Raw genomic sequence first — 115,343 nt, 5'->3', positions numbered from 1 at the left:
TTACTTTTGCAGGGAAACCATTTACTTCACGATATGGACCTTTTGGTACGGAGTGTTTGCCGAAGGAAGGTGTTTTGACAATCTTCTTGGCTACTTTCTCTCCTTTCATTATTTTAAATACGTATTTTCCAACTTTAGCGATTTTAGCTCCGGGTATCATGTACAAGCTTGATACTAGTCGGTCCATGTCAGCGACTTTGTCACCTGTTACAGGGTCTCTTCCTGTGATGACTCGAATGGCATCATTTATTCCTGTAAACTCAACCGCTGTATTTAAGATGTTTGAGGTTTGTTCCCCCGTTTTCAAGTCGGAAATCTTTGTGATGCTTTCAATATTCACTTTGTTTTGCTCCGATATTCGTAACCGATATAGCATTCCGTCTCGAATAACTTCAACTGTTTTGGCATTTGCAAAGTCAATCTTTTCATTTGTATTATATACTTTTCCATTTACGAACACGGCGTTTTGATTGATTTTATTAGACGGTTTCTTCTTCACAAGAGTATCCACATTCGATTGCTCTTTATCATTCAGCTTGTTCAGCATGATCATCATTGGGTTTTCTTTAGGGTTGTCTATTTTTTCATTCAATCCGCTGATGTTGCTGCTGATTTTTTCTTCTTTTCCACCTTTGAAAATAGAGCCCTTTTGATAACTGGTAATCTCAATTTTCGGGCTAGTGAACATCGTGCTTAAGGTGTCCAAATATTGTTTCATTGTATGAAGCGAACTTTTTGTTTCATTTAGAGCACTTGTTTGTTCTCTGTCAAATGCATGAAGTAGTCCAATGGTTTTGGACGTCTCAAGCCAGGCTTTTTGATAGCTTTGTTGAAAAGCAGATTCATCTACATGAGGCAAATGAGCAATATGGCTGACCCTGCTGAGGGCTTGATTCACATCGGATACAATATCAGAAATAGTCCGTTCGGCTTTTTTTAACCCTTGGTCAAGCTCGTGTTCAATGAATGATTGAGAGATAAAACCATTCGGGTTTGATTCAAAAGCATGAAGTGCCTGTTTTGTCTTTTTTAGTGCACCACTGTATTCTTCAATGACGATCTGAAAGAATTGCAAGAAAGGAATGTGACACTCGATATAAAAATCTTTTATCGCTTGTCCAGCGTCTCCCTTTAATGCGCCGTCTAAGGAGATGATTTGATTGATTTGTTTTTCTAGGGACTTCACATTCTGTGTTTGCTGCTTCAACTTGTTCAGCGTTTGGTCAATTCCATTTTTCAACTCAAAGACATCAAGGGTTTTCATTCTGTTCTCCTTTACTTTCTGTTAGTACTCGTAGCAATTAAGCGTCCACATAAAGAAAGGGAGCTGCATAAACGACAGCTCCCAAGTTGAGGAGTTAATTTTTCTTTTTTCTGTAGTCTTTTACTAAGCTTGAAACAACTAAACCCATCACACTAAAAGCCACAAGATAAAATAAAACATTTGTAACAGGTGTATCAATTTTCCCTAAGATCATCACAAGGGCAATCATAGCGCTGGGTAAAGTAATTAATAACATTTTGGATGGCGTGCTTTGCTGTGACACTTAATGACCTCCTGATTGATCCATTAAATAGATATTTTAGTTGATTTTAGCATATGGAGATTGTGCGAACAACATAAGGGGAAGCAATCTACTTTAAGAGCCGACAAATGAAACTTACTGATTTTATGGAAATCATTTCAATTAAACCTTTTGTGTAATAAAATGTATATGATTTATACAAAGGGGTGAGATGGAGGTGAAGCATCTTTTAACGGCAATCGTAGTGGCTAGCATTGTGGGGATCATTGTATATGTTGCAGACGATCGATTAAGCATGTTTCCGTTGATGCTGATTATAGCGGTTGCGATCTATATCGTAAGCAGGATTAGCGAAGCATTGATTAAGAAATACTCAAAAGAAAATAGTTAATAGCACCGCCCTCCATTGGAAGGGCGTTTTTTTATTAACCTTCCTAATGAAAGAGGCATTGTAAAACAGTAAATGTCCAAAAGAGAGAAAGCTCTATCGAGATCACGAGCGGACATATCGTTGCCTGTGATTCTTTTGTTTCAGAAGGGGACCAATCGTCGTTTACGAGGAAAGTTACTCTAGGAAAATATCCTATTCTACTTGTGGTTAAGCGGTTAGAAAACGGATATGAACGAAGTAGCCTATGCAATGATCAAGTTTACAAACGAGCAAGCAATATAATGGGAGCTTGCTACAAGAGCAGGGCAGGGACTCAATCAATTGAAAGAAAATGAGTTCTTCGGCTACGGTGTAAATACGGGAATGGGCTGTTTCATGGATGCAGAGGCAGCACTATATCTTCAAGCTTATGAGGATAAACGATATAAAGAGGATAATGATTTTTATCTTTACGAGGAGTTTGTTTTCATGACAAGGTGGCCATTTCCATGTTTACAAGAGGATTCGGTGACGGGATGTACCCAAGCTTTTTGGGACTAGATCAAAACGGAAAAACCGCTTGTCTTGTGACAGACTTTCTAATAATGGATTGATGAAAAACCCATAAAGCCATAGGTTTTTTAAAATTGTTCTCTGATTATAGTCTCAGGCAGTTTCTGATTGAACTTGCTATTTTAAGAGGCTCTCTTTAGTAAGGCCCTTTCTAATGCTTTTTTACTATTAATTTCTCCTTAAAAAGATCAATTTTATTCTATAAAAATTTAAAAACACTCCGATAATGAAGAAGTAAGATAATGAAAAGGGAGTGTTATTTTTGAAAAAATGGATCGTCATGATGTTACTAGTAATTCTTTCATTCACACAGGTGTTTCAAGTTGCAAATGCTGCTAAGGATGAATGGAATCAATTAGCTGATTTGCCAACAGCAAGAGTGGGAGCTGTAGCTAATGCTGTAGATGGGAAAATTTATGTAATTGGTGGGTTTAATGCGTTTAATGAAACGTTAGAATATGATCCATCGATGAATAAATGGACTAAAAAGAAAGATATACCAACTGGAAGAGGAGGAGCAGCATCAGTAGTAGTAGGTTCAAAAATTTATGTCCTTGCTGGAAAACATACGGGTTTTACTTATAATAAGTTCGAAGTGTATGATACAAAAAAAGATGAATGGGAAACACTACCTGATATTCCCTTTGTTAGCAAATCAAAAGGCTCTTATAACGTCCAAGCGGGTGTTATTGGAAATAAAATTTATGTACTAGGCGGTAAAGAATTTTTTAGTTATGATTTAACCAGTCAAACATGGAAAGAAGAAGCTCCTCTAAATGTAAAAACAGAGGGTGCGACAGGTTTAGTTTTAAAAGAGAAGTTTTATATAATTGGACAGAACGATAATCGCCAAGTTTTTGAGTATGACACAAACAAAGGAGTTTGGTCATTTAAGAAAAGAAATCTTTCAGGTTATTTAACTGGCGTTACTTATAAAGGAAATATGGTATTTCCTGCCTCTTCAACTAGAAAATTAAATATTTATGATGCTAATAAAGAAGAAATTATAGGTGTAGATGTACCTTATCACAATCCTCGTATAGGTGCTTCATCTGTCATTATTGACGATACTTTATACGTTATTGGCGGTCGAGATTATAATGTGAATTATACAGAGATTGCAGATCAAAACTACAAATCCGTCATCTCTTTATCTTTAAAAGACCTGCAATTTCCCAACAACACCGAACCACCTGGCGACAAAGACCCAGAACCAACAACACCGTCTAAAGACGATGCAACAAATGAAGACGGTGATGCCCTTCTCATCATCACAATGGTCAATGGCTTACAGAAAGAGTATGACCTTTCAATGAAAGAAGTCAACGCCTTCCTCTCTTGGTACAAAAAACGTGATGCCGGAGAAGGACCAGGTTTTTATGAAATTGACGAGCATGACAATAACAAAGGTCCATTTGAAAGTAAAAAGGATTATGTGGTGTTTAAAAACATTCTCATGTTCGAAGTCAATAAATATAAGAAGTAAATGAAATCAAAGCCATCTAGTCCAACTAGGTGGCTTTTGCGTTAGTTCGACAGCTTTCAGCAATTTTAAGGCAAATTTAAGATCGGATTTCATTTCAAATGTATTAAATCTTTGTTACAATAAGACAGCTTTGCTCAAAAGAGACGTTCCAAGGTTCGACATTTTTTTAGTATTTCTTAAAATTTTATGGTTTGATATGAAACTCTTTGATTGAGTCATGCGTCTCTATAAGTGTCAAAAGAAAAGAGGTTATCAATATGCTATTCAAAAAGCTATCAGAAAATAAGTCTGTAAAATGGATAGGATATACAAGCTTTTACTTACTTATTTTGCTATTATTGTTCTTTATTTACGGATTCCACACAGCAAATACGGGATCATTCATTTACAACGATTTTTAATTGGAGATTAAATTATGAAACTATTACAAACGATTCATGAATACCAGCAAACGAAACCAACACAGCCAGCATTTGTTTCTCAACATGCGTCGATCACATATGATGAGCTTTGGCATTTATCAGACCAAATGGCTGGTGCGATCGATGCAGTCGCAGCTGGCAGTGAACCTGTCATTGTATACGGTCATATGGAGCCAGAGATGCTGATTTCTTTCTTAGGCAGTGTGAAATCAGGCAGACCATATATTCCGGTCGATATCTCAATACCTGTCGAGCGCATCGTCTCTATCATTGAAAGCTCAAAAGCCAGTCTATTGATATGTGCAAATGAGCAGAATGTATTAGATGTAGAAGAACACATTGAAGTGAAGAGTGCGGCATCACTTTTAGCACTTGAAAAAGAAGCACCGCCATCCACGCAGTGGGTTCAACAAGATGATGTTTTTTACATTATTTATACGTCTGGCAGTACTGGAAAACCGAAGGGCGTTCAGGTAACAGCCAATAATTTAGAAAGCTTTACAGACTGGATGTGCCGTGACTTCCCAATTGGTGAGGGACGCACATTCTTAAATCAAGCACCATTTTCTTTTGACTTATCAGTGATGGATCTCTATCCAGCGCTTCAATCAGGCGGCACGCTTTACTGTTTAGTAAAAGATCTCGTCAACAAGCCAAAGGATATGTTTGCAGCACTTGGTCAATCTGACGTTGAAGTGTGGACATCAACACCTTCTTTTGTGCAAATGTGCTTAATGGACCCTTCCTTTACAGGGGAGCTTTTACCTGAGCTGAAAGTTTTCTTGTTCTGCGGTGAGGCGCTTCCTGTAGCTGTAGCAAGTGCACTTCTGGAGCGTTTTCCAAAGGCGCAGGTCTTTAATACGTATGGTCCAACTGAAGCAACTGTTGCGATCACATCGATTGAAGTCACGCAGGCGATTCTTGATCAGCACGATTCTTTACCAGTCGGCTATGCCAAACCTGATACAGAAATCGTCATTTTAGATGAAGAAGGCAAGACACTTCCTGATGGTGAAAAAGGAGAAATTGTCATCGTGGGGCCAAGTGTCACGAGAGGCTACTTAGGTGAACAAGCCTTGACAGATAAAGTGTTCTTTGAATACGAAGGACGTCCTGCTTACCGTACAGGTGACGCAGGTGTGGCGCAGGATGGTTTAATTACGTGCCATGGCCGTCTCGACTATCAAATTAAGCTTCATGGATACCGGATGGAGCTTGAAGAAATTGAATATCATGTAAGCGAGACAACCTATGTCAATGCTTGTGTGATTGTGCCATTCCAGCCAAACGGTCATGTTGAGTACTTGATTGCAGCGATTGTTCCAGCAGCTCATTCATTTGAAAAAGAGTATCAGCTGACAAGCGCGATTAAGAAAGAAATGGCGGATTCACTGCCAGCGTACATGATCCCAAGAAAGTTTGTCTATCTTGAGCAGCTGTACATGACGCCAAACGGGAAGGTTGACCGTAAGAGAATCGCGAAAGAGGTTCTTCTATGATTCCGTTTAGTTCATTCTTTTTTTTCATTCTAATTGGTATTCTTCTTTTGCCGACGATCATTCTTGGTCTTCGCGGCAAAAGAATGCAGGGCTACAACATGTTTGCAACGGTTGTGGCGCTGGCACTTATTTTCTCAAAGGATGCCCATGGCGCGTTGCTGCTCTTCTTGTTCACGGTGTGGCAAGTCTTCATCATCCGCCTGTACCTTGCATACAGGTTAAAGGCGAATCAGGCATCTGTTTTCTATGCAGCAGTAGTGGCATCTATTTTGCCGCTTGTGCTGTCAAAGATTTTACCGTTCTTTTTAACTCATCAGCCGCACCAGCCGCCGCCAATGAACTGGCTGAGCTTTTTGGGGATCTCGTACTTAACATTTAAAGGTGTTCAGTTAATTATCGAGACAAGAGACGGCTTGATTAAGAAGAAAATTCCGATTCACCGTTTGGTCTATTTCATTGTCTTTTTCCCGACGATTTCATCAGGTCCGATTGACCGTTACCGCCGATTTGAAAAGGATATGGATACGCCGCCTGAAAAGGAAGCATACAGTGATCTTCTATATGCCGGTATTCATAAAATTTTTATTGGCTTCTTATATAAGTTCATTATTGGGTATCTAATTCACACATATATTCTGATGAATATCCATCATATTAGCAGCAGTCACTTTGTTCAGCAGTTAACGTATATGTATGCTTACAGCATGTATTTGTTCTTTGACTTTGCTGGATATACAATGTTTGCTGTAGGTGTGAGTTATATTATGGGCATTAAGTCGCCAGAGAACTTTAATAAACCGTTTATCAGCCGAAATATTAAAGACTTCTGGAATCGCTGGCATATGTCCCTGTCCTTCTGGTTCAGAGACTACGTGTTTATGAGATTTGTGTTCTTTATGACCAAAAAGAAGTGGATTAAGAACCGTATGGCTGTATCAAATATCGGGTACTTTGTCCTCTTTCTATTGATGGGTGCTTGGCATGGTCTTGCCCTTCAATATATTATTTACGGACTATATCATGCAGTTGTTATGTCCGGTTACAATTTATTTGAGAAATGGAATAAAAAGCACAAGTGGTGGCCGGATAATAAGGTCACAATGGTTGTGTCTATCATTATTACATTCCATGTGATTTGTTTCGGATTTTATATTTTTTCAGGAAAACCATTTCATCATTAATGATTAAGGGAGTAGAAAATTATGGAATTTAAAAATCAAGTATACGGTATTATTGCAGAGGTTTGTCAGGATGACGTTGTGAAAGAAAATCCAGAGATTGCGATTTTTGAAGAAGGTCTTCTTGATTCATTTGGTACAGTAGAACTGCTTATGGCAATTGAAAGTCAACTCGGAATCACTGTTCCGATTACAGAATTCGATCGTGATGTGTGGGATACGCCGAATCATATTGCTGAGCAGCTGGCAGAGATGAAGTAATGAAAAAGCGTTTTTTTGGGCCGCTTATTTTAGCGGCTGTTCTATTCATTGGTGTTCTTCTTGTACCAAATGCATGGCTCTCACACCTGATCCCAAAAGACAAATTACAAAAGTCAGCCACAGAATTAGATCCAGGGATGTTCCAAGGGCTCTATTTACAAGATGAAATGCTAAAAGATCCAACTTATTTGCCGATCTATGGATCTTCTGAACTATCACGTTTTGATCCATATCACCCTTCGAATTTCTTTCATGAGAATCCTCAAGGGTTTACACCTTATCTTATTGGAAAAGGTGGATCGCAATCATTAATTCATGCGATGAACTTCGCAGCGCATATGGATGAATTAAAAGGGAAGAAGCTTGTATTTATCGTGTCCCCGCAGTGGTTTGTGAAATGGGGATCTGACGAGAATCACTTTGCACCGAACTATTCAGCGCTTCAAGCGCTGAATCTCGCCTATAATAAAGAAATTGATCCAACTGTGAAAAAAGAGCTGATTAAAAGAATCATGAAGTTTAAAGCAGTCAAAAACGACATGGTGATTACAGAGCTTTTTAAAGCAGAGCTATCTGGGAACAAGTTCGCTTATGGCGCGATTTCTCCTATTGCGAAAATGTACTATGGCATGCTTCAAAAGAAAGACATGTACTATACGATTGGATCGGGGCATGAGCACAAGCTTCAACCGTCTCCTTCAGTCAAAGGAAAAACATGGGCTGAGCTTGAAAAAGAAGCGAGCATTTTTGGTGCGAAAAGAGCAGGGGACAACCCGTTTTATATTAATCAAAAACTGTTTGACCACAAGCTGAAACCGATCATGAAAAAGATGAAGGATTCCCGTGAAGGTCATTCTTATGCGGAATCACCAGAATACAAAGATTTTCAAATCATGCTTGATATTTTAAAACAGGCAGGGGCAAAGCCTTTGTTTGTAACGATTCCTGTCAACGGAAAGTGGTATGACTACACCGGTTTTCCGAAAGAAGGCCGTACAGGTTATTATGAAAAAATCAATCGTCAAATTCGAGATAATGGGTATGAAGTCGCAGATTTGACTAAGCATGAGTACGATCCATATTTCTTTAAAGATACGATTCATGTGTCTTATAAAGGATGGGTGTACATCGATAAGGCAATTGAAAAGTTTTACAAAGAGCAGTAGAATGCAGCAGCTTTCTGCTGCTTTTTGCTGCTTTTTGCTGCTTTTTGTTTGTCGAATCGGCGGATATCTTGTATAACTAAGGGAAAAGGGCTATGCTGTAGATGGAGGCGATATGATGAATCGTTCTGAGAAAAAAGAACTATTAAAGCGTTCGAAGAAGCATTTTAATGATCATGCCTTTTGGGAAAAGTTAAAAAAGACTGCACAAAAAGCTGGTGTCTCTCTAGTCTATGCTGTGCTATTACTTTACTATACATTGCAAAAACCCGAAGTGCCGGTCAAAGCAAAGACCTTGATTATTGGAGCACTCGGCTATTTTATCCTTCCACTTGATCTCATTCCGGATACATTGATTGGTGTCGGCTATACAGATGATTTAGGAGCCATTACATTTGCTTTGCTTCAAGTAGCAATGTACATTGATGATGATGTGAAAGGGAAAGCAAAAGACAGGCTGTCAAAATGGTTCGGCGAAAAAACCGATACGTCTTTGATTGATCAAAAGCTTGAGGATGGCGGTATGCCGTCTGCATAAAAAAAGCCTCCGTTATTGGAGGCTTTTTTCTTTACCCTAAAAATTTCACGCAAACTGGATGAGGGACGGTAATGTCTGATTGTAAGACAGTGAGTCGTCCTGTTTCTTTGTCGCGTTTGTATAACACAAGATTGCTAGATTCTTGGTTTGAACCGACGAGGAATTCTTCTGTTGGATCAAGCACAAAATCTCTAGGCCAGTTTCCTTCAGAAGAAGCAATCTCGACAAGGCTTAATTGGCCGTCAGCGTCTGTTTTAAAAATCGCAATGCTGTCATGACCGCGATTTCCTGCATAAACAAATTGTCCGTCTGAAGAGACATGAATGGCACTTCCTTGATTGTTCTCCGTAAAATCGCTTGGAATGGTCGCGATTGTTTGGATCTCTTCAAAATGACCATCTTCAAAGTAACGAAGCACAATGACCTCTGAGCTTAGCTCTGTCATGACATATGCCACAGGTTTCGTTGGGTGGAATGTGATATGACGAGGTCCGCTGCCTGGCTTTGTTTCAAATGTATGAGCAAGCTCAAGTTTGCCGTCTTCTTTCTTATACGTATAAATTCCATCTGTTCCAAGGTCAACAGCCACTGCAAATTGTTCATCTGGCGTGAGACCCATAAAGTGAGTGTGCGGTTTTTCCTGACGATCTTCGTTAGGGCCAGTTCCTTCATGCTGCGCCTGTGAGAGCGTGCGGATCACTGAGCCGTTTTCAGCATCGATTTCATACATCTCTGCTGTCCCTTTATGATAGTTCGCTGTATACGCCGTTTTCGTTTGACTGTCCACGCTGACGTGGCAAGGAGAAGCTCCATCGGCAAGCTCTTGGTTGATGAAGTGAAGTCTGCCTGTTGTTGAATCAATTTGATACGCAGCAAGGCCGCCCTGTGATCCTTTTTTCACAACAGCATAAACAAACTTTTGATCCTCTGACACGGTTAAATATGTAGGATTTTCAAGCTCAGCAGCGACTTCTACTTGCTCAATCTGCTGCTTGTCCGTATTTAATGTAAACGTATAAACACCTTTACTGTCTCCCTTTGTATACGTACCGATATAACCTCTGATGTTAGCCATGTATTGCCCTCCTTCTATTAGATGCTCTCATTCTATCATAAATTCATAGGAAAACGCTTTAGAAAGGCATGCTAAAAGAAAAACAAAGTCAATGAAATCTCACAATATTCATCAAAAATGTTGTGAAAAAATATCACAAAAGTTTTCTCAAAAGAAAACCGTTCATGTAAAGTAAATAAATTGAAGAAAAAATACAAAAAATTTTAAGTTTTTTCATTCCTTGTCTAGCAAAGGTGTAAGCGTATACATTTAATTTTGATTAGTCTAAATTGTCTAATAATTTTAAAAATGCTGTTGACACTGTATGGAAAGCGGCGTAAGATGGGTTCAACAAAAGCTAAACAAACACGCAGTGCAAGCGAGAGACACTTCAATATAAAGTGTCTGAAAATTCAACTACTTTTTGTTTGAAAGAGAGGGTGCTCACTGAAAATGGAAGACCAAAAGGAACAGTGGATCTTTTTAAACGATGAACTCGTGAAAAAAGAGGATGCGAAAATTTCAGTTTACGATCATGGCTTCTTATATGGCGACGGTGTTTTCGAAGGGATTCGCGTGTATAACGGAAATATCTTTCGAATGAAAGAACATTTAGACCGCCTGTATGATTCCGCCAGATCCATTATGCTGAACATTCCATATTCACTTGAGGAACTCACGGAGAAAATGATTCATACAGTTGAAAGGAACGGCCTAAAGGATGCCTATATTCGCCTTGTCGTCTCAAGAGGAGCGGGTGATCTTGGTTTAGATCCTAACAACTGCGGGAGAGCCAACACAGTGATCATTGTAGAGCCGCTGGCCATTTTTCCAAAGCACCTATATGAAACGGGTATTGATATTGTAACGGTTCCAACAAGACGAAATCGTCCAGATGTCCTTAGCCCAAAAGTGAAATCATTAAATTATTTGAATAACATTCTTGTCCGAATCGAAGCCCATATGGCCGGTGTGAGTGAAGCGCTGATGCTCAACGATCAAGGGTACGTGGCGGAAGGTTCTGCAGACAACGTGTTTATTTATAAAAAAGGCAAGCTTTATACACCGCCAGGTTATATCGGCGCACTTGAAGGCATCACAAGAAATGCCATCATGGAGATTGCAGAAGACTTAGGCTACGAAGTGAAAGAAGAACCATTCACAAGACATGATGTGTATACAGCTGAAGAAGTATTTCTAACAGGAACCGCAGCCGAAGTCATCGCCGTTGTAAAAGTTGACGGCCGTACAATCGGTGAAGGAAAACCTGGGTTCCACACAAACAAACTTCTTGAACAATTCCGTAAGCGAGTAGTTGAAGAGGGAGAAAAAGTCGTTTTTGCAGATGAAAACATTCATGCAAGTTAAATAGATATCGATAAACGTTGAAGAGGACTAGTAGCTTTAGAGTCAGTATCTACAGAGAGCCGGTGCTAGCTGGAAACCGGTGTTACTTTCTAAAGTGAACTCACCTCTGAGTGTCTGCTTGAAATGATAGTAGGGCAGGCCGAGTGACATTGCTCACTCGTTACCAAAATGGACGAAAGATGTCCATGAGACGGCAGCAGGGTTGCCGTGAACAAGGGTGGTACCGCGAAAAACAAAGCTTTTTCGCCCCTTTGACCTAGTGAAAAGTAGTGTCATTGTGGGGTGAGAAGGCTTTTTTATATGGTCTCATATCTCTATCTTGAATGGAAAAGGGTGAAAGGACTTGACTGAAGCAAGACAAAGAGGAGGAAATCAAATGGGGACAAATGTACAAATGGAGACGGAAAAATCAAAAGCACCACAAACGATGAACGGTGCACTCATGTTAATTGAAGCACTCAAAAGAGAAAAAGTAGAAGTCATTTTTGGCTATCCGGGCGGAGCAGTTTTGCCAATCTACGATAAAATTTACGATTCTGGTTTATTTCATGTCCTGCCAAGACATGAGCAGGGAGCGATTCACGCAGCAGAAGGATACGCAAGAGTATCTGGTAAACCGGGTGTTGTCATTGCCACATCAGGGCCGGGAGCGACAAACCTTGTGACAGGAATTGCAGATGCGATGATTGATTCACTTCCCCTTGTTGTATTCACAGGGCAGGTGGCAACGTCAGTCATTGGATCGGATGCATTCCAAGAAGCAGATGTACTCGGCATCACAATGCCAATTACAAAGCACAGCTACCAGGTAAGGAATCCAGAGGAATTACCGGGTGTCATTAAAGAGGCATTCCATATCGCAACAACAGGCAGACCTGGTCCAGTCTTGATTGATATTCCAAAAGATGTCGCAGGCATTGAAGGAACCTTTGAATATGATCAGCCAATTGATTTACCTGGTTATCAGCCAAAAGTAGAGCCGAACTATTTGCAAATTCGCAAATTAGTAGAAGCTGTCAGCAGAGCGAAAAAACCAGTCATTCTAGCAGGAGCCGGCGTACTTCATGGCAAAGCATCTGAAGAATTAAGACAGTATGTAGAGCAGCAGCAAATCCCAGTCGCTCATACACTGCTTGGACTTGGCGGATTCCCGGCAAAGCACCCTCTTTTCCTAGGGATGGCTGGTATGCATGGCACATATGCAGCGAACATGGCTCTTCATCAATGTGATCTGCTCATTTCAATCGGAGCAAGATTTGATGACAGGGTAACAGGTAACCTCAATCATTTTGCGAAACATGCGAAGGTCGCTCATATTGACATCGACCCAGCGGAAATCGGCAAGAACATTCATACCCATATCCCGGTTGTTGGAGACAGTAAGCTCGTTCTTGAAGAACTGATCAAGCAAGACGGGAAGCAAGGGGAATCAGACGAATGGAAAAATCAATTAGATCAGTGGAAGGAAGAATATCCACTCTGGTACGTTGAAAACGAAGCAGAAGGCTTTAAGCCTCAAAAGCTGATTGAATACATTCATCAATTCACAAAAGGTGAAGCCATTGTCGCAACTGATGTCGGACAGCATCAAATGTGGGCAGCGCAGTTCTATCCATTTGAAAATGCAGATAAGTGGGTCACATCTGGAGGTCTTGGCACAATGGGCTTCGGATTACCAGCAGCCATCGGCGCTCAGCTGGCTGATCAAGAGGCAACTGTTGTGGCGATTTTAGGAGACGGAGGTTTCCAAATGACCCTGCAAGAACTTGCCGTTATCCGTGAGCTGAACCTTCCAGTCAAAGTGATTGTACTCAATAATCACAGCCTTGGAATGGTAAGACAATGGCAAGAAATTTTCTACGAAGAACGCTACTCGCATTCTAAATTTTCAGAGCAGCCAGACTTCGTCAAATTATCTGAAGCTTATGGCATTAAAGGAATCAGAATCTCATCAGACGAAGAGGCGAAAGAAAAGCTTGAAGAAGCCTTAACCTCTAGAGAGCCTGTTTTCATCGATGTCAATGTAGCGCGTGATGAAAAAGTATTCCCGATGGTAGCACCGGGGAAAGGACTTCATGAGATGGTGGGGGTGAAACCTTGAAAAGAATTATTGTGTTGACTGTATTAAATCGATCAGGCGTATTGAACAGAATCACAGGCCTCTTTACTAAAAGACACTACAACATTGAAAGCATTACGGTCGGCCATTCTGAGATTCAAGATGTATCACGCATCACGTTCGTCGTCCATGTAGACCAGGAGAAAGACATCGAGCAGCTGACAAAACAGCTGAACAAACAAATCGATGTGCTGAAAGTTACAGACATTACAAATCAATCAATCGTTCAGCGAGAGCTGGCTTTGATAAAAGTCGTATCTGCACCAGCATCTAGAATGGAGATCACAGGGGTCATTGAACCGTTTAGAGCTTCTATTGTAGATGTGAGCAGAGAGAGTGTCGTCATTCAGGTGACAGGTGAGTCTTCAAAAATTGAAGCACTCATTGAATTACTTAAGCCATACGGCATTAAAGAAGTCGCCAGAACTGGCACTACGGCCTTTGCGAGAGATAATCAGCAAAAGCCGCAAACAAATAAAACAATTTCAATTGTCTAAACAAAAGGAGAGAGTCAAATGGTAAAAGTATATTATAACGGTGATATTCAAGAAAACGTATTAAATGGTCAAAAGGTAGCAATCATTGGTTACGGTTCACAAGGTCATGCACATGCATTGAACTTAAAAGAAAGCGGCGTAGATGTGATCGTCGGCGTAAGAAAAGGCGGATCTTATACAAAAGCACAAGAAGACGGTCATCAAGTATTCACAGTAAAAGAAGCAGCGGCACAAGCAGACGTCGTGATGGTACTACTTCCAGATGAGCAGCAAAAGAAAGTATATGATGAAGAAATCAAAGATCAATTAGAAGCTGGCAACTCACTTGTATTCGCACACGGATTCAACGTTCACTTCCATCAAATTGTTCCTCCAAGTGACGTAGACGTGTATCTTGTAGCTCCAAAAGGACCAGGACATCTTGTGAGAAGAACATATGAGCAAGGCGCTGGTGTACCTGCCCTATTTGCTATCTATCAAGATGTATCTGGCCAAGCGAAAGACAAAGCACTTGCTTATGCAAAAGCGATCGGCGGAGCAAGAGCGGGCGTTCTTGAAACAACATTTAAAGAAGAAACAGAAACGGATCTATTCGGTGAGCAGGCAGTTCTTTGTGGAGGCCTTACTTCACTAGTAAAGGCAGGATTCGAAACGTTAACAGAAGCAGGTTATCAGCCAGAGCTTGCATACTTCGAGTGTCTGCATGAACTGAAATTGATCGTTGACCTTATGTATGAAGAAGGCTTAGAAGGCATGAGATATTCAATCTCTGATACAGCACAATGGGGTGATTTCGTATCAGGACCACGCGTTGTAGATGCAAAGGTAAAAGAATCAATGAAAGCTGTTTTGACTGATATCCAAAACGGAACATTTGCAAAAGAATGGATTGTTGAAAACCAAGTGAATCGTCCACGTTTCAATGCAATCAATGCAAATGAAAATGAGCACCAAATTGAAATCGTTGGTAGAAAGCTTCGTGAAATGATGCCTTTCGTTAAACAAGGAAAGAAAAAGGAAGCGGTGAGCGTCGGTGCGGAAAATTAATTTTTTTGACACAACACTTCGGGATGGAGAGCAATCACCAGGAGTGAACTTAAATGCACAAGAAAAGCTAATCATTGCAAAGCAGCTTGAGCGCCTTGGGGTTAATATCATTGAAGCGGGATTTCCCGCTTCATCCCGAGGGGATTTCTTAGGCGTACAAGAAATTGCAAGAACGATTAAAAACTGTTCTGTTGCTGGTCTTGCACGATGTGTGAAAGGTGACATTGATGCTGCGTGGGAAGCATTAAAAGATGGAGTGGAGCCAAGGCTTCATGTCTTTATTGCCACTTCTGATATTCACCTGAAGCATAAACTCAAGAAAACACGTGAAGAAGTCGTAGAACAGGCTGTCGCAATGGTGAAATATGCGAAAGAACGTTTTCCAGTTGTCCAATGGTCAGCAGAAGATGCGTGCCGTACAGATCTTGCTTTCTTGGCAGAAATTGTAGAAAAGGTCATTGACGCTGGGGCGAGTGTCATTAACTTGCCAGATACAGTTGGATACCTAGCGCCAAAAGAGTACGGAAACATCTTTAAATATATGAAGGAACACGTTCCAAATATCGACCGCGTCAACTTGTCCGCTCACTGTCACGATGATTTAGGAATGGCTGTAGCAAACTCACTTGCTGCCATTGAAAATGGAGCAGATCAAATTGAAACGGCTGTCAACGGAATTGGCGAGCGCGCTGGAAATGCCGCGTTAGAAGAAATTGCAGTAGCTCTTCATATTCGAAAAGACTTTTACCAGGTCGAATCAACGATTCAATTGAATGAAATTAAGCGTACAAGTGATGTAGTGAGCAAATACTCAGGAATGATTGTGCCGCGTAATAAAGCAGTCGTTGGAAACAACGCATTTGCACATGAATCAGGTATTCACCAAGATGGCTTCCTCAAAGAAAAAACAACCTATGAAATTATTTCTCCAGAGCTTGTCGGCGTGACAACAGATGTGCTTGTCCTTGGAAAACACTCCGGAAGACACGCGTTTAAAGACCGTATGAAAACACTAGGCTTTAAACTAACGGAAGACGAAATCAATAAATTCTTTGAGACTTTCAAGAACTTGACAGAGAAGAAGAAAGAAATTACAGATGATGACTTGATCTCTATTATATTAGAAGAAAAAGTAGCAGACCGAAAAATTGGCTACGAATTTGAAAGTCTGCAAGTACACTATGGAACAGAACAAATGCCAACAGCAACAGTTTCTCTGAAAAATCAAGAAACACAGGAAGTCATTCAAGAAGCAGCCACAGGTGCAGGCAGTGTAGAGGCTGTGTACAACACGCTTGAGCGCTGTATGGAAGAAAGAATTCATTTGCTGGACTACCGCATTCAATCAAATGGAAAAGGCAGAGATGCACTAGCAGAAGTATATGTCACTGTTTCAATAGAAGGAAAAGAAACAGCAGGACGCGGTGTAGCGCAAGATGTACTTGAAGCATCTGCAAAAGCTTACGTCAATGCAGTGAACAGACATTTAATCTTCAAATCAAATCTGATTGAAATTGAGAAACATCACGCGATCTCATAGGAAAGGAGGAAGGTTCTCATGAAAAAGAAAATTGCACTTTTGCCCGGCGATGGAATCGGACCGGAAGTCGTGACATCTGCAGTCGCAGTCCTTCAAGAGACAGCGGCTCAATTTAGACACGAATTCGAATTTGAAACTGCGCTTATTGGCGGTATCGCAATAGATGAAAAAAACAACCCGCTTCCAAAGGAAACAGTAGATGTATGCAAAAACGCTGATGCGATTTTATTAGGAGCAGTCGGTGGACCAAAGTGGGATCAAAACCCGCCAGAGCTTCGTCCAGAAAAAGGCCTGCTCGCCATTCGTAAACAGCTGGACTTATTTGCCAATATCCGCCCTGTAAAGGTGTTCGATAGCTTAAGCGAGGCATCTCCGTTAAAACAAGATCACATTAACGGAGTCGATTTCGTCATCGTTCGTGAATTAACAGGCGGTCTCTATTTTGGTGAACCAAGCGAACGCTATACGGATGATGAAGGAAAAGAAGCTGCCGTTGATACGCTCCTTTATACAAAGGAAGAAATTGTCCGCGTATTAAAAGAAGCGTTCGACATGGCCTTAACAAGACGGAAAAAAGTGACGTCTGTGGATAAAGCGAATGTCCTTGCTTCTAGTAAACTATGGCGGGATGCAGTAGAAGAAGTTGCTGCTCAATATCCAGAAGTTGAATTTGAGCATATGCTCGTCGACAATGCTGCCATGCAGCTGATTTACAAGCCCGCTCAATTTGATGTCATTGTGACGGAGAATATGTTCGGTGATATTTTAAGTGACGAAGCTTCTATGATTACTGGATCACTCGGCATGCTGCCATCTGCTAGTTTATCAAGCACTGGCCTTCATTTATATGAGCCAATTCATGGTTCAGCACCCGATATTGCGGGGCAAAACGTTGCAAACCCTCTGGCAACCATTTTATCAGCAGCAAGCTTGCTTAGAACATCCTTTGCATTAGAAGAAGAAGCGGCTGCAATAGAAGAAGCTGTCGAAGCTGTTCTTGTCTCTGGCAAACGAACAAAAGATTTAGCAGCAAAAGAGGGAACTTATCAAACGACTGAAGAAATCACTAATGCGGTTGTAGACGCACTCAAGCAGCGCGTGCAAACCATTGTGTAAATAGAATCTTGTGGAATTAGGTAGAGGGAGGAAAAGGGTTATGCCTCGAACAATCATCGAAAAAATATGGGATCAGCATGTAGTCAAAAGCGGCGAGGGAAAACCAGACCTTTTATATATTGATCTGCACTTGGTGCATGAAGTGACATCACCTCAAGCATTTGAAGGATTAAGACAAAAAGGGCGCAAGGTGAGAAGACCTCAAAACACGTTTGCGACGATGGATCACAACATCCCAACTGTGAATCGATTTGTGATCAAAGATGAGATTGCTAAAAAGCAAGTAAGTGCCTTAGAGCGCAACTGTGCGGAATTTGGCGTTCGTCTTGCTGACCTTCACAGTGTTGACCAAGGAATCGTCCATGTCGTTGGACCTGAGCTTGGATTGACACTTCCGGGGAAAACAATCGTTTGTGGAGATAGTCATACATCAACTCACGGCGCGTTTGGTGCACTTGCCTTTGGGATCGGTACTAGTGAGGTTGAACATGTACTTTCTACACAAACACTTTGGCAGCAGCGTCCGAAAACGCTAGAAATTAGAGTAGACGGAAAGCTTCAAAAAGGGGTAACCGCCAAAGATGTCATTTTAGCCGTCATTGGTGCGCACGGCGTGAAGTTCGGCTCAGGTTATGTCATTGAATACACTGGGGAAGTATTCAGAAACATGACGATGGATGAGCGGATGACCGTTTGTAATATGTCAATTGAAGCAGGCGCAAGAGCAGGATTGATTGCACCTGATGAAGTCACCTTCGAATATTGCCGCGGCCGCAAATATGCACCGCAGGGTGAAGACTTCGAAGCAGCTATTAAAGAATGGGAAGAACTTAGAACAGATCCAGGTGCAACCTACGATAAAACCATTGTGTTAGATGGAAATGAGATTTCACCAATGGTTACGTGGGGAATTAACCCAGGAATGGTACTGCCTGTGGATGCATCAATCCCAGGACCTGAGGACTTTGCACAAGAAGATGATCAAAAAGAAGCAATTCGTGCTTACGAATACATGGGTGTCCACCCGCATCAGCGTATAGAAGATATTACGATTGAGCATGTCTTTATCGGCTCATGTACGAACTCAAGAATGACTGATTTACGTCAAGCTGCTTCTATGATTGAAGGACAAAAAGTAGCAGATCATGTCAGAGCGATTGTGGTGCCTGGCTCTCAAAGTGTCAAATTGCAAGCAGAAAAAGAAGGTCTTCATGAAATCTTCCTTGAAGCAGGATTTGAATGGAGAGAATCAGGCTGCAGTATGTGCCTTAGTATGAATAACGATGTGGTACCGGAGGGCGAACGCTGCGCGTCCACATCAAACCGTAACTTTGAAGGGCGTCAAGGGAAGGGTGCGAGAACGCATCTTGTCAGCCCGGCAATGGCTGCAATGGCTGCGATACATGGCCGCTTTGTCGATGTCAGGAAGTTTAATCAAGAGAAAACAGTCGTGTAAGGAGTTGTCATAGATGGAGCCTTTAGTCACTCATAAAGGAAAAGCCGCTGTGCTTAACCGTATCAATGTAGATACAGATCAAATTATTCCGAAGCAATTTTTAAAAAGAATCGAACGAACAGGATATGGCCGCTTTGCCTTTTTCGACTGGCGTTATTTAGCCGATGGCAGCCCAAATCCAGATTTTGAACTAAATCAGCCGATCTATGAAGGAGCATCCATTTTGATCGCAGGGGAGAACTTTGGCTGCGGATCATCTAGGGAACATGCTCCTTGGGCGCTTGATGATTATGGCTTTAAAATTGTCATCGCACCATCATTCGCAGATATATTTCATCAAAACTGCTTTAAAAATGGGATGCTTCCGATTCGCCTTGATTATGATGTGTGGAAAACCTTCGCTGCGTCATATGAGAACAAAGGGTATGAGATGACGGTTGATCTTGAAAAACAGCAGATAGAAGATCATGAAGGGAATATCACCCCTTTTCAAGTCGACCCTCACTGGAGAGAAATGCTCCTAAATGGTTATGATGAGATTTCATTAACATTACTTCTAGAAGATGACATTCAAGCATTTGAAGAAAAGCGCAGCAGCTGGCTGCGCGCTTAAGCAACGAGAAGCTGTCCGCCCGAGGTGTGACGGCTTCTTTTTTGCATGAAAACCTCTCGTTACTTGTGTTTACTAATCTTCGTTGGTAAACTGATAAAAAATATGCGCCCGAAAGGAACGTAAGCATGAAGCATGACAAGAAGAAAGATAATGTCATTTTGTTTCCTGGTCTGAAAGAAAGACTGATTGAAAAAGGAATGGCAGCATTAAAAGATAAACAGTATCAAGAGGCGCTTCACTTGTTTTCAGAAGCTAAATCGTACGATGACGATGAAGAATCCGATATTCACCTTGGAATGGCCATTTGTTTTCTGGAGCTTGGTGAGCTACAGGATGCAAAGCGTGTTTGTGAAAAAATGCTGCATGAAGGATATGGCCACTATTTCACTGTGCTCCAAGTGTATATGACGATCCTCATTCAGCTGAAAGAATATGAAGAAGTCAAACAGACGATTGAGGCTGTGCTCGAGGAAAACCACCTTCCGGCAGAAAGCGCGGAGCATTTTTACAAGCTGCTCGAATTTAGCAGAAAAATGATCGAATCACCTGAAGAGATTTTAGATGAAGATGAGGACGCCGGAAGTGAGGTCAACATAGATGATATGCTGAAGCGTCCGGAAGAACAGGTCCAGTTCATTCATTCATTGAAAGACCGGAATATTACACCGCATATGGGTCTATTAAATACCATCTTACAAAATCCTGATGGGAACCCTTTGGTCAAATCAATGATCCTGCAGCTTCTGGCAGAGCATGATGTGGCAAAACCGGTTCATGTGACAAAATTCGGTGATTCTTTAACCCTTATTCCTTCTGAGGCTGTAAAGCCAGAGCAGATGCCGCTTCTTCAGCAAGTCCTTCGTATGCTTGATGACACGCTTGGCAATGAGAATCCGACCCTTTACCAAGCCGTGGAAGAGTTATGGCGCCGGCACTTATTTGTGCTGTATCCATTTCTTCCTAAATACACAGATCCTAGTCTTTGGGCAGCGGCACTTCATAAAGTCGGCTATGAAATGCATGGGATTGAGATTGAACTCGAAGAATTGCATCTATTGTATGAATTTAACGAACGAGAGCTGAGAGAAGCTTGCACAATGCTGAAAGATATTGAAGAAATTTCTTATTTGTAATTTGTCGATTTAGTTGAAAGACGGACTTGTTATGTTATAATATAATGGTTGTATTTGTGCATATATAGTGCAGTTGTCAGATTCCAACGGTTGAAAGACGATATGTATAATCAAGTCAAATGTTGTATACATAATGCAAGCTTCTTAGCGGAGTGCGTGGTTTTTGATTGGACGAAGTCTTTATGATGCTTTAGAATGGAGCAACGCACAATCTGAATAGATTTTTGGAGGGAAACACACATGTCAGTAAAATGGGAAAAACAAGAAGGTAACGAAGGCGTACTAACTGTAGAAGTTGACGCTGAAACATTTAACAAAGCACTTGATGATGCATTTAAGAAAGTGGTTAAGCAAGTATCGATCCCTGGATTCCGTAAAGGGAAAGTACCACGTGGTCTTTTCGAGCAGCGTTTTGGTGTAGAATCTCTTTATCAAGATGCATTAGATATTCTTCTTCCGGTTGAATATCCAAAAGCAATCGACGAAGCTGGTATCGAGCCAGTTGACCGCCCTGAAATCGATGTTGAGAAAATCGAAAAAGGCGAAAACTTAATCTTCACTGCAAAAGTAACAGTGAAGCCTGAAGTAAAACTTGGTGACTACAAAGGTCTTAACGTAGAAAAAGACGACACAGCTGTTACTGATGAAGATGTACAAGAAGAGCTTAAAGGCATGCAAAACCGTCAAGCTGAGCTTGTTGTCAAAGAAGAAGGCGCAATCGAAAACGGCGATACAGTTGTTCTTGATTTCGAAGGATTCGTTGATGGAGAAGCATTCGAAGGCGGAAAAGCTGAGAACTACTCTCTTGAAGTAGGTTCTGGTTCATTCATCCCTGGTTTCGAAGAGCAATTAGTTGGTCTTGAAGCTGGCGCTGAAAAAGACGTAGAAGTTACATTCCCAGAAGAATACCATGCTGAAGACCTTGCAGGTAAACCAGCTGTATTTAAAGTGAAAATTCATGAAATCAAAGCAAAAGAACTTCCAGCACTTGACGATGAGTTCGCTAAAGATGTTGATGAAGAAGTAGAAACGCTTGCTGAGTTAACTGAAAAAACGAAGAAACGTCTTGAAGAAGCAAAAGAAAACGAAGCAGAAGGAAAACTTCGTGAAGAGCTAGTTGCGAAAGCTTCTGAAAATGCGGAAGTTGACATCCCACAAGCGATGGTTGACACTGAGCTAGACCGCATGATGAAAGAATTCGAACAACGTCTTCAAATGCAAGGAATGAACCTTGAGCTTTACTTCCAATTCTCTGGACAAGATGAAGATGCGCTGAAAGAGCAAATGAAAGAAGATGCTGCTAAACGCGTAAAATCTAACCTAACACTTGAAGCAATTGCTGCTGCAGAAAACTTACAAGTGTCTGACGAAGAAGTGGAAGAAGAACTTTCAAAAATGGCTGAAGCATACAACATGCCAATTGAAAATATCAAACAAGCGATCGGATCTACTGAAGCAATGAAAGAAGATCTAAAAGTTCGTAAAGCAATTGATTTTCTTGTAGAAAACCGTTAATATGGTGCATAATAATAAAACAGGGCGCGAGTGACTCGTGCCTTGTTTTGTACAATTTTTGACTTATCATCGCTTCTTTTGGAAACGATAGTGTAAGTCGCATCTTTCTGTCATACATATCTCAATGTGCAGTGTTAGAAACACATCGTTACCGTCTTTTAGGAAAGTATGGTAAAATGCATACATACTGGACCCAGAAAGGTAGCTGACTGTTAGCTACAGGCAAGTGAAGAAGAATAAGGGGTGAAAGAATGTTTAAATTCAACGAGGAAAAAGGTCAATTAAAATGCTCGTTTTGCGGAAAAACGCAAGATCAAGTGCGTAAACTGGTCGCAGGACCTGGCGTATATATATGTGATGAATGTATCGAGCTTTGCACGGAAATAGTTGAAGAAGAGCTCGGCACAGAGGAAGAAGTTGAATTCAAGGATGTTCCGAAGCCTCATGAAATTCGGGAGATTCTTGATGAATATGTCATCGGACAAGACAATGCGAAAAAATCCTTAGCTGTAGCGGTGTATAACCACTACAAACGGATCAATTCCAACAGCAAGATTGATGATGTTGAGCTTTCGAAAAGTAATATTTCTATGATTGGACCAACAGGAAGCGGTAAAACATTACTTGCTCAAACACTTGCACGTATTTTAAATGTGCCATTTGCGATCGCAGATGCAACATCATTAACTGAAGCGGGTTATGTTGGTGAAGACGTAGAGAATATTTTACTAAAGCTGATCCAGGCAGCGGATTATGATGTAGAAAAAGCGGAAAAAGGCATTATCTACATCGATGAGATCGATAAAGTAGCAAGAAAATCAGAAAACCCTTCTATCACTCGCGATGTATCTGGGGAAGGCGTCCAGCAAGCCCTTTTGAAAATTCTTGAAGGAACAGTCGCTAGTGTACCGCCTCAAGGTGGACGTAAGCATCCGCATCAAGAATTCATTCAAATTGATACGACGAACATCCTCTTCATTTGTGGAGGAGCCTTTGACGGGATTGAGCAAATCATCAAACGCCGCTTAGGTCAAAAAGTAATTGGATTCGGTGCGGAAAATAAAGTCGAAGATCTTGAAAAAGAAGTCCTTCTATCAAAAGTACTGCCAGAAGACTTGCTTCGCTTCGGTTTAATTCCAGAATTCATCGGTCGTCTGCCGGTTATTGCAAGCCTAGAGCCGTTAGATGAAAAAGCACTTGTAGAAATCTTGACGAAGCCTAAAAATGCGCTTGTTAAGCAATATACAAAAATGCTTGAGCTTGACGATGTAGAGCTTGAATTTGAAGAAGATGCTCTTAGCGAAATTGCGAAAAAGGCAATTGAGCGTAAAACAGGAGCTCGTGGTCTTCGCTCGATCATTGAAGGCATCATGCTTGATGTCATGTTTGACCTTCCATCTCGTGATGATATTGAAAAATGTGTCATCACTGGTGCAACGGTTGCTGATGGTGAGCCGCCGCGTCTTGTGTTAAAGGATGGCACAGTCGTCAACAAAGATACTAAAACATCTGCATAAGAGAAGTCTCGCTCCTGAATCATTTTGATTCAGGAGTTTTTTATTTATCGTCGAAGACGTGTTTATTCCGTCCAGCTCTAGGAAATACTAGCAGACAGAAACCAATACATACGATAGATGAAGGAGGGAGCACCGATTGAGCTGGACAGGAATCGTATTATTTATACAGCTGTTCTTTGGTATCGTCATCGGGCTGTACTTTTGGAACTTACTGCGAAATCAGCGCACACAAAAGGTGACGATAGATAAAGAATCAAAAAAAGAAATGGAAGCACTCAGAAAGATGCGGTCAATCAAGCTGAGTGAGCCTTTATCAGAGAGAGTCCGGCCAAAGGGGTTTCAAGATATTGTAGGGCAGGAAGACGGCATTCGTGCTCTAAAAGCAGCGCTGTGCGGACCGAATCCTCAGCATGTCATTGTCTATGGACCACCGGGGGTTGGAAAAACAGCCGCTGCCCGTCTTGTCATGGAAGAAGCGAAACGTCATGCTGATTCACCGTTTAAGAAAGATGCGGTATTTGTGGAGCTCGATGCCACAACCGCAAGATTCGATGAACGGGGCATCGCAGACCCGCTCATTGGTTCTGTGCATGACCCAATTTACCAAGGGGCGGGAGCGATGGGACAGGCAGGCATTCCGCAGCCAAAACAAGGAGCCGTTACGCATGCGCATGGCGGGGTTCTGTTTATCGATGAAATTGGGGAACTGCATCCGATTCAAATGAACAAAATGCTGAAAGTCCTTGAAGATCGGAAAGTATTTTTAGATAGTGCCTACTACAGTGAGGAAAACACTCAAATTCCGAATCACATTCATGACATTTTTCAAAATGGACTTCCGGCTGATTTTCGATTGATTGGCGCCACGACAAGAACACCTGAAGAAATTCCACCAGCGATTCGATCGAGGTGTTTGGAAATTTTCTTTAAGGACCTTGACCAGCATGAACTGAAAATTGTCGCTGCTAAGGCTGTCCAGAAAATCCAAAAGGAATTATGTGATGAAGGGCTGAACCTGTTAACCTCTTATGTGAAAAATGGCCGTGAAGCAGTCAATATGGTGCAGATTGCCGCTGGAATGGCCGTCACGGAAAACAGAAAAGACATCACGATCGCCGATGTCGAGTGGGTCATTCACTCAAGCCAGCTGACACCAAGATATGAACAAAAAGTACCGGAAAAGCCAAAAGTCGGTGTAGTGAATGGTCTGGCAGTCTACGGACCAAACAGCGGTGCCTTGCTCGAGATTGAAGTGAATATATGTAAGGCACTCGAAAAAGGAAGTATCAACATTACAGGCATTGCAGAAGAAGAAAGCATTGGCAGTCAGTCTAAATCTATTCGACGAAAAAGTATGGCAAAAGGATCTGTTGAAAATGTATTAACAGTGCTGAGAAACTTAGGGATACGGACAAATGAATATGACATCCATATTAATTTTCCAGGCGGTGCCCCTATTGATGGACCGTCTGCTGGGATTGCCATGGCGGCGGCGATTTTCTCTGCCATTCATCAAATCCCGATTGATCATCTGACAGCAATGACAGGTGAAATCGGATTGCAGGGTCAGGTGAAGCCGATCGGCGGTGTGATACCGAAGATTAAGGCGGCGAAACAAGCTGGTGCCACAACCGTGATTATTCCTTATGACAACCAGCAGTCGATCTTAAAAGAGATTGAAGGCGTCACCATTGTGCCTGTGAAGCACTTCCAAGAGGTGCTGGATCACTGTTTGGTCAACCCGCCAGACGAGAAGAAAGATGGACTAGAAGAGGAAATGAAAAGAAAATCTGTTTAATCCCCATCACATATGGGGATTTTTTAGTGAAATAGATCTTTTTTTCTTTTTCAAGATAAAAAGAAAGGGTATACTACGGTAAGATCATCATTTCTCAAGTCTTTTACATTGTACAAGACTGAAACAGGTATATTATAATGATTCATACTAGTGACGGAGGTGTCAATCAACATGGCAGATGAAATCAAAAAGAATGTTCCGCTCCTCCCATTGCGAGGCTTGCTTGTTTATCCAACAATGGTCTTGCATTTGGACGTTGGACGCGAGAAGTCTGTTCAAGCATTAGAACAGGCGATGATGAACGATCATATGATTTTTCTAGCAACACAGCGGGAAATTTCAATAGATGAACCAGGTGAAGAGGAAATTTTCAAAGTCGGCACCTACACAAAAATCAAACAAATGCTGAAGCTGCCGAATGGAACGATTCGTGTACTCGTTGAAGGCTTAAATCGAGCGCAGATCGAGTCATACGTGGAGCTGGAGGACTATACGTCCGTCGATATTAAAGAATTGGCAGAAGAAGAGTTAAAGGACGCAGAAGCAGAAGCACTCATGCGCACTTTGTTAGATCACTTTGATCAGTACATAAAAATTTCAAAAAAAATCTCAGCTGAAACATATGCAACGGTGACGGATATTGAGGAGCCGGGGAGAATGGCAGATATCGTCGCTTCTCACCTGCCGCTTAAATTAAAGGACAAACAAGAAGTACTGGAAACAGTGGATGTCAAAAAACGTCTGAATCGTGTCATCAGCTTAATCCACAATGAAAAAGAAGTGCTTGAAATTGAAAAGAAAATTGGACAGCGCGTCAAACGTTCAATGGAACGAACGCAAAAAGAATATTATTTGCGTGAACAAATGAAAGCCATTCAAAAGGAGCTTGGAGACAAGGAAGGGAAAACAGGCGAAGTCAGTTCATTAATGTCTAAAATCGAAGAGTCCAGCATGCCTGAGTCTGTTCGTGAAACGGCGTTAAAAGAATTGAACCGTTATGAAAAAATTCCTTCAAGCTCTGCGGAGAGCTCTGTCATTCGAAATTATATTGATTGGCTGATCAATCTTCCATGGGGCATCTATACAGAAGATCGTCTAGATTTAAAGCTTGCAAGTGAAATTTTAGATGATGAGCATCATGGGCTGGAAAAAGTCAAAGAACGTGTGCTTGAATACCTTGCTGTACAGAAGCTGACCAATTCATTAAAAGGACCGATTCTTTGCTTAGCAGGACCTCCTGGGGTAGGGAAAACGTCACTTGCCAAATCGATTGCTAAATCACTTGATCGAAAGTTTATCCGTATCTCTCTTGGCGGGGTGCGTGATGAATCTGAAATTCGCGGACATAGAAGAACGTATGTAGGGGCGATGCCAGGCCGTATCATTCGCGGGATGAGTAAGGCAGGCACAATGAATCCAGTGTTTCTTTTAGATGAAATCGATAAGATGTCCTCTGATTTTAGAGGTGATCCGTCTTCTGCGATGCTTGAAGTGCTGGATCCAGAGCAAAATCACAACTTTAGCGATCACTATATTGAAGAGACATTTGATTTATCGCAGGTGTTATTTATTGCCACTGCCAACAATTTAGCAACCATTCCAGGTCCACTTCGTGATAGAATGGAGATTATCACGATTGCAGGGTATACAGAGGTTGAAAAAGCAGAGATTGTGAAAGATCATCTTCTGCCGAAGCAGCTAAAGGAGCACGGATTAAAGAAAGGGAACTTGCAGCTTCGTGAAGCAGCGATTTATGATATGATTCGCTATTACACAAGAGAAGCAGGAGTTCGTGGATTAGAGCGTCAGCTTGCGGCCATTTGCCGAAAAGCGGCAAGAGCGATTGTGGCTGAAGACCGCAAGCGCATCACAGTGACGGAAAAGAACTTATCTGAATTTCTCGGAAAAAGACTTTACCGTTATGGTCAGGCTGAAACGACAGACCAAGTCGGGGTTGTCACAGGACTTGCGTATACGACTGTTGGCGGAGACACCTTATCAATTGAGGTATCGCTTTCTCCTGGTAAAGGCAAGCTCTTGTTAACAGGTAAGCTTGGTGATGTCATGAGAGAATCTGCACAGGCGGCATTCAGTTATATTCGATCCAAAGCAGATGAACTGAACATTGATCCTAATTTTAATGAAAAGCACGATATTCATATCCATGTTCCAGAGGGTGCGGTTCCAAAGGACGGGCCATCAGCTGGTATCACCATTGCGACGGCTCTTGTATCAGCACTCACAGGACGTCCTGTGTCAAAAGAGGTTGGTATGACAGGAGAGATAACGTTAAGAGGAAGAGTGCTTCCGATTGGCGGACTAAAAGAAAAAGCATTAGGCGCACATCGTGCAGGATTGAAAACCATTATTCTTCCAAAGGACAATGAGAAGGATATTGATGATATTCCTGAAAGTGTGAGAGAAGGACTAACCTTTATTCCGGTCTCACATTTAGATGAGGTGCTTGAGAAAGCGTTGGTAGGAGAGGGAAGATGAAAGTAACAAAATCAGATATCGTCATTAGTGCGGTGAAACCAGAGCAGTACCCGAGCGGCGGACTGCCTGAAATTGCGCTTGCTGGACGATCAAATGTTGGAAAGTCCTCGTTCATCAACTCATTGATTAATCGTAAAAATTTAGCGCGTACGTCTTCTAAACCAGGTAAGACCCAGACGCTTAATTTCTACATTATTAATGATATGCTCCATTTTGTGGACGTTCCGGGCTACGGTTTTGCCAAAGTATCAAAAACAGAGCGCGAAGCCTGGGGTAGAATGATCGAAACGTATATTACAATGCGTGAAGAATTAAAAGCAGTCGTCCAAATTGTGGATCTGCGCCATAAGCCATCAGTAGATGATGTGAACATGTATGAGTTCCTTAAATATTACGGAGTTCCCGTGATCGTCATCGCAACAAAAGCGGATAAAATTCCAAAAGGCAAATGGGAAAAACATGCGAAAGTCGTCAAACAGACGCTCGACATTGACCCATCAGATGAACTCATCTTATTCTCTTCTGAAACAAAAAAAGGAAAAGATGAAGCCTGGAATGCGATCCTTGCGAAGGTAAACGGCTAAAAAAAAGCATCTGCGATGAGCAGATGCTTTTTTTATTCTTTGTCTTCTTTTCGGCGTGATAAGAAACCCTTGAAATCTAGAAAGGACGAGTACTGGCGCGGAGCGAATTTGTTATTCGTGAGCACCAGCACGCAGGACTGACACCGAATGCGAGGGTTTGTCTTTACGCTGAAGGCATCTGCCATGAGCAGATGCCTTTTTTATTGTATAAGTTATTTCCTTTTTAAAAATAATAAGAGGAGACTGACAGCAATCAGTACATAAGGCCAGTACAATTCAAAGCCGGAAGTAGGGATCGAAAGGGAACTTAGTTGTTTTGTAATTTGCTGAAAGAAATAAAGGAACAAACCGAGTGCGATCAGCACAACACTTTCAATTCGATATTCTTTTTTCTGAGATGATTTCACAAAGAGTGCAAGTCCTACGATGAACACAATCATTGTAAATGTGTCAGGCCAGTGGTCCAATTTAGGCTGTAGAATAAAGTGTAGCGAAAGGCCTGTCATGAGCATACCGATAAACACATGAGCGCTTTCTTGCTCCTTTTTTCCTTGATATAAGAACGCGAGGCCAAAAAGCAGTACAAGTGTATACCATTTCTCTTGATCCTTCCAAATGTCAAATTGACCTCCTGAGAGAATGGCATATAGCGCTACAGCCAATAAAGTGAGCGGCAGCAAAATGGATTTCTTCTTCAAAGATGTCACCTTCTTTTAAGCAGATCATTTGTCCGCACGCGCCAAATCTGGTAAATTGCTTGAAGTGATGATATGGCATAATTGGTGTCGAACATTTTTCTACTATATCACAACATTTTTGAAATCTGTTCACAATTTTTATCCAGTTAAAAATGAATATATGTTATAATCATTATAAATAATAAATTCTATATTGTAATTATTATAAATTAGACAGGGCGTTGGGGGTGCAAGCTGAAGTTATGCATATTCTTGTTGTGGGTTTAGATTATAAAACAGCCCCTGTTGAGATACGGGAACAGCTGAGCTTTGAACCGAGTGAGCTCGGAACAGCGATGTCCAAGCTTAAAGAAGAAAAAAGCATTCTAGAGAATATCGTCATCTCAACATGTAATCGAACAGAGATCTACGCAGTAGTAGATCAGCTTCATACTGGACGGTTTTATATAAAAAGATTTTTAGCCGATTGGTTCGGTTTAGAAAAGGAAGATGTCTCTCCATATTTGAAGTTTTATGAAAACGATGGAGCGGTTGAGCATTTATTCCGTGTGGCTTGTGGACTTGATTCCATGGTCATTGGTGAAACGCAAATACTCGGTCAAGTGCGTTCCAGCTTTAAAGTAGCTCAAGAGGAGAAGACCATTGGTACCGTTTTCAATTATTTATTTAAACAGGCGGTAACCGTTGCAAAGCGCTCTCATGCGGAAACGGATATTGCGTCTAATGCCGTATCTGTCAGCTATGCAGCTGTTGAGCTTGCCAAAAAAATCTTTGGACGTCTTTCTGATAAGCATGTCCTGATTCTTGGTGCGGGCAAAATGGGCGAACTGGCGGCTCAAAACCTTCAAGGTCAAGGAATTGGCCAAGTAACGGTCATCAACCGAACGTTTGAGAAGGCAAAGGAATTGGCGGGTCGTTTTTCGGGAGAGCCTAAGAGCTTAAACCAATTAGAAAAAACATTATCCGAAGCGGACATTTTAATCAGCTCAACGGGAGCGAAACAATTTGTCATTACAAAAGAAATGGTCGAAAGTGCGAATAAAAAGCGGAAGGGCAGACCTCTATTTATGGTGGATATTGCTGTACCCCGTGATTTAGATCCAGCTATTTCTGAAGTAGAAGGTGCTTTTTTGTATGACATTGATGACCTTGAAGGCATCGTGGCTGCCAACTTAAAAGAGCGCCGTGCAGTGGCTGAGCAGGTTGAGCTTCTGATTGAAGCAGAAATTGTGGAATTTAAGCAATGGCTGAATACGTTAGGTGTTGTTCCGGTCATTTCTGCACTTAGAGAAAAAGCACTCACGATTCAAGCCGATACGATGCAGAGTATTGAGCGGAAGCTTCCAAACCTCACAAACCGTGAAATGAAGTTGTTAAATAAACATACGAAAAGCATCATCAACCAAATGCTGAAAGACCCTATCTTAAAGGCAAAAGAAATTGCCGCGGAGCCGAATGCAGAGGAAAAGCTTTTACTCTTTAAAGAAATCTTTGATTTACAGGTTGAAGATGAAGAGCAAAAGGTCGAGCCGATGCAGGTGGAGCAAGGATCATTTCAGCTTTTCAAACCAAATATGGCGCAAGGCTTTGCTACAGTTGCCAGTGAGTGATTAAGCGATGATGGAATCCATTGTAGCGAGACTCAATGAAGCAACGATCTTAATCTATGCACTAAGTGTCTTGTTCTATTTCATAGATTTTCTTCAACACAACCGGAAGGCTGGAAAAATGGCTTTCTGGTTGCTTTCTATTGTCTGGCTGCTGCAAACAGTCTACATGTTCTATATTATGATGGAAACAGACCGATTCCCTGTGTTGAATGTAGCAGAGGGGTTATATTTTTATACGTGGGTGCTTGTGACACTTTCTCTTGTGCTCACAAAGGTATTGCGCGTTGAATTTATTGTCTTTTTTACAAATGTGATCGGTTTTTCCATGATGGCGATTCACACCTTTACACCATCTGATCTCCATTCAGCAGAACTAACGGGGAAGCTGACGAGTGAACTGCTCGTGATTCATATTACGATGGCGATTTTATCCTACGGTGCCTTTTCACTTTCATTTGCGTTTTCACTGCTTTATCTCTTTCAATATCGTTTGCTGAAAAAGAAAAAATGGGGAAAATGGCTTCTGAGAATTGAAGACTTATCAAAGCTGGATCATATGGCGTACGTATTAAACATTATTGGTGTGCCTATGCTCTTGCTTAGTTTAATTCTTGGCATCATATGGGCATATATTTCGTATGATACGTTGTACTGGACAGATGCAAAGGTGCTTGGTTCGTTTATTATGCTGTTTTTATATGGCTTTTACTTATATATCAGATTGGTGAGAAATATGCAGGGCAAAATCGTGGCATTTTGGAATGTCGCTTCATTTCTTGTGCTGATGATCAATTATTTTCTGCTTGGTAGCTTATCAACCTTTCATTGGTTTCAATAATGATGAGTCTTAAAGGCATTGTCGGGAGGAAGACGTATTGCGTACAATTAAAGTAGGTTCTAGACGAAGTAAGCTGGCAATTACACAAACAAAATGGGTCATTCAAAAGCTGTCTGAACTAAACCCTTCTTATTCTTTTGAAATAAAAGAAATTGTGACAAAGGGTGATCAAATTTTAGATGTGACCTTATCTAAGGTTGGCGGAAAAGGACTGTTTGTTAAAGAGATCGAGCAGGCGATGCTGAATCATGACATCGATATGGCGGTGCACAGCATGAAAGATATGCCGGCTGCTCTTCCGGAAGGTTTAGTGATTGGCTGTATTCCTGAGCGTGAAGATGTGCGGGATGCACTTATTTCGAAGGATCATCTGAGTCTCAGCGAACTGCCTAAGGGCGCAATTGTGGGAACGAGCAGCTTACGGCGCAGCGCCCAGCTTCTTCAGGAGAGACCAGATCTTGAGATTAAATGGATTCGAGGAAACATTGATACAAGATTGGAAAAGCTGAAAAATGAAGAGTATGATGCCATTATTCTAGCGGCCGCCGGTCTGTCTAGAATGGGATGGAGCAAAGAGGTCGTGTCGGAATTTTTATCTCCTGAGACTTGCCTTCCTGCCGTTGGACAAGGCGCGCTATCGATTGAGTGCCGCGGGGATGATGAAGAGCTGCTTAAGCTTCTCGCCCAATTTACGAATGAATATACGAAGAAAACGGTCCTTGCAGAAAGAGCTTTCCTCAAACAAATGGATGGAAGCTGTCAGGTGCCGATCGCTGGCTATGCAACGATGAATGAGCATAATGAAATTGAACTAACAGGTCTTGTTGCATCTGCTGATGGGCACACGATTATTCGAGAAACCGTCACAGGCACTGACCCTGAAGCCATTGGAACAGCGTGTGCGAAGCAGATGGCCGATAAGGGAGCAAAGGATTTGATCGACAAGGTGAAAAAGGATCTGTCTCAATGAGCATAGGCAAATCGCTTCACGGACAGACGGTGCTTGTCACTCGAAATGAACGTCAAGCGGGCGTGTTTCAGCAAAAGATCGAAGCGCTGAACGGCCATGCGGTTTTAACCTCTCTTATTCGGTTTGAGCCTACGCTCACAAAAGAAAAAGCGCAGGCCTTTTTAAAGGACTTAGAAAATAGCCAATGGCTTGTTTTTACGAGTGTGAATGGTGCGTCTTTTTTTCTGAATTACATAAAAGACCATCATTTACATAAGAGCTTAACCCATTTGAAAGTGGCTGCTGTAGGAGAGAAAACCTCTGCCTATCTTGAGCAGCACGGCTTGAAGGTGGATGTGGTGCCAGAACGATTTATAGCGGAGGAACTGGCAGATGCATTACTTGACCATGTACGCCCAGGAGAGCGTGTGTTTGTTGCAAAAGGGCATCTGTCACGAGATGTGGTGAAAGAGACCCTCATTCCGCTCGGCATAGAGGTAAAAGAATGGATTTTATATGAAACAGTCAAGGATGAGGAAGGAATTGCTGCTCTCAAATCAGCAATGACAAAGCAATCATTTGATTTTATTACATTTACGAGCTCATCCACTGTTCATTCTTTTATGCATGTGATGGAACAAGACGCAGCGAAGCTTGCTGCATCTGACACCTGTTTTGTGACGATCGGTCCTCTGACAAAAGAGGCACTGCTTCAATACGGGATTTCTTCTGAAACCCCAGATACTTATACGATAGACGGAATGCTTGATTTAATGTGCCGTTTATCTGAAAGGAAGTTGAACCATTGATGAAATTTAATAGACACCGCAGATTGCGGACAAGCGCAGGAATGAGAGAATTAGTCAGAGAAACCTTTTTAAGACCATCTGATTTCATTTACCCGATCTTTTTTGTAGAGGGAGAAAATGTCCGAAAAGAAGTCTCTTCAATGCCGGGTGTATATCACATTTCTGTAGACCTCGTGAAAGAAGAAGTCCAAGAGCTTGTTGATCTTGGCATTAAATCGATCATTGTATTTGGTGTGCCGGATCATAAAGATCATGTAGGCAGTGAGGCGTATCACGATCATGGCATTGTTCAAAGAGCAACGCTTGAAATCAAAAAGCATTTCCCAGAGCTCGTGGTCATTGCAGACACTTGCTTATGCCAATATACAGATCACGGACACTGCGGAATCGTTGAAGATGGAGAAATTTTAAATGATGAATCTCTTCAGCTATTAGCGAAAACTGCTGTCAGCCAAGCGCGTGCAGGTGCAGATATCATCGCGCCTTCAAATATGATGGACGGATTTGTTATTGCCATTCGTGAGGCGCTTGATGAAGCAGGCTTTATTCATGTACCTGTCATGTCATATGCGGTGAAATATGCAAGTGCTTTTTACGGTCCGTTCCGTGATGCGGCACATAGTACACCACAGTTTGGAGATCGTAAAACATATCAAATGGACCCTGCAAACCGTTTAGAAGCACTAAGAGAAGCGCAATCTGATGTAGAAGAGGGAGCTGACTTCTTGATTGTCAAACCATCTCTTTCTTACTTAGACATTATGCGTGATGTGAAAAATGAATTTACACTCCCTGTTGTTGCTTATAATGTGAGCGGAGAGTATGCGATGGTGAAAGCCGCCGCTCAAAATGGCTGGATTTCTGAAAAAGAGCTTGTTCTTGAAATGCTGACAAGCATGAAACGTGCAGGAGCAGAACTCATCATTACGTATCATGCAAAAGATGCAGCAAAATGGCTCTCAGAATAAAGAACGGATAGACAGGAGGACGTTGAAATGGGACGTAGCTATGAAAAATCAAAGCAAGCATTTGAAGAAGCACAGCAATTAATGCCTGGTGGTGTCAACAGCCCTGTGCGTGCATTTAAATCAGTCAACACAGACCCGATTTTTATGGAACGAGGCAAAGGCGCCAAGATCTATGATATTGATGGAAATGAATACATCGATTATGTCTTATCATGGGGACCGCTTATTTTAGGACATACGAATGATCGTGTCGTTGAAAGCATTCAGCGAGTAGCGGAAAATGGGACAAGCTTCGGTGCTTCTACGTTAGTTGAAAATGAATTAGCTAAACTTGTATCAGAACGGGTTCCTTCCATCGAAGTTATTCGCATGGTCAGCTCTGGTACAGAGGCGACGATGAGTGCACTTCGTCTAGCTCGTGGTTTTACAGGCAGAAATAAAATTGTGAAATTTGAAGGCTGCTATCATGGCCACGGTGATTCTTTGCTCATTAAAGCTGGTTCTGGAGTAGCAACGCTTGGACTGCCGGATAGTCCTGGTGTTCCTGAAGGGACTGCAAGTAACACAATCACAGTACCGTACAATGATTTAGAAAGTATTCAAGTTGCTTTTCAAGAATTCGGAGATGATATCGCTGGTGTTATTGTAGAGCCGGTCGCAGGAAATATGGGGGTTGTCCCTCCGCAAGAAGGTTTCTTGCAAGGACTAAGAGACATCACGGAGCAATACGGATCATTGCTTATTTTTGATGAGGTCATGACAGGCTTCCGTGTGGATTATCACTGCGCGCAAGGCTATTTTGGCATCACACCTGATCTGACGTGCCTTGGTAAAGTGATTGGAGGCGGTCTTCCAGTCGGTGCTTATGGCGGAAGAGCGGATATTATGAGACAAATTGCGCCAAGCGGTCCAATTTATCAAGCAGGAACGTTATCTGGTAACCCTCTTGCGATGACAGCAGGCTTAGAAACCCTAAAACAGCTGACACCTGAGTCTTATGAAGAATTTAAACGAAAAGGTGATCGTTTAGAAGAAGGCATTTCGAAAGCGGCAAAAGCATACGGAATTCCATTAACGTTTAACCGTGCGGGCTCCATGATCGGATTCTTCTTTACAAATGAAGAAGTGATCAATTATGACAAAGCGAAAACAGCTGATCTTGCTTTATTCGCTGAATTTTACAAGGAAATGGCCGATCACGGCATCTTCCTCCCGCCTTCTCAATTTGAAGGACTATTCCTGTCAACAGCTCATACAGACGAAGACATCGAATATACGATTGAGACAGTGGAAAAGGTTTTTCAAAAACTACGTCGATAAAACAAAAGGCCGATATGGAGACATATCGGCCTTTTTTGCATTAGAGAAAACCAATCATATTTTCACTTCCTCCCTCATACAACTGTATTGACATCTAATTTTATTTTTTAAGGATTAGATGAAAGGAGGACACCGACTTGTCTCAAAACAATCGATTACAGTTTTCAGTAGAAGAATCCATTTATTTTAAAAGCGGACAGGAAGTCAGTGAGCTGCTGTCAATTTCTCTCGACCCTGACATTCTCGTTCAAGAAGTGAATGATTATGTTTCTATTAGAGGTTCACTCGAGCTAACAGGAGAATACAACATAAATCAAGAGGAGCTATTGGGTGAATTGAGTTCCTTTCCAACATACAGGGAAGCAGATGAGGTAAAGGTCAGAGAAGACGGAACGGCGGAGCTTTTGCATCAATTTCCAGTCGATATCACCATTCCGAAGAACAAAATTAGTCATTTAAATGATGTGTTTGTGTTTATTGATGCGTTTGATTACCAGCTGACAGAGAATCGTTTGCTCACCATTCAGGCTGATTTAGCCATTGAGGGCTTATTAGACGAGGAAACGCCTCCGGCGCCTGTAGAGGAGCCGTATGAATTTGTCCATCGTCCTGAAGTGGATTATGGCGATATGGCCTACGATTATCAGTTGCAGCCAGAACAAGAAGAACAAGAAGAGCTGCAAGGCGAAGAACGTGAGCATGATGAGAATCAGCCTGTATTCCAACATGATACGCGCGCGGAGCAAGAGGAACAGGAAGTGCAGGAAGTACAAGAAGAAGAGGAAGAAGAAATTGAGATAGAATTGGTGAACAGGGAAGTAGAGGAAGCGTCCGACGAACCTGAAGAATTAGAAGAACCTGAAGAGCCAGAACAGCCAGAACAGCCGAATAATCAAGAAGAAGCTGTGGCGCTTGGTTATCGATCCATCCCTGAAGCTCAGGTGCAGGAACCGCCATTTTTTGAACCGCCAAAGCTATTAGAAGAAGAGGAGCGGGAAGAGCCGTTCTTTGAAGTGGAAGTAAGAAAGGATCCGGAAGCTGCTGAAGAGCAGGAAGAAACGGTACAGTCGTATCCGGCTTTTGAATCACCTGCTGATCAAGTGGAGCCTGAGCATGAGGCGCACGATGATGAATATCAGCTCGGGCGGTTATATGAACGGGAAGCACCTAAAATATATGAGTCAGCTCAAGAAGAAGAGGAGCTTGAAGAAGACGTGAGAGAAACGTCTGGCAGTGAGAATTCTCTTTATTTAACAAAGCTGTTCGCTAAGCAGGAGGAGGAAGATTTTTCCCGCATGAAAATATGTATAGTGCAGCAAGAAGATACGGTCGATCGTATTTGTGAGAGATATCAGTTGAATGTGCAGCAGCTTCTTCGCACAAACTCATTATCGATGGATGCGGAGCTTGAGGAAGGGCAGATTCTTTATATTCCTGAATATCAAAAAAGCAATGCATAGCAAGCGATGACTGACCGAGAAAATGTGGTGAGTGAACGTGGATGAAATCCAATCTGTCTTATACGAATACGGGCTTGAGGCTGAATATATTGAACCTGTCAGTCCTGCTGTCATCAAGGTCTATACTAAGCAGGGTGTATTTGCTCTGAAACGAGTAAAAGCCAGCCGGCATATGCAATTTACAGAACAAATGCTTGAACTGGAATCAAAGGGCTATCGCTCCTTTGTGCCGATTTATCGGACGAAGAGCGGTTCCTTTTTCTCAAGTCATCGGGAAAGCCGGTATGCATACTATTTGATGCCGTGGCTGACGAATGAAAAGAGAGAAGAGCAGGACGATAAGCATGAATATTTATTTCAAGAGATTGCAAGACTTCATAAGCGGACTGAAGTCATGATGGATATCACAGCGCAAGAGATAGAAGCACATTACACACAAATCAAGACCAAATGGGAAACAGAGAAAGACATGTATGAACGATTCATAGAGCGGGCAGAACAAACGTGGTATATGTCGCCATTTGAGCTGGCCGCTGCTATGTATTTTTCAGAGGCGATGTCTGCCAGTGAATTTGCGCTTGAACGTTTAGAAGATTGGCATGAAGAAATGACAGACAAAGAGACAACGCGTGTTGTGCTAAATCATGGACAGCTATCGATCCATCACTTTTTGTATAATGATGTAGGGACAGGACATTTCACCAATTTTGAGCGGTCTAAAAAAGCCGCCCCCATTTATGATCTTCTGACCTTTTACTTTCGGACATTCAAAACCTATCCCACGTCTTGTCCTGAATGCACTTCCTTGTTTTATACGTATCAAAAAGGAAACCCACTTCGGGAGGAAGAACTGCATTTATTCCTAAGCTACCTCGCTTATCCGCAAGGTCTGTTTGATACAGTAAAAGCCTATGAAGCAGGCGGGCAGGATGAAATGGAAAGCTGCCAGCAGCTGTTAAGAGCGTATTGGCAGATGAAAAATTCAGAGCCGACTGTCATGAAGATTCACGAGATTGAGCAGGCTAGACGGCTTGAAGAAGAACAAAGTGCCTCGTCATCGGCGGAATGACGAGGTTATGCTGCGCTGGCTTTATATGGGCAGGTACATAATGATAAGTTTTTAAAACCAATCAAGGTGAAAGGCACAGGCGAGAAAAATAAGAATACCTAGAATGAGGACGTCAAATGTCGTAGGGAAAATGATCGTACGAAATCCTTGAAATATAGCAATCGGGAGAACGACTTGGGAAGCAACTGCCCGAATTTGTCTCAACCAGGGGGGAAGTGTGTAAGGATTGATCTTCTTCAAATCAAACGCCCTCCTTCTTCATTTTGTTATTATCATATGGGCAAAAGGGCGAAGGGTGCCTGCCCAATTTGTATAAAGAAGAAGAAAAGCGGAAAAGATGATTGACGAAAACAAAAGGCATTTAGTAATATTAATAAAAGATGAGTATGTGCTGATGAACGTGATATATCGTAAGCGTGGATCAGGAAGAGTACGAGCAAGACCCTAAAGAGAGGGAAACCAAGAGCTGAAAGGTTTCCTAGGATGTACTTGTTTGGAAGGTCGCCTGTGAGCTTAATTTCTTGAATGAACAAGTAGAGAAATTCGGGAGAACCCCGTTATCCTTTAGAGTGTATGGGACACGTATATGTGTCTCGTGAAAAAAGGTGGTACCGCGAAAAAGCTTTTTCGTCCTTTTATAAGGATGGAAAGGCTTTTTTTTATGTTTCATCAGCCGAAAAAATGTGGAGGTTACACAAATGGGAACAAATAATCAAGAAATGCCAACAAAGTACGATCCAAATGCGATTGAAAAAGACCGCTATACGTACTGGCTTGAAGGGAAATTCTTCGAAGCACAAAATGACAAAACGAAAGATCCATATACAGTCGTCATTCCTCCACCAAACGTGACAGGAAAACTGCATCTTGGGCATGCATGGGATTCTACACTACAAGACATCGTGACACGTATGAAACGGATGCAGGGCTATGACGTTCTTTGGCTTCCAGGTATGGACCATGCCGGTATTGCAACTCAAGCAAAAGTCGAGGCAAAGCTTCGCGAAGAAGGCGTAAGCCGGTATGACCTTGGCCGGGAGAAATTTGTAGAAGAAACGTGGAAGTGGAAAGAAGAATATGCAGATTTTATTCGCAGCCAGTGGGCGAAAATGGGCCTTGGCCTCGATTACTCCCGTGAACGTTTTACTTTAGATGAAGGTCTGAATAAAGCCGTTCGCCAAGTGTTTGTTCAATTGTATGAAAAAGGGCTTATTTATCGCGGAGAGTACATCATTAACTGGGATCCAGCAACGAAAACGGCACTTTCTGATATTGAAGTGATTTATAAGGATGTTCAAGGTGCGTTTTATCACTTGAGATATCCGCTTTCAGATGGAACAGGTTCAATTGAAATTGCGACAACAAGACCTGAAACTATGCTGGGGGATACAGCCGTAGCCGTACACCCTGATGACGAACGCTATCAGCATTTGATTGGAAAAACAGTGGTTTTACCAATTACAGGCCGTGAAATCCCAATCGTCGGTGATGACTATGTCGATATGGAGTTTGGTTCAGGTGCTGTGAAAATTACACCTGCTCATGACCCGAATGACTTTGAGCTTGGAAACCGCCATGGGTTAGAGCGTATTCTTGTCATGAATGAAGATGGCACAATGAATGCGAATGCACTGCAATATAAAGGGATGGACCGCTTCGAATGCCGCAAACAGCTTGTGAAGGATTTACAAGAGGAAGGCATTTTGTTCAAAATTGAAGACCACATGCATTCAGTTGGTCATAGTGAGCGAAGTGGAGCTGTCGTTGAACCGTATTTATCGACACAATGGTTTGTGAAAATGCAGCCGCTGGCAGACGAAGCCATTCATCTGCAAAAAGGGGACGACCAAGTTCAATTTGTTCCAGACCGATTTGAAAAGACATATTTACATTGGATGGAAAATATCCGTGACTGGTGTATTTCTCGTCAGCTATGGTGGGGACACCGAATTCCGGCTTGGTATCATAAAGAAACGAAAGAAGTATACGTTGGACTTGAAGCACCAGAAGATATTGAGAACTGGGAACAGGATAACGATGTGCTTGATACATGGTTTAGTTCAGCACTTTGGCCGTTTTCTACAATGGGCTGGCCAGATGCAGACAGTGAAGACTTCAAGCGCTACTACCCAACCAATCTGCTTGTAACAGGCTATGACATCATTTTCTTCTGGGTATCCCGCATGATCTTCCAAGGACTTGAATTCACAGGAGAAAAACCGTTTAAAGATGTCCTCATTCATGGGCTCATCCGCGACGAACAAGGACGTAAAATGAGTAAGTCGCTTGGCAACGGAATTGATCCAATGGAGGTCATCGACAAATACGGTGCGGATTCATTAAGATATTTCTTAGCGACTGGAAGCTCACCAGGTCAGGATCTTCGTTTTAGCTTTGAAAAGGTTGAATCCACTTGGAACTTTGCGAACAAAATTTGGAACGCATCCCGTTTTGCTTTAATGAATATGGATGGTTTAACGTATGATGAGCTTGATTTATCAGGGGAAAAATCAGTTGCTGATCAATGGATTTTAACACGCTTAAATGAAACGATTGAAAGTGTCACACAGCTTGCTGACAAGTATGAATTCGGTGAAGTGGGCAGACATTTATACAACTTCATTTGGGATGATTTCTGTGATTGGTACATTGAAATGGCGAAACTTCCGCTTTATGGTGAAGACGAAGCGGCGAAGAAAACGACTCGTTCGATCCTTGCGTATGTATTAGATCAAACGATGAGGCTTCTACATCCGTTTATGCCGTTCTTAACAGAAGAAATCTGGCAGCATCTGCCGCATGAAGGTGAGTCCATTACTGTAGCGGCATGGCCTGAAGTGAAGCCGGAGCTTTCCAATGAACAAGCTTCTGCTGATATGAAGCTGCTTGTTGAACTCATTCGTTCTGTTCGTAACATTCGCAGTGAAGTGAACACGCCAATGAGCAAACAAGTTGAGCTTTACATTAAAGCATCTACGTCTGATGTTCAGGAACGTTTAGAGAAAAATCGTTCATATATTGAGCGCTTCACGAACCCAAGTGTTCTTGAAATTGGCACAGATGTTCCAGCTAGTGATAAAGCGATGACGGCTGTTATTTCTGGAGCAGAACTCATTCTGCCGCTTGAAGGCTTAATCAACTTGGATGAAGAAATTGCACGCCTGCAAAAAGAGCTTGATAAGCTGACAAAAGAAGTGGAACGAGTACAGAAAAAGCTTGGCAACGAAGGCTTTATGAAAAAAGCACCTGAAAGTGTCGTAGAAGAAGAGCGTGCGAAAGAACGTGATTATGTCGCAAAACGCGAAGCTGTTCAAAAGCGTATTGAAGAGCTGAAAGCATAAGGTTGAAAAGACGGCTCCTAATGAAATGGAGTCGTCTTTTTTGAAAATTTCGTATGAAATGAGAGATGACATTGTTTACAACCTATCATGAAGCGATTGAGTGGATTCACAGCAGACTGGCCTTTGGTGTAAAACCGGGTCTTGAACGAATGAAATGGCTGATGAACAGACTAGGCAATCCGGAACAAAGCATAAAAGCAATACATGTTGCAGGTACAAATGGTAAAGGATCAACCATTGCGTTCACGCGTTCTGTTTTACAGGCAGCCGGCTATTCGGTCGGAACCTTCACCTCCCCATTTATACTAACGTTCAATGAAAGAATCAGCGTGAACGGAGCGCCTATAGAGGATGAAGAATGGCTGAGTTTGGTGAATGAAATCAAGCCGCTTGTTGATGAATTAGATCAAACTGAGCTTGGCGCAGCAACAGAATTTGAAATCATTACAGCGTGTGCATTTGCTTATTTTGCTCATGTGCACCAAGTAGACTTTGTCCTCTTGGAAACAGGGCTTGGCGGAAGGCTTGATTCTACAAATATTGCTGTGCCTATCTTAACAGCGATTACGTCGATTGGTCATGATCATATGGCCATTTTAGGTGACACACTTGAACAAATTGCAGCTGAAAAAGCGGGCATTATCAAAGAGGGTATTCCGATGATCACGGCAGTTCACCAGCCTGAAGCTCTTGTTGTCATTCAAAACACAGCCAAAGAAAAGAATGCCGAATGTATTTCCTTACATGATACTTGTATCTTTAATGAGCAGCAGCCGACAGAAACAGGTGAACGATTCACGTTACGCACATCAAAAAGGCAGTATCCTCAGCTTGAAACAGGATTAATTGGAACGCATCAAAGGCAAAATGCTTCCCTTGCTGTTTTACTCATTGAATGGCTGGAGCAAGAAGGCTATATTAGCGTGATAGAAGGGCAAATATATGAAGGCGTTCGGCAGGCAGTTTGGGCTGGAAGGTTTGAAAAAGTCAAAGATCATCCTCCAGTGTATTTAGACGGTGCTCATAATGAAGAAGGGATCGATCGTTTAATTGAAACTGTGCAAGCTCATTTTTCTAGTAAACAGGTGCATATATGTTTTAGTGCTTTAAAAGATAAGCCGTACAAGCAAATGATTCAAAAGCTTGAAGCCGTTAGTTCTTCTATCCATTTTGTTTCATTTGATTTTCCAAGAGCCGAATCAGCTGAAAAGCTTTATGTATGCAGTCAGTTAGACGCAAAGTCTTATGATGATGACCCTCGTACAGTGCTTGAGTTCATTCAGAAAAAAAGTGATGATCCTTCAGCGGTGATTCTTGTGACAGGCTCTCTTTATTTTATTTCAGATATACGTAATCGTATGATCGGGTAACAAAAAAACGCAAATGGCTTCAATGCCTCTTGCGTTTTTTTCTTTTGATACGCAGAAGGGAAGTAAAATCATATTTTCGCTATGTGCTCAATGAATAGGGTCGTGGTAAAATCCGGTCTATCTTATTCTCGGAAGGGGTCACAATATATGATAGGCATTTTTGTGTTTCTTGCAGGCATCACCATGGGGTCGTTCTTTCATCTAGTTGGTGAAAGGCTGCCACTGAAGCGGTCTATTCTTTTTCCTCGTTCTCACTGTACAGCCTGTAAACAGCCGCTTTCCTTGCGCGAGATGATTCCGCTAGTTTCGTATGCATTATTGAGGGGGACTTGTAAATATTGCGGCACTCGGCTGTCTTTGCTATATCCACTGATTGAGCTGCTGTCAGGCAGTCTTTTTTTGCTCATGTATAGAATCGCTGGTATTTCGTTTGAAGGTCTTTTTCTTGTGATTCTTTGTAGTTTATTTGTGATTGCTGTCGTGAGCGATCTCCTTTATATGAGGGTGCCAAACGAGCTGTTTCTCTTCTTTTTTCCTCTTTTCGTCATATACCGCACGCTTGAACCTCTACTTATTTGGTGGGAAGGAGCGGCTTCGCTTCTTTTTTGCTTTCTCTTGTTTTATATTTTAGATCGTTTCAAGCCAAATAGCATGGGCGGAGCTGATATCAAGCTGTTCGGAGTGCTTGCATTTTGCTTAGGATTCAAGCCATTCCTTCTCATTCTTTTCCTCTCGTGTATCACTGGAATCGTCTATGCGAAGGTTTTTTCTTTTCGATTAGATGAGCCATTTCCCTTTGTTCCTGCGATCTCTTTTTCTTTTTGGCTGTATCTCTATGGAGTTCATGTCATGCTCCCATTCACCGGGTCGACCGGTTGAAAAAATTGGCGAACACTTTTTTTTCCTGCCGACAAAAGTCTTGTTCTTTTTTTTATCCGCTATGTTAAAGTGTGAAACAGAAAGAAGGACGGGTTACATTCGCGCTGATTCATTGGACAAAAAGGTCTTTCTTACAAACAATGTCAGAAAGCGGGGAATGACAGTGAAAAAAAGGCAGGCAAAAAAACAAGGGTTAAAAGTCAATATTAATGGCAAAGAAGAAATACTTCATGAAGATGACCATCAGCCGCCAAAACAACAAGAGGATGATCAAGTGACGTTTTCGAATTGGGAGGAAAAAAGGCAGTCAGAACTGGAGACAGCTGCTTCCGAGGAAGAACCGGCTAAACCGAAAGAAGAAGATTTCCAGTGGGATGATGCAGCTGATCATATTTATCATTCTGATCCAAAGGTCGTCACACCTTATCAAAAGAAAAAAGGCTCCTTTGATCAGAAGTTCGGTAAAAACCGCGGCCCGTTTAAGAGAGTGATGACAACGATTGTGTTTGCAGTGGTTCTTGGGACAGGCCTAGGTGTGTTTGCACTTAGCCTAAGTCAAGATGGTACTCAGAATCCATCAGGGGGAGATATCAGCGTTTCAGCATCCGGAAATCAATCATCGATGAAAGCGGGCGGGGATGCGCCGCCAGCAGATACTGCTGATGAATCAAAAGAGAATAAAGATGAAAAAAGCGCCTCTGACAGCTTTTCAACATATGTTGTACAGGCTGGAAAGTTTTCCTCTGAAAAAGGAGCAGATGAATTAGTTGGCAGTTTAAAAGAAGCAGGATACGCGGGGAAAAAGGTTTCAATGGATGATGGCTATTATGTTATTGCCGGGCTTGCGACAGAACAGGGCATGACAAGCGCTGTTGGGAAGAAGCTGATTGATCAGCACTTTGAGGCGTGGGGAGGCAAGGAGCTCTCATTTCAAGTACCGGAGGAGCTGACTAGTTTAATAGAAAAGGCATCTGTTTTATCCTCTAAGGTCATTGCAGGGGATGATGTGGATCAAAAGGACGTTGCGCAGCTGATCTCTGAGCTTGAAAGTGCCAAAACAACGGACGCACCAGCTAAAAGCAGTTTGCTGAAAGCGGTGCAGCTGTTAAATGAACCTACTGCTGAAAACGGGTGGAAATCTCAGCAGGTACTGCTTGATCAATTAAATACGTAAAATCATATTTTAAGAAACCAAACTAGTCAAAAAATGACTAGTTTTTTTCTTTTGCATCCAACATAATGATGAAGGAACATGAAAAATGAATTTTCGTAAATTGTCGGTAAGATGTACATTTGATAGGATGAATGGGTATCTTACTTCTTAGGCTAAACCCTGAAAGGATGAACAAACATGAACCAATTGATTCTCGCATCTCAATCCCCTAGAAGAAAAGAATTGCTTGATCTAGCAGGGTTTTCTTATGACATTCAAGCAAGTCAATTAAAAGAAGAAATAAATCGAAACTTTTCTCCTGCAGAGAACGTCCAATGGTTGGCAGAACAAAAAGCAAGTGATATTCAAAGATTATATCCCGAAGCTGTGATTATTGGTGCAGATACGATTGTTGCAATTGACGGCAAATGTCTTGGGAAACCAAAAGACAAGGAAGAAGCGGCCTCAATGCTTCAATTATTGTCAGGAAAGACACATCAAGTCTTGACGGGTGTCACGATTCAGTCAGAGAATAGAAAAGAAACATTTTATGAACAAACAGAAGTGACGTTTTGGACACTTGCGCAAAATGAAATAGACCGTTATATCGAAACGGGAGAACCGCTTGATAAAGCGGGAAGCTATGGCATTCAAGGAAAAGGCGCACTGTTTGTTCAAAAAATAGATGGTGATTATTTTTCCGTTGTCGGTCTCCCTATTGCCAAAACAGTTAGAGTGCTCGAAACATTTGGAATCACCCCTTTTTGATGACAGGAAGGAATCTAAAAGGAGTGGGCATCATGAACGATTTCCCTATGTTGCTAAAGCATTTTCCTCAAGATGAAAAGCCGAGAGAACGATTTATGAAATATGGTCCCGGCAGTCTGTCAAACCATGAACTTGTTGCGATTCTTTTAAGGACAGGCACAAAAAAGGAATCAGTTCTCCAAATTTCTGCAAGACTTCTGCAAACATTTGGCGGTCTTCGCTCTGTAAGAGAAGCCTCAATTGAAGAAATGTCGAAGATTCGAGGAGTTGGAAAGGCGAAGGCGGTCTCTCTATTAGCTGCTTTAGAACTCGGCACTAGATTACACCATCAAACGACGGACAACCGCTATGTGATCCGCACACCAGAGGATGGGGCAAAATATGTGATGGAAGATATGAGGTTTTTACAACAGGAGAATTTCGTTTGTCTTTATCTCAATTCAAAAAATCAAGTTCTTCATAAACATACTGTGTTTATTGGAAGTTTGAACTCATCCATCGTTCACCCGCGTGAAATTTTCAAAGAGGCGTTTAAACGTTCGGCTGCTTCATTTATATGTGTGCACAACCATCCATCTGGAGACCCGACGCCGAGCAGGGAAGATATTGAAGTCACACAGCGACTTTTTGAATGTGGAAAGCTGATTGGAATACAGCTGCTTGATCATCTTGTCATAGGTGATCAAAAATTTGTGAGTTTGAAGGAAAAAGGGTATTTGTAACACTTTTTTTTTCAATGTTTTACGATATAATAGAGTTTATGAGTTTTTCCCTAAGGGAATTTTGGTTTAAGAAAGGAAGATACATACATATGTTTGGAATTGGTACAAAAGACCTTGGAATAGATCTTGGAACAGCGAATACGCTTGTTTTTATTAAAGGAAAAGGCATTGTTGTGAGAGAACCTTCGGTCGTAGCCTTGGAAACTGATACGAAGTCTATAGTGGCAGTTGGAAATGATGCTAGAAACATGATTGGCCGTACACCTGGTAATGTTGTGGCATTACGCCCAATGAAAGACGGAGTCATTGCAGATTACGAGACGACAGCAACAATGATGAAATATTACATTAATCAAGCATTAAAAGGCAAAGGGCTTTTTGCTCGTAAACCTTACGTCATGGTATGTGTACCATCTGGTATTACAGCTGTAGAAGAGCGTGCAGTCATTGATGCAACAAGACAAGCTGGTGCACGTGACGCATACCCGATTGAAGAGCCATTTGCTGCGGCAATCGGTGCTAACCTGCCTGTATGGGAGCCAACAGGAAGTATGGTTGTGGACATTGGCGGCGGTACAACAGAGGTAGCGATTATTTCTCTTGGCGGCATTGTGACATCACAATCAATCCGCGTGGCAGGAGATGAGATGGATGATGCGATCAGCAGCTACATCCGTAAAACGTATAACCTAATGATCGGTGATCGTACGTCAGAAGCGATTAAAATGGAAATCGGTTCTGCGCAGCCTGATGTACATGATGAGATGGACATTCGCGGCCGTGACCTTTTAACAGGTCTGCCAAAAACAATCTCTATTACGGCAGAAGAGATTGCAAAAGCGCTTCGCGATACGGTGGAAACAATTGTCGATGCAGTGAAAATGACTCTTGAAAAAACCCCGCCTGAGCTGGCAGCAGATATTATGGACCGCGGAATTGTTTTAACAGGAGGCGGTGCATTGCTTCGTAATCTTGACAAAGTCATTAGTGATGAAACGAAAATGCCAGTCATTATTGCAGAAGACCCGCTTGACTGTGTGGCAATCGGGACAGGGAAAGCACTAGAACATATTCATTTGTTCAAAGGAAAATCAAAAGATAATCGATAATCGGGCGTAATTAAAGAGGTGTAAGACATGCCGCAGTTTTTTATGAATAAAAGATTAATGTTGCTCCTTGTCTGTGTCATCGTACTGGTGGCCATGATTGGTTTTTCAGTGAAAAGCGGCAGAGGTGCTTCATGGCCGGAAAAATTAGTGGGGGATACGACAGGCTTTTTTCAAGGTGTCTTTCATAAACCATCACAATTTATTGCCGGTATTTATGGGAACGTACAAGATTTAAAGAACACATATGATGAAAACGAGCGTCTTCGAAAAAAACTTGATGGACAAACTCAATATGAGGCGAAACTTCAAGAACTAGAAGATGAGAACAAAAAGCTTCGCAAACAGCTTGGCTATGTGAACTCTATTCGTGACTACACGCCAATTCTATCAACTGTTATCGCAAGAAACCCTTCTCTTTGGGATAGCTTTGTGATGATTGATAAAGGGAAAAAACAAGGCGTGGAAAAAGATATGGCAGTCACAAATGAGAGTGGCGCATTAATTGGGAAGATTGAAAGTGATAAGCTCAACAATTTTACTTCAACTGTAAGATTGCTAAGCTCTACTGACCAAAATAATAGAATTTCAACGAAAATTTTTGCGAAAAAGGGCAAAGAAGAACTCAATGGAATCATTAACGGTTATGACAGCAAGAAAAAAATGCTGACTATGAATATTCTGAAATCCGATGCAGATGGGGATGTCAAAAAAGGAGATCTTGTTGAAACATCTGGAGCAGGGGGCGTATTCCCGCAAGGCTTAACGATTGGTAAGGTAAGTGAAATCGAGCCAGACCATTACGGCCTGACAAAGATCATTTACGTAGAACCAGCGGCTGAACTCAACAATTTAGACCGTGTGATTGTGGTGAATCGCAGCACAAGTACAGCAGATGCATCTGAATTGACGAAGGAGGAAGGCTCGTGAAACGTGTCCTTCTTGCTTTCGTCATGTTGTTTATCTTCGTATTTGACAGCATTTTTGTTGATTTAGTGAAGCTCCCATTTGTTTCAGAGAATCAAATTTTAGCTCCTCATTTCATTTTACTCGCACTTGTATTTATGACTGCTTTTGTGAATCAAAAATATGGTGTGATTTACGGATTTATCTTTGGACTTTTATATGATATTTCATATACAGGCATACTTGGTGTTCATATGTTTGGCTTTGGGGCGCTTTGCTATTTGTTAGCAAAAGCCTTTAAAGTTCTGCAAACGAATATGTTAGTCGTTGTCTTTCTGTCGATTATTGCTGTTTCCGTGATGGAGTTTTATGTATACGGCGTTCAAGCGACAATTCAACCAGGGATTATGCCGTTTAATACGTATGTCATCGAACGCTTTATTCCAACGATTCTTTTAAATACTGCTGCGTCTCTCATACTTGTTGTGCCGTTTAGGCTCTTTTTCACCCACGTGAAACAAGGACTGATCGACGAATAAAAGCAGGAGTTTGTCCAATTACGGCGAAATGAGTATGTTGTTGAGGTGAGCATCTTGAAAACTCAAAAACAGCAATATGTGACGATAAAAGGTACAAAAAACGGATTAACATTACAGTTAAATGATGACTGTTCGTTTGATGACCTTCTTTCCGGCTTGCGAGAGGTTCTATTACTTGAGCAATATACAGATGGAAGAGAAGGACATAAGGTCAATGTGCATATTAAGCTTGGTTTTCGGTATTTAACAGAGGATCAGGAGACGCGTTTGACTGAAGCGGTGTCTGAAAATGAACATCTCGTCATCCACTCCATTGAAAGTGAAGTCATGTCAACTGAAGAGGCGAGACGATTAAAAGCAGAGGCTGAAATTACTTCTGTAGCAAAAATTGTGCGCTCTGGACAAGTGCTGCATGTCGAAGGAGATCTTTTATTAATAGGAGATGTCAATCCTGGCGGAACGATTCGCGCAGGAGGAAATATTTTTGTGCTTGGCGCATTAAAAGGTGTGGCGCATGCTGGATGTAATGGCAACAAACAGGCTGTTATTGCGGCATCTCATATGATTCCAACACAGCTTCGCATCGCACAAGTTTTTAACCGCGCGCCAGACCAAAAAGAAGATGGAAATGAAATGGAATGTGCTTATTTAGATATAGATGGCAATATGATCATTGAACGCCTGCAGCAATTGGCTCATATAAGACCTAATCTGACAAGGCTTGAGGGAGGAATGTGAAATTGGGCGAGGCTATTGTGATTACCTCAGGAAAAGGCGGCGTTGGCAAAACAACAACATCTGCAAACTTAGGCACAGCACTAGCGATTCAAGGGAAAAAAGTGTGTCTAGTTGATACCGATATCGGCCTTCGGAATTTGGATGTCGTGATGGGGCTAGAAAACCGCATTATTTATGATCTAGTCGATGTAGTAGAAGGAAGATGCAAAATTCATCAAGCGCTTGTAAAAGATAAGCGTTTCGAGGATCTTTTGTATCTTTTACCTGCTGCTCAAACAAGTGATAAAACGGCTGTAGAGCCGGAACAGATCAAAGAATTAATTCAATCATTGAAACAAGACTTTGATTATGTTGTTATTGACTGCCCTGCTGGAATTGAGCAAGGCTTTAAAAATGCTGTATCCGGTGCAGACAAGGCTATTGTCGTGACGACGCCTGAAATCTCAGCTGTGAGAGATGCGGACCGAATCATCGGTTTGTTAGAACAAGAAGATATCGAACCGCCTCGTTTGATTGTCAATCGTATTCGTACACACATGGCGAAAAATGGCGATTCAATGGATGTAGATGAAGTGGTACATCACTTATCGATTGATCTACTTGGCATTGTAGCAGATGATGATGATGTGATTAAGGCTTCAAACAATGGTGAACCAATTGTTATGGATGCTAAAAATAAAGTATCGATTGCCTATCGCAATATTGCCCGCCGGGTACTAGGCGAATCTGTTCCGCTTCAATCTTTTGAAGAAGAAAACAAGGGAATGTTTGCAAAGCTCAAAGCATTTTTTGGTGTAAGAGCATAATCACTGAACCGTGATAGAAAACCTTTGCAGTCTAGGAAAGACGGCTACCTTTGCGAAGCGAATTTGACATTCGTGAGTACCGGAGCGCAGACCTGACACCGAATGCGAGGGTTTGTCTGCACGCTGAGACCGATTCGATGAGAATCGGTCTTTTTGTTGCATATCAGATGGGGTTGTCACATAAAATGTACAAACTGTTTGTATGTAAAGGGTGATCTCATGAAAAGAGTGGACGAGTATCGAAAGAAAATCGCGCAGCGCCGCAAAATGATGCAGCCAGCTGCTCCCCCTAAGAAGACGGCTTTCAAGAAAAAAGAAGATATCCCGCCATGGGTTATGCTGACAGAGGAAGAAAAGCATTCTGGCTCGACCTCCTATGAATCCGCGTCCCATCAGCCAAAGAAATATCGTCATCCCTTATTTAACCCGAATACCTTTGTGCTTAAATGCTTATTATCAGCGTCCCTTGTTTTGATTGCAGCCATTTCATTTAAAGGTCAGACAGGTCCGTTTCAGCAGCTGAAGCCGATGATTACTCAGACTTTTGAGCAAGATTTTCAATTTGCTGCTGCTAACCGCTGGTTTGAAAAAACAGTTGGACATCCGCTGGCCTTTTTAACAGAGAAAAAAGATGGCCAAAAGGACGTACAAGCGAATCAAGAACTAGCTGTTCCTGCCTCTGGTAAAGTGCAGGAATCCTTTACGCAAAATGGAGCAGGTGTCAAAGTGGAGACATCCGCTGAAGCCATTGATAGTATGAAGGAAGGCTACGTGGTCGAGGTGAAAAAACAAAGCGATACAGGGCTTACCGTTGTAGTGCAGCATGCAGATAACAGCTATAGCTGGTACGGTCAATTAAAGAAAGCCGATGTGGCCTTATACGATTTTGTCGATAAGGGTGAAAAAATTGGCCAGATTTCACTTGATGATCAAGGGAAGGGCACGTATTACTTTGCCATTAAGCAAAATGAACAATTTATCGATCCTATTCAGGTGATGACCTTTGAATAGATGGCTGCTCATGCTGACGAAAATTCACATCCATCCGCTGCTGTGGATTGTGATGGCGTTTGCGGTTCTGTCAGGTCAAATCAAGCCGCTGCTTTGTCTGCTCGTGATTGTCTGTGTCCATGAACTTGGACATGCAGCGGCTGCCTGCTATTATCATTGGCGCATTCGGCGGATTTTTTTACTGCCATTTGGCGGAACGGTGGAAGTAGAGGAACATGGGAACCGTCCGTTAAAAGAAGAGCTGGCGGTCATTTTGTGCGGGCCGCTTCAGCATGTACCGCTCCAGCTCATGGCATGGCTTTTCATGGAGGCTTCTCTTATCTCGCACGATGTCTTTACCATGTTTACCTTTTATAATATGGCGATTTTCCTTGTGAATCTTTTGCCCGTTTGGCCGCTTGATGGCGGAAAATTATTCTTTTTGCTCTTATCTGTTTTTTACCCTTTCCAACGCGCACATGCCCTAGCAATAAAAGGCTCACTTGTCTTTTTCGGTCTATTGACAGGAGGGTTACTTTTATTTGCACCGCTGCAATTCAATGGCTGGGTGCTGCTTACTTTTTTAGCTTATTCACTCGTGATGGAACACAGGCAGCGGCATTACGTCAGGGTTCGCTTCTTACTAGAACGGTATTACGGTAAAAAAGAGCAGAAGGTAGAAAAACTGATTCCGCTGAGAGCAAGTGCAGAGGAAAAAGTATACGAAGTGATGGCACGATTTCAAAGGGGCTGCAAGCATCCGATTATTATTGAAAGAGATGGCGTGAAGATGAGCCAGCTTGATGAAAATGAACTGCTCCATGCGTATTTTTCAGATCGCAGAACCACCTCCTCAATGGAAGAGCTTCTTTTACCGTACTAATAGTGAAAATACATTGACATTCTGCGTCTAGTTTGATATATTTTTTAATGTTATGGATATGTAGCACCCGTGCTACAACCGCGCGGAGCAGGTGTAAAGTGCCTATGGCCCCCTGTATTCGGCGAGTCTGAGTTTATTAGGAGGTGCAGAGATGTACGCAATTATCGAAACTGGTGGTAAACAAGTAAAAGTTGAAGAAGGTCAAACTGTTTATGTTGAAAAACTAGCTGCTGAAGCAGGTGAAACAGTAACTTTCGAAAACGTATTGTTTGTCGGCGGAGACACTGTCAAAGTGGGTAACCCTTCAGTTGCTGGAGCAACAGTAACGGCTAAAGTTGAAAAACAAGGTCGCGGTAAGAAAATTACTGTGTTCAAGTACAAACCGAAGAAAAACAACCACAAGAAACAAGGTCATCGTCAACCTTACACTAAAGTTGTTATCGAAAAAATCAACGCTTAAGGCGTGTGAGTGATATGATCAAAGCAACCATTACTCGGTCTTCAGCAGATGAAAGCATTACGTCTTTTCAGATGACTGGACATGCCGAGTTTGCTGAAAAAGGTCAGGATCTCGTTTGTGCAGGTGTATCTGCTGTTGTTTTTGGCTCAGTCAATTCAATTATTGCACTGACAGGATTGGACCCACTGCTTGATATTGGTGAAGATGGCGGCTACTTCTCTTTTGAACTGCCGGCTGATACAGATCCAGTATCTTTTGAAAAAGCCCAGCTGCTTTTAGAAGGCATGGTCGTTTCCTTAGAGACAATTGAACGAGATTATCACGATTATGTGAGAATATCAACAAAAAAATAGGAGGTGAACTTCATGCTTAGATTAGATCTTCAATTTTTCGCATCTAAAAAAGGGGTAGGTTCTACAAAGAACGGACGTGACTCTGAGTCTAAACGTTTAGGCGCTAAACGTGCTGATGGTCAATTCGTAACTGGTGGTTCTATCCTTTATCGTCAACGTGGAACGAAAATCTATCCAGGTGAAAACGTTGGACGCGGAGGCGACGACACTCTTTTCGCTAAAATCGACGGAACAGTTAAATTCGAACGTTTCGGTCGTGACCGTAAAAAAGTGAGCGTATATCCTGCGGCACAATAATTGCTAAAAACTCCGGTCATTGACTGGAGTTTTTTCACTTTTTACAAGCAGTACCGAAGATGATAAAAGAAGATGCACTCCATAAATATCAAAGAACGTTTGCTGACTTTGCCTCATTTTCTCCTATACGATCAGAAAAAACAACCTTTCCTCACATAACTAGTGTTTTTCTATGCTGTCTTCTCTGTTATAATTCAGGGAGACATATTGATGATAAGACTCCTAAAAGAGAGACCAAACGATTGGGAGTGCGATAATGGAAGAGATACCAAGTAAAGAAAATGAAAAATTAACTCACGTTGCATTAACAAATGAATTGATCTATCTGCTCAGTCGTTCAAGACACGACTGGATGAATAAATTACAGCTGATCAAAGGCAACTTGACATTAGAAAAATATGACCGCGTGTTTGAAATTATAGAAGAAATGGTCATTGAAGCACAGCATGAATCCAAACTCTCAAATTTAAAAATTCCCCAATTGGCCTATTACTTTCTAACATTTAATTGGGAGTCGCATTTTATCACCTTAGAATATGAAGTGCTTGGTGAAACCCGAGACTTATCAGCATATGAATCGCAGCTGCTAACGGTATCACAGGAGTTGTTTTCGATATTCGATCAATCAGTTTGCCAAAAAACTGAAAATCATTTAACGGTCACTTTCCAAACAGATCATGAAGAAAATGATGTGATCTTATATTTTGATTTCAAAGGAAAATTAACAAGTTTGGATGCGTTAAATGCGTTTCATGACGCAAACTATCCATGTATGAGTATAACGCAATTTCATGTGACGCCTCATGAGTCCATGATTGAGCTTTGTTTGAGGCAAGAACGAGATATGTGATGCAGAGAAACGGAGGAAGTTATGTTTGTAGATCAGGTTAAAGTGTATGTTAAAGGCGGTGACGGCGGAAACGGTATGGTGGCGTTCCGTCGTGAAAAATATGTACCAAAGGGCGGCCCAGCAGGCGGCGACGGCGGAAATGGTGCAGATGTTGTATTTGAAGTAGACGAAGGACTTAGAACGTTAATGGACTTTCGTTATAAGCGCCATTTCAAGGCTGACCGCGGCGAGCACGGAATGAGTAAAAACCAGCACGGCCGAAATGCGGAAGAAATGATTGTCAAAGTTCCGCCGGGTACGGTTGTGACAGATGCAGAGACGGAACAAGTACTAGCTGACTTGACAGAGCATGGGCAGCGGGCTGTAATTGCCAAAGGCGGACGTGGCGGACGTGGGAATTCACGCTTCGCAACACCAGCAAACCCTGCACCACAGCTGTCTGAAAACGGTGAGCCAGGTAAAGAACGTGACGTCATCTTAGAATTAAAAGTACTTGCAGATGTTGGACTTGTTGGTTTCCCAAGTGTCGGGAAGTCAACGCTGCTCTCGATTGTCTCTTCTGCGAAACCAAAAATTGCGGATTATCATTTTACAACGCTTGTACCGAACCTCGGGGTTGTTGAAACAGACGATAACCGAAGCTTTGTTATGGCGGATCTGCCAGGACTGATCGAAGGAGCGCACGAAGGCGTTGGCTTAGGTCATCAATTTTTACGTCATATTGAGCGTACACGTGTCATTGTCCATGTCATTGATATGTCTGGACTTGAAGGGCGTGACCCATACGAAGACTACGTGACGATTAATGAAGAGCTTGAGCAGTACAATATGAGATTGACAGAGCGTCCGCAAATCATTGTTGCGAACAAAATGGACATGCCAGATGCAGCTGACAATCTAGAGGCATTTAAAGAAAAATTAACGGATGACTATAAAGTGTTCCCGATTAGTGCGATCACAAGAGAAGGGCTTCGTGAGCTCTTATTTGAAATCGCCAATCAGCTTGAAACAACACCGGAATTCCCGCTCTATAATGAAGAGGAGCTGTCGGATAACCGTGTGATGTACAGGTTTGATGAAGGCGATGCACCATTTGAGATCTCTAGAGATCCTGATGGCACATTTGTCTTAACGGGTAAAGCACTTGAGCGTCTGTTTAAGATGACAGACTTCTCAAGAGATGAATCTGTTAAACGATTCTCTAGACAGCTGCGCGGAATGGGTGTCGATGATGCCTTGCGTGAGCGCGGAGCAAAAGATGGCGACATCATTCGTCTGCTTGAATTTGAATTCGAATTTATTGATTGATCAAAAGGAGGGTCCAGACCATGGGCTCTCCCGTTTTTAAAAGGGGAGAAAACAGGTGAAAGAAGAAACGTTCTATTTAGTAAGAGAGGATGTACTTCCAGATGCGATGCGAAAAACGCTTGAAGTCAAAAAGCTTCTCGATCGCAAAAAAGCGGATTCAGTTGCCGATGCTGTTCAAAAAGCGGATTTAAGCCGCAGTGCTTTTTATAAATACCGAGATGCTGTTTTTCCATTTTATACAATGGTGAAAGAGCAGATCATCACATTGTTTTTCCACCTTGAGGACCGGTCTGGGGCTTTATCAAGACTGCTTCAAATTGTGGCTGACTCTGGCTGTAATGTGTTATCCATTCACCAAACGATTCCGCTGCAAGGAAGAGCGAATGTCACCTTATCAATTAGTACAGCTGGTATGGCAGATGATATCAACACCGTCATGAATCAATTAAGGAAGCTTGAATTTGTCGAAAAAGTCGAAATTCTAGGTTCTGGGGCGTAAAAGGAGAGATCATAGCAGATGAAGCAATTAACTGTAGGTTATTTTGGACCAGAGGCAACATTTACTCATTTGGCCGTATGCTCTTGTTTTCCAAAAGATGCGGTGCAGCGTGCCTATGCAACGATTCCGCAATGTATGGATGCTGTGTCAAAAGGCGAAGTCGATTTGGCGGTCGTTCCACTTGAAAATGCCCTCGAAGGCTCTGTGAACTTAACGATTGATTATTTAATTCATGAAGAAGCGCTGTCCATTGTGGGGGAGATGACAGCACCAATTCGGCAGCATTTGCTTGTCCACCCATCAAGAGCGGAGAGCTGGGAGACGTTAGATGTCATTCAATCGCATCCTCACGCGATTGCCCAGTGTCATCAATTTCTGAAAAAGCAGTACCCTCATATTCCTCATCGGCCAGTGGAATCAACAGGCTATGCAGCAAAATACATCAGTGAGCATCCAGATGAAGCTGTCGGGGCTATTGCCAATGAAATTGCCGCAAAAACGTATGGTTTGGCGATTGCAAAAAAAGACATCCATGATTATCCGCACAACCATACACGCTTTGTGATTTTACATAAAGATCCTAACGCATCGTTCCCAATGAATTCTGGTTTCTCATCAAAGCCAAAAACGACCATTGTGGTCAGTCTGCCTAAGGATGACCAATCAGGCGCATTGCACCGCGTGCTGTCTGCTTTTTCTTGGCGGAATCTTAACTTGTCAAAAATTGAATCTCGTCCGACAAAAACAGGTCTTGGACATTATTTATTTATTATTGACATTGAAAAAGAAATGGATGATGTCCTCGTCCCTGGTGCGATTCAAGAATTAGAAGCGATTGGCTGTGAGGTCAAGCTGCTTGGCAGCTATCAAACATATGAATTAACGAATGAAAAATAGTGTCCCGTGAGGACACTATTTTTTTAATCTTTTATTAAAAACCCAGCATCATCCAGCGCTTGAATGGCTTGGTCAAGCTGCTTTTGGCTGTAAGAAGTGAGAGTATGCAGGTGCACGCCGTCTGTTAGTTCTGACAAGTAGGACGCGCCGGTGTTAGAAATATGATGGACAAAATCAGCGACTTGTTTCCGTGTGCTGACGCGAATAGAGGCCGTTAGTTCACCATAAACAGGATGCTCAATGATCACATCTTTCACCGTCACTCCAAAGTCAACAATCAAGGTCAGTTCCTCTTCTGTACGAGCAGGATCATGTTTGCAGGCGATGATTTGTTCAATTTCTCTTTCTGGCGCATGCTGCGCTGCCATATACACATAGCCTTGGCTTGTGGCAATAATGGGTTCGTTTTTTGCTTTTAATAATGAAATATCTTGTACAATGACTTGCCGAGAGACAGCCGCCTTTTTAGCTAAAAAGCTTCCAGTAAGCGGTGTGTCTGTTTCTTTAAGCCACTCTAAAATGGCGTTTCTTCTTTCTTCGCCAATGAGTTTCCTCTCTTGCTCCACGTCCTAAGCTCCCTTCTTCTCCTTTTGCAAATGCTCAAATGTATGCAAAAGCTGATCGATGTCCTCTTTTGATGACTGCCATCCAAATGATAGTCGAATAAATTGTAGGGCATCACGATCTGATACACGCAATGCCTTCACAGCAGGGGAAGGATGGTGATAACCGGAAGCACATGCGCTTCCAGTAGATAGACAAATCCCATGCCGGTTACATGCTAACATTACATATTGTCCTTCAAACCCTTCAAAAAAACAACCAATAATATGAGGAAGCGTGCGGCGATTGTCATTGTCCTGAAGTGTATGAACTGGCAGCTGTCTTATTTTTAACTGCTGAAGAAAATAATCACGCAGCTGCTTATCTAATTTTTGCTGTTCATCCAGCCTAAGCATCGCTTGTTCACTTGCGGCAGCAAAAGCACCGATACATGGAACGTTTATTGTCCCTGGACGTAAGCCATTTTCCTGAACTGCTCCTGTATATAAAGGTTTCCAAGGAACATGAGCGCCCATATAAACGGCACCAGCGCCTTTAGGAGCATACACTTTATGACTTGAGATGGACACAGCATCGACTCCAAGTTCTTTGATGGACACACGAATCTTTCCAAATGTTTGCACAGCATCTGTATGAAAAAGAATGTTCCTTTCTTTTAAAAGAGGCGCTAATTCAGCAAGCGGCTGGATAATCCCTGTTTCTGAATTAGCATGCTGAATAGATACTAGTCCTGTTTCAGGCAATAATGCTTTTTTAAGAATGTCCTTTGTTATGATTCCATCCTGATTCGGTTCAATGATCGTGACTTTTACGCCAAGACGCTCTAAGCTGCTAACTGCATAATGAACAGAAGGATGCTCAACTGAAGTTGTGATGACATGCTGTTGATGTGCTGGCAGTCCATTGATGATCGATTGAATCGCAAGGAGATTGGATTCAGTTCCACCGCTTGTAAAATAGATCCCATCCGGTTCACCCTCGATCATGGCAGCGAGTGATTGTCTGCTGTAAGTCAATATGTCATTTGCTTTTCCCCCAGCATCATGAAGGCTGCTTGCATTTCCGTAAAAATTTTTGCTTAGCTGCTCAAAAACATGCAGCGCTTCCTCTGAAACAGGTGTAGAAGCTGCGTAATCTAAATAAACCAACCCATCCATCTCCCGTGTGAAAATTTTTTCTTGTATTTATTTTAGTGTTGTGTAATGATATGTGTCAAGACAGGTGTAAATGACAGGAGGGGCGATGGTGTCATCAATCAAAAAAGTTATTGTGGTGGGGTCAGGCATTGCAGCGCTTTCCTTTGCAAAAACCATTTCGAAAAGCTGCCAGGTCATCATGATGACAAAAAAACAATGTTCATCTAGTAATTCCATGCTGGCTCAAGGAGGAATCGCTGCTGCCTTTTCAGCACATGATTCAGCTGAGCAGCATGTGCAAGATACACTAGCTGCCGGCTGTGATCACAATGATGAAAGAACGGTACAAGAAATCGTGAGACTTGGAAAACACCTTGTGGAGCAGCTCGTAGCAGAAGGCTGTCCATTTGATCAAGATGAGGCAGGAGAGCCGCAATTAGGCAAAGAGGGAGCACATACCACTCATCGCATTTTGCATGCAGGAGGAGATCAATCAGGTAAAACCCTTGTACAGTTTCTGAAAAGTCAGCTCGGCTCACATATTCATTTATACGAATATCATCATGTCATTGATCTATTGATTCATGAAGGGACATGTACGGGTGTTGTATGGAAAGACGAGACAGGACACGTACATACGATGACCGCAGATGCCGTTGTTTTATCAACTGGCGGCTGCGGCTCCCTGTATGAGACAAACACAAATGATCCTTCTATAACAGGAGACGGACTGATGATGGCCTATCGAGCCGGGGCACAATTAGTGGATCTCGAATTTGTTCAATTCCATCCAACTCTTTTAACAATCGCTGGAAAAGCAGTTGGCCTCATTTCAGAGGCAGTACGGGGAGAGGGAGCTTATTTAGAAGATGAAACAGGCAGGCGGATCATGAAAGGTATTCACCCACAAGCTGATTTAGCACCTAGAGATGTGGTCGCTAGAGCTATTTTTCATGAGCAGCAATTAGGTCATCAATTGTATCTTAACATCCATGATATCCCGCATTTTTCAGCTCGTTTTCCGGCCATAGCTCAGATGTGCCAGCGTGCAGGCGTCGATATGGAAAGCGGCAGGCTGCCAATTTCCCCCGGTATGCACTTTTTAATGGGCGGCATTAGCGTCAATGAATATGGAGAAACGACTGTTCCAAAGCTATTTGCCATTGGAGAAGCGGCCTGTACTGGCTTACACGGTGCGAATCGATTGGCGAGTAATTCTCTTCTGGAAGGTCTCGTGTTAGGCAGCAAAGCGGCACAGAGAATTGAACAACTGCCTAAACAGAAAGAAACAAGTCCACCTTTTTCAATTCAAGAAATATGGATGGTCCCAATGATTTCAACAGCTCAGCTGAGACAATGGATGACTACATTTGCGGCCATTGTGAGAGATGAAAAAGGCTTGCAGACTTTGCTTCATTCGTTGCAACATGTCAATTTTCAGCAAATTAATGTGAAGGATATCACAAATGAACAGGTCGAATTAAGCAATCAATGGGCATTAGCGGTTTGCCTTGCTAAATCTGCATTACTTCGTACAGAAAGCAGAGGCGGCCATTATCGAATGGATTATCCAGAGCGGAGTGATGCGTTGTGGCGGGGCAGGCAGATTGTTCATGAAAAAGGCCACATTCACATTATGAAAAATGAAAGGATCGGTGCCAAATGGAACGTTTACAGTTAAAACAAATGCTCACTCATTTTTTCACAGAAGATATTGGTTTTGGAGATGTATCAGCTGATGCCATCTTTGGAGACAAGAAAGGAACAGCTCTTATCATTGCGAAACAATCTGGTGTATTGGCAGGGTCACAACTGATTGATACAGGGTACCGCCTGTTGAATGAACAGATTCAAACTGAGCTGTTTTTTCAAGAAGGTGATTGGATTCATTCAGGCGCTGTACTGGCGAAAATAAAGGGCCCAGTCAACGACTTATTAAAGGGAGAGAGGGTCATTTTAAATCTATTGCAGCGAATGACAGGTATCGCCACCTTAACACATGAGGCGGTGCAGCGATTAGATGACCCGTCTATTACGATTTGTGATACGAGAAAAACGACACCCGGCTTGCGTATGTTAGAAAAATACGCAGTAAAGACAGGCGGTGGAAAGAATCATCGCTTTGGCTTATCGGATGGGGTGATGATTAAAGATAATCATATTGCCGCATGCGGTTCTATCCGTGAAGCTGTAGAGAAAGCAAGAGCATATGCCGGTCATATGGTGAAAATTGAAGTGGAAATTGAATCAGAAACGCAGCTAATGGAAGCCATTGAAGCAAAAGCGGATGTCATCATGTTTGATAACTGCTCTCCGGACGAGGTAAAACGTTTTAAACAAATGACGCCAGAGTCCATTCTGACAGAGGCTTCAGGGGGCATCACGTTAGAGACATTGCCAAGCTACAGGGGGACCGGAGTCGATCTTATTTCACTTGGTTTTCTGACTCATTCAGCCCCAGCATTTGATTTTAGTATGAATATGGAATTCAGTCATAAAGGGGGAACAACTCATGTCCATGCTTAATGTATTAGCCAATCAACATGCAGTCATGATGCCAGATGAATATAAACACCGCTCTGATGATGAGATGAAGCAGCGAGTGTTAGAAATTAAGCGGGCTTTTGGTTCAAAGCTTTTTATACCGGGCCACCATTATCAAAAGGATGAGGTCATCGAATTTGCAGATGCCACAGGAGATTCATTGCAGCTGGCACAAATTGCTGCCGACAATCACGAGGCTGAATACATTGTGTTCTGCGGTGTTCACTTTATGGCAGAAACGGCAGATATGCTGTCAAACAAGAATCAAAGCGTCGTTTTGCCAGATATGAGGGCGGGCTGTTCAATGGCAGATATGGCGAATATGAAACAAACAGACAGAGCATGGGAGCAGCTCACTGATCTGTTTGGGGATACAATACTTCCGCTTACGTACGTCAATTCAACAGCAGATATTAAAGCATTTGTCGGCAAGCATGGCGGGGCGACTGTTACTTCGTCAAACGCTAAAAAAGTACTCGAGTGGGCACTGACACAAAAAGAGCGGATTCTGTTTCTCCCTGATCAGCATCTAGGGCGTAATACGGCTTTTGATTTAGGTATTCCGCTAGAAGAAATGGCTGTGTGGGATCAGATAGAAGAAAAGCTCATCACCGATCAGCCGCTTTCTCGTATTAAGATGATTTTATGGAAAGGCCATTGCTCCGTACACGAGAAGTTTACCGTTCAGAATATAGAAGAAATGAGAAAAAAAGACCGTGACATTCAAATTCTTGTCCATCCTGAATGCACGCATGAGGTCGTAAGGGCTTCTGACCTAGCAGGTTCAACGAAATTTATTATTGATACGATCAAACAGGCACCAGCAGGAAGCAAATGGGCGATTGGAACAGAGATGAATTTAGTCAAACGGATCATAGCGCAGCACCCAGATAAACAAATTGAATCCCTTAACCCAGATATGTGTCCATGTTTGACTATGAACCGGATTGATCTGCCTCATTTGTTATGGTCACTTGAAAGCATTGAGAAGGGTCAGCCGGCCGGGTTGATACAGGTCAATGAAGACATCACGAAAGACGCATTGCTTGCACTCAAGAAAATGCTCACCATTAAATAATGAATCAGCCCCTCCTATCAGAAAACAAGTTTTTATCATATCGGCTTGTAAATAGGCATAAATTTATGTTGAAACATATTGTACTTCTGACATAACCGTTACGTTCACGTTTTGCATAGGAGGGGAAAACGTTGAAAATTCATATTGTGCAAAAAGGAGACTCCCTTTGGAAAATTTCAAAGAAATACGGAGTCGACTTTCAAGAATTGAAAAAACTAAATTCACAGCTCAGTAATCCTGATTTGATCATGCCGGGTATGAAGATTAAAATTCCATCTAGTGGTGTTCCTGTGAAAACAGATCATCACAAAGCAAAAGAAATGCCAAAAACGAAAGAACATCCGTATGTGAAAGAAAAGCCAAAAGATGTTGTGCAAGTGCAAGATACGAAACCGAAGGAAAAGCCAAATGAACCGGTACCATATGTACCGCCAGTGCCAAAGATCGAGCAGCCAGTTTTTCCGCAAGTCGATGTGAACTATTATCAGACCAATCTCTACCAGCCATTCACGCCTCCTCCCAAAAAAGATCATCATGAGAAAAAAGATCACGTTCATCACAAAAAGGATCACAAGGATCATTTTCATCACGAAAATAAAGACCATAAAGATAACAAGGATCATTTTCATCATGAAAATAAGGAACATATAGACCACAAGGATCATTTTCATCATGAAAATAAGGAACATAAAGATAACAAGGACCATTTTCATCATGAAAATAAAGGTCATCTAAAAGAAGAAGTAGCGAAGGGGTATGATCCGTTTATTCATATTCCGCATCAAAAAGAGGAGGGAAAAGACATGGAGCATGGCAATTATCCGAACCTTCCTAACTTCCCGCAAATGCCAAATATGGGAGGGGCAGCGGTAGGGGGAGTGGCTGAAAATAACGAGCATCATCATCAGCACCATCATCATGAACCATATGATCCTTATTTTGGTTATGGTCATTACATGCCGGCGATGTATCCATATCCGCAGCAAATGGTGCCGGCATCGCCAATTTTACCGGGATCAGGCCTATGTTATCCAATCCAGCCATATTATCATCATCATATGATGCCATATCCATACCCGGCTCATCCGTATTATCCTGCGTATCAAGCGCCAGCTTACTACGGAGAGAATCATGAGCACCATGCAAACGACGGACATCACTGGCATCACCATATGCATTCAAACGCCAATGCAAATGCCAACGCAAATCAAGGGTTTTATCCAAATGTTTCAAATCCAGCATATGGAAAGGAAGACTGCGGATGCGATGATGGCATGAAGCATCATCAGCCTTGGCCAGGACATGATCCGAATCCTGTTCCTTATGGCCAAATGGGGGCTTATCCAGCTCAGCCTTATATGCAGCCATATCCAGGTCAATCCGTTTTTGCAAGGCCGGAGGAAGAGGAAGAAGATTAATGACAGAAGGAACGATCTCAATCGTTCCTTTTTTTGTTTATAACTGACAGCTTGATTTTTTTCCTAACTGTACATGCTAAAACAGAGCCTGTTTCGCGCTCATGAGATTGAATTTGTACAGGGGGTTTTTCGTTTGAGACAAAAATGGCAAAAAACAATCGCATTAGTGCTTCTTCCTATTGGTTTAACGGCATGTGGTGCAAATAATAACGCAGGTGTCGATACACGTCATAATCAATCAGGCCAGCCGGTTGGTTATCATTCAAATCAACGAGCGGAAGACAACAACCAAGATCATCAAGGACCAGTTTCTGAACTCATGGAGGGAATGAACGGGAGAAATACAACAAATGTTGATTACCGTACACGTCCTCAAGCTGATGATCGAATGCCTCTCACAGGTGGAGATGGACGCTACAGTCATGGAGATATGAACTATCATAATCAAATGTCGTTCTCAGGCTACGATAAACAAGAGAACATCCAGCGTTCAAGAAAAATTGCCAACCGCATCAATAAAATGAATCACGTGGCAGACTCTCAAGTCATGGTGACGGATGAGAATGTGTATATTGCCATTAAATCAGATGGCCGCCTGACGTCAGAAGGCGTATCACAAGTAGAAGAAGCAGCGACTCGTTATGCGGATGGAAGAGCAGTCCAAGTCATAAAAGATGAAGGTGCATTCACACGCTTTAGAGACATGAGAAGAACGCAATTTGAAACAGGCCAAACAGGCATGACCCGATAGTTTGACACAAAAAGGCTAAAGTTCATCACGAACTTTAGCCTTTTCTTAAAAATAAACCTTGATGCCTATATAAAATTCGTAAAAGAAATAACAGCCAAACCCTAGTAATAAAATACCAGCAATAATGGATGTCCACTTGATCATCGTCCGATTCATCACTTTTCTTGTTAACGATACAAGTGTGAGAAGACCGATGTCATGAAGGAAAATCCCTGCCAAGATACCGCCGGCAGCCAGCATAAATTCAGATGAATCTGTTTTTGTATACGCATCCGCAAGTACAGCACCAAAAACAGAAACCCAGAACACAAGATTTCCAGGAGATACCGCCACGAGCAAGCCGTTTCGATATGTTTTTGCGAATGATTTATTGACCTTTTCTCCTGCTAAATGGATATCTTGATCCGCGTGTTTAATGGAGTCGTATGCGAGAATCATTAAAAATACAGCTCCGATCAGCCAGAGCGGGATTTGAACAAACGGCAAAGATAAAAACTGAGCAAATCCAGCATATAAAGCCAAGATAAGTAATAAGTCTATGGTCATACCGCCTGCTCCGACAGTTAAACCATGAAAGAATCCGTTTTTGAGTCCCTGTTTTGTCATTTCAACCGTGATTGCTCCAACAGGCAGAGCAATTGAGAATCCTACGACGATAAATGTGAGAAATGTTTGCAATCGACTAGAACTTCCTTTGAATAAATTGTATAAAAATTCTCCGTTTAGATTAATTATACATAATAGGAGAAAAGGATCAACGATTATTTCAGATTTAATTGAAATGAGAGAGACAGATCATGTATAGAAATCTGTATATCAATATAATCCATAAAGCTTGTAGGGGAAAGGAACTATTTTCCTGAATTCTCTTTTTTTCATGATGTCTCTATGCTACACTGATGTGGAAATCAATAAAAGTGACTAGGGGTGCCCGTAAATGGGCTGAGAGAGTAGCATAAGCTTCTTAACCCTTTGGACCTGATCTGGCTCGTACCAGCGTGGGGAAGTTGAAGATGATGCATGTATCCTATCAATGATATGCATGTTTATTTCTGACGACGAAACCAGGTTCTTTCAATAGAGCCTGGTTTTTTGCTGGTGCTGATTCCATCCTGTCCGGTGACAAGAAGAAAAGGAGAGAACAGCAAATGAAGGAAAAGAAAAGTGTCCCATCCAACCAATCATTATTATCCAGCTTTGACGGCAGCCGAAAGGTGTATGAGAAAGGATCAAGGCCCGATATCTTAGTGCCGAAAAGAGAGATTGCGCTCTCACATACTGTGACAGAGGCGGGCGGCATAAAAAATGAACCAGTCCGTGTATACGATACGAGTGGACCGTACACTGATGAGAACGTTCATATTGACGTCACAAAGGGATTAAAGCGTCTTAGGGCAGCATGGATTGAAGAAAGAGGAGATACAGAAAGCTATGAAGGGCGTCATGTAAAACCGGAAGATAACGGATATCGTTCAAGGGAGAAGGAGTCCTTCCATTCTGTCCAAACTGATTTTCATCATAAGCCGCTCCGCGCGAAACAAGGAGCGCGCGTGACGCAAATGCATTATGCCAAAAAAGGCATCATTACGCCTGAAATGGAGTTTATCGCAATAAGAGAAGAGCTAAGCCCTGAGTTCGTTAGAGAGGAAGTAGCGAGCGGAAGAGCCGTCATTCCTTCGAATATTAACCATCCAGAAAGTGAACCAATGATTATCGGAAGGAATTTTCATGTCAAAATCAATGCGAATATTGGTAATTCAGCTGTCACGTCATCCATTGTTGAAGAGGTTGAAAAAATGACATGGGCGATCAGATGGGGGGCAGATACAATGATGGATCTGTCTACTGGAAAGGATATTCATACAACGAGAGAATGGATCATTCGGAATTGCCCAGTCCCAGTAGGAACCGTTCCTATCTATCAGGCCCTTGAAAAAGTGAATGGAGTCGCAGAAGATTTGACGTGGGACGTGTACAGGGACACATTAATTGAACAAGCAGAACAAGGTGTAGATTATTTCACAATTCATGCGGGCGTGCTGTTAAGATATATTCCGCTTACAGTCGATCGGGTGACTGGAATTGTTTCAAGAGGCGGTGCAATTATGGCAAGATGGTGTCTTGCTCATCATCAAGAGAATTTCCTCTACACTCACTTCGAAGACATTTGTGAAATTATGAAAAAATATGATATCGCCTTTTCACTTGGAGATGGACTTAGACCAGGCTCGATTGCTGATGCCAATGATGAGGCGCAGTTTGCAGAGCTGGAAACGTTAGGTGAATTAACAGAGATCGCTTGGAAACATGATGTGCAGGTGATGATTGAAGGGCCAGGACATGTCCCAATGGATAAAATCAAAGAGAATGTGGACAAGCAAATGGACATTTGCAAGGAAGCACCATTTTATACGTTAGGGCCTCTTACAACAGATATCGCGCCGGGGTATGATCACATTACATCCGCAATCGGTGCGGCCATGATCGGCTGGTACGGAACAGCCATGCTGTGCTATGTAACACCAAAAGAGCATTTAGGTCTGCCGAACAAAGAAGATGTGAGAGAAGGCGTGATCGCCTATAAAATTGCGGCACATGCCGCTGATCTAGCAAAAGGACATCCTGCTGCTCAAAAGCGCGATGATGCTTTATCGAAAGCGAGGTTTGAATTTAGATGGCGTGACCAATTCAACCTGTCACTTGATCCAGAAAGAGCCTTGGCGTTCCATGATGAAACATTGCCTGCCGAAGGCGCTAAAACCGCTCACTTTTGCTCGATGTGCGGACCGAAGTTTTGCAGTATGAAAATTTCTCATGATATCCGCAATCAATCTGAAGAAGTGAAAAGAGAGATGGAAAAGAAGGCGAAGGAGTTTGTCAGTCAGGGAAGTCAAATTTATCAGCCCTAAAAAAAGAACCTCGCACGCATGCTGTGCGGGGTTTTATCAAACGGCTGAGAAGGCTTTTCTTAAAAGGTGAAAAAATGCCTTTGCTGCATATGCCAGCATGTCCACACTTGGAATGAGAGCATCTGTTAAATGAAAAAAGACTGTTTGTTTTACGGGAGATGTTCGTTTCTTTTTCTGCTTCATTAAGGGCAGCCTCCTTTTTAATCAATATACTTCTTTGCAGATCTGAGAGATAGATATGTTGTGTGAATTTAAACAAAATTTAAACTTCTTGGGTTTGAATGGAAACAAGGAGGGGAAACGAGTTGAATAGAGAATGAATGAAAAGAGCTGATCTATTTGACCAGCGAACAAGAAGAGTGGAAGGTGATCTTTATGATGAAAGTATTTAAGGTAACATTTCATATGAACAATGGGGAAGTGCTTGATTTCGAGCTCAAACGTCCAGCTACCTATGATGTGTATAAAAAAATTGAAGAAGCCAATCATTGGTTTAAGCTGAATAATGAAATCATTAACCTATTAAACGTCAATAGTATCCATGTAGAAACAGAATAACGCAGAAAGCCGCTCAAAGAGAGCGGCTCAGCGTGTAGACAAACCCTCGCATTCGTTGTCAGTTCTGCGTGCCGGTGCTCACGAATGTCCAATTCGCTCCGCTCCGGTACTCGTCCTTCCTAGACTGCAAAGGTTTTCTATCACGCTGAAAAGAAAGGGCTAAAATCAAGATCATTTTAGCCCTTTGTCAACAATCTGAGCCGCTCAAAAGAGAGCGGCTTTCATTATGCAGAAAAATCATTTCGATTATTAAGCTGCCCGCGGGACAGCCAGTTCTTTTTATACAAATATGCAATGACTTCAAGCCACAGACGCGGTGCTTTTTTAGGGAAAAAAGGTTTTTGGTAATAGGCATAAGCGGCTTTTAAATCATCCCATTGATGACATGCTTTCGTTTGCGTGAATCTGGCAACGTCAATGACCCTGATCCGTCCTTCTTTTGTTAAGATCAAATTGCGCAGATGAATATCAGAAGGATTCAATCCTTTCTCGCGCGCTTCCTCCAGCGCATCATCGACTTGTTCAATCATTTGTTTTTTAATAGGAATTCCTTTTGTAAGGCATTCATAGAATGTGTAGCCTTTAATATATTCCATTAAAATATACTGATCCCCAGACTCATAAATCTCAGGGTAGTAAGACGAACCGGAAAGTTTTTCGTAAATGGCAGCCTCTTTGCGGGCAATATGCTGATAAGAAGGGAAAAAGACTTTTAGTGCCATTTTCTTGCCGTCTTTTTTGTATAAAAAGACATAGGCACTTCTTCCTTTGCCGCACAGTTCAAGCTCTGCCGGTTTATAGGCAAGCTTATGAAAACGTTTCTCTTCATGATATTGAATCGATTCGGCTAATCTTTTGACATCTGACATTGACTTCACCTTCTTTGGTTTCAGTTTATGCGGCTGAAAAACGAATGATGAAAAAACCGTGTCATTCGATAAAGCAATGGATTGTATAAAACATAACATTTACGAATGAAGGATACAACGAAAGACTCTTACCATACATTTGAATGATCGATTTGGTTAATGTTTAGAAAAATGGGTCAAACTACATATGTCATGCATCGATCTCATGTTCTAAAGAGGTGTAAATAGTGAAAGTGAAGATGAAATGTTTCGTTACAGGACTTATCATGACAAGTGTGCTTTTTTTTGCTGCGGATATGGAAGGGAAAGAACACTTGCAAAAGCAGTCAAACTCTATTACCGTCCAGCTTGAAAAAGTCTATCTAGACGGCGATGTGAGTATTGAAAGACACCGGGCATCATTAGAAGACAAAGACACATTCTGGGCGCAGTATAAAGGCTGGACGCTCGTAGAACAAAAAGAGGATTTTGCCCTTTTTAGAAAGCAAATTGATGATATCTCTCCATTAAGTAAAGCAAATGGATATATCGGATTATCAGAGGACGGTGTGATTTCTACGTTTCATGGAAGGCCTGACGGCTGGGCGGAGCCTATTCATCTCTTTTTTCAAATTGATACGTCCCGTTTAGAAAGTCATGTGGAAAAGCAGCTTGAGCAAGGCATTCCTTTTCGAACAAAGGATGAATTTGAGCATGTGCTTGAAGTCATGAAGCCTTATCGAAATGAAGTATCGTTTTAAAGCGTGTAACAGCTTGCTGGTGTGAAGGCCGCAAGCTGTTTTTCGTGGTTTCATCATAAAAATGTACTGAGCGAACGTATGTTAACTTTTATTGCGGTTTTCTCTTCGATTTATGTTACAATGAAGAACAGTCAAAGAGGTGAAAACGGTGATAGAGTTTGTAAAAGGGACCATTGATTATGTGTGCCCGCAATATGTTGTCATTGAAAACGGCGGAGTGGGATATCAAGTCTATACCCCAAACCCGTTTATCTATCGAGTAAATAAACAAGAAACGATTTATACGTATCATTACATAAAGGAAGACGCCTTTTCGTTATACGGTTTTCAAACACGAGAAGAAAAAGCGCTGTTCACAAAACTGTTAAATGTCACAGGAATTGGGCCAAAGGGCGCACTCGCCATTCTTGCTTCCGGGGATCCTGGCGCTGTCATTTCAGCGATAGAACGTGAAGATGAAGCGTTCCTGATTAAATTCCCTGGTGTGGGCAAAAAAACAGCACGCCAAATCATTCTGGATCTAAAAGGCAAACTTGCAGATGTGGTGCCAGAGATGATTGGCAACTTATTTAATCACGAGGACCACATTCAGGTCGAAACGCAGCAAACTGCATTAGATGAAGCGCTTGAAGCCTTAAGTGTCCTTGGATACGGTGATCGTGAAATCAAAAAGGTTCTTCCATTATTAAAAGAAGAAAAGAATCTCACAACCGATCAATATGTGAAAAAAGCTTTACAAAAAATGTTGAAATAGGGTGATGTCTCATGGATGAACGGCTCGTCTCAACTGAAGCAGACAACCATGAATCAGCCATTGAGCAAAGTCTGCGGCCACAGACACTTAGCCAATATATCGGTCAGCAAAAAGTAAAGGATAACCTCAGCGTATTTATTGAAGCTGCCCGCATGAGGCAGGAAACGCTTGATCACGTCCTTTTATATGGACCTCCTGGACTTGGGAAAACAACGCTTGCGTCGATCATTGCCAATGAAATGAATGTTCAGCTGCGTACAACGTCAGGACCAGCGATTGAACGTCCTGGTGATTTGGCGGCCATCTTAACATCTCTTGAGCCAGGTGATGTATTGTTTATTGATGAAATTCACCGCTTGCAGCGCTCAATTGAAGAAGTGCTGTACCCAGCAATGGAGGACTTTTGTTTAGATATTGTCATTGGAAAAGGAGATACAGCACGCTCTGTACGGCTTGATTTACCGCCATTTACGCTTGTAGGTGCAACAACCCGTGTCGGGCTGTTAACAGCGCCGCTTCGTGATAGGTTTGGGGTACATGCAAGATTGGAATACTATGAACAAAGAGATTTGGCTCACATTGTGGCAAGAACAGCCGAGCTGTTTGAGATTGGGATCGATATTCGCTCTGCTGAAGAGATTGCGAGACGTTCCCGGGGAACACCGAGGGTTGCCAATCGTTTGCTCAGAAGAGTAAGAGATTTTGCGCAGGTGCTTGGGAATCATGCCATTACGCAGGATATTGCGGAAGATGCCCTAGAGCGTCTTCAAGTCGACAGGCTTGGCCTTGATCATATAGACCATAAGCTGCTTTTAAGTATGATCGAAAAATTTAGAGGCGGTCCTGTTGGGCTTGATACGATCTCAGCAACAATTGGAGAAGAATCACATACGATTGAAGATGTGTACGAACCGTACTTACTGCAAATTGGTTTCCTGCAAAGAACACCAAGAGGGCGGGTCGTCACAAGAGAAGCGTATGAACATTTTCAAATGGAGGTTCCGATTCGTGACTGAATTCCCTAAAATATTAATGATTTTAGGTGGTGTCCTTTTTGCCGCAGGATTAGTATTTCAATTGGTTGGTAAGCTTCCAGGTGATATTTTTGTGAAAAAAGGAAATGTAACGTTCTTTTTTCCTGTCATTATATGCATTGTCATTAGCATCGTACTAACCATATTACTTAATATCTTTGGACGGATGAAATAACGTTAACTAGTTAACTACAGAATAGGTGAAGGAAATGAAGCTAGAACTATTTGATTTTGATTTACCAGAAAGATTGATTGCACAAGTGCCGCTTGAAAAAAGAGATGCATCAAGACTGATGGTCTTAAACAAACAAACGGGTGCGATTACACATGATACATTCTCACAAATCATCAATTATTTTCAAAAGGGTGATTGTCTCGTTCTAAACAATACGCGCGTTCTGCCTGCACGTCTGTTTGGTATGAAAGAGGATACAGGTGCCAAAGTAGAGCTGCTTCTATTGAAACAAGAAGAGGGAGACAACTGGGAAACACTTGTCAAACCAGCCAAACGGGTGAAAAAAGGGACGGTTATCACGTTTGGTGATGGACGGCTCAAAGCAGTATGCACAGAGGAAATGGAACATGGCGGAAGAAAAGTCGAGTTTCAATATACAGGCATTTTTTATGAAGTGCTTGAATCCCTTGGTGAAATGCCGCTGCCTCCATATATTAAAGAGCAGCTTGACGACCGTGAACGCTATCAAACCGTTTATTCAAAAGAGGTTGGCTCCGCTGCTGCGCCAACTGCCGGTCTCCACTTTACAACCGAGCTGCTGGATGCGCTGAAAGCGAAAGGTGTACACATTGCTTTCATTACGCTGCACGTAGGGCTTGGCACATTTCGTCCGGTAAGTGCAGAACGTATTGAAGAACACGAAATGCACGCAGAGTTTTATGAAATGAATGAAGAAACAGCTGATGAGCTTAACCGCATTCGCAAGGAAGGCGGGCGGATTATTTCAGTCGGCACAACGTCAACAAGAACGCTTGAAACCATTGCAAGTGCACATGATGGTGAGTTCAAAGCCTCAAGCGGCTGGACGTCGATCTTTATTTACCCTGGCTATACATTCAAGGCAATTGACGGCATGATCACGAATTTCCATCTGCCAAAATCCTCGTTAATTATGCTTGTCAGCGCATTAGCTGGACGAGAGCACGTACTTAAAGCGTACAATGAGGCTGTTAAAGAGGAATACCGATTCTTCAGCTTTGGCGATGCCATGCTGATTCAATAACATCATACAACAAAGACAGGAGGGCTCATTTTTGTCGCAATTACCGATACGTTATGAGTTCATTAAATCATGTAAACAGACAGGTGCACGTCTTGGCCGCGTTCATACACCGCACGGCTCCTTTGAAACACCTGTATTTATGCCAGTAGGTACACTGGCTACAGTCAAAACAATGGCGCCTGAAGAATTAAAGGCTATGGATGCAGGCATCATCTTAAGCAATACGTACCACCTATGGCTCCGTCCAGGTCACGATATCGTAAAGGAAGCAGGCGGTCTGCACAAATTTATGAACTGGGATCGAGCCATCCTAACAGATTCAGGCGGATTCCAAGTTTTTTCATTGAGTGAATTTAGAAAAATTGAAGAAGAAGGCGTTCACTTCCGTAATCATTTAAACGGAGACAAGCTGTTCCTATCTCCTGAAAAAGCCATGGACATCCAAAATGCACTTGGCTCTGATATTATGATGGCATTTGATGAATGCCCGCCGTATCCTGCAGAGTACGATTATATGAAACGTTCTGTGGAGCGGACAAGCAGATGGGCAGAGCGCTGTCTAACAGCGCACCAGCGTCCTGAAGATCAAGGGCTGTTTGGGATTGTCCAAGGCGGAGAATACGAAGAGCTTCGAAAACAAAGTGCAAAAGACCTTGTTTCACTTGATTTCCCAGGTTACGCCATCGGAGGCTTATCTGTAGGGGAACCAAAAGATGTGATGAATCGTGTACTAGAGTTCACAACACCATTTTTACCGGCAGACAAGCCGAGGTACCTAATGGGTGTCGGCTCACCAGACTCCTTAATTGACGGCGCCATTCGCGGTGTAGATATGTTTGACTGCGTACTGCCGACGCGAATTGCAAGAAACGGCACCTTGATGACAAGTGAAGGCCGTCTTGTTGTGAAAAATGCAAAATATGAGCGTGACTTTAGACCAATCGATGAAAACTGTGACTGCTATACATGTAAAAACTATACACGCGCCTATATTAGACATCTCATCAGAACAAATGAAACGTTCGGAATTCGATTAACAACTTATCATAATCTTCATTTTCTGTTAAAATTAATGGAGCAAGTGAGAGAAGCTATCCGTGAGGATCGTTTAGGTGATTTTAAAGAAGAGTTTTTTGAGCGTTACGGCTTTAACAAACCGAATGCGAAAAACTTTTAACGCATAAACGAAAGGCTTTACAATGCTTTAGAAAGGGGTGAAATAGAATGGATGGTGGTATGGGTTCAATCATTATGATTGTTGTCATGTTTGCTGTGCTTTACTTCTTGTTAATCCGTCCACAGCAAAAGCAACAGAAAGCTGTGCGTCAGATGCAGCAATCTTTATCAAAAGGCGATAAAATCGTCACAATCGGTGGTTTACACGGTGAAATCGACTCAATTGATGAATCAAAAGTGGTCATCAAAACAAGCGAAAACAACCGTTTAACTTTCGATCGTCGTGCTATTAGAGAATTAGCTGACAAAGGCTAATCCTCTGATACATAGCCATAAAAAAAAGAGCGATATAACCGCTCTTTTTTTATTTGCCTCGAAGATTGACGCCAATCATTCCCCCCAGCATACAAATGCCTAAAAATGCTCCATGATAGATAAACTGCTCTGGTGAAAACGTTTTTCCAAATCCCAAATATTGAAATAGAAATACAGTGAGGGAAAAAATGATAGACGTGACCGCACCAATCAGCCAGCCACGCTCCTTTGCTTTCCCTCCAGAAATGATGCCTCCTAATAAAAGGGCAGAAAAGGACAAAATCATAATCATCCATTTAAATGATGTTTCCTGCATACTTGTGAATGTAAGCATGAGCGACACAAGTAAACTTGTGACAACCATCACGACAAAAATGGCAATTAAGCCGGATAAAATGCCTTTTCCAATATGTTTCGTTTCCTGCATGTAGATTCGTCTCCTCTCCAATTGAACGAAGCTTGTCTTTTACTAAAATGTATTCACAGTGAAGAAAAAATAGACATGTTTCAGACGTTTCTTTTCTACATAAATAAAGTGTTTTGACACAAGCTATGTTGGAGAAGGAGGGTTTACATCACATGCAGGATATCTTGATCATTTCCATGAGAACCATCATTTTATATTTTCTTATTTGGTTTATATTTCGCTTAATGGGCAAAAGGGAAATTGGCGAGCTGAGCATTTTAGATCTAGTCATTTTTATGATGATCGCAGAAATTGCGGTTCTCGCCATAGAAGAAGTAGAGGATCACATGTTACATACGGTATGGCCAATCCTGCTGTTAACCTTCATTCAAATCACGCTTGCTTACCTCTCATTGAAATTCCAAGGCGTCCGGCGCTTTCTTGACGGCAAACCGGCCCTGCTCATCATCAATGGGAAAATAGACGAGGGTGCAATGAGAAAACAGCGATACAATTTTGATGACCTTCTCATTCAATTAAGAGAAAATAACATCGACAGCATTCAGGATGTCTCTTACGCCATTTTAGAGCCGTCTGGAAAGCTCGCCGTTGTCGAAAAAGAAAACAAGCGCAAACATGCAGCGCTTGAGCTTCCACTTGTTGCGGACGGTGTCGTGCAGCATGACCATCTTAAGCAAATCAATCAAAATGAACAGTGGCTGAAAGATGAGCTTGCTAAAAGAGGCTATCATGATATCGATCAAATCTCTTACTGCAGCTTTAATCAAAAAACATTTTATATTGATTTGAAAGATGAAGTGATCAAAAAGAGATGAGCTAAAACAGCTTCCCAATGAACGGGATGCGGCGCAGCTCTTCTCGTTTCACTAGCCCTAGGCAGATTAATAGAATGACATAGAGCGTGCACGTAACAAAAATGAGCGTCACAAGTTCAATAGGAGCAGAAAAGAGTCCGTCTACTTGAGATTTCAGCCAAAGGCTGACAGCCCCTGTACCGATAATCACAAGGACGCATAGTCCATATTCCTTTAATGGTAAATGAATAGGCAGCACCTTTCCAACAGTTGCCGCATGGAGCAGCGTGACAAGGATGATGCCGATTAAGATCGCAAGTGCTGCGCCCATAATGCCAAAGCCAGGCTGGGAAGCAAGGACAAAAATCATCCCTGTTTTCACAATTGCACCTATCAGGCTGTTGGTCATCGCCGCACCAGCTAAATTGAGTGCTTGAAGCACGGCTTGAAGGGGCCCTTGAAAATAATAAAGAAGGAAAAATGGCGCCATGAATTTCACATAAATGGCCGCGTGCGATGAACCATACATAAAGAGTGTTAAATCTTCTGCGTAAACGAAAAGAATAATACATGAAATGCCTCCGCTGAGTAAACAAAGGCGCATCGCCTGCTTCAGCCGGTATTCGACCGTTTTACGTTTGTTCTGCTCCATTCCTTCACTGATCGCCGGAACTAATGCAGTGGAGAGTGAATACGTAATAAAACTAGGCAGTGTCAAAAGGGTCAGAGCAAGACCAGTCAACTCCCCGTACTGCCTTGTCGCCTCTACAGCTGCATAACCAGCAATGGCAAGACTTTGCGCGACAACAATCGGCTCTAAAAACCACGAAATATTCCCGATAAAACGGCTGCCTGTTGTTGGCAGGGCAATGCTCATCAGCTGTTTAAACGTGTCCTTCCCGTCATGAATCGCCTTAAAAAATCGTTTTCGAATACGAATCGTCTTTTTATAGCGGAAGGCGATCAGTAAGTAAGCAAGTGAAATCATCTCTCCAATCACAGATGAAATCATCGCACCTGCTGCCGCATATTCAATCCCGTAAGGAAGGAAAGCCGTTGTACATACTGCCACTAGTGAAATTCTTGCGACCTGCTCCAGAACTTGAGACATCGCAAGCGGGCTCATCTGCTGTCTGCCCTGGAAATAGCCTCTTAACACACTGGAAATGGCGATGACTGGTACGACGGGTGTAATGGCAAGCAGTGGATAGACCGTTCTAGGATCAGTCAGCATATTTTCTGCCATGATGGGCGCAAACCATAAAAAGAGCGGCGTGAATATCAGGCTGAGTGTTCCTGTTATCGCAAGGGACATGACCAGAATACGTTTTGTTTTCTGTTTGTCACCCCGGGCTTCTGCTTCTGCGACAAGCTTACTAATGGCGACAGGCAGTCCGAATTGTGTGAGCGTTACGGCGAGAAAAAAGGTAGGTGCAGCCATCATATAAAGCCCGACCCCTTCTTCGCCAATGAACCTCGCAATGACAATTCGATTGACAAAACCCAATATTCTCGTGATAAAACCTGCTAAAATTAAAATAATGGTCCCCTTTAAAAACGTTTGCTTCGTCAAATCACAGATCACCTGCCTTCTCAAACGACATAGAATCATATACAATAAGATATGCGTGTATATCGTCCAAGCATGACAAGTCTCTCGATAAAAAACTGAAAAGGGGGAGCTACGCAATGACACAACACCCAGCTGCTATATACAAAGACCATTTAAAGCCTTTTCTGTTCAGTAAGCTTGAAGAATTCATCGTTTTGGGCTATAAAGATGTAGATTTAGAGGAATTATGGTCATACTTAGAGAATAAGAAGTGGAAGAAAAAACAAGAGTATCCGATTCATGAAATGGTTGCAGATATTTTATCTGTGAAAATAGGCGAATTTATGAACTATGCAACCGTTCAGTCGTTTAAAACGTCTGCTTTTTTGGACAGTGAAGATGGCAAGAATATGCTTGATGAACTGTTGAAATAAGCCATCTTAATGGATTCAGGTGTTTAAGGAGGAAATACATAATGAAAAAAGGGCGCATTCTTGCGTTTTTCTTAGTGGTTCTGTTAATCGGAACTGGCGTGGGCTTACTGACAAAGCCTGTTGCGAAAGATATGACGCTAGGGCTGGATTTACAGGGTGGATTTGAAGTTCTGTATGATGTACATCCAGTGAAAAAAGAGGACAAGATCACAAATAGTGTTCTCGTTAGTACAGTGGAAGCTCTTAACCGAAGAGCCAATGTGCTAGGTGTAAGTGAGCCGAACATCTCGATTGAAGGCAATAATCGTATCCGTGTGCAGCTTGCAGGGGTAAAAGATCAAAACAGAGCTAGGGAGATTCTTTCCACTGAAGCACAGCTATCCTTCAGAGATACGAATGATAAAGAACTTCTTAACGGGGCTGACCTAGTCGAAAACAGTGCAAAACAAACATTCAGTCAAACGAATGAGCCAATTGTGACGGTTAAACTAAAGGATGCGAAAAAATTTGGTGACGTCACAAGAAAAGTAGCGGCGATGGCGCCGAATAACCAGCTTGTCATTTGGCTTGATTATCACAAAGGAGATTCATTCAAAAAAGAAGTCTCAAAATCAAACCACAAGTATGTATCTGCACCAAATGTGAATCAAGAGATTAACAGCAGTGACGTACAAATTGAAGGGAAATTTACTGTCCAAGAGGCAAAAGACCTCGCAAGTATTTTAAATGCCGGGGCATTGCCAGTAAAATTAACAGAAAAATATTCCACATCTGTGAGTGCACAGTTTGGTGAACAAGCACTGAACGAAACAGTGTTCGCAGGAATTGTAGGAATCGCATTTATCTTCTTATTCATGCTGCTTTATTACCGATTACCTGGTCTTATAGCTGTCATCACACTCTCAGCCTATATCTACATTACGCTGCAAGTGTTTGACTGGATGGGCGCGGTCATGACACTGCCTGGAATTGCCGCACTTATTCTAGGGGTAGGGATGGCTGTTGATGCCAACATTATTACTTATGAGCGGATCAAAGAAGAGCTGAAGCTCGGCAAATCTGTCCGTTCTGCTTTCAGGTCAGGGAACCGCAGATCATTTGCGACCATCTTTGATGCAAACTTAACAAGTATTATTGCCGGCGGAGTGCTGTTCTTCTTCGGGACAAGCTCTGTAAAAGGATTTGCAACAATGCTCATCCTCTCGATTTTAACAAGCTTTATCACGGCTGTATTCCTATCAAGATTCCTTCTTGGACTGCTTGTAGAAAGCCGTGCGCTCGACCGCAAAAAAGGCTGGTTTGGTGTCCGCAAAAAAGACATCATGAGTATCCACGAAACAACAGAAAATACCGAACCGAAAACGCCATTTGATAAATGGGATTTCGTCAGCAAACGTAAAGGCTTTATGATTTTCTCCATAGCTGTTACTATTGCGGGAATCATCGTCCTTTCGATCTTCAAGCTCAATGCTGGTATTGACTTTGCTAGTGGAACGAGAATCGATGTTCAAAGCGATCACAAGCTGACAACTGCACAAGTAGAGCAAGACTTTAAAAAGCTTGGTCTTGAAGCAGACAGTGTTGTGCTGTCGGGGCAAAAAGAAAATCAAGCAGCTGCTCGATTTGTCGGGGTGCCGAACAAAGAAAAAATCGCTGAAGTGAAGGATTACTTCAAAGATAAATACGGCACTGAGCCGAACGTAAGTACAGTATCACCGACTGTCGGAAAAGAACTTGCCCGTAATGCGCTGTATGCCGTCATCATTGCTTCCATTGGGATCATTTTATATGTATCCGTCCGTTTTGAGTATAAGATGGCGATTGCGGCGATTATCTCACTGCTGTACGATGCATTCTTTATTGTCGCCTTCTTTAGTATTACGCGCTTAGAGGTGGATGTCACCTTCATTGCCGCGATCCTCACGGTCATTGGGTACTCGATCAACGACACGATCGTTACCTTCGACAGGGTTCGTGAGCAAATGAAGAAACGTAAACCGAAAACCATTGAAGATCTATCGTACATTGTGAACTTAAGCTTACAGCAAACCTTTACGCGATCTGTCAACACGGTGCTGACTGTACTTGTCGTTGTTGTCGCACTGCTTATCTTCGGATCAGCGTCGATTACAAACTTCTCCATCGCCTTACTTGTCGGCTTATTAACAGGGGTGTACTCATCCCTTTATATCGCGGCACAAATTTGGCTGATGTGGAAAGGCCGTGAGCTGAAAAAACCAGCTAAGATTGATACAGATCAAGATATTTAATCTAGAAAGACTGCCTTTTTCGGCAGTCTTTTTCTATCGATTTTTCTGAAAATAAGATGATTCGAAAAAACATTTCGGGTTTCATTGATCTTAAAATGGTCTTTTGCTATAATGACTTACGTTTAGACCAGTATAGAAAGCAAGTGTCTGTTTAGGCATTTGGCTTTATTCATTGGAGGGGCTGTTATGAAGGTTCGGGAAACTGAACTGCCAGGTATCGGTCATAAAGCCGAAATGATCACAAGAAATAATGAGAAGCTTGCCATCATTACACATGATGACGGCAGAAGAGAAATGTATCATTTTCAGGAGGACGACCATGAAGAAACGATTTCTGGCATCCTGCTAAACGATGAAGAAGCAAGACAAATTGCGGCTATTTTAGGCGGCATGGTCTATAAGCCGAAAGCGCTTGAAACCGTAGAGGTAGCCATTGATGAACTGGTGATTGAATGGTTTAAAATTGAAAAGAATGCACCAGCTGTTCAAAGAAGCATCGGTGACCTCAATGTTCGCCAAAACTATCAAGTAACAGTCATCGCCATTGTGAGAAAATCACATGAGAAGATTTTAAATCCAGGACCAGATACCATCATCGAAGAAGGGGATACCCTTGTCATTTCTGGAGAAAGAAAAGAATTAAAGAATCTGATTAAAGAAAAACTCAGCAGCTGATGATGCCCATGCTGATAGGTTTTCTTCCACTGCTTTCTTTCGGTGTTTAAAAAAGGCAGCGAAAAGGGAAGAATAAAAGAAAAAGCTTGGGGGATATGTAGATGAACAAACAACAATGGACCATCATACTCGCATTTATTTTCGTATTAATTGTCTCAGTATTTGCCGTGATTAATGTACGGCCTGTCGAGGTACACTACTTATTTGGAACGGCTGAATGGCCGCTGATCCTTGTCATTATCGGTTCAGTTTTAATGGGCGGGCTGATTGTGGCATTTGCAGGAATCTTCCAAATTGTGAAACTGAAACGTGAACTAAAAGCATTAAAAGCTGAGCGTGCAGCCGCTGCACCTGCTGCTTCGACGAAAAAGGCAGACAAAGATCTTCAAAAAAAATCTCATGTCACGCCTTTAAAAGAACAGCCAGCATCATTTGACCGGAAGGAAAAATAATCTTCCAGCACAATTTCATAAAATAAAAATTGAAACCCCTCAGGCCACTCTAGTATAATAGTGTGGTTGAGGGGTGAATTTATGTTATTATCCAAAATGCGCTGGGAATATGAACATCCAAGCGAAGAAAAAGTGAAATCACTCTCTGAAAATCTGAATATTTCAGCGCTGACTGCATCGCTTCTCGTAAAAAGAGGACTTGAAGAAGTAGAAGAGGCGAGGTCTTTTTTATTTGATCAAAAAGCCGAATTTCATGATCCATTTCTATTAAAAGGAATGAAAGAAGCAGTAGAGCGCATCAACAAAGCGATCGAAGAGCAGGAATCGATTGTGATCTTCGGAGACTATGATGCAGATGGTGTGACAAGTACGTCTGTACTTTTACATACATTAAAAGAGCGGTCTGCGATAGTAGACTTTTATATTCCAGATCGATTTAAAGAAGGCTATGGGCCTAATGAACAGGCATTTCGATATATCAAGGAGCAAGGAGCATCGCTTGTCATCACGGTCGATACAGGCATTGCTGCTGTAAATGAAGCACGTATTGCAAAAGAAATAGGGTTAGACCTAATCATTACAGATCACCATGAACCAAGTGAGGAGCTGCCTGAGGCACTTGCTATTGTCCATCCTAAGCAGCCTGGCTGTGAGTATCCCTTTAAAGAACTTGCTGGTGTAGGCGTAGCGTTTAAAGTGGCGCATGCACTGCTTGGGAAGCTGCCAGTTCAGCTGTTAGATCTTGCAGCAATCGGGACAATCGCGGATCTTGTACCGCTTCATGATGAGAATAGATGGCTCGCCAAAAAAGGCCTTGTGCAGCTTCGGCAGTCGAATAGACCGGGGCTGAAAGCGTTATTGAAAGAAGCGGGAGCCACTCTAGAAGAAGCCAATGAGGAAACGGTCGGCTTTCAAATTGCGCCAAGGCTGAATGCTGTAGGACGAATTGAACAGGCAGATCCTGCCGTTCATCTTCTGATGACTGAGGATAAGGATGAAGCAGAAGAGCTCGCTCGTTTTGTACAGGAACTGAATAAAGAACGTCAAAAGATTGTCAGTACGATCACAGAAGAAGCCATTCAAATGGTGGAAGAAACGCCTGATGACCAGTCTGCGATCGTTGTAGCGAAAGCTGGCTGGAATCCGGGCGTTGTCGGAATTGTTGCCTCTAAATTGACGGATACTTTTTCTCGTCCGGCGATTGTGCTTGGAATAGATGAAGAGACGCAAATGGCAAAAGGATCAGCCCGGAGTATTCCTGGCTTCGATCTGTTTTTCCATCTAAGCAAATGCCGCGACATCCTGCCGCATTTCGGGGGGCACCCGATGGCAGCAGGGATGACACTTCGAGCGGATGATGTCGCTTTACTAAGGGAAAGATTAAATCAATATGCAAATGAAACATTGACGGAAGAAGATTTTATTCCAATACAGCGGGTCGATGCCGTGTGCAAGGTAGACGAATTGACGGTTGAAGCGATTGAGGAAGCGGGGATGCTGTCACCATTCGGTATGTCAAACCCAAAACCGTTCATTATGATTGAAGATGCGAAGCTTGAAGATATCCGAACGATTGGGGCAAATCACAACCATATTAAAATGTCTCTGAAAGACGAAGACAAGCTGCTTGACTGTGTCGGTTTTCACCAAGGGAAATTAAAAGAAGAAATTGTTCCAGGAAGCCGCATTTCCGTGATTGGAGAAATGTCCGTCAATGAATGGAATAACCGGAAGAAGCCCCAGCTGATGCTAAAAGATGCACGAGTTGATGAATGGCAGCTGTTTGATCTGCGCGGGAAAAAGGATTGGGAGAAGAAAGTCTCGACACTTGATTCAGAAAAATCTTTGGTTGTCTGTTTTGATGAAGCAACAAAACAGGACGTCGATATCCCCATTCATCATGTTCATGCAGAAAATGTATCAACGTTTGATGTACAGGGCAAATATGTGGTCTTTGCGGATGTTCCCGCAGATGAGCAATTGCTGAAGCAGCTTTTAGAAAATCAAAAGCCTGCCAGAATTTATACGGTTTTTCAAAGAAAAGAAGATCATTTTATGTCCTCTTTCCCAAGCCGTGACCAATTCAAATGGTTTTATGGGTTCTTGTTTAAACGGGGAAGTTTTCCTATCAAAGAACAAGGAATGGACCTTGCCAAACATAGAGGCTGGACAAAAGATACAATCATTTTTATGACAAAGGTGTTTTTTGAACTCGGTTTTGTTAAAATAGAGAATGGTGTGCTGTCAATAGTACTTGATGCCCCTAAAAAAGATTTAACGGCATCAGCATCCTATACAGCAAAACAACGATTGATGGAACTCGATCAAACACTAACATATTCCTCAGCTAAAGAGCTGAAGGAATGGCTGAATAGCATGATGAGCGAAGTCTCACCTGTGCTTTGACGTACGAGGAGGAAAAGGAAAAGATGGATTTAAAACAATATGTGACAGTTGTACCTGACTACCCAAAGGAAGGTGTACAATTTAAAGATATTACAACGTTAATGGATAAAGGCGAAGTGTACCGTTATGCAACGGATCAAATCGTTGATTACGCGAAGGAAAGAGACATTGATCTCATTGTTGGACCTGAAGCGCGTGGATTCATTATTGGCTGCCCTGTAGCATACGCACTTGGTGTAGGTTTTGCACCGGTTCGTAAAGAAGGAAAGCTTCCTCGTGAAGTCGTTAAAGTCGATTACGGCTTGGAATATGGTAAAGATGTATTAACGATTCATAAAGATGCGATTCGTCCTGGTCAGCGTGTCCTGATTACAGATGACTTACTTGCGACTGGTGGAACAATTGAAGCGTCCATTAAGCTTGTAGAGGAATTAGGCGGCGTTGTGGCAGGGATTGCATTTTTGATTGAACTGACGTATCTGGACGGCAGAAAGAAGCTTGACGGCTACGACATCATGACGTTAATGCAATACTAATGGAGTTTTCGTAAAAAGCACTCAGTAAGAAGGGTGCTTTTTTCCTATCAAAAATCTTTTAGCGGACTTCTTCTCTTTACATCTATCGAATTTTTCTTGATAATAAACTACAATACAGTTTTCATTTAAAAAGGTGATTCCATGGCGAACGAACAAGTTTTAACGGCGCAGCAGGTCATTGACAAGGCAAGAGAATACCTGTCCGCTGAACATATTCAATTTATAGAGCGAGCATATGAATATGCTGAAAATGCACACAAGGAGCAATACCGGAAATCTGGTGAGCCCTATATTATCCATCCAATTCAAGTGGCGGGTATTCTTGTTGATCTTGAAATGGACCCATCAACCATTGCAGGCGGTTTCCTGCACGATGTAGTTGAGGATACAGATGTGACATTACAGGATTTAAAAGAGCATTTTAACGAGGAAGTAGCAATGCTTGTTGATGGTGTCACAAAGCTCGGGAAGATTAAATATAAATCACAAGAAGAACAGCAGGCCGAAAACCATCGAAAAATGTTTGTTGCAATGGCGCAGGATATCCGCGTGATCTTGATTAAGCTGGCAGACCGTCTTCATAATATGAGAACGCTCAAGCATCTTCCGCAGGAAAAGCAGCGGAGAATTTCAAATGAAACACTTGAAATCTTTGCACCGCTTGCGCACAGATTAGGGATTTCAAAGATTAAGTGGGAGCTTGAAGATACAGCACTCCGCTATTTAAATCCGCAGCAATATTACCGGATTGTGAATCTGATGAAGCGCAAACGAGCGGAACGTGAGGAATACTTGGACGAGGTTGTCAATGAAGTGAAAGACCGCGTGTCTGAGGTAAACATCAAGGCTGAATTTTCCGGCAGACCAAAACATATTTATAGTATTTATCGCAAAATGGTCTTGCAAAATAAGCAGTTTAATGAAATTTATGATCTGCTTGCCGTTCGTATTTTGGTTGACAGCATTAAAGACTGTTATGCTGTGCTCGGGATTATCCATACGTGCTGGAAGCCGATGCCAGGCAGGTTTAAGGATTATATTGCGATGCCAAAGCCGAACATGTACCAGTCTCTTCATACAACGGTGATTGGACCAAAAGGCGATCCGCTTGAAGTTCAGATCCGTACAGTGGAAATGCATGAAATCGCAGAATACGGGATTGCGGCACACTGGGCATACAAAGAAGGTAAAGAGTCAGCAGAATCAACGGAAGAAGCGGTCTTCCAGAAGAAGCTCTCTTGGTTTAGAGAAATTCTTGAATTTCAAAACGAATCCACAGATGCAGAAGAATTTATGGAGTCGTTAAAGATTGATCTTTTCTCTGATATGGTGTTTGTGTTTACTCCAAAAGGAGACGTCATTGAACTGCCGTCGGGCTCAGTTCCAATTGATTTCTCTTACCGGATTCACTCGGAAATTGGGAATAAAACGATCGGTGCCAAGGTCAATGGCAAGATGGTCACACTCGATCACAAACTAAAAACAGGTGACATTATTGAAATTCTGACATCAAAGCACAGCTACGGGCCAAGTCAGGATTGGGTCAAGCTTGCCCAAACCTCCCAAGCGAAGCACAAGATCAGACAGTTTTTCAAAAAACAGCGCCGTGAAGAAAATGTCGAAAAAGGCCGAGAGCTCGTGGAGAAAGAGATCAAAAACCTTGAGTTTGATGTCAAAGACATTCTGACCGCTGAAAACCTGCAAAAAGTGGCTGACAAATTTAATTTTTCAAACGAAGAGGACATGTATGCAGCAGTTGGATATAACGGCATTACTGCACTGCAGGTCGCCAATCGTTTAACGGAAAAAGAAAGAAAACAAAGAGATCAAGAAGAGCAAGAGAAAACCGTTCAAGAAGTGACGGTGGAGCCAAAGACGTATCACGGGAAAAAACGGGAAGCTGGCGTAAGGGTCAAAGGAATTGATAACCTGCTTGTCCGCTTATCTAAGTGCTGTAATCCTGTTCCTGGCGATAGCATTGTCGGTTTTATTACGAAGGGCCGAGGCGTATCTGTTCACCGCGACGACTGTCCGAACGTGAAGACAGGAGAAGCACAGGAGCGGTTAATTCCCGTCGAGTGGGAGCATGAGCAGCCTGCTCAAAACCGTAAAGAATACAATGTGGAAATTGAAATATTAGGATATGATAGACGCGGCTTACTCAATGAGGTGCTTCAAGCAGTCAACGAAACCAAAACGAACATCTCCTCTGTTTCTGGGAAGTCTGATCGTAACAAAGTGGCGACGATCCATATGGCGATCTTTATCCAAAATATTAATCACTTGCACAAAGTGGTCGAACGCATTAAACAAATCAAAGACATTTACTCTGTTCGCCGATTCATGAATTAGAAAGGAAGTATATCGTCTATGAGGCTTGTTGTGCAGCGTGTGACAAATGCATCTGTGAAGGTAGAAGAAGAGATCACAGGTGCCATCAACGAAGGATATATGGTGCTTGTTGGTGTCACACACGAAGATACAGAAGAAGATGTGCTTTACTTAGCTGAAAAGCTTGCACATTTACGTATTTTTGAAGATGAAAATGGGAAAATGAATCGTTCATTATTGGACATAAAAGGAAGCGTTCTGTCTGTATCGCAATTTACCCTATATGGTGATACGAGAAAGGGCAGACGGCCGAATTTTATGAAAGCCGCCAAGCCGGATGCAGCTAACTCGCTTTATGAATGTTTCAATAAAACCCTTAGAGAAAAAGGCATCCATGTGGAAACTGGCCGTTTTGGTGCGATGATGGACGTGACATTGACCAATTCAGGACCAGTCACGATCTTGATGGACAGCAAAGAATAGATTCTCTTTAGACTGTAGATGAACTCGTGCGGGAGTTTGTTTAGAGTCTTTTTCTTTTGCGGATAAACAAAAAAGAGGCGCAGTGGCCTCTTTCTTTTTAACGGAAATATTGTTTTAATCCTTCAGTCATTCCTTCTGTGACTCGTTCTTGGTAAGAGGCGCTATAAATGATCGCTTCCTCCTGAGGATTGCTTAAATACCCGAGTTCATATAAAAGGGAAGGGCGTTTGTTTTCTCTTAAAACAAAGTAATCTCCGAATTTGACACCCTTATCAGGGATTTGAGAGCGTTTTGCGACTTCTGAATGAACGCTTGACGCTAATTGCTGATCTTTTGCTGCTTGATAATAATACGCTGTACTTCCTCTAACACTTTGATCCATAAAACTATCGTAATGAAGACTAATAAATGCATCTGCATTTCGGTAATGAGATGTTGCCACCCTTGATTGAAGGCTGATAAAGGTATCATCACTTCTTGTTAAATATACATTTGCACCAGAAGCCCTTAATTTGCCTGCCAGTAAATTGGCGGTTTTGATGGTGATGTTCTTTTCAAAAGCACCGTCTGCGCCGATTGTGCCGCTGTCTTTTCCGCCATGACCAGGATCAAGAACAATCGTTTTTCCTTTTAAAGAACCAGTTCCAGACGATGAATCCTGCTGAGGTCTTGGCGCGTCGCTGCTATTTTTCTTCGTTTGAACGACCCAGCTCGCCACATAGCCGGTTCCGCCGTTTGATAGTGTCACCTCGTACCAGTCACCTTGCGTCCGAACGATATGATAGGCAGCTCCTTTTGTTGCTCTTTCTGCAATCCCAGCAGAGGTAGAAGCGCTTTTTCGAATATTGGTGCCATCATAGACAATGTACGCTTTTTGTTCAGAAGCCGAAGAGGATGAACTCTTTTCAGGTGCAGAGCCTGCTCCTTTGCCTGTGACAATGTAATAGCTTGCAACCCAGCCTTTTACGCCTTTCCCCTCAATTTCATACCAGCCGTTCTGCTCTCGCAAAATGGTGATCTGTGTGTTGCGGGCAAGTGAAGCGACGACTTGTGCATTTGGTGCGGCCGATTGCCTTACATTCAAGCTCGATACGCCAACTGTGCCTGTCTGGTTAGAGCGAGAGGACTCGCCGGAGCTTGATTGAGAAGTTTTCTGCCCCCCTGAAACATAATCAGAGTGAACCCAGCCTTCTGCTTGTTTATACGAAATTTTCGTCCATTCGCCGCTTGTCTCGAGCTTTTTAGCGGTAGCACCTTGCGGGAAAGTACCAATCACTTGATAGGAAGTCCCAGGGCCTGTCCGGATGCGAAGATCGGAAGCTGTCGATGTAATTGTACTGCCTCCAGCCGTGCTTTGACCTTGCGCCTTTGGCTTCGCGGATTTTTGAGCGCCGGATGATGTGGTAATCAGCCATGAGACGACCCAGCCTTTTTGTCCGTTTGATAATTGGATCTGCACCCATTCTCCTTGTTCAGTGAGAATGGGATAACTTTCGCCGCGTTTTACAACAGCTGCAATTCCATAGCTTAAACCAGGGCCCGTTCTCACATTGATTTCATCTGTTGCGACAACAGCTTGATCTGTTTGTGCTGTAGCATGTGTCATAGGCAAAGAACTCGCGATGAGAACAAAACAAGTAAGCAGCATCATCATTTGATTGTGTTTTTTCAGATTCAAAACGGTGTTTTCCCCTCCCTTGTAAAACCGATGAATGTTAATTCGTTATGTAGTGGATGAATTCCTTGCAGTTTCCCTAATAAAAATGAATCAATCTGTTTATACTAAATAAAAATGTGATAAAAGGATGTACAAACATGAGATTAAGCAGAAAATTAGGACGAGTGCAATATAATGGACATCGTGATATCGACCGCTGGCAGCACGACGAAATGGATCAGCCAGGCTTCCTTGAAGAGACCGCATCTGAATACGGATGTACGTCAAAAGAAGAGCTGGAAAAGAAAAAGAGGCACGGCAAGGGTTGACAGAGTGGCAGCACCGACCTTATTATAATATAAATCAACACACTTGAAAATTTAAAATGTGGAACTGATGATAGAGAATAGTAGGGTAAATTGCGTGAGCAGAGAGGAATCGCCTTAGGCTGAAAGCGAATCCGCATGGCATTTATCACGAAAGAACACTCTGTAGGTTTCCTGCTGAACGCTCTAAAAATGAGTCAATAGGCGGAGAACGTGAATCTGCGTTAAGGATTTGAGCGGGAACATGGCTGGATCATGTTCCAACTAGGGTGGCACCACGGGTATAACTCTCGTCCCTACTATACACATAGTAGAGGCGGGGGTTTTTTATATGTCCACATAAAAAATGAATGATGGTCGTAGGAGGACGAAAAATGAGTTTTAATATTCCAAGAGGCACACAGGATATTTTACCTGGAGAGTCAGAACGCTGGCAGTATGTTGAACAAATTGCGAGAGATACATGTGCAGCCTTTCAATACAAAGAAATCCGCACACCGATTTTTGAGCATACTGAGCTGTTTGCACGGGGAGTAGGCGAATCAACTGATATCGTTCAAAAAGAGATGTACACATTTGAAGATAAAAAAGGACGCAGCATCACACTTCGTCCAGAGGGAACAGCTTCAACCGTCCGTTCTTATGTTGAAAATAAATTGTTTGCACAGCCTGCTCAGCCAACAAAGCTGTATTACATCGGACCAATGTTCCGCTATGAACGTCCGCAAACAGGAAGATATCGTCAATTTTATCAATTTGGGATAGAAGCGATTGGTTCCAAAGATCCTGCCATTGATGCTGAGGTCATTTCGCTTGCGATGAGTGTGTATGAGAAAGCAGGTCTTTCCAACTTAAAGCTCGTCATTAACAGCCTTGGTGACAAAGAGAGCCGTGCAGACTACCGCAAAGCACTGGTCGAGCATTTTGAGCCAAGAATTGAGGAATTCTGTCACGACTGTCAAACGCGTTTACATCAAAATCCGCTTCGTATTCTTGATTGTAAAAAGGATCGTGATCATGAATTGATGGCAACAGCTCCATCCATTCAAGATTTCTTAAATGAAGAATCGCGGACTTATTTTGAAAAGGTTAAACAATACTTATCGGATATAAGCATTGAGTATGTCGTTGATCCAAATTTAGTACGCGGTCTTGATTACTACAATCACACAGCATTTGAGATCATGAGTAATGCAGAAGGCTTTGGTGCGATTACAACATTAGCCGGCGGCGGCCGTTATGATGGGCTCGTTGAAGGAATTGGCGGTCCTGAATCACCAGGGATCGGATTTGCGATGAGTATTGAGCGTTTCTTATCTGCGATCGATGCTGAAGGAATTGAGCTTCCTCTGCAAGATGGTATTGATCTATACATTGCTGCTCTCGGAGATGAAGCGAAGGATTATTCTGTTTCATTATTAAACCGTCTGAGAAAAGAAGGTATCTCAAGTGAAATGGACTATACAGGGAAGAAACTAAAAGGACAATTTAAAGCGGCTGATCGATTAAAAGCCAAATTTATTGCAGTTCTTGGTGAAGATGAGCTTGCGCAGCAAATTGTGAATGTGAAAGATACGACAACGGGTGAACAAATTGAAGTGAAGCTTGATGAGCTGATTCAAATGTTGAAGGCCCACCAGAAAGCGTAAAGAAGGAGTGGAATGTTTGTGTTTGGTAGAACTTTTTATTGTGGAGAAGTAACAGAAAACCAAATCGGTCAGTCAGTTGTATTAAAAGGATGGGTTCAAAAAAGGCGTGACCTAGGCGGATTAATCTTTATTGATTTGCGCGACCGTACAGGGATTGTACAAGTTGTCTTCAATCCAGACCTATCAAAAGAGGCGCTTGAGACAGCAGAATCAATTCGTAATGAATATGTCCTTGATATTAAAGGAACGGTTGTTGCAAGAGAAGAAGCAACGATCAACCCAAATTTAAAAACGGGCAAAATTGAAATTCAAGTCGAAACGGTCACCGTTTTAAATGAAGCGAAGACTCCTCCTTTTGTGATTTCAGATCAAGCAGATGAGGTATCAGAAGATGTTCGTTTAAAATATCGTTACCTGGATCTTCGCCGCCCTGCAATGTTTGAAACAATGAAAATGCGACATGAAGTCACAAAAGCATTCCGCCATTTCTTAGACGACAACGGCTTTCTAGACATTGAAACACCAATTTTAACGAAAAGTACCCCAGAAGGTGCGCGTGACTATCTTGTTCCAAGCCGTGTACACGAGGGAGAATTTTATGCATTGCCTCAGTCTCCGCAATTATTTAAACAATTGCTGATGGTTTCTGGAATGGACCGTTATTATCAAATTGCCCGCTGTTTTAGAGATGAAGACTTGCGTGCTGACCGTCAGCCGGAATTTACACAAGTCGATATTGAAATGTCCTTTATGAGTCAAGAGGATATCATGACGCTTGCTGAAGAGATGATGGCGAAGGTGATGAAAGATGTCAAAGGAGTAGACCTTACATTGCCATTACCTCGTATGACATACGATGAAGCGATGAATTCTTATGGATCTGATAAGCCGGATACACGCTTTGAGATGAAGCTGGTGAACATTTCAGACACGGTAAAAGACTCCGATTTCAAAGTGTTTAGCGGAGCTGTGAAAAATGGTGGGTCTGTGAAAGCCATCAATGTAAAAGGGGCTGCAGCGAACTACTCAAGAAAAGACATTGATGCACTTGGTGCATTTGCAGCGAACTACGGTGCAAAAGGTCTAGCTTGGCTAAAAGCAGAAGGGACTGAATTAAAAGGTCCGATCGCTAAATTCTTTGATGAAGCAAAGCAAGCTGAATTAAAAGAACAGCTGCAAGTTGAAGAAGGCGACCTTTTACTTTTTGTTGCAGATAAGACGTCTGTTGTCCATGATGCGCTTGGTGCACTTCGCTTAAAACTTGGTAAAGAGCTTGGACTGATCGATGAGTCTGTATTCAATTTCTTATGGGTTGTCGATTGGCCGCTGCTTGAAAAAGATGAAGAAGAAGGCCGCTTCTATGCTGCCCATCATCCATTCACAATGCCAGTTCGCGAGGATCTTGAATTAATTGAAACAAGCCCGGAAGACATGAAGGCACAGGCTTACGATCTTGTGCTGAATGGCTACGAGCTTGGCGGAGGTTCTATTCGTATTTTCGAAAAGGACATTCAAGAAAAAATGTTTGGCTTACTTGGTTTTTCAAAAGAAGAAGCTTACGAACAATTTGGCTTCCTGCTGGATGCGTTTGAGCACGGTGTTCCTCCGCATGGCGGAATCGCGCTGGGTCTTGACCGTTTAGTGATGCTGCTTGCAGGCCGCTCTAACTTAAGAGATACGATTGCATTCCCAAAAACGGCAAGTGCGAGCTGCGTTCTCACAGATGCCCCTGGCCATGTAAGCGAGGCGCAGCTTGATGAGCTGAGTTTAGCGATTAAAACAAAAGTAAAACAGTAAAATAGGCGCATGTTTATAGGTATGTAAACGCTTGAAAAAGAAATATGCCTATGATATGCTTTCATCAATAATAAATAAAGTCCTGATACGTACGGTGGTTACCTAGTTTTGACCGAACATTTTTTTATACGGGAGCTTGCCTTTCCTTTCTGCATAAATGCCTCTTTAGAGGACTTATAAAGTCAGGAAGAAAGCACCCACCTGCATGGTGCGGGGTTCAAAACGAAGGAAATGCTGGCGGCGTCATCGGGACTTTTTTGTGTTTTTTTCTTTTAGAGAAGGATGACGGAGAAGTCTGAATATGATATGATTCTTTCGATTCATTTTAAATAAAGGTGGAGTGAGGCACTTGTTACATCAGTTTTCAAGAAACGAGCTTGCCATTGGCAAGGAAGGCTTAAATATACTAAAAAACAGTACAGTTGCAGTGCTTGGTGTGGGCGGCGTTGGTTCATTCGCAGTTGAGGCACTCGCTCGTTCAGGCGTTGGCCGTATTGTTCTTGTTGATAAAGATGATATTGATATTACAAATGTAAATCGTCAGCTTCCAGCATTGCTATCAACAGTTGGCCAGCCAAAGGTTGACTTAATGCAGGCGAGAATCGCTGATATTAATCCAGAATGTGAAGTTGTCGCGCTGAAGATGTTTTATACAGAGGAAACATACGAGCAATTTTTTGAGTATCCGCTTGATTATGTCATTGATGCCTCAGATACCATTCACTATAAAATTCATTTAATGAAAGAGTGTCTGAAACGAGGTGTGAACATCATTTCAAGTATGGGAGCTGCGAACAAAACAGATCCGACACGCTTCAAAATTGATGATATTTCAAAAACACATACCGACCCTATTGCAAAAGTTGTGAGAACACGTCTGCGTAAGGAAGGGATTCGTAAAGGAATTGAAGTCATTTTCTCTGATGAAAGTCCAATTGTCATTCGCGAAGATGTCAGAAAAGAAGTTGGAAATGATGAAGCGAAGATTCGCAAGGCGCAAATGCCGCCATCATCCAATGCATTCGTTCCGTCTGTTGCCGGACTGATCATGGGTGGTCATGTCATTATGAAGCTTTTAAAAGATATTCCAATTACACGTGTGAAGGATAAATAAACAGCCCGCCTGCTGAAATGCAGGGGGCTTTTTTTATTTCTGGCGTTTTAAATTTTCATAGACCTGTTTCAATGCACCTTCAAATTTTCCGGTTTGTTTCGGTACATAGTATTGCTTGTTTTTCAGCGGATCAGGTAAATATTGCTGCTTCACCCAGCCGTTTTCGTAATCATGCGGGTATAAGTAATCGACGCCTCTTCCGAGTGCTGTGGCGCCTTTGTAGTGAGCATCCTTTAAATGAACTGGAACTTCTCCAATTTTCCCTGTACGAATGTCACCAAGTGCCGCATCAATCGCCTTATATGCCGAATTAGACTTAGGAGAAAGACACAGCTCAATCACTGCGTTCGCCAGTGGAATCCGTGCTTCTGGGAAACCGATTCTTTCTGCTGTTTGTACTGCGCTTAACACGCGGGGGCCAGCCTGCGGACTGGCTAAGCCAATGTCCTCGTAAGCCATCACGAGTAATCTCCTTGTAATGCTTTCAAGGTCTCCTGCTTCGATCAGTCTGGCAAGGTAATGCAGCGCCGCATCTGTATCAGATCCCCTAATGGATTTTTGAAAAGCCGAGAGGACATCATAATGAGCATCACCATTCTTGTCATGTGAGAAGCTCTTTTTTTGTAAACATTCTTCTGCTGCGGCAAGAGTGATTGTGATATGCCCTGTCTCATCAGCTTTTGTCGATAGGACAGCGAGCTCGAGTGCATTTAAAGCAGAACGCACGTCTCCTCCGCATCCATTGGCAAAATGATTCATCGCTTCATCGTCCACTGTCACCTCATAGCCGCCAAGCCCTCGATGCTCATCCTGTAAGGCTCTTGTTAACGCAGCTTTGATTTGCTCTGTTTCAAGCGGCTTCAGCTCGAATATTTGTGTCCGGCTTCGAATGGCAGGATTGATCGCATGGTAGGGATTAGCCGTCGTTGCCCCAATTAAAATGATCATGCCATTTTCTAAATAAGGAAGAAGAAAATCCTGCTTTCCTTTATCAAGCCGGTGGACTTCGTCTAAAATAAGGATCACCTGGCCGCTCATTTTCGCTTCAGCGGCAACAGCTTCCATATCCTTTTTGTTATGAATGACCGCATTCAGCGTTCGAAAAGCAATACTTGTACTGCCAGCAATCGCGGTTGCAATCGATGTTTTGCCGATGCCCGGCGGTCCGTATAAAATCATCGAGGATAAATGTTTTGCCTCGACCATTCGCCTAATAATTTGACCTTCTCCAACAAGATGCTCCTGCCCAATAATGTCTTCAATATGACTTGGGCGCATCCGGTACGCTAAAGGTTTCATAATTATCTCTCCTATAGCAATGTCTTGTTTGTATAGAGTACCGAAATTTCTTCAAATAGAAAAGGGATTCGTCCTTCTATCATGCTCAGAACCCGTAAATGAAAGTTGGCTGAAAGTATGATATAATTGCTTCTGGTCTATTTATCGGCGTATATGAAATCAGAAAAATAATTGATGACATAGAATAGAAAACGCAGAGGTGTTTAACTTGAAAATATCAACTAAAGGCAGATATGGTCTGACGATCATGATCGAATTAGCCAAAAAACATGGCGAAGGCCCTACATCATTAAAATCAATCGCTCAAAACAATGATTTGTCTGAGCATTATTTAGAGCAGCTTGTATCACCACTCCGCAATGCCCGTCTTGTAAAAAGTATCCGCGGAGCGTATGGCGGCTATGTTCTTGCACATGAACCAAACGAGATCACAGCAGGTGATATTATTCGTGTATTAGAAGGACCCATTAGTCCTGTTGAAGTCATCGAAAACGAAGAACCAGCAAAGCGTGAACTATGGATTCGTATTCGTGATGCAGTAAAAGACGTACTAGACAATACAACTCTTGAAGACTTGGCAAGCTACACAGATGACGGGGATCAAGACTCGTATATGTTCTATATTTAGATCAGAGGTGTACCGGAAATGGAACGAATCTATTTAGATCATGCGGCCACAACGCCGATGGATCAGCGTATTGTGGACAAGATGATGCCGTACTTTACAGAGATATTTGGCAATCCCTCTAGTATTCATTCATATGGGCGCGAGGCAAGAAAGTGGCTCGATGAAGCAAGAGAAGTCATTGCAGGAGAATTACACTGTAAACCGCAGGAGATCATCCTCACAAGCGGTGGAACCGAGGCGGACAACCTGGCAATTACAGGTGTTGCCATGGCAAGACAGCATGAAGGAAAACATATCATCACAGTGAAAACAGAGCATCATGCGGTGCTGCATACATGTGAACGCCTAGAAAAACTAGGATTTGAAGTGACATATTTAGATGTGGACGAAACAGGATTGATTTATCTTGATCAATTAAAACAAGCATTGAGAGATGATACGATTCTTGTGACCGTCATGTACGGCAATAATGAAACAGGTGTGATTCAGCCAATCAAAGCCATTGGCGAACTTCTGCGTGATCACACTGCTCATTTTCATACAGACGCAGTGCAGGCGTTTGGCACAGTGCCCATTGATGCAGCAGATCTCCATATTGATCTTTTATCTGCTTCTGGCCATAAGCTGAATGGTCCGATGGGAACAGGTTTTTTATATGTAAACGAAGGCGTGAAACTTTCTCCGCAAATATTCGGAGGCGAACAAGAAAGAAAGCGCCGTGCCGGCACTGAAAATGTGGCAGGAATTGTTGGGCTTGCAGAAGCTGTTCAATTAACGAAGCAAAATAGAAGAGAAAAAGCGATGCATTATGGTAAGCTCAAAGAAACCATGCTGCAAGTATTCGAAGAGGAATCTCTCAATTTCTCTATCAATGGACATCCGAAAGAGACATTGCCGCACATTTTAAATGTTCATTTCCCGGGCGTCTCCATTGAATCGCTGCTTGTGAATTTAGATATGGAAGGAATTGCTGTTTCAAGCGGATCGGCATGTACGGCTGGATCTGTCCTTCCTTCGCACGTGTTAAGCGCCATGTATGGCGAAGAAGCAAAAGAGCTGACATCCTCAGTCAGAATAAGCTTCGGTCTTGGGAATGAAGAGGATCATGTGAAGCAGGCGGCACATAAGATAGCGGCTGTTGTCAAACGCCTAGCCAAATAAATGCTTCCTTTTGTTCGTGTGTGAAAAATGAAACAGCGAAGCACCTGAAGAACGAAACGCGCATGTTGTTTCATTGAAATTGGAGTTGATGAAGATGACAAAAAGACCAGAAGATACAAGAGTTGTGGTCGGTATGTCCGGAGGAGTCGATTCATCAGTTGCCGCTCTTATGTTAAAGGAGCAAGGCTATGATGTCATCGGCATATTTATGAAAAACTGGGATGACACCGATGAAAATGGTGTCTGCACAGCAACGGAAGACTATGAGGATGTCATCCGCGTATGTAACCAAATTGGAATCCCTTATTATGCAGTGAATTTCGAGAAGCAATATTGGGACAAAGTGTTTCAATATTTCCTTGATGAATATAAAGCGGGCAGAACGCCAAACCCAGATGTCATGTGTAACAAAGAAATTAAGTTCAAGGCATTCCTTGAGCATGCACTTTCACTTGGTGCGGATTATTTGGCAACAGGACACTATGCTCGTGTTGATCGAACTGGTGATGAAGTCAAAATGCTGCGAGGTCTTGATGCAAACAAAGACCAAACGTATTTCTTAAATCAGCTGACTCAGGAACAACTTGATAAAGTCATGTTCCCAATCGGTGATTTAGAGAAAAAAAGGGTTCGTGAATTGGCAAAAGAAGCAGAGCTCGCAACAGCAGCGAAAAAAGATTCAACAGGTATCTGCTTTATTGGAGAAAGAAACTTTAAAACGTTCCTCAGTCAATATTTGCCTGCACAGCCTGGTGTGATGCAGACAATGGACGGAGAAGTAAAAGGGGAGCACGATGGACTGATGTATTACACGATCGGTCAGCGCCAAGGACTTGGCATTGGCGGCAGCGGTGATCCTTGGTTTGTCGTTGGAAAAGACTTGGAGAAAAACATCTTGTTTGTTGAACAAGGCTTCCACAATCCACTTTTATACTCTGAAAGCATTTCAGCTGTTAATATCAGCTGGACTCGTCCTCATATTGTCGGAGAAAACGGTGAATTAACTTGCACAGCAAAATTCAGATACCGTCAAGAAGATCACCATGTGAAGGTCAAAATGACAGGTGAGCAAGAAGCGATGGTGATCTTTGATGAACCTGTTCGTGCTGTTACCCCGGGACAAGCGGTTGTTTTTTATGATGGCGACGAATGTCTTGGCGGCGGTACAATTGACGATGTCTTCAAAGATGGTCAAAAGCTGTCGTATGTGTAGCATGTTTCAAAACCTCAACGTCGCTGTTGAGGTTTTTTAATGAAAGGATGAGAGAGCGAATGAATTATAACGAAATCGGCATAGAAGCCTTGAATCAAGGGAATATCGAAAAAGCAGCTGAAGCTTTTACAAAAGCGATCGAAGAAAGCCCGAAGGACCCGGTTCCATATATTAACTTTGCGAACTTACTTTCAAGTATCAATGAATTTGAACGCGCTTTAAACTTTTTTCAGAAAGCAATTGAACTTGATCATACTGCAGCTGCAGCCTATTATGGAGCAGGAAATGTATATACATTAAAAGAAGACTTTATGAAAGCGAAAGACTACTTTGAACAAGCACTAAAAGCGGGCATGGAAAATAGTGATTTGTTTTATATGCTCGGGCAGACGCTCATCAAATTAGAGCAGCCAAAGCTTGCGATGCCGTATCTTCAGCGTGCCGTTGAACTAAATGAAGAAGATAATGAAGCAAGATTCCAATTTGGCATGTGCTTAGCCAATGAACACATGCTGGAAGAAGCGGTGACAAATTTTACCGAAGTCATCACGCGTGATCCGCAGCATGCAGATGCCTTTTATAATTTAGGTGTTGCGTATGCGTACTTAGAGAAAAAAGACGAAGCACTTGAGATGCTGGGTAAAGCCATTGACGTGCAGCCTAACCATATGCTGGCACTACATGCGCAAAAGCTGATTCAAGAGGCAGAATAGATGGAAGGAGGGAAGACCTGTGCAGGAACATCCAGATCAAATGAAGCTTGAGGACGAACCGTTTTTAAAGGGGACCATTCAAGCCGTTATTTTCCATAATGAAAGTAATTTATACTCGGTGTTAAAGGTAAAAGTCATTGAAACATCGGAAAACTTAGAGGAAAAAACAGCATCTGTCACAGGCTACTTCCCAGCACTTCATGAGGAGGAAACCTACACCTTTTATGGCAAAGTGACAAGCCATCCGAAATTTGGTGAACAGTTTCAGGCCACTCATTTTCAAAAGGAAGTACCAACAACGAAGCAAGGAATCATACATTATCTCTCAAGTGATTTATTTGAAGGGATAGGGAAAAAGACGGCTGAAGAAATCGTTGGGAAGCTTGGCAATCAGACGCTTCATAAGATTATGCGTGACCCAGCTGTTTTGTATGATGTACCGCGCTTATCAAAAAAGAAGGCGGATAAGCTGGCCGCAGCGCTTCAGGAGCATCAAGGGCTGGAACAAATCATGATCAGCCTGAATCAGTATGGTTTTGGTCCGCAGCTCAGCATGAAGATTTACCAAGTATACGAGAGTGAAACGCTGCAGAAAATCGAGGAAAATCCCTATCAGCTTGTCAAGGATGTCGAGGGAATCGGATTTATTAAGGCGGATGAGCTTGGTGCTAGAACAGGCATCTCAGGTAATGACCCAGAGCGGATTCGCGCCGCCTTGCTATATACAGTGGAGACAGCCAGTCTACAGGATGGTCATACGTACATACAAACGAAAGATTTGATCGTCGAAACCCGCAAGCTGCTCAACCAAACAGGCAATGATTACAAAGTGACTGAAATGGATGTTGCCAATCAGATCATTGCACTTGGCGAAGGAAAAGAAATGATCATTGAAGACGACCGCTGCTATCATCCATCCTTATTTTATGCAGAGCAAAGTGTCGCCAAACGCATTCAAAAAATCGTCTCCCAAACAGAATATGCAGATCAATTTCCTGAATCAGAATTCCTGCTAGCACTTGGCGAGCTGGAGGAGCGGTTAGGCGTCCAGTATGCACCGACACAAAAGGAAGCGATTCAAAAGGCACTCATGTCCCCGATGCTGCTTTTAACAGGCGGGCCTGGAACAGGGAAGACGACGGTCATTAAAGGAATTGTCGAGCTTTACAGTGATCTTCACGGTGTTTCTCTTGATCCGAGTGATTATAAAAAAGATGAATCCTTCCCATTTGTGCTTGCGGCACCAACTGGACGGGCGGCTAAGCGGATGACAGAATCAACAGGGCTTCCAGCTGTCACCATTCACCGGCTGCTAGGCTGGAACGGTTCGGAGGGCTTCTCGCATGATGAGGAACAGCCGATTGAAGGAAAGCTTGTCATCATTGATGAATCAAGTATGCTGGATATTTGGCTGGCGAATCATTTGTTTAAAGCGATTCCTGATCATATCCAAGTGATTATGGTAGGAGATGAACATCAGCTGCCATCTGTCGGACCAGGCCAAGTTTTACGGGATTTGCTTGCCTCAAAAGCCGTGCCGGCTGTTACCCTGACAGATATTTACCGGCAGGCAGACGGCTCAACCATTGTTGAACTGGCACATGATATGAAAAATGGTGTGCTGCCAAAGGATATTACTGCACGCTCAAAGGATCGGTCCTTCATTCGGTGTTCAGCTGATCAAATGAAAGAAGTCATTGAGAAAGTTGTCAGCAATGCTGCTCAAAAAGGATTTTCGGCAAAGGACATTCAAGTGCTCGCACCAATGTATAAAGGAAAAGCAGGCATCAATGAGCTCAACAAAATGCTGCAGCACATTTTGAATCCTAAAAAACCAAAAGGCAGAGAAATCCCGTTTGGTGATGTGGTGTACCGGACAGGTGATAAGGTGCTTCAGCTTGTGAATCAGCCGGAGAACAACATTTTTAACGGCGATATCGGCGAAATTGTCTCGATTTTTTATGCAAAAGAAAATACAGAAAAAGAAGACATGGCCGTGATCTCCTTTGATGGGAATGAAATCACCTTTACAAAAAAGGATTTTCATCAATTTACACATGCTTATTGCTGCTCCATTCACAAATCACAAGGAAGTGAATTCCCGATTGTTGTGCTGCCAGTCGTCAGGAGCTATTACCGAATGCTTCGGCGGAATCTGCTGTACACAGCCATTACACGCAGTAAAAAGTTTTTAATACTGTGCGGCGAGGAATCAGCGCTGGAATGGGGTGTGAAAAACAATGAGGATTCCCTTAGACAAACGTCCTTAACGATGCGGCTAGTGCAAACCGAACAAATCATGGATGCAGAACTTGAAGCGCTCCAAAAAGAGCTTCCGTTTAGCGTACATGACGCAAATATTGGCATGGAGGGAATCACTCCATTTGATTTTATGCATGAGTAGAAGGCTTCCATATGGAAGCCTTTTAGTATGAAAAGAACTTCTCCCATTCTGTTCATGGAAGCCATTTCTTCGTATGAGTCATGAAGCAAACGCACACGATAAGACTGTTCCGCAAAAGGTGGTTGAGCACATTTTGAGAACATGCCGAGAACTTGAAGGAATGACGATCTATACAGATGAGCTGTCCCAATCACTTGGTTCCATAAAAGATATTTGCTTTTTAGCCGGAGGCAGCTGCGGAGGATATGTGTTAGAGGGGAAAAAGAAAGACTGTGCACTCGTTCCATTCTCTGCTTTTGATCAGCTGACAGATAAAGGTTTGTATGTGAGCTGTCAGGAGGGAGTGGGCATGGATTCCTCTGCTCCATTCTTGTTATTTTCAAAATTAAAAAAGAAAATGATGCAGTCGCCTGATGGTGAAAATTTAGGCATTTTGGAAGATGTATACTTTTGCTCAAATTCGGGCACAATCGTAGCATATGAACTCTCGGACGGCTTCTTTACAGAGCTATCAGGGATTCGGAAACAGCTGCAGGCTGCCGGAACCTTGATGAACGTTCAAAAGGAAGCACTGGTTCTAAACCGAACGTAAAGAGGTGCTGATTATGCTCATTTGCCCAAATTGCAAATGTAAAGACATCGGAAAAATTGGGGTCAATCAATATTATTGCTGGGGCTGTTTTATTGAATTGACACTGTCGAAAGGCAAAATATCTACACACCAAGTGGAGGAAGACGGGACACTAAGCAGCTTAGATGATCTGTTTAGTGACGATGAACGTTCAATTCAACTATAAGTGTTAAGGGGGAATTTCGAATGGGCAAAATGACTTCTTCACTATTAACGCTTGGTGCAGGTGCACTCGCATATCACTTTGCAAGCCGATATGATATGCCATCAAAGCGGGATATGAAAAAGCTAAGAAAACGTGTTATGAGAATGATGTAAACAAAAAGGGCTAAAATGATCTTCATTTTAGCCCTTTGTTTTTTTCAGCGTGATCGAAAAACCGGTCTTTACGCTGAGGCATCCGTCAAGAGCGGATGTTCTTTTTATGCCTGCCTGTATTCTAATCGTCTTGCAAGAATAGATAAGCTGAAATTGACGACAAAATACATCATAGCTGCCAATAGGAATATCGGCAGTAAATAGGATTGGCTTTGCCCATTTAATATTTGTGCGTGATGTAATAATTCTGGAAGCGCAATGACAACAGCAAGCGACGTATCTTTTAAAAGGGATATGAATTGACTGACAATTGGCGGCACCATTCGGCGCAGGGCCTGCGGCATAATAATCATTTTCAATGTTTGAATATAGGTTAAACCAGAAGACCTGGCTGCTTCGATCTGACCCTTATCAATTGATTTAAGGCCGCTCCGAATAATTTCTGACAGCATCGCAGATTCAAACACGGTTAAAGCTGCAATAGCAGAGGCTGTGATGCTCAGCTTGATGCCGATTTCAGGCAATGCAAAATATGTGAAAAAGATGATCAGTAAAAGCGGCAGGTTCCGAATGGTTTCTACAACAACCGCAAGCACTTTTGATAAAACCGGAATTTGAGCGAACCGCAATGTACCAACGACTAATCCAATGATAAAGCTCAAAATGATGGAAATAAAAGCCACTTTTAAGGTGACAGCAAATCCTTCAAGTAAAAAGGCGAGATGATCAGGCTGGTAGGCACCTATAAAATCCATGATGTTTCCTCCTTTCTAGTGGCTTCTTGCTAATCTTCTTTCTAAATAACCGACGCCTAGACTGAGCGGAATGGTTAATAGCAGATAGAACATCGCAACAAAGATGTAGACATCAAACGTCACAAATGTTCTAGACGCAATAAGGTCTCCTTGATACATGAGATCAAACCCTGCAATGACACCTAAAATCGAGGAGTTTTTGACAAGGTTAATAAATTGATTTCCAAGAGGGGGAATGACGATTTTAATCGCCTGCGGCAAAATGATATACCGCATCGTCCCGCCATATGACAGACCTGAGGCGCGGGCTGCTTCCATTTGTCCAAGCGGTACAGCTTGTATCCCTGCACGAATGGCTTCAGCAATAAAGGCAGACGTATAAATGGCAAGAGCAATTGTACCAGCAGTAAAGCCATCTGCTACAATACCCAGCACCGGTAAACCAAAGAAGAAAACAAAGGTGATCAATAATAACGGAATATTCCGAATAAATTCAACATAAGCCGTTCCGAACCAGTTGAGCGGCCTAAATGGCGCAATTCTCATAATGGCAATGAGTGTACCGATCAAAAAGCTTCCAATCAGAGCGATGACACTTGCACCAATGGTATATTTAAAGCCTTCTAAATAAAGATGAACATTTTCAGTGAGAATGGAAAACCGCAGCAATCAGTTCACTTCCTTCCTGATCAACAGGGGAGCCTTTGAGCGGCTCACCTGAGGCATTGATCTTGACGAATCAAATGCTATTCTTTGATCCATTTTTTAAGAATCTTGTCATACTCTCCATTGTCTTTTAACGTTTTTAAGGCTTTATTAATCGCATCTGTTAATTCTTGATCCCCTTTTTTCACAGCAATGCCATAAGGCTCATCTGTAAAGGTGCCGCCGACCACTTCATAATTTGAATCTTCATCTGCCATACCAAATAAGATCGCATTATCAGTTGTCAGCACTTGCCCTTGGTTTGATTTTAATGCTGTAAAAGCCTCCTGATAGTTCTCAAATTCTAATACGGATGCTTCAGGTGCTTTCTCACGGATATTTTGAGAAGAGGTAGATCCTTTCACGGCCAGCACCTTCGTTCCTTTTTTAAGATCATCAATGGATTGAATGTCGCTTCCTTTTTTCACAAGCAGTGATTGTCCTGCTTCAAAGTAAACATCTGAGAAATTGACTTCTTTTTTACGCTCTTCTGTGATTGTCATAGTCGCAACAATTGCATGGATATCCCCTTTTTGAAGCAAAGGAATTCTTGTTTTAGATGTCACTTCCTTAAATTCTGCTTTTCCTTCATCGCCGAGTATTTCCTTTGTGATGGCTTTTGCAATGTCAATATCAAATCCTTCAATATCACCGCTGCTCGGATTTTTTAGACCGAATAAACGTGTGTCATTTTTTACACCGAAAATGATTTTTTTGTCTTTCTTAATGGCTTCTAAAGAACTTCCTTGTTTTGCATCAGTTGACCCTTTTTCAGTAGATCCACAAGCAGCCAAAGCGGCGATGCAGCAAGTCATAAAGAGCAGCAGGCCAAAGCGTTTCATTTTTTTCATCAAACCATTCCCCCTAGTGATTTAATATACGGCTTAAAAATAATTGAGCACGTTTCTCTTGCGGTTTTTCATAAAATGCAGCCGGTGTTGATTCTTCAAGAATTCTGCCTTCATCAATAAAGACAATACGGTCAGCCACTTCTCGGGCAAAGCCCATCTCATGTGTGACGACAACCATGGTCATGCCTTCACGAGCCAGCTGCTTCATCACATCTAATACCTCGCCGATCATCTCTGGATCAAGTGCAGATGTCGGTTCGTCGAAAAGCATCACCTCCGGCTTCATCGCAAGCCCTCTTGCAATGGCAACGCGCTGCTGCTGTCCGCCCGAGAGTCGTGAAGGGTAGGTGTCTGCCTTTTCAGGAATGCCGACTTTATTTAAATAAAATTCAGCTGTTTCCTTTGCTTCTTCCTTGCTCACTTTTTTGACCTTCATCGGCGCAAGCATAATGTTTTCAAGCACCGTCTTATGCGGATAGAGGTGAAAATGCTGAAAGACCATGCCGATATTTTGCCTGACAAGATTGATGTTGGTCTTCGGATGCTGAACAGAGACTTGGTTGACGAGAACTTTTCCCGCATCAATGCTTTCAAGACGATTGATACACCTGAGCATCGTACTTTTACCAGACCCTGAAGGACCGATGATCACAACAACCTCCCCTTTTTGAATATGTAGGTTAATGTCCTTAAGTACATGGAACTGGCCATAATGCTTGTTGACTTCTTCGAATGTGATCATGAAGAACCTCCTCTTGTGTTTCATTGGCTAAAGCTAAAGTGGATTCTAGCACAACTTGTGTAAAAAGAAGTAAATGATGGAATATTTTCTGACGAGATTTTACAGCAAACAGTGACTTTGGATGGAGCTGTATGTTTCATGTGTATTCATTTTTAACAAAGTTAGGACAAATTTTATTTACGTGGATAATTGCAGAAAATGGTTAAACAATAAGAAAAGAGGTGAAAAAGGTGAAGAAACGTCCGATCCAATTTCTGATATATGCTGCAGGGGTCCTGCTTGTCCTTGCATCCTTGCTCATTTTACTGCAGCTCGACGAGTTATGGATGCCTGTTTTTTTATTGCTGAAGGCGGTTCTCATTCCGCTTCTCATCGCTATTTTTATTTCTTATCTGCTTTATCCGATTGTGGAAAGACTGCATGCACGAGGGCTGCCGAGAACAGTCAGTCTCTTACTCATCTATGTCCTGTTTTTTGGCGGGATTGGTTTTGCGGTATATAAAGGAGCGCCTGTTATGATCGCACAGTTAAATGAGCTGTCAGAACAAATTCCTGTCATCGCTGAAACGTATAATGGCGCATTATCACATATTCATCATCATACGAGCCACTGGCCTGACGGACTTCATGACCGCTTGGACCGTTTCATTGTTCAATCGGAGACATATGCAGCCAATAGCGCTGAGCGGATGATTCTTAGCTGTAAAGTTTTATTTGATTACGCTTTAGTTGCAGCACTCATCCCTTTTCTTGTTTTTTATATGGTAAAAGACATGAACACGATGAAGCGGGCGGCATGGTATTTAACGCCGCCGTCATTTAGGAAGAGGGGGCATGCCTTTGTCAAAGCAGTGGATGAATCGCTTGGTGATTATATTCGAGGGCAGCTGCTTGTCTGTTCTTTAATCGGGGGTGCAGCAGCCATTGTGCTCTGGCTTTTCCATATCCCGTATCCGCTCGTTCTTGGCATGCTGATAGGAGCAACGAACGTGATTCCGTATTTTGGACCGATAATTGGCGCAGTTCCTGCCATCTTTATTGCGTTTACCATCTCAGTGAAATCGGTCATCATTGTATTGATCACAGTAGCGGTGCTGCAATTTTTAGAGAGCAATGTCCTCAGCCCGATCATTGTAGGGCGAAGCCTTCATATGCATCCTGTCGTCATTATGCTTGTCTTGCTTGCAGGAGGGGAGCTGTTTGGCTTAATTGGGATGATTTTAGCCGTACCAGCAGCTGCGATTATCAGGGTGATCATTGTGCAATATATCCTGATGAGACGAAGCGTTCATTGACAAGACGAGCCGAGTTGTCTATAATAATTTCGATTCATACATATTGAAATTCAATGACGGACCCGAGTACGTTAAAAAGCTGTTGCAGAGAGAGGCTTTATTTGCTGTGAAAAGCCTTATCAGACCTTTAACGGAAGCTAGTCCCGAGTGCAGATAAACACTGCCGCTCTCTTCCGGCGTTATCGGATGTGAAGGTGATAGACGAATTTGTCTATAATCAGGGTGGTACCGCGAGAACATCTCGTCCCTGTGTAAGTCGTTTTGTGCTTGCATAGGGCGGGGTGTTTTTTCGTTTGTGTGGAGATTGATGAATGAAAAGGGAGGATTTTTGAATGAAAACTTTAACTTCAGCTCAAGTACGTCAAATGTTTTTAGACTTTTTTAAAGAAAAAGGACATGCTGTAGAACCGAGTGCGTCACTTGTACCGCATGACGATCCGACACTTTTATGGATCAACAGTGGGGTGGCAACATTAAAAAAATATTTTGATGGCCGCGTCGTACCTGACAATCCGCGTATTTGCAACGCGCAAAAATCGATTCGTACGAATGATATTGAAAATGTAGGGAAGACAGCACGCCATCACACTTTCTTTGAAATGCTTGGCAACTTCTCTATTGGTGACTATTTTAAAGAAGAGGCCATTGAATGGGCGTGGGAATTCCTCACAAGTGAAGAGTGGATTGGTTTTGATCCGAATTTGTTATCTGTGACAGTCCACCCAGAGGACGAAGAAGCATATATTCTTTGGAGAGATAAAATTGGTGTGCCTGAAGAACGTATTATTCGCCTTGAAGGAAACTTCTGGGATATTGGCGAGGGCCCAAGCGGACCGAATACAGAAATTTTTTATGACCGCGGTGAATCATACGGTGACGACATGAACGATCCAGAATTATATCCAGGCGGGGAAAACGAGCGTTATCTAGAAGTATGGAATCTCGTGTTCTCTGAATTCAACCATAATCCAGATGGATCATATACCCCACTGCCGAAGAAAAACATAGATACAGGGATGGGCCTTGAACGAATGGTATCTGTCATTCAAAATGTGCCAACGAACTTCGATACAGACCTTTTCATGCCGATTATTCGTGCAGTCGAAACCATTTCTGGAGAAAGCTATGGTTTGGCGAAGGAAAAAGATACAGCATTTAAAGTCATTGCTGACCATATCCGGACAGTTGCCTTTGCTGTAAGCGACGGTGCGCTTCCTTCCAATGAAGGCCGCGGATATGTATTAAGACGTTTGCTGCGCCGCGCTGTGCGTTATGCAAAAACGATCCATATCCACCGTCCGTTTATGTATGATCTAGTGCCAGTTGTTGCTGAGATCATGAAGGATTTCTACCCAGATGTACAAGCAAAAGAAGAATTTATTGCGAAAGTCATCAAAAACGAAGAAGAACGTTTCCACGAAACACTGAACGAAGGGTTAGCGATTTTGTCAGAAGTGATCAAAAAAGAAAGAGACAAAGGCAGCTCACAAATTTCAGGTGAAGATGTATTTAAGCTATATGACACGTATGGATTCCCTGTCGAGCTGACAGAAGAATACGCAGAAGATGAAAACATGACAGTTGATCGAGAAGGCTTCCAAGCGGAAATGGAGAAGCAGCGTGAACGGGCAAGAAATGCGAGACAAGATGTCGGCAGTATGCAGGTTCAAGGCGGCGCTTTAGGCGATATTAAAGTGGAAAGTACCTTTGTTGGCTACGAAAATTTAACTGCGGAAACTCGCATTATCGAACTGCTTCAAAATGGTGAACTTGTCTCTGAAGCACATGAAGGAGACACGGTGCAAATCTTGTTAGATGAAACACCTTTCTATGCGGAAAGCGGCGGACAAGTGGCTGATAAAGGGACACTAAAAAGTGCAGAAGCCATCATTGAGATCAAAGACGTGAAAAAAGCACCAAACGGTCAGCATGTCCATGAAGGAGTCGTCGTAAGCGGTACGGCTCAAAAAGGTCTCGAGGTCACTGCTGAAGTGGAATCAGCTCTTCGAAAAGGCATTGTGAAAAACCATACAGCGACACACCTTCTGCATCAGGCGCTGAAAGATGTATTAGGCAGCCACGTGAACCAAGCAGGGTCATTGGTGAATGAAAACAGACTTCGCTTTGATTTCTCTCACTTTGGACAAGTGACGAAAGAAGAATTGTCTCAGATTGAAAAAATCGTGAACGAAAAGATTTGGGAAGGTATCTCAGTTGCTATTGATCTGAAACCAATTGCTGAAGCAAAAGAAATGGGTGCAATGGCGCTCTTTGGCGAGAAGTATGGCGATATTGTCCGTGTTGTCCAAGTGGGCGATTACAGCATCGAGCTATGCGGCGGCTGTCATGTGCAGAACACTGCGGAAATCGGTTTGTTTAAAATTGCGTCTGAGTCGGGTATTGGTGCTGGAACACGCCGTATTGAAGCTGTGACTGGTAAAGGCGCTTATGAAGAATTAAATGACCAGCTGGCGATTTTAGAACAGGCAGCAAGTGAGCTGAAGTCAAATACGAAGGATGTACCAAAACGGATTGCTTCATTACAGGCAGATTTAAAAGAGGTTCAAAGAGAAAACGAATCTCTCCTTGCGAAATTAAGCCAAGCAGAAGCAGGCTCTATTTTAGAGAAAGTGACAGAAGTTGGCGGAGTGAAAGTATTAACTGAAAAAGTAAACGCTAAAGACATGAACCATTTAAGAACAATGGTTGATGACTTAAAAGCTAAATTAGGATCAGCTGTCATCGTCCTGGGAGCCGTTCAAAACGGAAAAGTAAACATTTCAGCAGGAGTGACAAAAGACGTGATCGAAAAAGGTCTTCATGCAGGAAAGCTTGTGAAGCAGGCAGCTGAAATCTGCGGCGGAGGTGGAGGCGGACGTCCAGACATGGCACAAGCAGGCGGAAAACAACCAGAAAAGCTTGAAGAAGCACTGGCAACTGTCGAAGAATCTGTCAAATCCGTTTTATAATCAGGCGATGTAGTGTAGAATAATGGTATTAGATGAGCGGTTAGAAAAAAGCTTGCTAGTAGAATGTTGGAAGAGAGGTGCAAGAAGCAGTGAGTTCATTTGATAAGACAATGAAGTTTAACTTCTCTGATGATTCAGCTGAAACCAATGTGAATGAAGTGCTCATTACAGTTCATGACGCACTCCAAGAAAAAGGATACAACCCGATCAATCAAATTGTCGGATACTTGCTGTCAGGCGACCCTGCTTATATTCCAAGACATCAGGATGCACGCAACCTAATTCGTAAACTAGAACGAGACGAATTAATTGAGGAATTGGTTAAATCGTACTTAGAGACACATAAAGAGGCGTAAAACATGAGAATTCTGGGCTTAGATTTAGGCACGAAAACCCTTGGTGTTGCGATCAGTGATGAAATGGGATGGACAGCGCAAGGGATTGAAACCATTAAAATTGATGAAGCAGGCGGAGATTTTGGTCTCAGCCGCCTGTCTGAGATCGTTGCAGAATTTGGAGCGGATAAAATTGTACTTGGCTTTCCAAAAAATATGAACGGCACGGTCGGTCCTAGAGGCGAAGCCAGCCAATCATTTGCGAAAGTGCTAGAAAACACGTACAATGTTCCTGTTGTGCTTTGGGACGAGCGTCTGTCAACAATGGCAGCGGAAAAAATGCTCATCTCTGCAGATGTGAGCAGACAAAAGCGTAAAAAAGTCATTGATAAAATGGCGGCTGTTATGATCCTGCAAGGATATTTAGACAGCTTAAATTAAAATGAGGTGAATCAAATGGAACACGGAGAAAAGCAAATTACAATCGTTGATGATAATGGAAATGAACAGCTTTGCGAAGTACTATTTACTTTTGAAAGCGACCATTTTAACAAATCTTATGTCCTTTACTACCCAATTTCTGAGCAAGACAATGAGGAAATTGAAATTCATGCATCAAGCTTTACACCGAACGAAGACGGTGAAGATGGCGAGCTAGAGCCGATTGAAACGGATGAAGAATGGGACATGATTGAAGAAACGTTAAATACGTTCTTAGATCAAGAAGACGAAGAATAGAACAAATAAAAGGCCTGTGAACAGATCTTCTTGATCTTTCTTCACAGGTCTTTTTTTACGATTAATATGTTAACTTTATTTTATTTTATGTTGACATAATGAATTGTACCTTTTACTCTGTTTTTAACAATAAATTGAGTGAGGGGCATGGAGATTGAAAATACAAGATATGATGCAAATAGCGTTAATGACAGCGGTCATCGGGATGTTAGGCTTAATCCCGCCGATTTTATTTACATTTACACCTGTACCGATTACATTGCAAACCGCAGGTCTTTTGCTTGCTGGGGGGCTGTTAAAGCCTAAACAAGCACTAATCAGTTTATGTCTTTTTCTTTTGGTTGTGGCAGCAGGCGCACCTCTTTTGTCAGGCGGGAGAGGCGGGATAGGGGTCTTTTTTGGTCCAAGCGGTGGTTTTCTTCTTGCTTATCCTGTTGCTGCCTTCATGATCAGCTTATGGGTGAACCGGCTGAAAAAAGTAACCGCACTGCGTCTTTTTGTGATCTATGCGGTTTGCAGTATTGTGATTTTGTATATGTGCGGCATCCCCTTTCAAGCCATGATGATGCATATGAAGGTCTCGCAGGCGGCTTTCCTTAGTTTGATTTATCTTCCAGGTGATCTCATCAAAGCGGGAATGTGTGCTGTCTTTACGGTCAAAATCATACAGGCCATGTCATATCGAAAAAGGGATCTGCATAAAGGGAGGCGTGCGGTTTGATCAGAATAACGGAAAGCTATGCAGTACATGCAGAAATGAAACCAGATCAGATTGCCATCATAGATGAGCAAGAAAGCATTACATATCAAGATTGGTACGAACGTGTACAGAGATCAGCACAGTGGTTACAAGGAACGGCTCATCAGCAAAAAAGAATCGCTTTTTTATTATCAAATGGTGCTTCTTTTTTGCAAATATTTGCGGGCGCTGCTTGTGCAGGGTGGACAGCCGTTCCGCTTGATCCGAGATGGAGTCATGAAGAATGTGTTGAAAAGCTCTTGTTAAGTGAGGCGGATCTCGCCATTATAGAAGATCGATTGATGAAAAGATTTGAACAAAGCAGCGTAGACATACCGATTATTTCTTTATCTGAATGGAAGGAAAGAATGAGCCTTCTCACAGACAGTCCAGATAACAGCTGCGATACCGAGAAGGATCCTGTCTTTTATATGGGATTTACGTCAGGATCAACAGGCTCACCGAAAGCGTTTATTAGGCGTCAGCAGTCTTGGATCGAGAGCTTTCGAATGACCACCGCTTCATTTGGAATCACTCATCAAGATCATGCTCTTATATTAGGTACACTTTTATCCTCTCACTTTTTATATGGTGCCATCAGTACATTATACTTTGGCGGCACAGTGACGCTTTTAGAAAAATTTGTGCCAGTAAAAGCGAAGAAAGCCTTAGAGACAGGTGATATCACCGTGATGTATACTGTCCCAACAATGACAGAAACGTTACTGCAAATCGATGCTTTTAGAGGGGACAATCCGCTTCTTGTCATGTCATCGGGAGCAGATTGGAGCATCTCTTCAAAAGAACAGCTCGTCACCAACTATCCACATGTCACTTTTTTTGATTTTTATGGCACATCAGAGTTAAGTTTTGTCTCTTATTTGTCTTCAAATGACTTTTTGCAAAAACCTTCTTCTGTTGGACGGCCTTTCTCCTCCATTCAAGTAGAAGTAAGGCGGCCCGATCAATCTGTCTGTCAGCCAAATGAAACAGGGAGGATTTATGTAAAGAGCCCAATGACTTTTTCAGGTTACTTACATGAGCAGAAACCGCCGGAGGAGTGGCTGACAGTTTACGATATGGGATGGCTGGATGAAGACGGTTATCTGTATATGAGCGGTCGTGAGAATGGCATGATTGTCTATGGAGGACTGAATATTTTCCCAGAGGAAATTGAGCGTGTGCTAAATGAACAGCCAGAGGTAAAACGGTCGATTGTGGTTGGCGTTCCTGACCCATATTGGGGTGAAATCCCTGTTGCCATACTGGAGCAAGTGCCGCAAATAAAGGCGGTTCGACAAGCTGTTAAAGAAAAGCTGGCCGCCTACAAGGTACCAAAAAAATGGCTTGTGATTGATCAAATGATTGAAACATCCGGCGGAAAAATAGCCCGCGCGAGCATGAAAAAGTGGGCGGAGGAGCAATTGTCATGCAAGCAGTGATCGTAGAAGCAAAACGAACACCCTTCGGTGACAAAAATGGGATGCTGAAAAATTATCGCCCAGAGCAATTAGCCGCTCCCCTTATTCGGCATTTGTCTCAGATCATGACACCGGATGACGTCATATTAGGCAATGTCGTCGGAGGCGGTGGAAATATGGCCCGTCTGTCCTCATTAGAAGCAGGTCTTCCTTTACACGTTCCTGGTATGACAATTGACAGGCAGTGTGCCTCTGGTCTTGAAGCGATCCGAACAGCTTGCGTCATGGTTCAATCGGGGGAGGGCACGATGTATATCGCTGGCGGGACTGAGAGCATTTCCAGCTCACCAATGAAAGAGAGAGCACGCTTTTCACCGGAGCGGATAGGAGATCCGCATATGGGAGAAGCAGCAGAGCTGACCGCGTCGGCATTTTCTGTCACGAGAAAAGAACAAGATGACTATGCCCTTTTAAGCTGGGAAAGAAGTTTAGCGGCATTCACACATGGTACATATTCAGAAGAAATCGTTTCGATTGACGGGATGAACATAGATGAAGCGGCTGCTAAAATAAGACCGATGGCAAAGCTGATCAAGCGGGCAAAGCCTGTATTTTTACCGGGAAAAGGAACTGTGACCGCCGCCAATAGCTGTAAGGAAGCAGACGGAGCAGCCGCCGTCGCTGTGATGGAAAGATCGCTAGCGGAAGCAAGTGGATATAAGGTGATGCTACGGTATGCCGGAAGTGCTGTGACAGCGATACATCCTCATTTTCCAGCTGCTTCACCAATTGATGCGATCAAGAAGCTTTTACATCAAGAGAACATCAAGGCAGAGGAAGTGGCGCTATTTGAAATCAATGAAGCGTTTGCGCTGAAAGCTGCACTTATTGCCCGGACGCTGGGGATACCATATGACCGAATCAATAGAAGAGGCGGTGCACTTTGCCTTGGGCATCCTTACAGCGCGTCAGGAGCTGCTATGATGGTGAGATTATTTTATGAAGGGCGCGCCTTATCGAATGGAAGCTATGTCATGGCTGCTATTGGAAGTGGTGGCGGCATTGGTTTAGCCGTGTTATGTCAAGTTCTGTCATGACATGCATAAGCAAGGAATTGCCGAACTCCGTCGAATCATGTACTATAAAAGCTAGATGTGAGGAGGGCCATGCATGTTTTCAGAACAAAAAAAACGACCATTCTTCAAAAGAAAAATGGGGATCGTCCTGTTATCTGTCCTTGCTGTCATCATCATTGCAGCATTATCAGGCTTTTTATATGTTAAATCAGCACTCGGACCGGTCGATCAAAAAAGCAAACAAACCATTAATATTCATATTCCAAATGGGACATCTGTCCGCGAAATTGCAGGCATTTTAAAAGAAAATGGGCTCATTTCGAATGACACGATTTTCACTTATTATGCAAAATACAAAAAGGCGTCCGGCTTTAAAGCGGGATATTTCCATTTAAAACAAACAATGGACGCAGACACGCTGATCAAAAAGCTGACATCTGGCGGGACAGATTACGCCTTTCAGCTTGTGATTCCAGAGGGAAGACAGCTGTCTGATATTGCAGCCATTATTGCAAATCAGACGAATTTTTCAGCGAAGGAAGTTGAAGCGAAGCTGGATGATCCTGCTTTTATTCAAACGTTAATGAAAAAATATCCGAAAACCGTGACATCACAGGTGAATGGAAAACAGGTGAAACATCCGTTGGAGGGTTATTTATTCCCTGCTACGTATCCATTTTATCGTGAGGATGAATCGCTCGAAACGATCATTGAAACGATGATTAAACAAACAGATCAATACGTGAAAACGTATGAAAAAGACATGAAAAAGAGAAACATGTCCATACATGATGTGTTAACAATGGCTTCACTGATTGAAATGGAAGCAACAGAAAAGACAGATCGGGCAAAAATCTCAAGTGTATTCTATAACCGGTTGAAAAAGGACATGCCGCTTCAAACTGATCCAACCGTTCTTTATGCACTTGGTGAGCATAAATCCCGCGTGTATTACAAAGACCTAAAAGTGAAATCTCCTTATAACACGTATAACAACAAAGGGCTGCCGCCTGGACCTATTGCAAATGCGGGTGAATCCTCTTGGAAAGCCGCACTGCATCCAGAGAAAACGGATTACGTTTACTTCCTTGCGAAGAAAAATGGAGAAGTCGTATTTACGAAAACGTTAAATGAGCATAATAAAGCAAAAGCGAAATACATCACAGGCAGCAATTAATGGACAAGTGAATCGAAAAAGACTGTAGACAATACGAGATTGCCTGCAGTTTTTTTCGTTGGAATCTCCATTTTATAGGTTCGCAATTGCCACTTCTTTGTGGTAAAATATATCGGGTTGTTTTTACTTAGATGAACGAAAGATTGACGAGAAAGAGAGCTGCAATAGGCAGGACTCTTCTTTTTCAGGTCATGAAGGAGCTAGACAAATAATGACTATCGAAGATGATCGAATAAATGATTATATTGAACATTTAATTCACCCAAGTCCTGATGCAATCGCTCAATTAGAGATCTATGCAAAAGAGCATCATGTGCCAATTATGGAAAAGGTGAGCATCGAGCTTTTATTGCAGCTGCTTTCGATGAAACAGCCGAAGAAAATTCTTGAGGTTGGGACAGCGATTGGCTATTCCGCTATTCGAATGGCAACAGCTCTTCCAGACGCTGAGATTTATACGATTGAGCGAAATGCAAAGCGCTATGAAGAAGCAACACGGAACATTGAGGAATTAAAGTTAAAAGAAAGAATACACGTGTTTTTTGGTGATGCGATGGAATCGGCTAAAACGGTCCAAACGATGGCGCCCTATGATGTGATCTTTATTGATGCCGCAAAAGGGCAGTACAAGCGTTTCTTTGAATTGTTTGAACCGATGCTCGCTCACGACGGAATGATTATCACAGACAATGTCTTATTCAAAGGCTTAGTGGCAACGAATTATGAAGAAG

General features: G+C 42.4%; 114 protein-coding genes, 1 other RNA gene, 1 riboswitch and 5 other annotated features (2 of these 121 cut by a window edge). Of the genes, 97 read left to right on the top strand and 18 right to left on the bottom strand.

Going from position 1 to position 115,343, the window contains the following annotated elements:
• Nucleotides 1-1,264, bottom strand: the 5' portion of a protein-coding gene (locus MHB41_RS12735; RefSeq protein ID WP_340900055.1) for a T7SS effector LXG polymorphic toxin. It extends 293 nt beyond the left edge of the window; the window shows 1,264 of its 1,557 coding nt (coding positions 1-1,264); the start codon lies at nt 1,262-1,264; its stop codon lies beyond the left edge, outside the window.
• 94 nt (nt 1,265-1,358) lie between these two features.
• Nucleotides 1,359-1,547 (bottom strand): hypothetical protein, encoded by a 189-nt coding sequence (locus tag MHB41_RS12730; protein WP_024423197.1) that lies wholly within the window; start codon nt 1,545-1,547, stop codon nt 1,359-1,361.
• 190 nt (nt 1,548-1,737) lie between these two features.
• Here MHB41_RS12730 and MHB41_RS12725 point away from each other — a divergent pair, with 190 nt between their 5' ends.
• The 9 genes from MHB41_RS12725 to MHB41_RS12685 all read left to right on the top strand — a co-directional run bounded on the left by MHB41_RS12725 (nt 1,738) and on the right by MHB41_RS12685 (nt 9,016).
• Nucleotides 1,738-1,917 carry a hypothetical protein gene (locus MHB41_RS12725; protein WP_025092472.1) on the top strand — a complete coding sequence of 60 codons (180 nt, stop codon included), beginning with the start codon at nt 1,738-1,740 and terminating at the stop codon, nt 1,915-1,917.
• Nucleotides 1,918-2,393: 476 nt separating this feature from the next.
• Complete coding sequence (locus tag MHB41_RS12720; RefSeq protein ID WP_255290964.1) at nt 2,394-2,510, top strand: DUF4241 domain-containing protein; 117 nt, start codon at nt 2,394-2,396, stop codon at nt 2,508-2,510.
• Nucleotides 2,511-2,731: 221 nt separating this feature from the next.
• Entirely contained in the window at nt 2,732-3,955 is a 1,224-nt protein-coding gene (locus tag MHB41_RS12715) for a kelch repeat-containing protein (protein WP_340900056.1), read from the top strand.
• A gap of 251 nt (nt 3,956-4,206) precedes the next feature.
• Nucleotides 4,207-4,356, top strand: coding sequence for a teichoic acid D-Ala incorporation-associated protein DltX (locus MHB41_RS12710; RefSeq protein WP_024427820.1), 150 nt, complete (start codon nt 4,207-4,209; stop codon nt 4,354-4,356).
• Nucleotides 4,357-4,370: 14 nt separating this feature from the next.
• Nucleotides 4,371-5,876, top strand: a complete 1,506-nt coding sequence (gene dltA / locus MHB41_RS12705) for a D-alanine--poly(phosphoribitol) ligase subunit DltA (protein WP_340900057.1) — start codon at nt 4,371-4,373, stop codon at nt 5,874-5,876.
• Entirely contained in the window at nt 5,873-7,057 is a 1,185-nt protein-coding gene (dltB, locus tag MHB41_RS12700; protein WP_041107125.1) for a D-alanyl-lipoteichoic acid biosynthesis protein DltB, read from the top strand. The genes dltA and dltB overlap by 4 nt, the downstream gene beginning before the upstream one ends.
• Nucleotides 7,058-7,078: 21 nt before the next feature.
• The gene (gene dltC / locus MHB41_RS12695; RefSeq protein WP_024423191.1) at nt 7,079-7,315 is read left to right on the top strand and encodes a D-alanine--poly(phosphoribitol) ligase subunit 2; all 237 of its coding nucleotides are present in this window, start codon (nt 7,079-7,081) and stop codon (nt 7,313-7,315) included.
• Nucleotides 7,315-8,481, top strand: coding sequence for a D-alanyl-lipoteichoic acid biosynthesis protein DltD (dltD, locus tag MHB41_RS12690; protein ID WP_340900059.1), 1,167 nt, complete (start codon nt 7,315-7,317; stop codon nt 8,479-8,481). Before dltC ends, dltD begins: the two co-directional genes overlap by 1 nt.
• Nucleotides 8,482-8,596: 115 nt before the next feature.
• Nucleotides 8,597-9,016, top strand: coding sequence for a YkvA family protein (locus tag MHB41_RS12685; protein ID WP_034279788.1), 420 nt, complete (start codon nt 8,597-8,599; stop codon nt 9,014-9,016).
• Between the two features lie 31 nt (nt 9,017-9,047).
• Here the strand turns inward: MHB41_RS12685 and MHB41_RS12680 are convergent, their stop codons facing one another.
• The gene (locus MHB41_RS12680; protein WP_034621158.1) at nt 9,048-10,091 is read right to left on the bottom strand and encodes a lactonase family protein; all 1,044 of its coding nucleotides are present in this window, start codon (nt 10,089-10,091) and stop codon (nt 9,048-9,050) included.
• Between the two features lie 432 nt (nt 10,092-10,523).
• Between MHB41_RS12680 and ilvE the strand changes: the two genes are divergently transcribed.
• The 14 genes from ilvE to yihA all read left to right on the top strand — a co-directional run bounded on the left by ilvE (nt 10,524) and on the right by yihA (nt 28,869).
• A complete protein-coding gene (ilvE, locus tag MHB41_RS12675) occupies nt 10,524-11,438 on the top strand; it encodes a branched-chain-amino-acid transaminase (RefSeq protein ID WP_024427825.1) in 915 nt (304 codons plus the stop codon).
• A gap of 8 nt (nt 11,439-11,446) precedes the next feature.
• Nucleotides 11,447-11,692, top strand: a binding site (T-box leader).
• Between the two features lie 122 nt (nt 11,693-11,814).
• Nucleotides 11,815-13,539: an acetolactate synthase large subunit gene (ilvB, locus tag MHB41_RS12670; protein WP_025092480.1), complete on the top strand. Its 1,725-nt coding sequence runs from the start codon at nt 11,815-11,817 to the stop codon at nt 13,537-13,539.
• Entirely contained in the window at nt 13,536-14,054 is a 519-nt protein-coding gene (gene ilvN, locus MHB41_RS12665; protein ID WP_007501584.1) for an acetolactate synthase small subunit, read from the top strand. Before ilvB ends, ilvN begins: the two co-directional genes overlap by 4 nt.
• 18 nt (nt 14,055-14,072) lie before the next feature.
• Nucleotides 14,073-15,101 carry a ketol-acid reductoisomerase gene (gene ilvC, locus MHB41_RS12660; RefSeq protein ID WP_024423187.1) on the top strand — a complete coding sequence of 343 codons (1,029 nt, stop codon included), beginning with the start codon at nt 14,073-14,075 and terminating at the stop codon, nt 15,099-15,101.
• Complete coding sequence (locus tag MHB41_RS12655) at nt 15,088-16,641, top strand: 2-isopropylmalate synthase (RefSeq protein ID WP_024423186.1); 1,554 nt, start codon at nt 15,088-15,090, stop codon at nt 16,639-16,641. Before ilvC ends, MHB41_RS12655 begins: the two co-directional genes overlap by 14 nt.
• A gap of 18 nt (nt 16,642-16,659) precedes the next feature.
• Nucleotides 16,660-17,757 carry a 3-isopropylmalate dehydrogenase gene (gene leuB, locus MHB41_RS12650; RefSeq protein WP_125586705.1) on the top strand — a complete coding sequence of 366 codons (1,098 nt, stop codon included), beginning with the start codon at nt 16,660-16,662 and terminating at the stop codon, nt 17,755-17,757.
• Between the two features lie 40 nt (nt 17,758-17,797).
• Complete coding sequence (gene leuC / locus MHB41_RS12645; RefSeq protein ID WP_024423184.1) at nt 17,798-19,213, top strand: 3-isopropylmalate dehydratase large subunit; 1,416 nt, start codon at nt 17,798-17,800, stop codon at nt 19,211-19,213.
• Between the two features lie 13 nt (nt 19,214-19,226).
• Nucleotides 19,227-19,826, top strand: a complete 600-nt coding sequence (gene leuD, locus MHB41_RS12640) for a 3-isopropylmalate dehydratase small subunit (protein ID WP_024423183.1) — start codon at nt 19,227-19,229, stop codon at nt 19,824-19,826.
• 125 nt (nt 19,827-19,951) lie between these two features.
• Nucleotides 19,952-20,959, top strand: a complete 1,008-nt coding sequence (gene ddcA / locus MHB41_RS12635; RefSeq protein WP_024423182.1) for a DNA damage checkpoint antagonist DdcA — start codon at nt 19,952-19,954, stop codon at nt 20,957-20,959.
• Nucleotides 20,960-21,199: 240 nt separating this feature from the next.
• Nucleotides 21,200-22,474, top strand: a complete 1,275-nt coding sequence (tig, locus tag MHB41_RS12630) for a trigger factor (protein WP_024423181.1) — start codon at nt 21,200-21,202, stop codon at nt 22,472-22,474.
• A 251-nt stretch (nt 22,475-22,725) separates the two neighbouring features.
• A complete protein-coding gene (clpX, locus tag MHB41_RS12625) occupies nt 22,726-23,991 on the top strand; it encodes an ATP-dependent protease ATP-binding subunit ClpX (RefSeq protein ID WP_024423180.1) in 1,266 nt (421 codons plus the stop codon).
• Between the two features lie 136 nt (nt 23,992-24,127).
• Nucleotides 24,128-25,789, top strand: a complete 1,662-nt coding sequence (gene lonB / locus MHB41_RS12620; RefSeq protein ID WP_073206715.1) for an ATP-dependent protease LonB — start codon at nt 24,128-24,130, stop codon at nt 25,787-25,789.
• 171 nt (nt 25,790-25,960) lie between these two features.
• Complete coding sequence (gene lon / locus MHB41_RS12615; protein WP_024423178.1) at nt 25,961-28,285, top strand: endopeptidase La; 2,325 nt, start codon at nt 25,961-25,963, stop codon at nt 28,283-28,285.
• A complete protein-coding gene (gene yihA / locus MHB41_RS12610; protein WP_024423177.1) occupies nt 28,282-28,869 on the top strand; it encodes a ribosome biogenesis GTP-binding protein YihA/YsxC in 588 nt (195 codons plus the stop codon). Before lon ends, yihA begins: the two co-directional genes overlap by 4 nt.
• A gap of 212 nt (nt 28,870-29,081) precedes the next feature.
• Here yihA and MHB41_RS12605 read toward each other — a convergent pair whose 3' ends face one another.
• Complete coding sequence (locus MHB41_RS12605; protein ID WP_034279808.1) at nt 29,082-29,567, bottom strand: hypothetical protein; 486 nt, start codon at nt 29,565-29,567, stop codon at nt 29,082-29,084.
• 242 nt (nt 29,568-29,809) lie between these two features.
• Between MHB41_RS12605 and hemA the strand changes: the two genes are divergently transcribed.
• From hemA to ysxE, 8 genes are all read left to right on the top strand, one after another.
• Complete coding sequence (hemA, locus tag MHB41_RS12600) at nt 29,810-31,177, top strand: glutamyl-tRNA reductase (protein ID WP_024427831.1); 1,368 nt, start codon at nt 29,810-29,812, stop codon at nt 31,175-31,177.
• A gap of 7 nt (nt 31,178-31,184) precedes the next feature.
• A complete protein-coding gene (locus tag MHB41_RS12595; protein ID WP_025092450.1) occupies nt 31,185-32,015 on the top strand; it encodes a cytochrome c biogenesis protein in 831 nt (276 codons plus the stop codon).
• Nucleotides 32,016-32,052: 37 nt separating this feature from the next.
• Nucleotides 32,053-32,985 (top strand): hydroxymethylbilane synthase, encoded by a 933-nt coding sequence (gene hemC / locus MHB41_RS12590; protein ID WP_024423173.1) that lies wholly within the window; start codon nt 32,053-32,055, stop codon nt 32,983-32,985.
• Nucleotides 32,982-33,773, top strand: a complete 792-nt coding sequence (locus MHB41_RS12585) for a uroporphyrinogen-III synthase (RefSeq protein WP_024427833.1) — start codon at nt 32,982-32,984, stop codon at nt 33,771-33,773. The genes hemC and MHB41_RS12585 overlap by 4 nt, the downstream gene beginning before the upstream one ends.
• On the top strand, nt 33,773-34,741 hold the full coding sequence (hemB, locus tag MHB41_RS12580) for a porphobilinogen synthase (RefSeq protein WP_268437179.1): 969 nt from the start codon (nt 33,773-33,775) through the stop codon (nt 34,739-34,741). The genes MHB41_RS12585 and hemB overlap by 1 nt, the downstream gene beginning before the upstream one ends.
• A gap of 27 nt (nt 34,742-34,768) precedes the next feature.
• Nucleotides 34,769-36,061, top strand: a complete 1,293-nt coding sequence (gene hemL, locus MHB41_RS12575; RefSeq protein WP_024427834.1) for a glutamate-1-semialdehyde 2,1-aminomutase — start codon at nt 34,769-34,771, stop codon at nt 36,059-36,061.
• A 137-nt stretch (nt 36,062-36,198) separates the two neighbouring features.
• Nucleotides 36,199-37,521: a LysM peptidoglycan-binding domain-containing protein gene (locus tag MHB41_RS12570; protein ID WP_340900062.1), complete on the top strand. Its 1,323-nt coding sequence runs from the start codon at nt 36,199-36,201 to the stop codon at nt 37,519-37,521.
• 37 nt (nt 37,522-37,558) lie between these two features.
• On the top strand, nt 37,559-38,590 hold the full coding sequence (gene ysxE / locus MHB41_RS12565; protein ID WP_034279820.1) for a spore coat protein YsxE: 1,032 nt from the start codon (nt 37,559-37,561) through the stop codon (nt 38,588-38,590).
• Nucleotides 38,591-38,641: 51 nt separating this feature from the next.
• Here the strand turns inward: ysxE and MHB41_RS12560 are convergent, their stop codons facing one another.
• Nucleotides 38,642-38,830 (bottom strand): hypothetical protein, encoded by a 189-nt coding sequence (locus MHB41_RS12560; RefSeq protein ID WP_003216497.1) that lies wholly within the window; start codon nt 38,828-38,830, stop codon nt 38,642-38,644.
• Between the two features lie 168 nt (nt 38,831-38,998).
• Nucleotides 38,999-39,228, top strand: a binding site (T-box leader).
• Nucleotides 39,229-39,288: 60 nt separating this feature from the next.
• Between MHB41_RS12560 and MHB41_RS12555 the strand changes: the two genes are divergently transcribed.
• The 20 genes from MHB41_RS12555 to pheA all read left to right on the top strand — a co-directional run bounded on the left by MHB41_RS12555 (nt 39,289) and on the right by pheA (nt 57,455).
• Nucleotides 39,289-41,931, top strand: coding sequence for a valine--tRNA ligase (locus MHB41_RS12555; protein ID WP_025092445.1), 2,643 nt, complete (start codon nt 39,289-39,291; stop codon nt 41,929-41,931).
• Between the two features lie 65 nt (nt 41,932-41,996).
• Nucleotides 41,997-43,301 (top strand): folylpolyglutamate synthase/dihydrofolate synthase family protein, encoded by a 1,305-nt coding sequence (locus tag MHB41_RS12550; protein ID WP_340900063.1) that lies wholly within the window; start codon nt 41,997-41,999, stop codon nt 43,299-43,301.
• Between the two features lie 147 nt (nt 43,302-43,448).
• Nucleotides 43,449-44,180, top strand: a complete 732-nt coding sequence (locus tag MHB41_RS12545; RefSeq protein WP_268456563.1) for an A24 family peptidase — start codon at nt 43,449-43,451, stop codon at nt 44,178-44,180.
• Between the two features lie 157 nt (nt 44,181-44,337).
• Complete coding sequence (locus MHB41_RS12540) at nt 44,338-45,354, top strand: SPOR domain-containing protein (protein ID WP_340900064.1); 1,017 nt, start codon at nt 44,338-44,340, stop codon at nt 45,352-45,354.
• A 177-nt stretch (nt 45,355-45,531) separates the two neighbouring features.
• On the top strand, nt 45,532-46,101 hold the full coding sequence (locus tag MHB41_RS12535; RefSeq protein WP_046311944.1) for a Maf family protein: 570 nt from the start codon (nt 45,532-45,534) through the stop codon (nt 46,099-46,101).
• Between the two features lie 47 nt (nt 46,102-46,148).
• A complete protein-coding gene (gene radC, locus MHB41_RS12530; RefSeq protein ID WP_034280738.1) occupies nt 46,149-46,823 on the top strand; it encodes a DNA repair protein RadC in 675 nt (224 codons plus the stop codon).
• Nucleotides 46,824-46,912: 89 nt separating this feature from the next.
• Nucleotides 46,913-47,932 carry a rod shape-determining protein gene (locus MHB41_RS12525; protein WP_007501538.1) on the top strand — a complete coding sequence of 340 codons (1,020 nt, stop codon included), beginning with the start codon at nt 46,913-46,915 and terminating at the stop codon, nt 47,930-47,932.
• Nucleotides 47,933-47,959: 27 nt separating this feature from the next.
• Nucleotides 47,960-48,859 carry a rod shape-determining protein MreC gene (gene mreC, locus MHB41_RS12520; protein WP_024423163.1) on the top strand — a complete coding sequence of 300 codons (900 nt, stop codon included), beginning with the start codon at nt 47,960-47,962 and terminating at the stop codon, nt 48,857-48,859.
• Nucleotides 48,856-49,374 carry a rod shape-determining protein MreD gene (mreD, locus tag MHB41_RS12515; RefSeq protein ID WP_024423162.1) on the top strand — a complete coding sequence of 173 codons (519 nt, stop codon included), beginning with the start codon at nt 48,856-48,858 and terminating at the stop codon, nt 49,372-49,374. The genes mreC and mreD overlap by 4 nt, the downstream gene beginning before the upstream one ends.
• Nucleotides 49,375-49,428: 54 nt before the next feature.
• Entirely contained in the window at nt 49,429-50,112 is a 684-nt protein-coding gene (gene minC / locus MHB41_RS12510) for a septum site-determining protein MinC (protein ID WP_024423161.1), read from the top strand.
• Between the two features lie 2 nt (nt 50,113-50,114).
• Complete coding sequence (gene minD, locus MHB41_RS12505) at nt 50,115-50,918, top strand: septum site-determining protein MinD (protein ID WP_017358134.1); 804 nt, start codon at nt 50,115-50,117, stop codon at nt 50,916-50,918.
• A gap of 219 nt (nt 50,919-51,137) precedes the next feature.
• A complete protein-coding gene (locus MHB41_RS12500; RefSeq protein ID WP_034621125.1) occupies nt 51,138-51,929 on the top strand; it encodes a M23 family metallopeptidase in 792 nt (263 codons plus the stop codon).
• Nucleotides 51,922-52,791 (top strand): M50 family metallopeptidase, encoded by an 870-nt coding sequence (locus MHB41_RS12495; protein ID WP_268437216.1) that lies wholly within the window; start codon nt 51,922-51,924, stop codon nt 52,789-52,791. The genes MHB41_RS12500 and MHB41_RS12495 overlap by 8 nt, the downstream gene beginning before the upstream one ends.
• A gap of 66 nt (nt 52,792-52,857) precedes the next feature.
• Nucleotides 52,858-52,930: a sequence feature (ribosomal protein L21 leader region), on the top strand.
• 12 nt (nt 52,931-52,942) lie between these two features.
• Nucleotides 52,943-53,251: a 50S ribosomal protein L21 gene (gene rplU / locus MHB41_RS12490; protein WP_003216781.1), complete on the top strand. Its 309-nt coding sequence runs from the start codon at nt 52,943-52,945 to the stop codon at nt 53,249-53,251.
• A 14-nt stretch (nt 53,252-53,265) separates the two neighbouring features.
• Nucleotides 53,266-53,604, top strand: a complete 339-nt coding sequence (locus tag MHB41_RS12485) for a ribosomal-processing cysteine protease Prp (protein ID WP_034621123.1) — start codon at nt 53,266-53,268, stop codon at nt 53,602-53,604.
• A 12-nt stretch (nt 53,605-53,616) separates the two neighbouring features.
• Entirely contained in the window at nt 53,617-53,901 is a 285-nt protein-coding gene (gene rpmA, locus MHB41_RS12480; protein ID WP_003216586.1) for a 50S ribosomal protein L27, read from the top strand.
• Between the two features lie 256 nt (nt 53,902-54,157).
• Nucleotides 54,158-54,751 (top strand): sporulation initiation phosphotransferase B, encoded by a 594-nt coding sequence (locus MHB41_RS12475; RefSeq protein WP_024423157.1) that lies wholly within the window; start codon nt 54,158-54,160, stop codon nt 54,749-54,751.
• A gap of 21 nt (nt 54,752-54,772) precedes the next feature.
• Nucleotides 54,773-56,059, top strand: a complete 1,287-nt coding sequence (gene obgE, locus MHB41_RS12470) for a GTPase ObgE (RefSeq protein ID WP_024423156.1) — start codon at nt 54,773-54,775, stop codon at nt 56,057-56,059.
• A 55-nt stretch (nt 56,060-56,114) separates the two neighbouring features.
• Entirely contained in the window at nt 56,115-56,558 is a 444-nt protein-coding gene (locus MHB41_RS12465; RefSeq protein WP_008342790.1) for an ACT domain-containing protein, read from the top strand.
• A gap of 18 nt (nt 56,559-56,576) precedes the next feature.
• Entirely contained in the window at nt 56,577-57,455 is an 879-nt protein-coding gene (gene pheA / locus MHB41_RS12460; RefSeq protein WP_024427846.1) for a prephenate dehydratase, read from the top strand.
• Between the two features lie 23 nt (nt 57,456-57,478).
• Here pheA and MHB41_RS12455 read toward each other — a convergent pair whose 3' ends face one another.
• Together MHB41_RS12455 and MHB41_RS12450 are read right to left on the bottom strand one after the other, a co-directional pair.
• On the bottom strand, nt 57,479-58,021 hold the full coding sequence (locus MHB41_RS12455; RefSeq protein ID WP_024423154.1) for a transcription repressor NadR: 543 nt from the start codon (nt 58,019-58,021) through the stop codon (nt 57,479-57,481).
• 3 nt (nt 58,022-58,024) lie between these two features.
• A complete protein-coding gene (locus tag MHB41_RS12450) occupies nt 58,025-59,176 on the bottom strand; it encodes an IscS subfamily cysteine desulfurase (protein WP_340900070.1) in 1,152 nt (383 codons plus the stop codon).
• 85 nt (nt 59,177-59,261) lie between these two features.
• Here MHB41_RS12450 and nadB point away from each other — a divergent pair, with 85 nt between their 5' ends.
• The 5 genes from nadB (at nt 59,262) to MHB41_RS12425 (ending at nt 64,946) form a co-directional block, all read left to right on the top strand.
• Nucleotides 59,262-60,836: an L-aspartate oxidase gene (gene nadB / locus MHB41_RS12445; protein ID WP_340900072.1), complete on the top strand. Its 1,575-nt coding sequence runs from the start codon at nt 59,262-59,264 to the stop codon at nt 60,834-60,836.
• The gene (gene nadC / locus MHB41_RS12440) at nt 60,818-61,681 is read left to right on the top strand and encodes a carboxylating nicotinate-nucleotide diphosphorylase (RefSeq protein WP_327827659.1); all 864 of its coding nucleotides are present in this window, start codon (nt 60,818-60,820) and stop codon (nt 61,679-61,681) included. Before nadB ends, nadC begins: the two co-directional genes overlap by 19 nt.
• A complete protein-coding gene (nadA, locus tag MHB41_RS12435; RefSeq protein ID WP_034279863.1) occupies nt 61,668-62,777 on the top strand; it encodes a quinolinate synthase NadA in 1,110 nt (369 codons plus the stop codon). Before nadC ends, nadA begins: the two co-directional genes overlap by 14 nt.
• A gap of 131 nt (nt 62,778-62,908) precedes the next feature.
• On the top strand, nt 62,909-64,195 hold the full coding sequence (safA, locus tag MHB41_RS12430; protein ID WP_340900078.1) for a SafA/ExsA family spore coat assembly protein: 1,287 nt from the start codon (nt 62,909-62,911) through the stop codon (nt 64,193-64,195).
• A 133-nt stretch (nt 64,196-64,328) separates the two neighbouring features.
• The gene (locus MHB41_RS12425; RefSeq protein WP_024423149.1) at nt 64,329-64,946 is read left to right on the top strand and encodes a YhcN/YlaJ family sporulation lipoprotein; all 618 of its coding nucleotides are present in this window, start codon (nt 64,329-64,331) and stop codon (nt 64,944-64,946) included.
• 45 nt (nt 64,947-64,991) lie between these two features.
• On the opposite strand, the gene MHB41_RS12420 is transcribed toward MHB41_RS12425, so the two are convergent.
• Nucleotides 64,992-65,624, bottom strand: coding sequence for a LysE family transporter (locus MHB41_RS12420; protein ID WP_041115101.1), 633 nt, complete (start codon nt 65,622-65,624; stop codon nt 64,992-64,994).
• A gap of 235 nt (nt 65,625-65,859) precedes the next feature.
• A riboswitch (TPP riboswitch) is annotated at nt 65,860-65,968 on the top strand.
• Between the two features lie 126 nt (nt 65,969-66,094).
• Between MHB41_RS12420 and thiC the strand changes: the two genes are divergently transcribed.
• On the top strand, nt 66,095-67,855 hold the full coding sequence (gene thiC / locus MHB41_RS12415) for a phosphomethylpyrimidine synthase ThiC (protein ID WP_340890148.1): 1,761 nt from the start codon (nt 66,095-66,097) through the stop codon (nt 67,853-67,855).
• 36 nt (nt 67,856-67,891) lie between these two features.
• On the opposite strand, the gene MHB41_RS12410 is transcribed toward thiC, so the two are convergent.
• Nucleotides 67,892-68,038: a hypothetical protein gene (locus MHB41_RS12410; RefSeq protein ID WP_326136203.1), complete on the bottom strand. Its 147-nt coding sequence runs from the start codon at nt 68,036-68,038 to the stop codon at nt 67,892-67,894.
• 192 nt (nt 68,039-68,230) lie between these two features.
• On the opposite strand from MHB41_RS12410, the gene MHB41_RS12405 reads away from it, so the two are divergent.
• Entirely contained in the window at nt 68,231-68,413 is a 183-nt protein-coding gene (locus MHB41_RS12405; RefSeq protein WP_008342761.1) for a hypothetical protein, read from the top strand.
• A gap of 224 nt (nt 68,414-68,637) precedes the next feature.
• Here MHB41_RS12405 and MHB41_RS12400 read toward each other — a convergent pair whose 3' ends face one another.
• On the bottom strand, nt 68,638-69,282 hold the full coding sequence (locus MHB41_RS12400; RefSeq protein WP_034279877.1) for a serine/threonine protein kinase: 645 nt from the start codon (nt 69,280-69,282) through the stop codon (nt 68,638-68,640).
• Nucleotides 69,283-69,521: 239 nt separating this feature from the next.
• On the opposite strand from MHB41_RS12400, the gene MHB41_RS12395 reads away from it, so the two are divergent.
• From MHB41_RS12395 to yajC, 7 genes are all read left to right on the top strand, one after another.
• Entirely contained in the window at nt 69,522-70,022 is a 501-nt protein-coding gene (locus MHB41_RS12395) for an intercompartmental signaling factor BofC (protein ID WP_046312308.1), read from the top strand.
• Between the two features lie 148 nt (nt 70,023-70,170).
• Entirely contained in the window at nt 70,171-70,776 is a 606-nt protein-coding gene (gene ruvA / locus MHB41_RS12390; RefSeq protein ID WP_024423144.1) for a Holliday junction branch migration protein RuvA, read from the top strand.
• 11 nt (nt 70,777-70,787) lie between these two features.
• Nucleotides 70,788-71,792 carry a Holliday junction branch migration DNA helicase RuvB gene (ruvB, locus tag MHB41_RS12385; RefSeq protein WP_024423143.1) on the top strand — a complete coding sequence of 335 codons (1,005 nt, stop codon included), beginning with the start codon at nt 70,788-70,790 and terminating at the stop codon, nt 71,790-71,792.
• Nucleotides 71,785-71,985 (top strand): DUF2905 domain-containing protein, encoded by a 201-nt coding sequence (locus MHB41_RS12380; RefSeq protein WP_340900083.1) that lies wholly within the window; start codon nt 71,785-71,787, stop codon nt 71,983-71,985. The genes ruvB and MHB41_RS12380 overlap by 8 nt, the downstream gene beginning before the upstream one ends.
• Nucleotides 71,986-72,019: 34 nt before the next feature.
• Entirely contained in the window at nt 72,020-73,048 is a 1,029-nt protein-coding gene (gene queA / locus MHB41_RS12375; protein WP_034279883.1) for a tRNA preQ1(34) S-adenosylmethionine ribosyltransferase-isomerase QueA, read from the top strand.
• Between the two features lie 31 nt (nt 73,049-73,079).
• A complete protein-coding gene (tgt, locus tag MHB41_RS12370; RefSeq protein WP_024423141.1) occupies nt 73,080-74,225 on the top strand; it encodes a tRNA guanosine(34) transglycosylase Tgt in 1,146 nt (381 codons plus the stop codon).
• Between the two features lie 47 nt (nt 74,226-74,272).
• Nucleotides 74,273-74,539, top strand: a complete 267-nt coding sequence (yajC, locus tag MHB41_RS12365) for a preprotein translocase subunit YajC (protein ID WP_008360993.1) — start codon at nt 74,273-74,275, stop codon at nt 74,537-74,539.
• A 49-nt stretch (nt 74,540-74,588) separates the two neighbouring features.
• On the opposite strand, the gene MHB41_RS12360 is transcribed toward yajC, so the two are convergent.
• A complete protein-coding gene (locus MHB41_RS12360) occupies nt 74,589-74,966 on the bottom strand; it encodes a TIGR04086 family membrane protein (RefSeq protein ID WP_340900085.1) in 378 nt (125 codons plus the stop codon).
• Between the two features lie 152 nt (nt 74,967-75,118).
• Between MHB41_RS12360 and MHB41_RS12355 the strand changes: the two genes are divergently transcribed.
• The gene (locus tag MHB41_RS12355; protein WP_034279889.1) at nt 75,119-75,781 is read left to right on the top strand and encodes a DUF421 domain-containing protein; all 663 of its coding nucleotides are present in this window, start codon (nt 75,119-75,121) and stop codon (nt 75,779-75,781) included.
• 1 nt (nt 75,782) lies between these two features.
• Here MHB41_RS12355 and spoVB read toward each other — a convergent pair whose 3' ends face one another.
• Nucleotides 75,783-77,333, bottom strand: a complete 1,551-nt coding sequence (gene spoVB, locus MHB41_RS12350; protein WP_046311918.1) for a stage V sporulation protein B — start codon at nt 77,331-77,333, stop codon at nt 75,783-75,785.
• 116 nt (nt 77,334-77,449) lie between these two features.
• Between spoVB and MHB41_RS12345 the strand changes: the two genes are divergently transcribed.
• From MHB41_RS12345 to dtd, 8 genes are all read left to right on the top strand, one after another.
• Entirely contained in the window at nt 77,450-77,746 is a 297-nt protein-coding gene (locus MHB41_RS12345; protein ID WP_003216788.1) for a post-transcriptional regulator, read from the top strand.
• Nucleotides 77,747-77,787: 41 nt separating this feature from the next.
• Nucleotides 77,788-80,016, top strand: coding sequence for a protein translocase subunit SecDF (gene secDF, locus MHB41_RS12340; protein WP_034279892.1), 2,229 nt, complete (start codon nt 77,788-77,790; stop codon nt 80,014-80,016).
• Between the two features lie 186 nt (nt 80,017-80,202).
• Nucleotides 80,203-80,691: a cation:proton antiporter regulatory subunit gene (locus tag MHB41_RS12335; RefSeq protein WP_041115109.1), complete on the top strand. Its 489-nt coding sequence runs from the start codon at nt 80,203-80,205 to the stop codon at nt 80,689-80,691.
• Between the two features lie 101 nt (nt 80,692-80,792).
• Nucleotides 80,793-81,143, top strand: a complete 351-nt coding sequence (locus MHB41_RS12330) for a lipopolysaccharide assembly protein LapA domain-containing protein (protein ID WP_024423135.1) — start codon at nt 80,793-80,795, stop codon at nt 81,141-81,143.
• A gap of 81 nt (nt 81,144-81,224) precedes the next feature.
• Complete coding sequence (gene recJ, locus MHB41_RS12325) at nt 81,225-83,549, top strand: single-stranded-DNA-specific exonuclease RecJ (RefSeq protein WP_217008788.1); 2,325 nt, start codon at nt 81,225-81,227, stop codon at nt 83,547-83,549.
• Nucleotides 83,550-83,572: 23 nt separating this feature from the next.
• The gene (locus tag MHB41_RS12320; protein ID WP_034279900.1) at nt 83,573-84,085 is read left to right on the top strand and encodes an adenine phosphoribosyltransferase; all 513 of its coding nucleotides are present in this window, start codon (nt 83,573-83,575) and stop codon (nt 84,083-84,085) included.
• 141 nt (nt 84,086-84,226) lie between these two features.
• On the top strand, nt 84,227-86,437 hold the full coding sequence (locus MHB41_RS12315) for a bifunctional (p)ppGpp synthetase/guanosine-3',5'-bis(diphosphate) 3'-pyrophosphohydrolase (RefSeq protein ID WP_034279902.1): 2,211 nt from the start codon (nt 84,227-84,229) through the stop codon (nt 86,435-86,437).
• 18 nt (nt 86,438-86,455) lie between these two features.
• Nucleotides 86,456-86,899 (top strand): D-aminoacyl-tRNA deacylase, encoded by a 444-nt coding sequence (dtd, locus tag MHB41_RS12310; protein ID WP_034279904.1) that lies wholly within the window; start codon nt 86,456-86,458, stop codon nt 86,897-86,899.
• Between the two features lie 97 nt (nt 86,900-86,996).
• Here dtd and MHB41_RS12305 read toward each other — a convergent pair whose 3' ends face one another.
• Entirely contained in the window at nt 86,997-88,577 is a 1,581-nt protein-coding gene (locus tag MHB41_RS12305) for an SH3 domain-containing protein (protein ID WP_217008789.1), read from the bottom strand.
• A gap of 137 nt (nt 88,578-88,714) precedes the next feature.
• On the opposite strand from MHB41_RS12305, the gene MHB41_RS12300 reads away from it, so the two are divergent.
• From MHB41_RS12300 to MHB41_RS12280, 5 genes are all read left to right on the top strand, one after another.
• Nucleotides 88,715-88,885, top strand: a complete 171-nt coding sequence (locus tag MHB41_RS12300; protein WP_003216250.1) for a YrzK family protein — start codon at nt 88,715-88,717, stop codon at nt 88,883-88,885.
• Between the two features lie 58 nt (nt 88,886-88,943).
• Nucleotides 88,944-89,183 (top strand) — a binding site (T-box leader).
• 73 nt (nt 89,184-89,256) lie between these two features.
• Nucleotides 89,257-90,531 (top strand): histidine--tRNA ligase, encoded by a 1,275-nt coding sequence (gene hisS / locus MHB41_RS12295; protein ID WP_217008790.1) that lies wholly within the window; start codon nt 89,257-89,259, stop codon nt 90,529-90,531.
• Between the two features lie 18 nt (nt 90,532-90,549).
• Entirely contained in the window at nt 90,550-92,328 is a 1,779-nt protein-coding gene (gene aspS, locus MHB41_RS12290; RefSeq protein ID WP_139142201.1) for an aspartate--tRNA ligase, read from the top strand.
• A gap of 76 nt (nt 92,329-92,404) precedes the next feature.
• Nucleotides 92,405-92,585: non-coding RNA, 6S RNA (gene ssrS / locus MHB41_RS12285), on the top strand.
• Nucleotides 92,586-92,677: 92 nt separating this feature from the next.
• Entirely contained in the window at nt 92,678-93,442 is a 765-nt protein-coding gene (locus tag MHB41_RS12280) for a tRNA threonylcarbamoyladenosine dehydratase (RefSeq protein ID WP_024423127.1), read from the top strand.
• A gap of 33 nt (nt 93,443-93,475) precedes the next feature.
• Here MHB41_RS12280 and MHB41_RS12275 read toward each other — a convergent pair whose 3' ends face one another.
• Nucleotides 93,476-94,741, bottom strand: coding sequence for a replication-associated recombination protein A (locus tag MHB41_RS12275; protein WP_025092426.1), 1,266 nt, complete (start codon nt 94,739-94,741; stop codon nt 93,476-93,478).
• A 208-nt stretch (nt 94,742-94,949) separates the two neighbouring features.
• Between MHB41_RS12275 and MHB41_RS12270 the strand changes: the two genes are divergently transcribed.
• The 8 genes from MHB41_RS12270 (at nt 94,950) to MHB41_RS12235 (ending at nt 101,809) form a co-directional block, all read left to right on the top strand.
• Nucleotides 94,950-95,369 carry an Rrf2 family transcriptional regulator gene (locus MHB41_RS12270; RefSeq protein ID WP_024423125.1) on the top strand — a complete coding sequence of 140 codons (420 nt, stop codon included), beginning with the start codon at nt 94,950-94,952 and terminating at the stop codon, nt 95,367-95,369.
• A gap of 18 nt (nt 95,370-95,387) precedes the next feature.
• Nucleotides 95,388-96,530 (top strand): cysteine desulfurase family protein, encoded by a 1,143-nt coding sequence (locus MHB41_RS12265; RefSeq protein ID WP_327827655.1) that lies wholly within the window; start codon nt 95,388-95,390, stop codon nt 96,528-96,530.
• A 94-nt stretch (nt 96,531-96,624) separates the two neighbouring features.
• A complete protein-coding gene (gene mnmA / locus MHB41_RS12260; protein WP_024423123.1) occupies nt 96,625-97,743 on the top strand; it encodes a tRNA 2-thiouridine(34) synthase MnmA in 1,119 nt (372 codons plus the stop codon).
• A gap of 59 nt (nt 97,744-97,802) precedes the next feature.
• Complete coding sequence (locus MHB41_RS12255) at nt 97,803-98,456, top strand: tetratricopeptide repeat protein (protein ID WP_024427864.1); 654 nt, start codon at nt 97,803-97,805, stop codon at nt 98,454-98,456.
• 19 nt (nt 98,457-98,475) lie between these two features.
• Nucleotides 98,476-100,860, top strand: coding sequence for an ATP-dependent RecD-like DNA helicase (locus MHB41_RS12250; RefSeq protein WP_041118108.1), 2,385 nt, complete (start codon nt 98,476-98,478; stop codon nt 100,858-100,860).
• A 73-nt stretch (nt 100,861-100,933) separates the two neighbouring features.
• Nucleotides 100,934-101,452, top strand: coding sequence for a PRC-barrel domain-containing protein (locus MHB41_RS12245; RefSeq protein WP_051582016.1), 519 nt, complete (start codon nt 100,934-100,936; stop codon nt 101,450-101,452).
• 13 nt (nt 101,453-101,465) lie between these two features.
• On the top strand, nt 101,466-101,657 hold the full coding sequence (locus MHB41_RS12240) for a hypothetical protein (protein WP_003216308.1): 192 nt from the start codon (nt 101,466-101,468) through the stop codon (nt 101,655-101,657).
• Nucleotides 101,658-101,677: 20 nt separating this feature from the next.
• On the top strand, nt 101,678-101,809 hold the full coding sequence (locus MHB41_RS12235) for a YrzQ family protein (protein ID WP_003216198.1): 132 nt from the start codon (nt 101,678-101,680) through the stop codon (nt 101,807-101,809).
• Between the two features lie 104 nt (nt 101,810-101,913).
• Here the strand turns inward: MHB41_RS12235 and MHB41_RS12230 are convergent, their stop codons facing one another.
• The 4 genes from MHB41_RS12230 to MHB41_RS12215 all read right to left on the bottom strand — a co-directional run bounded on the left by MHB41_RS12230 (nt 101,914) and on the right by MHB41_RS12215 (nt 104,862).
• Nucleotides 101,914-102,564, bottom strand: coding sequence for an amino acid ABC transporter permease (locus tag MHB41_RS12230; RefSeq protein WP_024427867.1), 651 nt, complete (start codon nt 102,562-102,564; stop codon nt 101,914-101,916).
• 15 nt (nt 102,565-102,579) lie between these two features.
• A complete protein-coding gene (locus MHB41_RS12225) occupies nt 102,580-103,233 on the bottom strand; it encodes an amino acid ABC transporter permease (RefSeq protein WP_024423118.1) in 654 nt (217 codons plus the stop codon).
• 77 nt (nt 103,234-103,310) lie between these two features.
• Nucleotides 103,311-104,120, bottom strand: a complete 810-nt coding sequence (locus MHB41_RS12220) for a transporter substrate-binding domain-containing protein (RefSeq protein ID WP_025092422.1) — start codon at nt 104,118-104,120, stop codon at nt 103,311-103,313.
• A gap of 13 nt (nt 104,121-104,133) precedes the next feature.
• Nucleotides 104,134-104,862, bottom strand: coding sequence for an amino acid ABC transporter ATP-binding protein (locus tag MHB41_RS12215; RefSeq protein WP_024423116.1), 729 nt, complete (start codon nt 104,860-104,862; stop codon nt 104,134-104,136).
• Nucleotides 104,863-105,092: 230 nt separating this feature from the next.
• Here MHB41_RS12215 and MHB41_RS12210 point away from each other — a divergent pair, with 230 nt between their 5' ends.
• The 10 genes from MHB41_RS12210 to MHB41_RS12165 form a co-directional block, all read left to right on the top strand.
• Nucleotides 105,093-106,157, top strand: coding sequence for an AI-2E family transporter (locus tag MHB41_RS12210; protein ID WP_024423115.1), 1,065 nt, complete (start codon nt 105,093-105,095; stop codon nt 106,155-106,157).
• A gap of 44 nt (nt 106,158-106,201) precedes the next feature.
• Nucleotides 106,202-106,409 (top strand) — a binding site (T-box leader).
• An 80-nt stretch (nt 106,410-106,489) separates the two neighbouring features.
• Nucleotides 106,490-109,126, top strand: coding sequence for an alanine--tRNA ligase (alaS, locus tag MHB41_RS12205; RefSeq protein ID WP_061109407.1), 2,637 nt, complete (start codon nt 106,490-106,492; stop codon nt 109,124-109,126).
• Between the two features lie 89 nt (nt 109,127-109,215).
• A complete protein-coding gene (locus tag MHB41_RS12200) occupies nt 109,216-109,482 on the top strand; it encodes an IreB family regulatory phosphoprotein (RefSeq protein ID WP_008358522.1) in 267 nt (88 codons plus the stop codon).
• A 3-nt stretch (nt 109,483-109,485) separates the two neighbouring features.
• Nucleotides 109,486-109,902 (top strand): Holliday junction resolvase RuvX, encoded by a 417-nt coding sequence (ruvX, locus tag MHB41_RS12195; protein ID WP_024427871.1) that lies wholly within the window; start codon nt 109,486-109,488, stop codon nt 109,900-109,902.
• A 15-nt stretch (nt 109,903-109,917) separates the two neighbouring features.
• Nucleotides 109,918-110,199, top strand: a complete 282-nt coding sequence (locus MHB41_RS12190; protein WP_024423112.1) for a DUF1292 domain-containing protein — start codon at nt 109,918-109,920, stop codon at nt 110,197-110,199.
• A gap of 154 nt (nt 110,200-110,353) precedes the next feature.
• A complete protein-coding gene (locus MHB41_RS12185) occupies nt 110,354-110,920 on the top strand; it encodes a biotin transporter BioY (protein ID WP_061109406.1) in 567 nt (188 codons plus the stop codon).
• Nucleotides 110,920-112,380, top strand: a complete 1,461-nt coding sequence (locus tag MHB41_RS12180) for an acyl-CoA synthetase (protein WP_326134120.1) — start codon at nt 110,920-110,922, stop codon at nt 112,378-112,380. Before MHB41_RS12185 ends, MHB41_RS12180 begins: the two co-directional genes overlap by 1 nt.
• On the top strand, nt 112,368-113,456 hold the full coding sequence (locus tag MHB41_RS12175) for an acetyl-CoA C-acyltransferase (protein WP_135032983.1): 1,089 nt from the start codon (nt 112,368-112,370) through the stop codon (nt 113,454-113,456). The genes MHB41_RS12180 and MHB41_RS12175 overlap by 13 nt, the downstream gene beginning before the upstream one ends.
• Before the next feature lie 73 nt (nt 113,457-113,529).
• Nucleotides 113,530-114,612 carry an endolytic transglycosylase MltG gene (gene mltG / locus MHB41_RS12170; RefSeq protein WP_025092416.1) on the top strand — a complete coding sequence of 361 codons (1,083 nt, stop codon included), beginning with the start codon at nt 113,530-113,532 and terminating at the stop codon, nt 114,610-114,612.
• Nucleotides 114,613-114,823: 211 nt separating this feature from the next.
• Nucleotides 114,824-115,343: the 5' portion of an O-methyltransferase gene (locus MHB41_RS12165; protein ID WP_024423109.1), read on the top strand. The gene runs 146 nt beyond the window's last position; only the first 520 of its 666 coding nucleotides appear in the window; it begins with the start codon at nt 114,824-114,826; the stop codon falls past the right edge of the window.

It is taken from the genome of Bacillus sp. FSL H7-0578 (genome assembly GCF_038630855.1).
GTDB classification, from domain to species: domain Bacteria; phylum Bacillota; class Bacilli; order Bacillales; family Bacillaceae; genus Bacillus; species Bacillus safensis.
This window is presented reverse-complemented; position numbering and strand designations above follow the sequence as displayed.

Bases quoted from the DNA above. Each gene is read 5' to 3' on its own strand.
- MHB41_RS12725 (WP_025092472.1), top strand. From the start codon at position 1,738: ATGGAGGTGAAGCATCTTTTAACGGCAATCGTAGTGGCTAGCATTGTG.
- dltA (WP_340900057.1), top strand. From the start codon at position 4,371: ATGAAACTATTACAAACGATTCATGAATACCAGCAAACGAAACCAACA.
- dltB (WP_041107125.1), top strand. From the start codon at position 5,873: ATGATTCCGTTTAGTTCATTCTTTTTTTTCATTCTAATTGGTATTCTT.
- dltC (WP_024423191.1), top strand. From the start codon at position 7,079: ATGGAATTTAAAAATCAAGTATACGGTATTATTGCAGAGGTTTGTCAG.
- dltD (WP_340900059.1), top strand. From the start codon at position 7,315: ATGAAAAAGCGTTTTTTTGGGCCGCTTATTTTAGCGGCTGTTCTATTC.
- MHB41_RS12685 (WP_034279788.1), top strand. From the start codon at position 8,597: ATGAATCGTTCTGAGAAAAAAGAACTATTAAAGCGTTCGAAGAAGCAT.
- MHB41_RS12680 (WP_034621158.1), bottom strand. From the start codon at position 10,091: ATGGCTAACATCAGAGGTTATATCGGTACGTATACAAAGGGAGACAGT.
- ilvE (WP_024427825.1), top strand. From the start codon at position 10,524: ATGGAAGACCAAAAGGAACAGTGGATCTTTTTAAACGATGAACTCGTG.
- ilvB (WP_025092480.1), top strand. From the start codon at position 11,815: ATGGGGACAAATGTACAAATGGAGACGGAAAAATCAAAAGCACCACAA.
- ilvC (WP_024423187.1), top strand. From the start codon at position 14,073: ATGGTAAAAGTATATTATAACGGTGATATTCAAGAAAACGTATTAAAT.
- leuB (WP_125586705.1), top strand. From the start codon at position 16,660: ATGAAAAAGAAAATTGCACTTTTGCCCGGCGATGGAATCGGACCGGAA.
- leuC (WP_024423184.1), top strand. From the start codon at position 17,798: ATGCCTCGAACAATCATCGAAAAAATATGGGATCAGCATGTAGTCAAA.
- leuD (WP_024423183.1), top strand. From the start codon at position 19,227: ATGGAGCCTTTAGTCACTCATAAAGGAAAAGCCGCTGTGCTTAACCGT.
- ddcA (WP_024423182.1), top strand. From the start codon at position 19,952: ATGAAGCATGACAAGAAGAAAGATAATGTCATTTTGTTTCCTGGTCTG.
- tig (WP_024423181.1), top strand. From the start codon at position 21,200: ATGTCAGTAAAATGGGAAAAACAAGAAGGTAACGAAGGCGTACTAACT.
- clpX (WP_024423180.1), top strand. From the start codon at position 22,726: ATGTTTAAATTCAACGAGGAAAAAGGTCAATTAAAATGCTCGTTTTGC.
- lon (WP_024423178.1), top strand. From the start codon at position 25,961: ATGGCAGATGAAATCAAAAAGAATGTTCCGCTCCTCCCATTGCGAGGC.
- yihA (WP_024423177.1), top strand. From the start codon at position 28,282: ATGAAAGTAACAAAATCAGATATCGTCATTAGTGCGGTGAAACCAGAG.
- hemA (WP_024427831.1), top strand. From the start codon at position 29,810: ATGCATATTCTTGTTGTGGGTTTAGATTATAAAACAGCCCCTGTTGAG.
- MHB41_RS12595 (WP_025092450.1), top strand. From the start codon at position 31,185: ATGATGGAATCCATTGTAGCGAGACTCAATGAAGCAACGATCTTAATC.
- MHB41_RS12585 (WP_024427833.1), top strand. From the start codon at position 32,982: ATGAGCATAGGCAAATCGCTTCACGGACAGACGGTGCTTGTCACTCGA.
- hemB (WP_268437179.1), top strand. From the start codon at position 33,773: ATGAAATTTAATAGACACCGCAGATTGCGGACAAGCGCAGGAATGAGA.
- hemL (WP_024427834.1), top strand. From the start codon at position 34,769: ATGGGACGTAGCTATGAAAAATCAAAGCAAGCATTTGAAGAAGCACAG.
- MHB41_RS12555 (WP_025092445.1), top strand. From the start codon at position 39,289: ATGGGAACAAATAATCAAGAAATGCCAACAAAGTACGATCCAAATGCG.
- MHB41_RS12550 (WP_340900063.1), top strand. From the start codon at position 41,997: ATGACATTGTTTACAACCTATCATGAAGCGATTGAGTGGATTCACAGC.
- MHB41_RS12545 (WP_268456563.1), top strand. From the start codon at position 43,449: ATGATAGGCATTTTTGTGTTTCTTGCAGGCATCACCATGGGGTCGTTC.
- MHB41_RS12540 (WP_340900064.1), top strand. From the start codon at position 44,338: ATGACAGTGAAAAAAAGGCAGGCAAAAAAACAAGGGTTAAAAGTCAAT.
- MHB41_RS12535 (WP_046311944.1), top strand. From the start codon at position 45,532: ATGAACCAATTGATTCTCGCATCTCAATCCCCTAGAAGAAAAGAATTG.
- radC (WP_034280738.1), top strand. From the start codon at position 46,149: ATGTTGCTAAAGCATTTTCCTCAAGATGAAAAGCCGAGAGAACGATTT.
- MHB41_RS12525 (WP_007501538.1), top strand. From the start codon at position 46,913: ATGTTTGGAATTGGTACAAAAGACCTTGGAATAGATCTTGGAACAGCG.
- mreC (WP_024423163.1), top strand. From the start codon at position 47,960: ATGCCGCAGTTTTTTATGAATAAAAGATTAATGTTGCTCCTTGTCTGT.
- MHB41_RS12500 (WP_034621125.1), top strand. From the start codon at position 51,138: ATGAAAAGAGTGGACGAGTATCGAAAGAAAATCGCGCAGCGCCGCAAA.
- rplU (WP_003216781.1), top strand. From the start codon at position 52,943: ATGTACGCAATTATCGAAACTGGTGGTAAACAAGTAAAAGTTGAAGAA.
- MHB41_RS12485 (WP_034621123.1), top strand. From the start codon at position 53,266: ATGATCAAAGCAACCATTACTCGGTCTTCAGCAGATGAAAGCATTACG.
- rpmA (WP_003216586.1), top strand. From the start codon at position 53,617: ATGCTTAGATTAGATCTTCAATTTTTCGCATCTAAAAAAGGGGTAGGT.
- MHB41_RS12475 (WP_024423157.1), top strand. From the start codon at position 54,158: ATGGAAGAGATACCAAGTAAAGAAAATGAAAAATTAACTCACGTTGCA.
- obgE (WP_024423156.1), top strand. From the start codon at position 54,773: ATGTTTGTAGATCAGGTTAAAGTGTATGTTAAAGGCGGTGACGGCGGA.
- pheA (WP_024427846.1), top strand. From the start codon at position 56,577: ATGAAGCAATTAACTGTAGGTTATTTTGGACCAGAGGCAACATTTACT.
- MHB41_RS12450 (WP_340900070.1), bottom strand. From the start codon at position 59,176: ATGGATGGGTTGGTTTATTTAGATTACGCAGCTTCTACACCTGTTTCA.
- nadB (WP_340900072.1), top strand. From the start codon at position 59,262: ATGGTGTCATCAATCAAAAAAGTTATTGTGGTGGGGTCAGGCATTGCA.
- nadC (WP_327827659.1), top strand. From the start codon at position 60,818: ATGGAACGTTTACAGTTAAAACAAATGCTCACTCATTTTTTCACAGAA.
- nadA (WP_034279863.1), top strand. From the start codon at position 61,668: ATGTCCATGCTTAATGTATTAGCCAATCAACATGCAGTCATGATGCCA.
- thiC (WP_340890148.1), top strand. From the start codon at position 66,095: ATGAAGGAAAAGAAAAGTGTCCCATCCAACCAATCATTATTATCCAGC.
- MHB41_RS12410 (WP_326136203.1), bottom strand. From the start codon at position 68,038: ATGAAGCAGAAAAAGAAACGAACATCTCCCGTAAAACAAACAGTCTTT.
- MHB41_RS12405 (WP_008342761.1), top strand. From the start codon at position 68,231: ATGATGAAAGTATTTAAGGTAACATTTCATATGAACAATGGGGAAGTG.
- MHB41_RS12400 (WP_034279877.1), bottom strand. From the start codon at position 69,282: ATGTCAGATGTCAAAAGATTAGCCGAATCGATTCAATATCATGAAGAG.
- MHB41_RS12395 (WP_046312308.1), top strand. From the start codon at position 69,522: ATGAAATGTTTCGTTACAGGACTTATCATGACAAGTGTGCTTTTTTTT.
- ruvB (WP_024423143.1), top strand. From the start codon at position 70,788: ATGGATGAACGGCTCGTCTCAACTGAAGCAGACAACCATGAATCAGCC.
- queA (WP_034279883.1), top strand. From the start codon at position 72,020: ATGAAGCTAGAACTATTTGATTTTGATTTACCAGAAAGATTGATTGCA.
- yajC (WP_008360993.1), top strand. From the start codon at position 74,273: ATGGATGGTGGTATGGGTTCAATCATTATGATTGTTGTCATGTTTGCT.
- MHB41_RS12360 (WP_340900085.1), bottom strand. From the start codon at position 74,966: ATGCAGGAAACGAAACATATTGGAAAAGGCATTTTATCCGGCTTAATT.
- MHB41_RS12355 (WP_034279889.1), top strand. From the start codon at position 75,119: ATGCAGGATATCTTGATCATTTCCATGAGAACCATCATTTTATATTTT.
- MHB41_RS12345 (WP_003216788.1), top strand. From the start codon at position 77,450: ATGACACAACACCCAGCTGCTATATACAAAGACCATTTAAAGCCTTTT.
- secDF (WP_034279892.1), top strand. From the start codon at position 77,788: ATGAAAAAAGGGCGCATTCTTGCGTTTTTCTTAGTGGTTCTGTTAATC.
- MHB41_RS12335 (WP_041115109.1), top strand. From the start codon at position 80,203: ATGAAGGTTCGGGAAACTGAACTGCCAGGTATCGGTCATAAAGCCGAA.
- MHB41_RS12330 (WP_024423135.1), top strand. From the start codon at position 80,793: ATGAACAAACAACAATGGACCATCATACTCGCATTTATTTTCGTATTA.
- recJ (WP_217008788.1), top strand. From the start codon at position 81,225: ATGTTATTATCCAAAATGCGCTGGGAATATGAACATCCAAGCGAAGAA.
- MHB41_RS12320 (WP_034279900.1), top strand. From the start codon at position 83,573: ATGGATTTAAAACAATATGTGACAGTTGTACCTGACTACCCAAAGGAA.
- MHB41_RS12315 (WP_034279902.1), top strand. From the start codon at position 84,227: ATGGCGAACGAACAAGTTTTAACGGCGCAGCAGGTCATTGACAAGGCA.
- dtd (WP_034279904.1), top strand. From the start codon at position 86,456: ATGAGGCTTGTTGTGCAGCGTGTGACAAATGCATCTGTGAAGGTAGAA.
- MHB41_RS12300 (WP_003216250.1), top strand. From the start codon at position 88,715: ATGAGATTAAGCAGAAAATTAGGACGAGTGCAATATAATGGACATCGT.
- hisS (WP_217008790.1), top strand. From the start codon at position 89,257: ATGAGTTTTAATATTCCAAGAGGCACACAGGATATTTTACCTGGAGAG.
- MHB41_RS12275 (WP_025092426.1), bottom strand. From the start codon at position 94,741: ATGAAACCTTTAGCGTACCGGATGCGCCCAAGTCATATTGAAGACATT.
- MHB41_RS12265 (WP_327827655.1), top strand. From the start codon at position 95,388: ATGGAACGAATCTATTTAGATCATGCGGCCACAACGCCGATGGATCAG.
- mnmA (WP_024423123.1), top strand. From the start codon at position 96,625: ATGACAAAAAGACCAGAAGATACAAGAGTTGTGGTCGGTATGTCCGGA.
- MHB41_RS12255 (WP_024427864.1), top strand. From the start codon at position 97,803: ATGAATTATAACGAAATCGGCATAGAAGCCTTGAATCAAGGGAATATC.
- MHB41_RS12245 (WP_051582016.1), top strand. From the start codon at position 100,934: ATGAGTCATGAAGCAAACGCACACGATAAGACTGTTCCGCAAAAGGTG.
- MHB41_RS12240 (WP_003216308.1), top strand. From the start codon at position 101,466: ATGCTCATTTGCCCAAATTGCAAATGTAAAGACATCGGAAAAATTGGG.
- MHB41_RS12235 (WP_003216198.1), top strand. From the start codon at position 101,678: ATGGGCAAAATGACTTCTTCACTATTAACGCTTGGTGCAGGTGCACTC.
- MHB41_RS12230 (WP_024427867.1), bottom strand. From the start codon at position 102,564: ATGGATTTTATAGGTGCCTACCAGCCTGATCATCTCGCCTTTTTACTT.
- MHB41_RS12220 (WP_025092422.1), bottom strand. From the start codon at position 104,120: ATGAAAAAAATGAAACGCTTTGGCCTGCTGCTCTTTATGACTTGCTGC.
- MHB41_RS12215 (WP_024423116.1), bottom strand. From the start codon at position 104,862: ATGATCACATTCGAAGAAGTCAACAAGCATTATGGCCAGTTCCATGTA.
- alaS (WP_061109407.1), top strand. From the start codon at position 106,490: ATGAAAACTTTAACTTCAGCTCAAGTACGTCAAATGTTTTTAGACTTT.
- ruvX (WP_024427871.1), top strand. From the start codon at position 109,486: ATGAGAATTCTGGGCTTAGATTTAGGCACGAAAACCCTTGGTGTTGCG.
- MHB41_RS12190 (WP_024423112.1), top strand. From the start codon at position 109,918: ATGGAACACGGAGAAAAGCAAATTACAATCGTTGATGATAATGGAAAT.
- MHB41_RS12175 (WP_135032983.1), top strand. From the start codon at position 112,368: ATGCAAGCAGTGATCGTAGAAGCAAAACGAACACCCTTCGGTGACAAA.
- mltG (WP_025092416.1), top strand. From the start codon at position 113,530: ATGTTTTCAGAACAAAAAAAACGACCATTCTTCAAAAGAAAAATGGGG.